General features: G+C 51.3%; 82 protein-coding genes, 4 pseudogenes and 1 riboswitch (1 of these 87 running past the window's edge). Of the genes and pseudogenes, 69 read left to right on the top strand and 17 right to left on the bottom strand.

Annotated features, from left to right (window positions below; genetic code table 11):
• Positions 1-226, bottom strand: partial view of a DinB family protein gene (locus tag WMW72_RS21700; RefSeq protein ID WP_341417658.1) — the start only. 227 nt of this gene lie to the left of the window's left edge; 226 of the gene's 453 nt are visible here — the first part of the coding sequence; the start codon lies at positions 224-226; the stop codon falls past the left edge of the window.
• A gap of 224 nt (positions 227-450) precedes the next feature.
• Between WMW72_RS21700 and WMW72_RS21695 the strand changes: the two genes are divergently transcribed.
• The 7 genes from WMW72_RS21695 to WMW72_RS21665 all read left to right on the top strand — a co-directional run bounded on the left by WMW72_RS21695 (position 451) and on the right by WMW72_RS21665 (position 16097).
• Positions 451-1164: a helix-turn-helix transcriptional regulator gene (locus WMW72_RS21695; RefSeq protein ID WP_341417657.1), complete on the top strand. Its 714-nt coding sequence runs from the start codon at positions 451-453 to the stop codon at positions 1162-1164.
• Between the two features lie 101 nt (positions 1165-1265).
• On the top strand, positions 1266-2162 hold the full coding sequence (locus tag WMW72_RS21690; protein WP_341417656.1) for a DMT family transporter: 897 nt from the start codon (positions 1266-1268) through the stop codon (positions 2160-2162).
• Positions 2149-2478, top strand: coding sequence for a chaperone CsaA (gene csaA / locus WMW72_RS21685; protein ID WP_341417655.1), 330 nt, complete (start codon positions 2149-2151; stop codon positions 2476-2478). Before WMW72_RS21690 ends, csaA begins: the two co-directional genes overlap by 14 nt.
• Positions 2479-2671: 193 nt before the next feature.
• Positions 2672-5788, top strand: a complete 3117-nt coding sequence (locus WMW72_RS21680; protein WP_341417654.1) for an ATP-binding protein — start codon at positions 2672-2674, stop codon at positions 5786-5788.
• 12 nt (positions 5789-5800) lie between these two features.
• Positions 5801-6916, top strand: a complete 1116-nt coding sequence (locus WMW72_RS21675) for a response regulator (protein WP_341417653.1) — start codon at positions 5801-5803, stop codon at positions 6914-6916.
• A 221-nt stretch (positions 6917-7137) separates the two neighbouring features.
• Complete coding sequence (locus WMW72_RS21670; RefSeq protein ID WP_341417652.1) at positions 7138-13674, top strand: Ig-like domain-containing protein; 6537 nt, start codon at positions 7138-7140, stop codon at positions 13672-13674.
• A gap of 26 nt (positions 13675-13700) precedes the next feature.
• On the top strand, positions 13701-16097 hold the full coding sequence (locus WMW72_RS21665; RefSeq protein WP_341417651.1) for an S-layer homology domain-containing protein: 2397 nt from the start codon (positions 13701-13703) through the stop codon (positions 16095-16097).
• A gap of 51 nt (positions 16098-16148) precedes the next feature.
• Here the strand turns inward: WMW72_RS21665 and WMW72_RS21660 are convergent, their stop codons facing one another.
• Positions 16149-16979 carry a CAP domain-containing protein gene (locus WMW72_RS21660; RefSeq protein WP_341417650.1) on the bottom strand — a complete coding sequence of 277 codons (831 nt, stop codon included), beginning with the start codon at positions 16977-16979 and terminating at the stop codon, positions 16149-16151.
• Positions 16979-17114: riboswitch (cyclic di-AMP (ydaO/yuaA leader) on the bottom strand. (Overlaps the previous gene by 1 nt.)
• A 413-nt stretch (positions 17115-17527) precedes the next feature.
• On the opposite strand from WMW72_RS21660, the gene WMW72_RS21655 reads away from it, so the two are divergent.
• The 7 genes and pseudogenes from WMW72_RS21655 to argS all read left to right on the top strand — a co-directional run bounded on the left by WMW72_RS21655 (position 17528) and on the right by argS (position 29215).
• Positions 17528-18724, top strand: coding sequence for an MFS transporter (locus WMW72_RS21655; RefSeq protein ID WP_341417649.1), 1197 nt, complete (start codon positions 17528-17530; stop codon positions 18722-18724).
• 254 nt (positions 18725-18978) lie between these two features.
• A complete protein-coding gene (locus tag WMW72_RS21650; protein WP_341417648.1) occupies positions 18979-23574 on the top strand; it encodes a DEAD/DEAH box helicase in 4596 nt (1531 codons plus the stop codon).
• A gap of 167 nt (positions 23575-23741) precedes the next feature.
• Positions 23742-24227 (top strand): GNAT family N-acetyltransferase, encoded by a 486-nt coding sequence (locus WMW72_RS21645; RefSeq protein ID WP_341417647.1) that lies wholly within the window; start codon positions 23742-23744, stop codon positions 24225-24227.
• Positions 24228-24359: 132 nt separating this feature from the next.
• On the top strand, positions 24360-26051 hold the full coding sequence (locus WMW72_RS21640) for a methyl-accepting chemotaxis protein (RefSeq protein WP_341417646.1): 1692 nt from the start codon (positions 24360-24362) through the stop codon (positions 26049-26051).
• A 194-nt stretch (positions 26052-26245) separates the two neighbouring features.
• Positions 26246-26539 (top strand): annotated as a pseudogene (locus WMW72_RS21635) (transposase); the annotation flags it as partial.
• 340 nt (positions 26540-26879) lie between these two features.
• Positions 26880-27266: a retropepsin-like aspartic protease gene (locus WMW72_RS21630; RefSeq protein WP_341417645.1), complete on the top strand. Its 387-nt coding sequence runs from the start codon at positions 26880-26882 to the stop codon at positions 27264-27266.
• A 242-nt stretch (positions 27267-27508) separates the two neighbouring features.
• Complete coding sequence (argS, locus tag WMW72_RS21625) at positions 27509-29215, top strand: arginine--tRNA ligase (RefSeq protein WP_341417644.1); 1707 nt, start codon at positions 27509-27511, stop codon at positions 29213-29215.
• Between the two features lie 202 nt (positions 29216-29417).
• Here argS and WMW72_RS21620 read toward each other — a convergent pair whose 3' ends face one another.
• Positions 29418-29831, bottom strand: a complete 414-nt coding sequence (locus WMW72_RS21620; RefSeq protein ID WP_341417643.1) for a YjdF family protein — start codon at positions 29829-29831, stop codon at positions 29418-29420.
• 288 nt (positions 29832-30119) lie between these two features.
• Between WMW72_RS21620 and WMW72_RS21615 the strand changes: the two genes are divergently transcribed.
• Positions 30120-30323, top strand: a complete 204-nt coding sequence (locus tag WMW72_RS21615; protein ID WP_341417642.1) for a YqzE family protein — start codon at positions 30120-30122, stop codon at positions 30321-30323.
• Between the two features lie 134 nt (positions 30324-30457).
• Here the strand turns inward: WMW72_RS21615 and WMW72_RS21610 are convergent, their stop codons facing one another.
• A complete protein-coding gene (locus tag WMW72_RS21610) occupies positions 30458-31447 on the bottom strand; it encodes a hypothetical protein (RefSeq protein ID WP_341417641.1) in 990 nt (329 codons plus the stop codon).
• Between the two features lie 166 nt (positions 31448-31613).
• Complete coding sequence (locus WMW72_RS21605; protein WP_341417755.1) at positions 31614-32423, bottom strand: YqhG family protein; 810 nt, start codon at positions 32421-32423, stop codon at positions 31614-31616.
• A gap of 70 nt (positions 32424-32493) precedes the next feature.
• On the opposite strand from WMW72_RS21605, the gene WMW72_RS21600 reads away from it, so the two are divergent.
• Positions 32494-32625: a hypothetical protein gene (locus WMW72_RS21600; RefSeq protein ID WP_341417759.1), complete on the top strand. Its 132-nt coding sequence runs from the start codon at positions 32494-32496 to the stop codon at positions 32623-32625.
• Here the strand turns inward: WMW72_RS21600 and WMW72_RS21595 are convergent.
• Positions 32607-32762 (bottom strand): annotated as a pseudogene (locus WMW72_RS21595) (YqhG family protein); the annotation flags it as partial. The gene WMW72_RS21600 and the pseudogene WMW72_RS21595 sit on opposite strands and share 19 nt — an antisense overlap.
• A 2-nt stretch (positions 32763-32764) precedes the next feature.
• Positions 32765-34594: a DEAD/DEAH box helicase gene (locus tag WMW72_RS21590; protein WP_341417640.1), complete on the bottom strand. Its 1830-nt coding sequence runs from the start codon at positions 34592-34594 to the stop codon at positions 32765-32767.
• Between the two features lie 231 nt (positions 34595-34825).
• On the opposite strand from WMW72_RS21590, the gene WMW72_RS21585 reads away from it, so the two are divergent.
• Complete coding sequence (locus WMW72_RS21585) at positions 34826-35677, top strand: lipoate--protein ligase family protein (RefSeq protein WP_341417754.1); 852 nt, start codon at positions 34826-34828, stop codon at positions 35675-35677.
• A 358-nt stretch (positions 35678-36035) separates the two neighbouring features.
• Here the strand turns inward: WMW72_RS21585 and dat are convergent, their stop codons facing one another.
• A complete protein-coding gene (gene dat / locus WMW72_RS21580; protein WP_341417639.1) occupies positions 36036-36884 on the bottom strand; it encodes a D-amino-acid transaminase in 849 nt (282 codons plus the stop codon).
• Positions 36885-37256: 372 nt separating this feature from the next.
• On the opposite strand from dat, the gene WMW72_RS21575 reads away from it, so the two are divergent.
• Positions 37257-39902 carry an adenosylcobalamin-dependent ribonucleoside-diphosphate reductase gene (locus WMW72_RS21575; protein WP_341417638.1) on the top strand — a complete coding sequence of 882 codons (2646 nt, stop codon included), beginning with the start codon at positions 37257-37259 and terminating at the stop codon, positions 39900-39902.
• Between the two features lie 627 nt (positions 39903-40529).
• On the opposite strand, the pseudogene WMW72_RS35645 reads toward WMW72_RS21575, so the two are convergent.
• A pseudogene (locus tag WMW72_RS35645) lies at positions 40530-40754 on the bottom strand (IS4 family transposase); the annotation flags it as partial.
• 79 nt (positions 40755-40833) lie between these two features.
• Positions 40834-41853 carry an alpha/beta fold hydrolase gene (locus tag WMW72_RS21565; protein ID WP_341417637.1) on the bottom strand — a complete coding sequence of 340 codons (1020 nt, stop codon included), beginning with the start codon at positions 41851-41853 and terminating at the stop codon, positions 40834-40836.
• A gap of 143 nt (positions 41854-41996) precedes the next feature.
• Between WMW72_RS21565 and WMW72_RS21560 the strand changes: the two genes are divergently transcribed.
• Positions 41997-42905 carry a LysR family transcriptional regulator gene (locus WMW72_RS21560; protein ID WP_341417753.1) on the top strand — a complete coding sequence of 303 codons (909 nt, stop codon included), beginning with the start codon at positions 41997-41999 and terminating at the stop codon, positions 42903-42905.
• A 330-nt stretch (positions 42906-43235) separates the two neighbouring features.
• On the opposite strand, the gene WMW72_RS21555 is transcribed toward WMW72_RS21560, so the two are convergent.
• Positions 43236-44429 carry an MFS transporter gene (locus WMW72_RS21555; RefSeq protein ID WP_341417636.1) on the bottom strand — a complete coding sequence of 398 codons (1194 nt, stop codon included), beginning with the start codon at positions 44427-44429 and terminating at the stop codon, positions 43236-43238.
• Between the two features lie 414 nt (positions 44430-44843).
• Between WMW72_RS21555 and WMW72_RS21550 the strand changes: the two genes are divergently transcribed.
• From WMW72_RS21550 to WMW72_RS21540, 3 genes are all read left to right on the top strand, one after another.
• On the top strand, positions 44844-45200 hold the full coding sequence (locus WMW72_RS21550; protein WP_341417752.1) for a winged helix-turn-helix transcriptional regulator: 357 nt from the start codon (positions 44844-44846) through the stop codon (positions 45198-45200).
• A 386-nt stretch (positions 45201-45586) separates the two neighbouring features.
• Positions 45587-48829 (top strand): Ig-like domain repeat protein, encoded by a 3243-nt coding sequence (locus WMW72_RS21545; protein WP_341417635.1) that lies wholly within the window; start codon positions 45587-45589, stop codon positions 48827-48829.
• A gap of 944 nt (positions 48830-49773) precedes the next feature.
• Positions 49774-50571 carry a CPBP family intramembrane glutamic endopeptidase gene (locus WMW72_RS21540; RefSeq protein WP_341417634.1) on the top strand — a complete coding sequence of 266 codons (798 nt, stop codon included), beginning with the start codon at positions 49774-49776 and terminating at the stop codon, positions 50569-50571.
• A gap of 207 nt (positions 50572-50778) precedes the next feature.
• On the opposite strand, the gene WMW72_RS21535 is transcribed toward WMW72_RS21540, so the two are convergent.
• On the bottom strand, positions 50779-53097 hold the full coding sequence (locus tag WMW72_RS21535; RefSeq protein ID WP_341417633.1) for a helix-turn-helix domain-containing protein: 2319 nt from the start codon (positions 53095-53097) through the stop codon (positions 50779-50781).
• 292 nt (positions 53098-53389) lie between these two features.
• Here WMW72_RS21535 and WMW72_RS21530 point away from each other — a divergent pair, with 292 nt between their 5' ends.
• The 21 genes and pseudogenes from WMW72_RS21530 (at position 53390) to WMW72_RS21430 (ending at position 84653) form a co-directional block, all read left to right on the top strand.
• Positions 53390-58672: a CBM96 family carbohydrate-binding protein gene (locus tag WMW72_RS21530; protein ID WP_341417632.1), complete on the top strand. Its 5283-nt coding sequence runs from the start codon at positions 53390-53392 to the stop codon at positions 58670-58672.
• Between the two features lie 208 nt (positions 58673-58880).
• Entirely contained in the window at positions 58881-60458 is a 1578-nt protein-coding gene (locus tag WMW72_RS21525; protein ID WP_341417631.1) for an extracellular solute-binding protein, read from the top strand.
• A gap of 484 nt (positions 60459-60942) precedes the next feature.
• Positions 60943-61110: a hypothetical protein gene (locus tag WMW72_RS21520; RefSeq protein ID WP_341417630.1), complete on the top strand. Its 168-nt coding sequence runs from the start codon at positions 60943-60945 to the stop codon at positions 61108-61110.
• Positions 61107-62072 carry an ABC transporter permease gene (locus WMW72_RS21515; protein ID WP_341417629.1) on the top strand — a complete coding sequence of 322 codons (966 nt, stop codon included), beginning with the start codon at positions 61107-61109 and terminating at the stop codon, positions 62070-62072. The genes WMW72_RS21520 and WMW72_RS21515 overlap by 4 nt, the downstream gene beginning before the upstream one ends.
• Positions 62066-62917, top strand: a complete 852-nt coding sequence (locus WMW72_RS21510) for a carbohydrate ABC transporter permease (protein WP_341417628.1) — start codon at positions 62066-62068, stop codon at positions 62915-62917. Before WMW72_RS21515 ends, WMW72_RS21510 begins: the two co-directional genes overlap by 7 nt.
• A 6-nt stretch (positions 62918-62923) precedes the next feature.
• Positions 62924-63202 (top strand): hypothetical protein, encoded by a 279-nt coding sequence (locus WMW72_RS21505; protein WP_341417627.1) that lies wholly within the window; start codon positions 62924-62926, stop codon positions 63200-63202.
• 450 nt (positions 63203-63652) lie between these two features.
• Entirely contained in the window at positions 63653-70096 is a 6444-nt protein-coding gene (locus tag WMW72_RS21500; RefSeq protein WP_341417626.1) for an immunoglobulin-like domain-containing protein, read from the top strand.
• A gap of 13 nt (positions 70097-70109) precedes the next feature.
• Positions 70110-71315 (top strand): annotated as a pseudogene (locus tag WMW72_RS21495) (hypothetical protein); the annotation flags it as partial.
• A 232-nt stretch (positions 71316-71547) separates the two neighbouring features.
• Positions 71548-72600, top strand: a complete 1053-nt coding sequence (locus tag WMW72_RS21490; protein WP_341417625.1) for an ABC transporter permease — start codon at positions 71548-71550, stop codon at positions 72598-72600.
• A 23-nt stretch (positions 72601-72623) separates the two neighbouring features.
• Positions 72624-73511: a carbohydrate ABC transporter permease gene (locus WMW72_RS21485; protein WP_341417624.1), complete on the top strand. Its 888-nt coding sequence runs from the start codon at positions 72624-72626 to the stop codon at positions 73509-73511.
• 105 nt (positions 73512-73616) lie between these two features.
• On the top strand, positions 73617-75269 hold the full coding sequence (locus tag WMW72_RS21480) for an extracellular solute-binding protein (protein WP_341417623.1): 1653 nt from the start codon (positions 73617-73619) through the stop codon (positions 75267-75269).
• 93 nt (positions 75270-75362) lie between these two features.
• The gene (locus WMW72_RS21475) at positions 75363-77282 is read left to right on the top strand and encodes a sensor histidine kinase (protein WP_341417622.1); all 1920 of its coding nucleotides are present in this window, start codon (positions 75363-75365) and stop codon (positions 77280-77282) included.
• Positions 77279-78877, top strand: coding sequence for a response regulator (locus WMW72_RS21470; protein WP_341417621.1), 1599 nt, complete (start codon positions 77279-77281; stop codon positions 78875-78877). The genes WMW72_RS21475 and WMW72_RS21470 overlap by 4 nt, the downstream gene beginning before the upstream one ends.
• Positions 78874-80451 carry a glycoside hydrolase family 3 protein gene (locus WMW72_RS21465; RefSeq protein WP_341417620.1) on the top strand — a complete coding sequence of 526 codons (1578 nt, stop codon included), beginning with the start codon at positions 78874-78876 and terminating at the stop codon, positions 80449-80451. Before WMW72_RS21470 ends, WMW72_RS21465 begins: the two co-directional genes overlap by 4 nt.
• Before the next feature lie 213 nt (positions 80452-80664).
• A complete protein-coding gene (locus tag WMW72_RS21460) occupies positions 80665-81567 on the top strand; it encodes an RHS repeat domain-containing protein (protein ID WP_341417619.1) in 903 nt (300 codons plus the stop codon).
• A 289-nt stretch (positions 81568-81856) separates the two neighbouring features.
• A complete protein-coding gene (locus tag WMW72_RS21455; RefSeq protein ID WP_341417618.1) occupies positions 81857-82210 on the top strand; it encodes a hypothetical protein in 354 nt (117 codons plus the stop codon).
• A 52-nt stretch (positions 82211-82262) separates the two neighbouring features.
• A complete protein-coding gene (locus WMW72_RS21450) occupies positions 82263-82646 on the top strand; it encodes a hypothetical protein (RefSeq protein ID WP_341417617.1) in 384 nt (127 codons plus the stop codon).
• Positions 82647-83000: 354 nt separating this feature from the next.
• A complete protein-coding gene (locus WMW72_RS21445) occupies positions 83001-83315 on the top strand; it encodes a hypothetical protein (protein WP_341417616.1) in 315 nt (104 codons plus the stop codon).
• A gap of 48 nt (positions 83316-83363) precedes the next feature.
• Positions 83364-83876 carry a hypothetical protein gene (locus WMW72_RS21440; protein ID WP_341417615.1) on the top strand — a complete coding sequence of 171 codons (513 nt, stop codon included), beginning with the start codon at positions 83364-83366 and terminating at the stop codon, positions 83874-83876.
• A gap of 103 nt (positions 83877-83979) precedes the next feature.
• A complete protein-coding gene (locus WMW72_RS21435) occupies positions 83980-84339 on the top strand; it encodes a papain fold toxin domain-containing protein (RefSeq protein WP_341417613.1) in 360 nt (119 codons plus the stop codon).
• A gap of 11 nt (positions 84340-84350) precedes the next feature.
• On the top strand, positions 84351-84653 hold the full coding sequence (locus WMW72_RS21430) for a hypothetical protein (RefSeq protein ID WP_341417612.1): 303 nt from the start codon (positions 84351-84353) through the stop codon (positions 84651-84653).
• Positions 84654-84936: 283 nt separating this feature from the next.
• Here WMW72_RS21430 and WMW72_RS21425 read toward each other — a convergent pair whose 3' ends face one another.
• Together WMW72_RS21425 and WMW72_RS21420 are read right to left on the bottom strand one after the other, a co-directional pair.
• Positions 84937-86145: an IS256 family transposase gene (locus WMW72_RS21425; RefSeq protein ID WP_341417611.1), complete on the bottom strand. Its 1209-nt coding sequence runs from the start codon at positions 86143-86145 to the stop codon at positions 84937-84939.
• Between the two features lie 605 nt (positions 86146-86750).
• Complete coding sequence (locus WMW72_RS21420; RefSeq protein ID WP_341417610.1) at positions 86751-87677, bottom strand: hypothetical protein; 927 nt, start codon at positions 87675-87677, stop codon at positions 86751-86753.
• 210 nt (positions 87678-87887) lie between these two features.
• Here WMW72_RS21420 and WMW72_RS21415 point away from each other — a divergent pair, with 210 nt between their 5' ends.
• The 7 genes from WMW72_RS21415 to WMW72_RS21385 all read left to right on the top strand — a co-directional run bounded on the left by WMW72_RS21415 (position 87888) and on the right by WMW72_RS21385 (position 97144).
• Positions 87888-88865: a substrate-binding domain-containing protein gene (locus tag WMW72_RS21415; RefSeq protein WP_423227579.1), complete on the top strand. Its 978-nt coding sequence runs from the start codon at positions 87888-87890 to the stop codon at positions 88863-88865.
• Positions 88862-90328: a sensor histidine kinase gene (locus WMW72_RS21410; RefSeq protein WP_341417608.1), complete on the top strand. Its 1467-nt coding sequence runs from the start codon at positions 88862-88864 to the stop codon at positions 90326-90328. Before WMW72_RS21415 ends, WMW72_RS21410 begins: the two co-directional genes overlap by 4 nt.
• The gene (locus WMW72_RS21405; RefSeq protein WP_341417607.1) at positions 90303-91844 is read left to right on the top strand and encodes a response regulator; all 1542 of its coding nucleotides are present in this window, start codon (positions 90303-90305) and stop codon (positions 91842-91844) included. The genes WMW72_RS21410 and WMW72_RS21405 overlap by 26 nt, the downstream gene beginning before the upstream one ends.
• Positions 91845-91886: 42 nt before the next feature.
• Positions 91887-93029 carry a D-xylose ABC transporter substrate-binding protein gene (gene xylF / locus WMW72_RS21400; protein WP_341417606.1) on the top strand — a complete coding sequence of 381 codons (1143 nt, stop codon included), beginning with the start codon at positions 91887-91889 and terminating at the stop codon, positions 93027-93029.
• A gap of 207 nt (positions 93030-93236) precedes the next feature.
• On the top strand, positions 93237-94337 hold the full coding sequence (locus WMW72_RS21395; protein ID WP_341417605.1) for a sugar ABC transporter substrate-binding protein: 1101 nt from the start codon (positions 93237-93239) through the stop codon (positions 94335-94337).
• Between the two features lie 99 nt (positions 94338-94436).
• Positions 94437-95957, top strand: coding sequence for an ATP-binding cassette domain-containing protein (locus WMW72_RS21390; RefSeq protein WP_341417604.1), 1521 nt, complete (start codon positions 94437-94439; stop codon positions 95955-95957).
• An 11-nt stretch (positions 95958-95968) separates the two neighbouring features.
• Positions 95969-97144, top strand: coding sequence for a sugar ABC transporter permease (locus WMW72_RS21385; protein ID WP_341417603.1), 1176 nt, complete (start codon positions 95969-95971; stop codon positions 97142-97144).
• A 220-nt stretch (positions 97145-97364) separates the two neighbouring features.
• Here the strand turns inward: WMW72_RS21385 and WMW72_RS21380 are convergent, their stop codons facing one another.
• On the bottom strand, positions 97365-98006 hold the full coding sequence (locus tag WMW72_RS21380; RefSeq protein ID WP_341417602.1) for a helix-turn-helix transcriptional regulator: 642 nt from the start codon (positions 98004-98006) through the stop codon (positions 97365-97367).
• Positions 98007-98120: 114 nt separating this feature from the next.
• Here WMW72_RS21380 and WMW72_RS21375 point away from each other — a divergent pair, with 114 nt between their 5' ends.
• The 4 genes from WMW72_RS21375 (at position 98121) to WMW72_RS21360 (ending at position 100132) form a co-directional block, all read left to right on the top strand.
• Positions 98121-98477, top strand: a complete 357-nt coding sequence (locus WMW72_RS21375) for a HesB/IscA family protein (protein WP_341417601.1) — start codon at positions 98121-98123, stop codon at positions 98475-98477.
• A 92-nt stretch (positions 98478-98569) separates the two neighbouring features.
• Positions 98570-98851: a HesB/YadR/YfhF family protein gene (locus WMW72_RS21370; RefSeq protein ID WP_341417600.1), complete on the top strand. Its 282-nt coding sequence runs from the start codon at positions 98570-98572 to the stop codon at positions 98849-98851.
• Positions 98851-99111: a DUF1450 domain-containing protein gene (locus WMW72_RS21365; protein WP_341417599.1), complete on the top strand. Its 261-nt coding sequence runs from the start codon at positions 98851-98853 to the stop codon at positions 99109-99111. The genes WMW72_RS21370 and WMW72_RS21365 overlap by 1 nt, the downstream gene beginning before the upstream one ends.
• A complete protein-coding gene (locus tag WMW72_RS21360; protein ID WP_341417598.1) occupies positions 99101-100132 on the top strand; it encodes a UDP-N-acetylmuramate dehydrogenase in 1032 nt (343 codons plus the stop codon). Before WMW72_RS21365 ends, WMW72_RS21360 begins: the two co-directional genes overlap by 11 nt.
• Positions 100133-100197: 65 nt before the next feature.
• Here WMW72_RS21360 and WMW72_RS35640 read toward each other — a convergent pair whose 3' ends face one another.
• Positions 100198-100305 carry a BBE domain-containing protein gene (locus tag WMW72_RS35640; protein WP_423227578.1) on the bottom strand — a complete coding sequence of 36 codons (108 nt, stop codon included), beginning with the start codon at positions 100303-100305 and terminating at the stop codon, positions 100198-100200.
• Positions 100306-100590: 285 nt separating this feature from the next.
• Between WMW72_RS35640 and WMW72_RS21355 the strand changes: the two genes are divergently transcribed.
• From WMW72_RS21355 to ribH, 9 genes are all read left to right on the top strand, one after another.
• Positions 100591-101460 (top strand): creatininase family protein, encoded by an 870-nt coding sequence (locus tag WMW72_RS21355; protein ID WP_341417597.1) that lies wholly within the window; start codon positions 100591-100593, stop codon positions 101458-101460.
• Between the two features lie 98 nt (positions 101461-101558).
• Positions 101559-102332, top strand: a complete 774-nt coding sequence (locus WMW72_RS21350) for an ABC transporter ATP-binding protein (RefSeq protein WP_341417596.1) — start codon at positions 101559-101561, stop codon at positions 102330-102332.
• 7 nt (positions 102333-102339) lie between these two features.
• Positions 102340-103182, top strand: a complete 843-nt coding sequence (locus WMW72_RS21345; protein ID WP_341417595.1) for an ABC transporter permease — start codon at positions 102340-102342, stop codon at positions 103180-103182.
• A 61-nt stretch (positions 103183-103243) separates the two neighbouring features.
• Positions 103244-104368, top strand: coding sequence for an ABC transporter substrate-binding protein (locus tag WMW72_RS21340; RefSeq protein WP_341417594.1), 1125 nt, complete (start codon positions 103244-103246; stop codon positions 104366-104368).
• Between the two features lie 25 nt (positions 104369-104393).
• Positions 104394-105407, top strand: coding sequence for an aromatic ring-hydroxylating dioxygenase subunit alpha (locus WMW72_RS21335; protein ID WP_341417593.1), 1014 nt, complete (start codon positions 104394-104396; stop codon positions 105405-105407).
• 59 nt (positions 105408-105466) lie between these two features.
• Complete coding sequence (locus WMW72_RS21330) at positions 105467-105919, top strand: pyridoxamine 5'-phosphate oxidase family protein (protein ID WP_341417592.1); 453 nt, start codon at positions 105467-105469, stop codon at positions 105917-105919.
• A 59-nt stretch (positions 105920-105978) separates the two neighbouring features.
• Complete coding sequence (locus tag WMW72_RS21325) at positions 105979-107283, top strand: NtaA/DmoA family FMN-dependent monooxygenase (protein WP_341417591.1); 1305 nt, start codon at positions 105979-105981, stop codon at positions 107281-107283.
• A gap of 24 nt (positions 107284-107307) precedes the next feature.
• A complete protein-coding gene (ribE, locus tag WMW72_RS21320; protein WP_341417590.1) occupies positions 107308-107988 on the top strand; it encodes a riboflavin synthase in 681 nt (226 codons plus the stop codon).
• A 45-nt stretch (positions 107989-108033) separates the two neighbouring features.
• Complete coding sequence (gene ribH / locus WMW72_RS21315; RefSeq protein WP_341417589.1) at positions 108034-108510, top strand: 6,7-dimethyl-8-ribityllumazine synthase; 477 nt, start codon at positions 108034-108036, stop codon at positions 108508-108510.
• Between the two features lie 68 nt (positions 108511-108578).
• Here the strand turns inward: ribH and WMW72_RS21310 are convergent, their stop codons facing one another.
• Positions 108579-110162 (bottom strand): PucR family transcriptional regulator, encoded by a 1584-nt coding sequence (locus WMW72_RS21310; protein ID WP_341417588.1) that lies wholly within the window; start codon positions 110160-110162, stop codon positions 108579-108581.
• A gap of 346 nt (positions 110163-110508) precedes the next feature.
• Between WMW72_RS21310 and pucL the strand changes: the two genes are divergently transcribed.
• The 6 genes from pucL (at position 110509) to WMW72_RS21280 (ending at position 115132) form a co-directional block, all read left to right on the top strand.
• Positions 110509-111468, top strand: coding sequence for a factor-independent urate hydroxylase (gene pucL, locus WMW72_RS21305; RefSeq protein ID WP_341417587.1), 960 nt, complete (start codon positions 110509-110511; stop codon positions 111466-111468).
• Positions 111469-111853: 385 nt separating this feature from the next.
• Positions 111854-112147 (top strand): ArsR/SmtB family transcription factor, encoded by a 294-nt coding sequence (locus WMW72_RS21300; RefSeq protein ID WP_341417751.1) that lies wholly within the window; start codon positions 111854-111856, stop codon positions 112145-112147.
• Positions 112148-112162: 15 nt separating this feature from the next.
• Complete coding sequence (locus tag WMW72_RS21295) at positions 112163-113575, top strand: arsenic transporter (RefSeq protein ID WP_341417586.1); 1413 nt, start codon at positions 112163-112165, stop codon at positions 113573-113575.
• Positions 113576-113604: 29 nt separating this feature from the next.
• Entirely contained in the window at positions 113605-114030 is a 426-nt protein-coding gene (gene arsC / locus WMW72_RS21290) for an arsenate reductase (thioredoxin) (RefSeq protein WP_341417585.1), read from the top strand.
• A 93-nt stretch (positions 114031-114123) separates the two neighbouring features.
• Positions 114124-114567, top strand: coding sequence for a protein-tyrosine phosphatase family protein (locus WMW72_RS21285; RefSeq protein ID WP_341417584.1), 444 nt, complete (start codon positions 114124-114126; stop codon positions 114565-114567).
• A 115-nt stretch (positions 114568-114682) separates the two neighbouring features.
• Positions 114683-115132 carry a MarR family winged helix-turn-helix transcriptional regulator gene (locus WMW72_RS21280; RefSeq protein ID WP_341417583.1) on the top strand — a complete coding sequence of 150 codons (450 nt, stop codon included), beginning with the start codon at positions 114683-114685 and terminating at the stop codon, positions 115130-115132.
• Positions 115133-115343: the final 211 nt, after the last annotated feature.

The following is a 115343-nucleotide window of genomic DNA, read 5'->3' as shown; positions in this document are numbered from 1 at the left end:
TATACCGATCCTCATCAGGGAATCGGATCGGTGTTCCTGCTTTTACCGCAGGAAGAATCGAAGTGAGAATATGATGATCCCAATTCATGATATGCGAGATGATTTCGCTTGTGGACCATTTCCCTTTTGACAGGGGCCGGGTCCATAGCTCTCGATCCAGCTCGTGTAAGGTCGCAACCCAAGTGCTAAATTCTTTAAAGTTCAAAATATCATTATTTATCGGCATATTCGTAGCCCCACTCTGAGTAAAATTTGCTCCAAAGTCCCGGAGCATAGCTAGATTATACCGTTCAGAAGTAGACAACTGTCTGTCATGTTTCGGTTGGATAAACCTTCGAATTATACAGCTCAAAAAAATGCCTTAGACTGGGTTTGACAGGTCAAATCTGTAGCCTCTATATTTAAGGTTATAACATAGATAGATAAGTGCTGAGTAACGGGAGAACGTATATGGAAACATTCAAAGACATTATCGCCGAACGGCGAACCTATACAGCCAAGCGAAGAACCCATTCCCATCTTCATGCCCAGCTGATCATACCTCTCCAAGGCGAGCTGTCGATCCAGGCCGGTGCGCAAGACTTGATGCTGGATGCGCAAACCTTATTTTTCGTTCCTTCGGAATGCGAGCATACGTATCATTCTGCGGTGCGCAACGAGGTTTTAGTGCTGGATATTCCTCACTTCATGATATCCTCCAGCCAATTGCAGCATAGGGGCGTTTCTTATTCCCTGAACAATCAGTGGAAAGGAATCCGGTATCTGATCTTGAACGAGCTGGACCGGCAGTCTCCCGAGCCTGCTCTGAAGGAGCTGTTTCCTTATATCTCGCATTGTCTGCTCCAGGAGCAGCTGCCGCGGTCCATCCGGTACATTCATGAGCATTATGCTGAAGATTTGACGGTGCAAAAGCTTGCCGAGCTTGAGCATTACAACCGCTCCTATTACACGGATTGGTTTATCAAATTCACAGGCAAATCTCCCTCCGCTTACGTACAAGAGGTAAGGCTCAATAAGGCCAAGGAATTGCTTCGCCATACGGATCTGCCTATTCTGCATATTGCGATGCAAGTCGGGCTGGAGCATCAGTCTTCCTTAACAAGGCTATTTCAGAAATGCGAGCAGCTCACACCAAGCCAATACCGGAAAAAAGGTCTGCTGTAAGCAGACGAACGACATCGAGTTAAAAGATGCCGACATTCAGTCAAATCCTTTGAACGGACAGATGTACAATCGAGGTATATCTTCGTTCAAAGGAGTAGAGCATGGAAACGGCATTAGGGTTACTTTTTACACTATTATGGTCATCGGCAGCGATAGCAACGAAATTGGGCTTGTCCTCGGCAACGCCCCTGGCCCTGGCTGCGATCCGTCTTCTTCTAGCGGGAGGGCTGCTTTTTGTGTACGTCTATGTGTTCAATCGCAAATATCCTTGGCCGCGGGCAAAGGAATGGGGCGTACTGCTCGTGTTGGGCTTATTAAATACGACCCTTTACTTGGGCGCCACCTTCTTGGCTCTAAACGATGTAACCGCAGGCTTGTTTAACTTGTTTGTGACCATCAATCCTTTCCTGGTCGCCTTCCTGTCGTATCTCTGGCTGAACCGGAAGGTGTCCGGTAAAGAATGGATAGGGATGATCCTGGCGGGGGCCGGATTAGTCATCGCGACATGGCCTTCGATCACCAGCAGCGAGGCCACCCTAAGCGGACTGCTTATATTAGGCGTAGGCATGGTATCCATGGCGGTCGGCAGCGTTTATTTTAAAAAGCAGAATGTAGCCTTGCCGAATCTGGTCATTCATACGTGGCAGTTATGTATCGGAGGCGCGATTTCCCTGCCTTTCTCTTATGTCCTGGAAAAAGACAAGTACTTTGTTAAGCTGGATGTGCATTTTTTCGGTTCGCTGCTTTGGCTCGTATTCATGATTTCGATCGGTGCGATGCTGCTCTGGTACTACTTATTGAAGCGGGACGCCGTGAAAGCAAACAACTGGCTATTTATGACCCCGATTTTCGGATATCTGCTAGCCGCAGTTTTTTTGCATGAAGCGGTCACGGTCTTTGATCTTGCAGCCACTTTGCTGGTAACTGCAGGCTTGCTGCTCTCCGGTAATATCCCATTATTCGCCAGACAAGGAGGTAAGGCGCATGGCATCCGTTGAAGATTTTTTTCAGGCCGAGCTCCGGATTGGAACCGTTGTTGAAGCGGTCCCGTTCCCGGAAGCAAGGAAGCCGGCCATCAAGCTAAGGATCGATTTTGGCGAACTGGGGCTTAAGCAATCCTCCGCTCAACTGACGCGCAGATATGAACCGGAGCTGCTGATTGGCCGCCAGGTGGTTGCTGTGGTCAACCTGCCAGCCCGGAGAATCGCAGGCTTTACCTCTGAGGTGCTGGTGCTAGGCGGCATGCCGGATGAAGGAGATGTCGTGCTGCTACGGCCGGACCAGCCGGTTCCGAATGGAACTCCGGTTGCCTAGGAAGCAGACCGTCATTCAGAGATGGACGCCCCCAATTTTTGCTCCCGCGGCGGTAAGCTGTGCGGGAGCTTTTTTATGAGGGAATCGCATGCTCCGTTCCTGGAACTCACCGGAAAGCTCTATCTTTGTGAGTTTTTTGTGAGTCTTCCGTGATAGAATAAATGGAACGCCCAAGGCTAAGGGAGCATGCGTATTGAAAAGGACATATCTCGGCAAATGGATAGGCATCGCTTTGATTTTTACATTGACTCTGTCATTATTTATAGCTGTTCAGACGCTAACCGCACCCAATCGGGACGCCCCGTCGACTTCGCGGGGGGTGCTGGATCTAACGGGATGGGATTTCGAGCGGCAGGGGCTGGTCAGACTTGACGGCGAGTGGGAATTTTATGCGGGTGAGCTGTTGACGCCTGCCGACTTCCGGGAAGGGGAACGGCACGAGAGAGCTTATGCCGCCGTACCGGGGACCTGGAGAGGGAAGACGTTCGAGGGCGGCATCGACCGGAGAGGTTTCGGGACCTATAGGCTGAAGGTCAAGCTCGGGCAAACGGATGAGGTGCTGGGGCTGAAGGTCAGAAGCATCCGCATGTCCCATCGTCTATTTATTAACGGTAAGCTAATGGGAGAAAGCGGTATCCCGGCAGCCGATCTGGAGCATCATCAGCCAGGCAACACGCCGTATACGACGTTCTTTCATACCGATGCATCCGAATTGGAGATCGTGATTCAGGCATCCAATTATGTGTTCGTTACCGGAGGGATCGTGAATTCGCTTCAGTTCGGACTGCATCAGGACTTGGCCGTGCAGGACGGCATACAAATAGGCTCGGATATTGCTCTTGTACTGATACTCGGCATATTTGGAGCGTATCATCTCAGCTTCTACTTTATGGGGAGGCGGGAGAAAACCTACGTGCTCAGCGGGCTGTATCTGTTCATTATCCTGCTGGGGAGCCTGCTGTACGGGGAAAAGCTTCTGCAGCGGATATTTCCCGCTCTTCCCTTCGATGTAGCCTACAAGCTGCTGGATCTGTCTCAGTTCGGCAGCGCGTTTGTGATCATCTTGTTCTTCAATTCTATCAATGCCCGGCTCCTCCCGCAGAGAGCGGTGGCGTGGCTGACTGCCCCTCTTGTTCTTTATATCGCATCGGTGATTGCTCTGCCGTATCGCATACATACGGAAATGAAATATTTCTTCTTTCTGTATGCCGGAATTCTGTTTTTCTATATATTGAGCAGGCTGCTCTATTTGTATGGGCAAGAACGGAAGCATACATCCGACCGCTACGAGCTGCTCTTGTTCATCGGTGGCCTCGTATCGCTGATGCTCTATCTGGTAGACGGAACCTTATATACCGAGAATGCCGTTCCGACCGATTTGGCGGGGAAATTGGGCTTGATCTGCTTCATCATCTGTATGAATATTCTGCTCGCTGTGCGCTTCTCCAACGCTTACGAGAAGACGGAGCTGCTCACGCATAAGCTGATGGTGTCCAATCAGCGGAAGGATGAGTTTCTGATGAACACCTCCCATGAACTGAAGACACCTCTGCATGGGATTCTGAATATGGCCTCACATCTGCTGGAGGATGAGGAGAAATCGCTCACCGCTCAGCAGAAGCAGCATTTATGGCTCATCAAGGACACGTCCATGAAGCTGTCGATGCTGATTCATGACCTGATCGATGTCTCCAGTCTGAAGCACGGAGAGCTGCGGCTCTATCCGACGGTTGTCCACCTCCGTATGGTCGTGAAGATTGTGATCGAAATCTTGCAGTTCGAGCTGGCGGGCAAGGCCGTCAGGCTGAGTAATGAGGTCGATCCCGCAATCTGGGTGCTGGCCGATGAAAACCGGCTGCGTCAGGTGCTGTATAATCTGGTTCACAATGCAATCAAGTACACGCAGCAAGGCACGATCACCGTCAGGTCCAGCCTGGACCAGGAGGCAGCCGTCATATCGGTGGAGGATACGGGACGGGGCATCGCTCCGGACAAGCATGCGGCGGTCTTCGAATATTTCGAACGGCTGGAGGAGTCTCTGCCGCAAGACGGATATCCCGGTATGGGAGTAGGCCTGTACATCAGCCGTCAACTGGTCGAGCGGATGGACGGAGCCATCCGCATCGATTGGTCGGAGCCCGGACGGGGAACTCGTGTCGTCTTCTCCCTTCCGGCTAGGGAGCCTGCCGGCGCCTATCTGGAGACGGCCTCCGCAGAGGAAGAGCCCCAGCGGGTGGAAGGGCCGGACGGACCGCTGGAGATTCTGGATCAGCATGAGCATACGATCCTCCTTGTCGATGACGAGCCTTCCAATATCCGCATGCTGCTGAACATCCTGAAGCGGCAGCCGTACAATGTCAAAACCGCCTTCTCAGCCCAGGAAGCGCTGGTCAAGATGAAGGAGCAGCCGCCGGTGGATCTGGTGCTGCTGGATGTCATGATGCCAGAGATCTCTGGCGTCGAGCTGTGCCGGATGCTGCGCGAAGAGCACTCGATTCTGGATCTGCCGATTTTGTTCGCAACCGTCAAGGATGCGCCTTCGGATATTGCGCTTGGCTTCAGGGCCGGGGCCAATGATTATGTCACGAAGCCCTTTGAGGGTGAGACACTGATCGCCCGCATTCAAACCCTACTGGCCATGAAGACCTCGATTCAGGAAGCTATCCGCAATGAGCATGCGTTCCATCAGGCTCAGATCAAGCCGCATTTTTTGTACAATGCGCTCAGCAGCGTCATTTCCTTCTGTTATACAGATGGGGAGAAGGCAGCTTACTTGCTGACGATGCTGAGTCATTATCTACGATACATTCTGGATATGGACCGCTCCAGCTTATTCGTTCCGTTGTATCGGGAGCTAGAGCTGATCCAGGTTTACGTAGAGATTGAAAAGGCTCGCTTCGGTGAACGATTCGATTTTGTATGTGAAGTCGATCCGGCGTTAAGCGGGCTGATGATTCCTTCGCTCAGCATCCAGCCATTTGTGGAGAATGCGATCCGCCACGGGCTCTTCGAGAAGGAAGGGACCGGGACGGTCTCGCTCAGCATCGAAGCAGGGGATGGATTCATAACCGTGAGCATCGAGGATGACGGTGTGGGGATGCCGGAGGAGGTTCTGCGCCGGATCCTTCATGAGAGCGGACAAGGCGGGGGAATCGGTATTCATAATATCCGCAGGCGGCTGGCTACGATACCGCAGGCTGCCCTGACGATGCATACACAGCTGGAAATCGGGACCAGCGTAAGGATCGACCTGCCCATGACCCATAGAGGAGTAGAAGGGAATGAAGAAGACTGGGAGAAGCCGCTATAGGGAGGTAAGGCCATGTTCCGTGCGGTTATTGTAGAAGACGAGAAGCCGATTCTCGACTTGATGAAAGTTATTTTAGGACGAAATCCGCATTATCACATCGTGGGGGCATTCACCAGTCCGCTTGAGGCGCTGGAATGTGTTCCCGGCCTGCGGCCAGATGTTGCATTCATCGATGTCGAGATGCCCAGGATGAATGGGGTCGAGCTGTCCCACAAACTCCGGGAGCAGCTTATTCCGCTTCAGATTGTATTTACGACGGCTTATAAGCATTATGCACTGGAAGCCTTCGATGTCCAGGCGCTGGACTATGTTCTGAAGCCGGTGACGCCTGCGGCGATCGAGCGGGTCACCCAGCGATTGCAGGCCCGCAGTCCGTCAGGCGGCTTGCAGAGCTCCAAGGAGGAGGTTATGCCTTTCATCAGGTGCTTCGGGCCGTTTGAAGTGCGGAATTCGGAGGGGAAGCTCGTGCATTTCCCTACCCGGAAGACGGAGGAACTGCTCGCTTATTTTCTCTGCCACCCTGGGCAGGAAATCAGCAAGTGGCATCTGGCGGACATGCTTTGGCCGGAAACGCTTGGGGATCGGTCCCTGCACAGCTTGCACAACACGATATATCGTTTGAAGAAGGTGCTCAAGGAGCAAGGCATTCTTATTCAGATTCAAAAAACCAACGATGGATATATGCTTGATGCGATGGATCATACCTATGACGTGCTGGAGCTCAGCAAGCATGATTTTACGCTTCGAAGCAGTTTACCCCCTATAGTCTTGGCCGAAGCACTGAGCTCCCAGTATAGAGGCCCTTTATTGGAAAAGAAGCCGTACTTGTGGAAGAGCGCCTTGGAGGAGAGATATGGCAAGCAGTTTGCGGCTCTGCTGCGTGTTCTTATCGGAGCGGATCTGGCCGGAGAAGATTGGAGCAAGGCGGAGCAGCGGCTTCGTCATTACCTGATCATCCATCCCTTGGACGAAGAGATGAACCGGACCTTGCTGGATCTGTATGTCAGATTAGGAGAGACCGATAAAGTGATCCGTCATTACCAAATATTCGAGGAAGCGTACCGCAAGGAAATTGGGCTGGATCCTCCTCAGGCGTTCAGGGACAGGGTGTCCCTCTATATGCAATAGATAATGGTCGTCTCATACGCAGTGCTTGGCTGCGAGGAGGCGGCTTTTTGTCTATCAGCAAATTCTAACCGTTTGTGAGAATTTTGTGAGAGGACTTTGATAGAATCGGACTCAACCGATCCGTCACGGCTCGCTGCGACGAGCAAGAACGAATGATTGCTCAGGCTAAGCGGCTCAAGGTATAAGCGGATCGGTATTGAGGAGAGGAGATCGGAACAAACATGCAGCGTTGGAAACATGCTTGGATGCGCACAAAAGGCATCCTGAATCGCTTGCTGGCGGCAATTATGGCCGTCTTGCTGATGATACCCGCTCTGGGAGCGGCACCTGTTGGTGCTAATGCTGAGAGTGTGCCCGTTGGAGGGTGGAAGAACCTGGGGTTCACATTCGATACGACAACGCTAAACAATTATTTTTCACCTTTGGCTGTCAGTGGAGGGGAGCCTTACTTTTGCTATACTTCAACCTATAGCAACGGTTCAAGCAATAACGGCAAAATGACATTTACGTTTGCCAAAAAGCGGGCCAATCCGGGTAATATGGCCTCATGGAATTCACTCCAGCTTGCCGGTCCGATCACGGCGATCTCAGGCAAATGCGTGGTTGAGGGAGATTTCGTCTATTACGCTGTGCTCGACTACAGCAGCATGGCGGCCCAGAGGATTCAGGTTAGCAAGATGAATCTCAACACGCGACAGAAGACGGACCTGGGACCGACGTTTTCTCAGGTTTATCTGAATAATGAGTTTCAAATCGGTGTCCAGAACGGTAAGGTTCACTTCGCTTACCACGAGCAGAACAACACCCAATATTTCACTTACAATGACACGCTGAAGAAATGGGAGGGGGGCTTGCTTGCTTCTGCCGATGCTTCCATGTCGTTGATAAGCCTGGGATTTTATGAAGGCAAGCCTTATCTCCTGTTCGGGATCATTAACTCTCAGTCCTATGTACTCAAGATGCTGGAAGCCGGCGTGTGGGTGGATAAAAGTCTTCCGGAATCCAAATACAGCATGAAGGTAGATGTGTTTGACGGGAAGCTGTACGCTACTACCTCGATGCCGGGAGTAAATGGGACTGCTTATGCCCTGCACCAATATGATGGGGATCATTGGACGCAGCTAACCGATCCTATCGAAAGCCCCAATACCGTTAGTTTTTATGTGTCTGCCGGTAAAATTTATATGAACCGGATGGTACCGACCGGCATCGGCAGCATAAAGTCGCCGGATGTCGCGGTGTATCAAGAGGGGGTTCCGGTTACGCTCGGTAAGCCCTATTGGGGCTATCAAGGGGGAAATCTTTCACAGTATATCGCCGTCGATCAGGATAACGTCTACTGGTTTCATTTCAGCGGAGTTGGGGTCCCGGGGGTGAACGTATACGACACGATTCCCCCCGAGGTCGTCACGTACACGCCTGTTCCTGCTGCTGTAGGGGTCAAGGTCAAAGACAATCTCGGCCTCACGTTCAGCGAGAAGGTCGTTCCTGTCGCGAATAAAAAGATCGAGATCATTCAGCATCCGGGGGGAACGGTTGTCCAGACGATCTCAACCTCCGGACTGAGCCCGTTTGCCTCTGCTGCCGTCTCGGTGAAGCTGACCAAGGATCTTGACTATGATACCTCTTACGAGGTGCACATCGAGCAGGGAGCGTTTGCCGATGAGGCCGGGCTTCCGTATGCGGGGCTTGCTGACGGAACCTGGCACTTCACCACGGAGCAGGATCAATCTCCGCTGACGGTGAAGACCTATGCTCCAGCTCCTGCAGCGGTCAAGGTGCCCGTGGATAGCACCCTGGCCTTGACGTTCAATAAGAAGGTGACGGCTGCAGCGGGCAAATCCTTGAAGATTACCCGGTCGGACGGCCGCCTGGCGGCTAGCATCCGGGTGGACGATGCTTCACAAGTCACGATTGCGGACAAGACCGTGACCATTCGTCCGGCGGAGCCGTTGGAATATGACAAGTCCTACTACGTGACCGTAGATGCAGATGCTTTCGCGGATTCGATGGGCATGAAATTTGCAGGCATTAGTAATACGTCTGCCTGGACGTTCTCTACGGAGAACGCCATCAGCGCTTCTCTATCCTCGCTTGCAGCCAGCCCGTCTATCGTGACGGCGAATGGAGAAGACGCTTCTACGATTCAGGTAACCGTGAAGAATACGGCGGGGCAGGCTGTTTCTGGCAAGCAGGTACAGCTGGCAGCGGGCAGCGGCAGGTCGACCATCGTTCCATTGAACGCTGTCACCGACAGCAACGGGATCGCTCGCTTCCAAGTCACCGACGAAACCGCCGAGGAAGTCCTCTATACGGCTAAGGTTGGACAGAACCAAGTCGGGCAAAGCGTGAAGGTTGCCTTTGTCGCCGGGGCGACCGATGCTTCGCAATCGACGGTGTCGGCCTCCCCGGCGAGCGTGCGAGCGGACGGAACGGCCGCCTCGAGGATCACGGTGACACTGAAGGATGCCAAGGGCAATCCGGTCGGCGGCAAGACCGTTATCCTGACGCCGGACGGAGGCAGCTCGGTGATGCAGGGAAGCGGCCTGACAAATGCGGCGGGCCAAGCGGTGTTTACCGTGACCAATCAAACCGCCGAGCGGGTGGTCTACACGGCCAAGACGGGCGGAACTACGCTTACCCAGCAGGCGGAGGTGTCCTTCGAGGCTTCAGACGCGGACCCGGCCCGGTCCATGATCAAGGCTACCCCGTCAAGTGTGACGGCTGACGGCTTAACGGCATCCCGCATTACAGTCACCTTGAAGGATGCGAAGGGCAATGTGCTGAAGGGAGCGGCCGTTACCCTGACTGCGGAGAGCGGCAGCTCGGTGATCACGGGTACGGGATTAACGGATGACACCGGTCAAGCCATTTTCCAGGTAACGAACAACACGCCGGAATCGGTGAGCTATACGGCAGCTGTGGGTCCGGTCAAGCTTACCGGCAAAGCGAATGTCGAATTCACAAAGATTCCGACCGGTCCGATCAGCGCTTCCCAGTCTTCGCTAACGGTTGCGCCTTCCACGGTGACCGCGGACGGTGTGGAGAAAGCTGTGTTTACGATCACCTTGCGGAATGCGGCGGGCCAGCCGGTCCGAGGCCATGAAGTCAGCTTGTCCGCCAGCGGGGGCAGCTCTGTGATTACCCCCATGCGCAGCGTCAGTGATGCTGACGGCCAGGCAGTTTTTACGGCGGTCAACGCCCAGGCGGAGCAGCTCTTGTATACAGCGACCGATAAGACGGATGGGATTAAGATTGCTCAACAGGCAGTCGCCACGTTCGAATCTATGTCTGGGGCTCCGGCTACAAGCGTCACAGCTTCGACCGTCACAGCCTTGCCTGCTAAGGTCAAGGCGGATGGCTCAGAGACCTCGACGGTCAAGGTCACGCTGCGTGATGAACAGGGGCGGGCGATTGGCGGCCATACGGTCCATCTGACGGCGAATGGAGGCAGTTCTCGGATCACCGATATGCAGAAGGAAACCGATGCCGATGGTATCGCCTTATTCGGCGTAACGAATACAGCCGCGGAACAGGTCACTTATTCCGCCGCAGACCAGACGGGCGGCGTTACGCTGGCGCAGCAGGCGGCGGTGACGTTTGAATCAACCCGGCCCGGTGGGGGAGGCATTCCGGCTGAGGGAGTAACCGATGTGCTTCAGTCCACGGTCACGTCCAATCCGCCGGTAGTGAAGGCGGACGGAACCGAGGCTTCAACGGTTACAATTACCTTGAAGGATAAGGCAGGACAGCCGGTGTCCGGCAAGACGGTTAGTCTGACGGCAGATAGCGGCAGCTCAACGGTCACGGCTGTACAGAGTGTGAGCAATGGAGTAGGAGAAGCTGTGTTCCGTGTAACCAATCGGACCGCTGAGCAGATCAGCTACACGGCCAAGGATACGTCAGATGGGGTTACACTGGCAGCCAAAGCTGTCGTGACCTTTGAATCGGTTGGAGCTCCAGGCGGCGAACCCGGTGGACCCGTAACGAGCGTGACGAATGCTGTCGTGACAGCCGCTCCTGCCGTCGTGAAGGCGGATGGCTCAGAGTCTTCAACCGTTACGGTAACGCTGCGGGATGCGCAGGCCCGTGCGGTTGTCGGTCATACCGTCGTTCTGACAGCGAGAGATGGCAGCTCCCGGATTGACGATATCCAGCGGGTAAGCGATGCGGACGGGAGAGCAGTATTTCGCGTGACGAATACGTCTGCTGAGCAAGTGACCTATACCGCTGAGGATACGACTGGCCATGTGACTCTGGCACAGACCGTGGCCGTGACCTTTGAGTCGGCGGCCCCCGGAGGAGGTAATCCCGACGTAGGCAGGAGCAGCGTGCTGAACTCCAAGGTCAACGGAAGCCCGTCCACCGTCAAGGCGGATGGCACCGAGTATTCGACGGTGACGGTAACGTTGAAGGACACGGCAGGCCAGCCGGTCACAGGTAAAACCGTCAGACTGACGGCCGACGGAGGCAGCTCCGTCATTACAGCCGTATACGAAACGAGTGACAGCCAAGGTCAAGCTATCTTCCGCGTGACCAATAGCCGGGCGGAGCAGGTGATCTATACAGCTAAAGATTTGACGGATGACGTGACCTTGGCGCAGACAGCCAAGGTGACTTTTGAATCCGATTCGCAGGGAGGGAACCCCGGCCCTGGCAATCACCCGACGAGCGTGCTGCTTTCGACGATCCTGGCTGCGCCGCCTATGGTGAAGGCGGATGGAACAGACGCTTCCACGATTATCGTGACGCTGAACGATACGGACGGTAACCCGGTTAGCGGCAAGACGGTCAGGTTGACCGCCAATCGGGGCAGCTCGGTCATTCGGTCGCTGCAGGCGGTCAGCGGGATGAGTGGACAAGCCGTATTTCAGGTGACGGATACCTCTGCCGGACAAGTGACTTATACGGCTGAGGATACGACGAGCCAGGTCACACTGGCACAGAAAGCAGTTGTAACCTTCCAGACGAGCTCTACGGGGAATGGTACGCCTACCGAACAGGTTGGCAGTGTACTGAAATCAACGCTGACGGCATCGCCGGTATCCGTGAAGGCTAACGGCGTGGAACATTCCGTCATTACCGCGGTGTTGAACGATGTGTACGGCGCGCCTGTCAGCGGCAAAACCATCACCCTGACAGCTAATCGCGGCAGCTCCAGCATAACGGCGGTAAGAAGCGTTACGGATGCGCAGGGAATCGCCCTCTTCCATGTGACCAATACGGCAGGAGAGCCAATTATTTATTCAGCTCTGGATGTGACGGATCAGGTTCATATCGCACAGAAGGCGACGGTAACGTTCAACCGGTTGACCCAGTCGACCAGTAGTGTCGTACGCTCGACGGTGGTGGCGGCACCTGCTGCCGTGAAGGCCGACGGGGTGGAAATGGCGACCGTGACCGTAACTTTACTGGATATGAACGGGCTGCCTGTTCAAGGACATACGGTAAAGTTGACTGCCGAGGGTGTCAACTCCGTCATCACGGAGGTACAAGACATCAGCGATGCGAACGGTCAGGCTGTATTTAAAGTTACCGGTGCAGTGGCCGGACAGGCCTTGTACTCCGCATATGATCTGACGAGCCGTGTCAATGTCGCTCAGCGTGCCAAGGTTATCTTTGAGTCGGAAGAACGCACGGCGCCGCTGAAACCAGAGGACATTACGACTGACCCTACCCGCGGCGAAGTGACCGTGAAGGACGTGCCGCCGGGCACGAAGGTGACGGTGTATGACGATCAAGGCGAAGTGATCGGCGAAGGCACGAACCCTGGCCCAGGCGAAGGCCCAGTCATCATTGGTATTCCCGGCCTGAAGGAAGGTGACGTAATCAAGGTGACGGTCACCGACCCGGGCAAGAAGGAAAGCGAACCGACGAGCAAGACCGTCGGAGGAGAAGAAGAGCGCACGCCTTCGCTGAAGCCGGAGGACATTACGACTGACCCTACTCGCGGCGAGGTGACCGTGAAAGACTTGCCGCCGGGCACGAAGGTGACGGTGTATGACGATCAAGGCGAAGTGATCGGCGAAGGCACGAACCCTGGCCCAGGCAAGGGACCAGTCATCATTCGTATTCCCGGCCTGAAGGAAGGCGACGTGATTAAGTTGACGGCCACCGACCAGGGTAAGAAAGAAAGCGAACCGACGAGCAAGACCGTCGGAGAAGAAGAACGCACTGAGCAGCTGAAGCCGGAGAACATCACGACCGACCCGGCCCGCGGCGAAGTGACCGTGAAAGACGTGCCGCCGGGCACGAAGGTAACGGTCTATGATGATCAAGGCGAAGTGATCGGTGAAGGCACAAATCCGGGTCCAGGCAAGGGACCGGTCATCATTCATATTCCTGGCCTGAAGGAAGGCGACGTGATCAAGGTAACGGTCACTGAGCCGGGCAAGAAGGAGAGTGAACCGACGAGCAAGACGGTAGGAGATCCGGACAATCCGGGGAAAAAGATCTACGACGTGGAGACCGAGTGGGAGAAAGATACGGTGTCCGTAACTGTCAAGCTCAAGCCGGGAGAGGAGACAGCCTATGAGCATGCTTATGTCGTATTCCAAGGCATGAGAGAGGATACCCCTGTATTTACAACGGGTTACGCGATAGACGGGAAGCGTCCTGTGCCGTTCAAGCTACGGCTGGAAGCCGCTCGCCCTGGAGATCAAGTATGGATCGTGGTAGTCAGCGAGCCGGAGTATGCCCGAAGCCAGATCGGATATCCCTTGTCTGAGGAAACGATTCAAGTGGTAGGCAACAAATAAGAGCTAACGAAGGGAGGCAGAATCGGTTGAAACGGAAACAAGCTATTCAGGCTGTTGTGCGACTCGGACTGATCCTGTCGCTGATGATCTATCTGGTGTGGCCTGTGCAGATACAGGCCGCCCAGGCTGTCACCACGGTAGAGTCCGTCCGTGACAAATTTCAGGGCGAGCAGGTGACCATAAGCGGAGCATCGGCAGCATCGGATGTGATCGTGAAGGTATTTGGACCCGACGATCATGTTTATTTCTTTCGGTCGGTTCCGGTTCAAGGAGAGAGGTATCTAGCCGGCTTCACACTGGCTGCTGATGCTGCTTTGGGCCGATACACGGTGTTGACAGGGAGTGGAAGCCAGATCGCCAAGACGACATTTCTCGTCCTAAGCCGCTCGGGTCAAGGCAATACCGATCATGAGCTGGAGGACGCTCTGAATCAATTGAGTATCGGGTTTAGCAACGGTGATACATGGGAAAGCGTTACTTCGAACCTGTACATGTTGTCTGTCGGCAAGCATGAGACGCTCGTCACCTGGGTATCCAGCCAGCCGGATGTGATCTCCATCGGGGAAGCACAGAATCACCAGGTGATTGGACAAGTTCATCATCAGTCTGATGAGCGAAGCGTCATTGTCACGGCGACGGTATCCAAGAACAACCGCTCGGCATCCCGTCCATTCCTGCTGATCGTCAAAAACCAGACGACGACCAAAACGTCCGTCACCGAAGGAGTGAGGACCGTGAATGTGGTCGGGGAAAAGGGCGAATTCACCAAGCCGCTCAGCATTGCGCGGATCGTGCTGTCCGACCGGACGCTGATCGACAAGACGATTCTCGACGAATCGGCAGCTGATCAGATTATCGATAAAAGCCAGACGACCGGGGAACGCACAGCTCGGCTCGTCATGGAAGAACTTCCGAGCGACAGGCCGGACGAATTGGCCGTCCAGATTGCCGGGGGCAGCGTGGCGAGTTTATCCAATCACGGGATGGCTATTCAAGTGGAGAGTGAAACCGCCATCCTGACGCTTTCTAATGAGATACTGCTGCGCATGAAGCAGCAGGCGATGGATCTGTACTTCCGGATCGTGCCAATCCGCAGTGAGCAGGGCCGTCAGACGGTAGCTGCCCGCATTCTGGTGGAGCCTGCGATACGTCAGGCTGCAGGCAGCGGGAAGGCTGTAGTGGTTGGGATGCCGCAGAAGATTGAGACCAACTATCGGAATTTCCGCACGAAGCTGGTCATTCCGTTCAACGGAATTTTACCAGCAACCGGCCAGGCGGCCTACTTGAATTCGCTTCGTGTGTTTATCGAGCACAGCGACGGCGACAAGAAGCTGGCCTCGGGAACAGTCGTGTACAGAAATAACCAGCCCTATGGCCTTGAGCTGGAGATCGATAAATTCAGTACTTTCACCTTCGTACAGCTTAACCCGTCCGGCAACAACAGCTCCGACTCAGAAACGGACGGCAGCAGCGACAATTCCGGCAGTTCATCGCCAGGAGACACGAAACCGGACTCCAGGGCCGAAGTTAAGCTGGAAGGAGAAGGCAAGCAGATTACGATCAAGCACGGCGGCTCCGATGAAGGCATTGACAAAGATAGCTTCTCGGTAACGGTGAATGGCAAGCCTGTGGCTATCGAGCAGGTCATCGTGGAAAAGGGTCGGATTATTCTGGTGCTGAGGCAGCCTGTTCTGGCTGGAGATCAGGTAGCGGTCGTGTATGCAGGGGACCTTACTGTAGACAGTGAGAAGCGTAAACGGACCTTCAGCATGCTCGTGAACAATCCTGGACATCACCGGCCGTATATCACGGGCTATCCCGATGGCACCTTTGGGCCGTCTAACCGGATTACCCGGGCCGAGGTAGCTACGATTCTATCACGCGTCACGAGTAAGGCCGAGAATCGTAAGGAAGTCACATACACAGATGTGACCCAGTCGCACTGGGCATCAGACAATATCAACAGAGTCACGTGGATGGGGATCATGGACGGGTATCCCGATGGAAGCTTCCGGCCGGAAGCGCCAGTTACCCGCGCGGAAATGGCCAGCCTGGCTGCCCGCTGGTCCACCGGTAATCCTACTTCGAGCCTAAGCGCCAGGTTCACGGATGTTCAAGGTCACTGGGCGCAGGAGGCGATCCTACGAATGCGGACGGCCGGGGTACTGGACGGCTACGAAGATGGCAGGTTCCTGCCGGAGCATAGCCTGACCCGCGCGGAGGCGGTAACGGTGGTCAACAAGCTGCTGGGCCGCGGTCCATACACAGCTGGGGAGCAGCAGTGGCGTGACGTTGACATGCAGCACTGGGCTTACGGAGAGGTCCAGGAAGCTTCGGTCGATCATGAGATCGGTCTGGGAACGGATTCCGCGGAGAAACGAATACCGGTGAAAGAGCAGGCCAATCAAGCTCTACCTAAATAAACAGCAAAAAAGCCCGGAGCATCCGGGCTTTTTCCTGTCTTCACGCACTTATTAGTTCGCGATGAACTCTTGAACCCATTCGCCGTTGTAGAAAGCAACGCCGATCTTCGTGTAGTTCGGGCTCAAGATATTTTGTCTGTGGCCGGCGCTATTCATCCAGGCGTTCATAACTTCCTGTGGATCGCGTTGTCCCTTGGCGATATTCTCGCCGGCATACGAGTATTGAATACCGTATTTCTTCATCATATCGAACGGGGAACCGTAAGTTGGCGAATTATGGTCAAAGTAGTTCAGGTTGTACATGTCTTTGGCCTTGTCGAGTGCCATGTTGGCAAGGGCCGGATCGCTTGTCAGCGGCGACAGACCAGCCTTGGCGCGCTCCGCATTCACCAGGCTTACGACCTGATCGGCATAAGCCGAAGCGGTGTCTGTAGCTGGCTTGCTTGGAGCTGTCGGAGCTTCCGTCTGACCATTTCCTGGAGCCGGGGTTGTAACGGGAGCTTCGGTACCCGGAGCCGGTGTGTCAGTGTCTGGAGTTTCCGCTGGAGCTTGTCCTTCATCCGGAGCGGCAGAGCCATTATCCGGATTCTCAGAACCTGTACCCGGCGTTGTTGGAGCTTGTCCATGGTCGTTACCAGAGCCACCTTGCCCTGGATAAACATAATGAATTTCCGGGCATACTATGCGAAGATTCGCACCCTGCAGCTTCTGCAGCAGATCACTCAGGGACAATCCGTATTGTTGCTGTAGACGATTGACCAACTGATCAGGATTGATAGTGCCTGTCGTTGGAGTTGCTGCAAACGCGGAACCTGCTCCGACGACAACGCTTAACGCCAGTGCACCTGTCAATACTGTCTTTTTGAAAAACATTTCTTTCATCCTCTCCTTATTGTGGCCTACGAGGTTAGCTGACGGGTTCGGGTCAAAGAGCAATCACCCGGCCGCGAGAAGCGGCTTCACCCCAAAACATTGGGTTCCCCGTGCTTCTAGTAGAAGCTTCGGCCTTCTTTTTTCCGCGAAGATCAATCGATGTAAGCCCATCGTGTTTCCTGCGGTTGCTTCATGGTAACATGATATAACTCTCGAATCATTGCATAATGATTTCCATGCGCTAGTTTTTATGCCAAGAAACCGGGCAAACTCAGCATTTTCGTGTATGCACAAATGACAAGTATTCTACTATACCCGTATTTTCAAAGGCTTGCCGATGGTTCGAGTGGGAGTGGAACGATAACGAATATAACGCATACCGGCAGGAGCAGCGACCCCGGAATTGTTGCAGGAGATTAGGAGGGAAGAATCTGTAAAGAATGCGTGTAGGTTATTGCCGACTTTTCTAAGCGTGTGCTATTCTAACATACGGTGCGCAGCAAGCCATAAGGCTTGACCTGGCACAGGCACATACATAGAGAGAAGGCGTATATTCCATGGGAGTGCAGCAAGCAGCCATCGGCTCCTCAAGCAAGGAAAAAAGGTTTCCTATTGCCCTGATTTCGTTAACCGCAGGAGCATTTGCGATAGGGATGACAGAGTTCGTGATTATGGGTTTACTGCCTAATGTTGCGGCAGATCTGGACGTCAGCATTCCCAAAGCGGGCCAACTGATCACAGGCTACGCGCTGGGCGTCGCGATCGGAGCGCCGGTCCTGGCGTTAGCGACATCGAGGCTTCCCCAGAAAGTGTTATTGTGCATTCTCATGGTCTTATTCATTATCGGTAACGGGATTGCCGCTGTTGCTCCCACTTATACGGTGCTGATGCTGGCCCGGCTATTCACTTCGCTGGCGCACGGCACCTTCTTCGGAGTCGGGTCGGTCATCGCTGCCAATCTGGTTGCACCGAACCGGCGGGCAGCGGCCGTCTCGGTCATGATGGCGGGACTCACGGTCGCCAATATTATCGGGGTGCCCTTCGGCACCTTCATCGGTCAGAATATGGGCTGGAGAGCTGCTTTCCTGGCCGTCGTCGTCATGGGGATTATTACGCTGGTAGGCATTGTCGCCTTGATTCCGAAAATCCCGCATGATCCATCCTCCAGCTTTATCCGGCAGATCAGGGCGCTCGGCCAGCCTAAGCTGCTGACGGTGCTGCTGGCGGGCGCTATCGGCTGCAGCAGCTTGTTCGCAGTCTTCACGTATATCGCGCCGCTGCTGCAGGAAGTGACGGGCTTAGCTGAGCATAACGTCACGTGGGTGCTCGTGCTATTCGGCATCGGAGTCACGATCGGGAATATCGTAGGCGGCAAGCTCGCCGATTGGAAGCTGATGCCTACGCTGATGGTCGGGTTTCTGCTGCTGGCGGTTCTTCTGGCTGTGCTCGGTGTGACCGCACATATCCCGGTGCTGGCGATCGCGACGATCTTTCTGTGGGGTGTGGCTTCCTTTGGCGTGCTTCCCGGACTGCAGGTTCGGATTATGTCACTGGCCAAGGACGCTCCCGCGCTAGCTTCCACTTCGAATCACTCGGCCTTGAATCTCGGAAACGCAGGCGGGGCTTATCTGGGCGGGGTTGTGATTACACAGGCAGGTCTCGGATTCCTTCCTTGGGCCGGCGCGCTGATGTCCCTGATGGGACTGGTCATTACGGTAATCATCTTCCGTTGGGATCGCCGTACAGCCAGATAATTGGTAGTAGCGATTGGCTATCATAACAGTAGATTCAGCATAATAGGTTAAATAGAACCAAGCAGGGACAGTGAGCGTCTACGGACGGCTCTGCTGTCCCTGTTTCATTGTGACGATGAACGGCCGCTGATGTGGATAGACGTGAGTTTTACACGGCTGCGCGTGTACGGTGGAGAAGGGGAATGCTGGAAGTGGGTGCTACGGATATGATATGGTTATAGTTAACATAACGAGGCAGGACGGAGGCACGATCGATGTCGGGCTTTACAGAGGATTACGGATTTCATCCGGTATTATGGCAATGGTTTGCCGGCCGGTTCGGAGAGCCGACCGAGGTTCAGAAGCAGGCGTGGGTGCGTATCCAATCAGGGGACCATACGCTGATTTCCTCGCCGACCGGGTCAGGCAAGACGCTGGCGGCGCTGCTGCCCTGTCTGAACCGGATCTTGAGAAGCAAGGAAAGTGATGCGGAAGCCTACGTCCCTGGTGTGCGCACCTTGGTCGTGACTCCGCTGAAGGCGCTCAATAACGATATTCATCACCATCTGCTGCAATTTCTCGAAGAGATTCAGGCGGCACTGGTGCTATCTGGCGTTCCTCAGACACAAGGAACGATCACGGCTGCCGTACGGACCGGAGATACGACGCAGAGCACCCGCGCCTCGATGCTGCGAACGCCGCCGGATGTGCTGGTAACAACTCCAGAATCGCTGTATCTGCTGCTGACCTCCCCCCGGGCGCGGGAAATTCTGAAGACAGTGGAGCATGTCATTGTCGATGAGATTCATGATCTCGCCGCGGATAAGCGTGGGGTTCATCTGTCGCTGACCCTGGAGCGGCTGCAGGCCTGGTGTTCAGCCCCGGTACAGCGTATCGGCGTATCCGCGACGCAGAAGCCGATCGAGCGGGTCGCACGTTACCTGGGCGGCTGGGACGGTGACAGTCCCCGCGAGGTCGGGATTGTCGAGAGCCGGGCGGATAAGAAATATTCGCTGCTGGTGACGGTGCCGGAGAGACCGCGTCCTGGCGCGGACAAGGAGGAGATCTGGACGCCGCTGGTGAAGCGGCTGCTGGAGCTGATGGAGGGCAGCCGTACGGCGCTGATCTTCGCGAACAGTCGCAGATTATGCGAGCGTCTGACGCTGCGACTGAACGACTATGCCGGGTATGAGATGGCCCGCAGCCATCACGGCAGCGTCGCCCGCGAGAAGCGGCTCGAGGTGGAGCGGATGCTCAAGGAAGGCGAGCTCCGCTGTCTCGTCGCCACCTCGTCGCTGGAGCTCGGCATCGACGTCGGGCATGTCGATCTGGTGCTGCAGATCGACTCGCCGTTCAGCGCAGCCTCGGGCATCCAGCGGATCGGCCGGGCCGGGCACGGCGTCGGTGAAGTCAGCCGCGGCGTGCTCGTCGCCCGCAGCCGCAGCTTCCTGCCGGAGCTGGCGGTGCTCGCCCGGCGTATCCGCGCGCGCGACATCGAGGCCATCCGCCTTCCTCGGGGCGGCCTCGATGTGTTGGCGCAGCAGGTGGTCGCCCTCGTCAGCCTCGGCGACGAGTGGGATGTGCCTGGCCTGGAGCGCCTGATCGCCGGAAGTGATAGCTTCCGCGGGGTGTCCCGCGACAGGCTGCTGGCTATGCTCGAGATGCTGGCGGGCTTCTATCCGTTCGTGCGCCCGCTTATTGCCTGGGACCGCGAAACCGGCCGCCTGGAGCGGCTGGCGGCTACGCCGATGGCCGCGCTCGTCGGAGCGGGTACGATCCCGCAGAGCACGGCATATCCCGTGCATCATAACGAGACCGGGCTTCATCTGGGCGAGCTGGATGAAGAATATATCCAGGAGTCGTCCGTTGGTGACGTGTTCCAGCTCGGGACCGCATCCTGGCGGATCGTCCGCATCCGGCCGGAGCGAATCTATGTCCGCGAAGCGGAGAACCGCTACAGCGAAATTCCGTTCTGGCGTGGTGAGACGGGCGGCAAGTCTTATGAGCTGGGCGTACAGACGGGCGAGCTATGGCGCGAGTTGAGAGGCCGGCTGCAGGCGGAGCCAGCGGAGCAACAGGTGGAAGGCAATGGCCGGAATGAACGGCTGCTGGAGCCGAGAAGTACGGCGCTAGAAGCCGGGGATGAGGGGGTTTTCAAGCATGCAGAGGGCGGCTTGGAATCTGAGGCTGGGCTCGAAGTCAGGTTCGAGACTGGACGGGGAGCAGCCTACAAGTCCGGCTCCGAGCCTGAAGCTGGAGAAGGGCACATTGCCCTCGACCTGGCCACTCAGGAGTGGCTGATGGCTGAATTCGACCTGGACGCGGAGGCCGCTACGAGTCTGACCGGACTCGTGCGCAATCAGATGGCGGTCGCTCCGGTGCCGACGGACCGGACGATGGTGATCGAATCGTTCGCAGACGAGCAGAACCATACGCATTACATCGTACACAGCCTGCTCGGGCGTAAACTGAATCGCACCTGGCTGATGGCTTTGACCCGCAAACTGCAGGAAGCCGGACACCAGGCACTGTATACGAATGCTCGTGACAATGGCATCGAGCTGATCTTCTCCAGCTACGACGTGTCGATCATCCGGGCTATCCGATCTCTCGCCTGGACGGAGGCTGAGCCGCTGGTCGTGCAGGCAGTATCGCAGTCACCGATGTTCAGCGGCGCCTTCCAGCGCCAGGCTGAGACCTCGCTGCTGCTGTCACGCAGCTTCACTCGTATGCCTGCGTGGAAGAAGCGGCTGCGCAGCCAGGAGCTGCTCAAGGACGCCTTGCCCTTCCGGGAGCGGTTTCCGCTGTTCCAGGAGGCGATGCGGGAATGCCTGGAGGAGCATGTCGATCTGGAAAATCTCCGGCTCGTGCTGGAGTCTATTCAAGCGGGTGAGATCGCGTTTGCCGAGCATCGCGGGCATGCTCCGTCCCCGCTCGCAGCCCAGTTCCAAGCCGACTACGTGCAGACGCGGCTGTACGAATCCGATGCGCTGCCGCAGGATCTGCAGGCGGAGCTGCTCGGCTTCAGCCGGCAGCTGGCGGCTGAGGTATTCGGTGCGGACGCCGTATGCCAAGCGGTTCATCCGCAAGCGCTGGCCGCGGAGGAGCAGCGGCTGGAGCAGGCGGGCTTAGCCTGGTCCGGCGCAGATAGCGTGCAGCGGCATCTGAAGGAGTGGGGCGAGGCAACACTGGAGGAGCTGCGCGAGGCTGCTCCTGCGGCCGCTGGGCAGCTGGCCGAATGGCTGAATGAGCTGGAGCAGCGGAGAGTCGTCGCGACTGTGGCGCTGCGGAAGCGCAAGTATTATATCAGCCGGGATGAGCAGGCGCTGTATGAGAGCCTGAATGAATCGGCGGAGGCAAGAGCGTTCATCCTGCAGCGGTACAGCGATCATGCCATCTCCGTGACGCTGGAGGAGATCGCGGGCAGGTACGGGCTGGAGCGGACCGCAGCCGAGGACTGGCTGCAGAGCGCTCTGGAGGAGGGCCGGATGGAGGCGTCGCCTTTCTCTGATCCGCAGGAGACCGGGCTGTGGACGAGCCGTAAGGTAGCGTCCCGGCTAATCCGGACGTCGCTGCAGATGTACCGCCGGAATGGAGAAGCGGTGCCGGGCTTGACCTATCTCCGGCATATGCCGCTATTCGTCAAACTCGGCGAGAGCTCATCCCTTACCGGAGACGAGCGGCTGCGCGAGCTGATCGCGGATTTGCAGGGCTACTTCCTGCCCGTATCGCTCTGGGAGTCGCTCCTGTTCCCGGCCAGACACCCGGCATACCGCAAGCAGGAGCTGGATCTCCTCTGTTCTTCGGGGGATGTCCTCTGGATCGGACGCAAGCAGCCGGAGGAGAAGGAAGGACGAATGGCCTTTTTTCTGGCGGAAAGCGAGGAGCTGTTCCAGCCTTATCTGGCAGGGAATTTGGCTCCGGACCGGCCGGCTCCTCATCCGAAGCTGCTGAGCCTCTTGCAGGAGAAAGGGGCCGTCTTCCTGACCAAGCTATCGATCGAGACGGGCCAGGCTCCCTCGGAGCTGCTGGCCGAATTGCTGGACCTTGTCTGGGACGGCCGGGCGGCCAATGATCAATTCGCGCCGATCCGGCTTCATGCCCAGGGCAAGAGCAAGAAGACCGACAAATTCCAGTCGGGACTCGGGCGGTGGTACCCGTTCGAGTCGCTGTACAATCCCGGCTTCGACCAGGAGGCGTCCGCCTTGGCCTGGGTCCGGCATCTGCTCGGGAGCTATGGCTTGATCACCAAGGAGCTGATCGCATTTGCCTCCCCGTACGCGTGGGAGACGGTGCTGCCACTGCTCAGACAATTAGAGGAATGGGGCGTCGTGGTGCGCGGGCTGTTTATTCAGGACCTGCATCAGCTGCAGTTCGCCTCCAAGGATTTTGTTACGCAGCTGTATCAGGCGGGGGAAGCCTCGTCTCCGGTTTCTGCGAAGTCTAGCGACGAGCCGCTGACGCTGCTGAATGCCGTGGACCCGGCCAATCCGTTTGGCCTGCTGCTTCCGTGGCCGGAGATGCCCGGACTTTCGTTCTCACGCAAGCCCGGCAATTATATGGTCTTTCAGGGAAACCGCTGGCTGTACTGGATCGAAAACAACGGGAAGCGGATCTACGAGGTCGAAGGCCGTCTGTCCGGCATGAGGGCGGCAGATGCAGAAGAGGTTGAGGGAATGGATGAGATCAGCCGGCAGTTGAAGGCGGTCTTCCGGTTGTTTCTGAAGCATCAGCAGCTTCGCAAGATCGTAGTCGAAAGCTGGAACGGCGTGCGTATCTCCGATGCGCCTGAGCAGCAGTATCTGCAGGCGCTCGGAGCGGAGAAGGACCGGCATCACTATGTACTGTGGCCGAGTCAGCTTCAAGGCTGACCGGCTGCTGTTAGGACCGAGGTGTGCCGGGGGCTTTGCGCTGGCAGACATCGGGTTGTGGCTTCTGTTGCCGGGTTAATTTCCGGTAGGCGGAAGCCGTTTTTTTTGCTAGGATTAGGGACAGAGCCGCAAGACGGCTTCAGCACATATGGAGAGAGGTTATGGCTTTGAAGATTCGATTAGCTGTTATAGAGGACATTCCGTCCATTCTGGTTATTTATAATGAAGCGGTGGCCAATACGGTGGCGACATTCGATACGGTACCTCGTACGCTGGAGCAGCAGGAGGAATGGTTTGCGCAGCACGGGGATGCCTACCCTGTGATGGTCGCCGAATATAATGGGATCATTGCCGGTTGGAGTTCGCTTAACCGTTATTCCGACCGCCAGGCATATGCCCGCACCAGCGAGCTGTCTCTTTATATCCACCCGGATTACCGGGGGCAAGGCATCGGTCGCCAGCTGCTGGAGGTCATGTTGAGGGAAGGCAAGGAGGCCGGGCTGCATACGGTGCTGTCCCGGATCGAGGAGAGCAATGAGGCGAGCCTGCATTTGCACCGGGCTTACGGATTCGAGACGGTGGGGACGATGCGCGAGGTTGGCGTCAAATTCGGCCGGCTGCTGAATGTCGTGCTGATGCAGAAGATGTTGTAATTTTCTGGTATATTCTGTAAAACTATAGTCCAGGTGTGATATTTATCACAGTGAACCGGGAACGAGGTCCGCATAATGAGAGGTAGATTACATCTACCTCTCATTAGACATATCAAAAAGGCGGGCTATCGTATGAAGGCAGGCATCGTAACGAAAGTGATTTCTATGGTACTTATTGCTGTTCTGGCAAGCGTCTGTTCCATGCTGGGAATCGGATTTTACGTGAATTACAAGCAAATCGACCGGGCGGCCGGTGAGGAGCTGATCGGCTGCGCGAGCATCACGTCGGGCTTATTGTCCAAGGAGGACATCAGGCAGCTCGGCCGGGGAACTTCGGAAGAGCTCCAGGGCAAGGTCGACTGGATCGTCGACCATAAGCCGATCTTTATGAATGCAGCCATTCTCGGTACGGACGGCACGATCCTAGTGGCGGACAAGCACTTGCAGCAGCAAGGGCTGAAGGCCGGGGACAAGATCCCGCTCGATGCCGATGCGGTAGCGATGGTGGAGTCGATGAGACATCCGGCGGCTTCGCAAATTTACAGCTTCAATGGGATCGATCGTAAAACGGGCTACGCGCCTATATTCGCCGATCATGATGCGTCAGGGGCTATCGTCGCCCTGATGACTGTTGATTTCAACGCAGATATCGTGTCCCAGCGGACATGGGACATGCTCGGCTACACGATTAAGACGGGCGGTATCTTCCCTGTACTGTCGGCCGTAGGCGCTTTCTTCGTGATCCGCCGGATGATCCGGCCGATTGAAACGATCAGCCGGCGCGTGCAGGAAATCGCCGAAGGGGATCTTCAGGGTAAGCCTATACCTGAAGGGAGTCGGGATGAACTCGGCGTACTCGCCCAGTCGGTCAACCGGATGACAATCAATCTGCGTGAGATCGTCTCCGGCATTCAGCAGACCAGCAGGACGGTGAGCGGCACGACGCGGGAGCTGACAGCCGATGCCGACGGCTCCCTCCAGTCCGTGCATGCGATGACGGCTGCTGTCCGTCAGATTGCTACAGGCGCTCAGATGCAGGAGGCCGGGACACGGGGCAGTGCGCTGGCGATGGAGGAGATGGCCCGGGGCGTGAGCCGGATCGCGGCTTCCTCGATCAGCGTGACGGAGATGATGCGGGACACGCTCGGCCAAGCCGAGCAGGGCAGCGAAGCGCTGGCCCGCGTCCGGCGGCAGATGAACGGCATCGGCGACAGTGTGGAGCGGACCTCGGCTATCGCGGGGGAGCTGCAGGAACGCTCGGGTCAGGTGGGCGATATCGCCCAGATGATGAAGGAGGTCGCGTACCAGACCAACCTGCTTGCGCTTAATGCCTCGATCGAGGCTTCTCGGGCTGGCGAGCACGGACGAGGCTTCTCGGTCGTGGCCGGGGAGATTCGGAAGCTGGCTGAGCAGTCTCGCCACTCGTCCGAGCAGGTCTCCGAGCTGATCGAAGCGATCCGTGAGCGCATCGCCCGGATGGATGAATCGATGAGCCTTGAGACGAGCGAGGTCGCTTCGGGCCGGGAGGTCGTGGAGCGTCTGACGGAGGTGTTCACCAGCATCTTGCGGCAGGCCGAGCTGACGCATGAGCAGATCGCGGATATTTCCGCCGCTTCGGAGCAAATCTCCGCCGGTACCGAGGAGGTCAATGGCTCGGTGCATGAGATTGCCGAGATCTCCAAGCGCTCCGCAGAGGAAGCTGGCAGCGTGACGAAGCTCGCGACCGGCCAACTGGAAGCACTGGAACAGATGACGCAGAGTGCCCGCGAGATCGAGCAGGTGAATGCGGAGCTGGCTGAGGCGGTGAGCCGGTTTAAGTTATAGGGGATTGAGACGTGTTTAATAGAGAGTGTCTGACCGCCTGCGATGCAGGTGGGCTGGTATCTTGGAGGAGCCGGTTCTGTTCAATTAGTTGAACCGATGTATTATGAAAATACACAACTGGACAGGGGGACGTTACGCTTCGTCTCTATAATGTTAAATCCACAAACGAAAAGGAGCTTTGTCACTCTGAAGTGGCATGTACAAAAGCTCAAGGACATCGCGAGATTAACGTTAGCATGAAGTATTGGCATCTAAGGAACCAAGCAAGGCAAAAGCTCCGCAGTGAAGAAGGCTACGCCCTGGTCGTAAGGCGCATGACTGAGCCAGAGCCAGTGTTTGGTGACATGAAAAGCAACCGAGGATTTAAAAGGTTCTTGCTTCGTGGCTTACCCAAAGTAATTCAGGAGGTCGGGTGTCTTTCTCTAGCCCACAATTTGCTCAAGAAAGCAGCGGTGGATATAAAAAACGGAGGAGCTAAGCGAGAATAGGTCGCTTAGCTCCTCCATTTTTTATTGAATTTGGGTTAGCTGGTTTATGGTATAATATAATGGTATAAGCCTTCGGGGGTGATTGTATGCGCTGGGAAGAAGTACAGGAGCGTTTTCCGAATGAATGGGTGGTTCTTGAAGCAACGAAGGCTCGTTCTGCGGATGGTCATCGTTACATTGAGGAAATGGTTGTTGTGGATAGGTATGAGGATTCTACGTCAGCGATGCGTCGATACAGCGAGTTGCACAAGCAGGAGCCGCATCGTGAATATTGCTTTTTTCATACATCCCGTCCCGCTTTAGTAGCCCGTGAACGCTATGTCGGAGTTCGGGGGCCTCGATGAATCTGGATGTCGATTTTGGGTTGCCGTTTGTGTCCGTTATTGTTCAGTTTCGTGGCCAAAACTTGAAGCTAGAAAAAGTACTATTAGACACAGGGTCGGCGAGAACGATTTTTAAAGCAGATGTTGTTGGGGAAATAGGGGTTGTTCCAGAGGCGGGGGATGCAGTGGATTCGATCCAAGGTGTTGGGGGAATCGAGTACGTATACACGAAGACCTTTGATTGGATTCAATTCGACAGTCTATGTCTAGAGCATTTCCAAGTAGAAATTGGGAGTATGGATTACGGAATAGACATTGACGGCATCCTTGGCTTTGATTATATACGTGCAGCGGGCTTGATGATTGATAGTGTGAAATTACAGGTCTATTCGTTGGCAGACTAAAAAGAGCTACTGACCTCTTACAAATGTTGTATGAAACACAAGAATGAATTGTGGAATAGCCCTGCCAGGGCTTGGCCCCACAGCTTGACTCGATTTTCACAGCCCGATATAATGGGAGATATGTGAAATTTCGACCGGGTCACTATGCCCTATAGGAGGCGGCAGAAGGCACCCCATTCGGGGTGCTTTCTCGTATTTGCGGGCCTGGTGAGGCTGTATAGACGGAAAGGGGTTCATTCAGGATGAATTACAAGGAATGGCTGGCGGGACAAACGGCAACAAGGCTGGAGGGCGTAAGCGAGGAGGCGCTGGCGGAGTGGATCGAGTATCCGCCCAATCCGCAGATGGGCGACCTGTCGCTGCCATGCTTCAAGCTGAGCAAGCAGCTGCGTAAGGCTCCCCAGCAAATCGCTGAAAGCCTGGTACAGGGCTGGGAAGGCAATCCGCTGGTAGAGCGCGTGGAGGCCGTATCCGGCTATTTCAACGTGTTTCTCAATAAATCCGCTTATGCGACTGAAGTCGTAGGCGAAGTGCTCGCGCAGGGCGAGCGGTTCGGGTCTCAGAATATCGGACAGGGACGCAGCATTCCGATCGACTACTCGTCACCGAACATCGCGAAGACGTTCCACATCGGTCACCTGCGCTCGACCGTGATCGGCGGGGCGTTGTACCGGATTTTCAATTTCTTGGGCTACAAGAGCGTGGGCATCAACCACTTGGGCGACTGGGGCACCCAGTTCGGCAAGCTGATCGTGGCGTACAAGCTCTGGGGAGATAAGGATGCGGTGGAAGCGGACGGCATCGCCGAGCTTCAACGTATCTACGTGAAGTTCCATGATGAGGCGGATGTGCGTCCGGAGCTGGAGGACGAGGCTCGCGCCTGGTTCGTCAAGCTGGAGCAGGGTGACGAGGAAGCGACCAAGCTGTGGCGCTGGTTTGTCGAGATCAGCCTGAAGGAATTCCATAAAATGTACGATCTGCTCGGCGTGAAGTTTGATTCGTATGCCGGGGAGAGCTTCTATAACGATCAAATGGCGGCCGTGCTGGAAGAGCTCAAGGCCAAGTCGCTGCTGGAGGAAGATGGCGGCGCACTTCTCGTCAAGCTGGAAGACTACAACATGCCTCCGGCACTGATGGTCAAGAAGGACGGCGGTACGCTGTACCATACGCGTGACGTGACGGCAGCCATCTACCGCAAGAAGACCTATGATTTCGAGAAGGCCGTCTATGTGACGGACGCGGGGCAAAGCCTCCACTTCCAGCAGTTGTTCAAGGTCATCGAGCTGATGGGCTACGACTGGGCGAAGCAGATGGTGCATGTGCCGTTCGGCAAAGTCAGCCTGGAGGGCGCGAAGCTGTCGACGCGCAAGGGCAACGTCATCAATCTCGAGGAGCTGCTGACCAAGGCGATCGAGAAGACGCGGGAGATTATCGAGGAGAAAAATCCCGAGCTGGAGAACAAAGAAGAGGTTGCCCGCCAGGTCGGTGTCGGCGCGATCATCTTCAACGATCTGAGCAATAACCGCGTGAAGGATATCGTCTTCTCATGGGATGAGGCGTTGAACTTCGAGGGTGAAACGGGGCCGTACGTGCAGTACGCGCATGCTCGTGCCTGCAGCATCCTGCGCCGGGCGGAAGCAGACGCATCGGTCAGCACGCCTGATCTGGGCCTGCTGACCGATCCGTCGGAGCAGGGACTTGTACGCGAGCTGTATATTTTCCGAGAGCGTGTCGTCCAGGCGATGGACAAGCTGGAGCCTTCCATCATCAGCCGTTACCTCATCGATCTGGCCCAAGCGTTCAACCGCTTCTACCGCGAATGTCCGATCCTGAAGTCGGACGTGCCGGCTGATGTGAAAAACGCACGCCTGGCACTAGTGAAGGCTGCGACGATTGTGCTGACGAGCGGCCTGGCCTTGATCGGTCTGGAAGCGCCGGAGAAAATGTAAAATCCGCTGGCAATGTGCCTGGCGAAGCAAAGCGAAGAGCCTTCATCCAGCTGTAGAAGCAGCTGGATGAAGGCTTTTTTTAGACGGCGCGAGGAGTATAGCGCGAATAGGCAAGTGGGACCGGAGTTGAGCCTCATGCCTCGCAACCAATCGCTCTCACTTGCGGAGCATCTACACTAAACACATCCGCGCAGCCAGCAAGCTAACGGCCGCGGTGCTTGGCTTTGGCTTTCTGAACGGCGAGCTCGCGCTTGCGTGCCTGCTCGGCTTCCTTCTGCTCACGCGAAACGGTGCGCCGTGTCTTCTTGCGGTGCTCCAGCTCCAGGGCCAGCGCCTGCTTCGCCATGCTGTGGATGCCCGTGCGGTTCATTTCCTTGGCGGCTTGACGTGCCAACCGCTTCGGATTGATGCGGCAATGCTCCCGCAAATCTGGCGCATCCAGGCTGCTGCTCATCCGCGCGAACAGCGGAAGCAGGTCGCGGTCGATAAATTCGAGCACCTCGGCATCATGAGGCTCCTGGCCGAATATATGCCGGACGGCGTGGTAACGCCCGCCCGATTCCATCTCCGCTACGCCTACCCAAAACTCGCCTTCCCAAAAAACCGTCAGCTTCATGATCATCAAATCCTCCCTCAAATTCCATACAGAGCGAGGGACATCCCGAGGGGGAAGGATACGACGCGAAGCGGGCTGGCGTCAGGCTGGCTAGCTGATCTCATTGTCCGTTCGAACCGACAATTATCATCAAGCAAGCTGCCTAGACTCAGGTTCCGGCTTAGCGCATCCGGACTACCGACCGGACCGTGATTTTACGCTCTGCTTTTATTATAAAGCGTGCTCTGGCGTTTGTCGCTACCCTGACTTGCTCATACTAATAAGACTTATAAGCGAAGGAGAGGTATCATGGGCAAAAGCGACGAGCTGGTTAAATACGTCACCGAACGGGTTGTCCGTTATATAGACACGCCTAGGGAAGTCCGCAAGCAGGCAAGAGCCGGACGTAAGGAAACGAGGGAGCGGTGGGAGGTGCGCTGGTTCGGCATGCTGCCGCTCGCTCTGGGGATGTGGAGGAAGCGCTGGTTCGGGAGGAAGGAGAAAGGCTCCTGACGGAAGGTGAGAAAAATAAAAAAAGGAAAAGCTTCTTGCACCCGAGTCTCGCTGATCCTCGCAGAAGGACCGGCATGCCTCAAGGGAACGCGGGAAGCTTTTCTATATAGGGAAGTGAGGAGAAAAACCATAGGTTAAGGGTAAAAATGGCCTAGATGCGTCAACGCATCAAGCGGGAGATAGCGGTCGTCATCCTGGATGACCTGGACATACCGGTCGCTGCCGGACCACTCGTGGTAGCCGGATACGCCGAGCGGCGTAATCACCTTACCGCTGTACAGCTCGGCCGCGAATACGGGAGGCGTTCCCGCCTTGATCTGTGACTGCAGCAGCGCAAAGCTAGGGTCTGCTGCAGATGGCGTCCCCTTTACCCAGGAGAGCCTGGCATAAGGATCTGCGGGAGTAGTATGGCCTGCTTGAACTATAGTATGCTGGGCCTCGGTTTTGGTGAACGTTTGCAAGGAAGAGGAGGGCTCAGGGAAGCCTCCCGCAGTCATGAATGGAAGCTCCTCGCCAGTCTTGGCATCGATGTACCAGATGCGGTCCGCGTTGTCCACAGTCACCTTCCAAACTGCCTGCAGCGGGTTCCAATAATAAGGCTCGGCGCGATAAGTATATTCGATGAGTTCGAGCCGTACCAAGCTTCGGTACAGCGTATTTTGGCTGAACAGCGGGAAGCTGCCTTTGCCGTATTCCGTCAGACGGTAGCTGCCTTTCTCGTCGGCATGGACGATCAAGTAGCCGATTTCCTGCTCGCCGGAGCGGAGGAGAACGACCCAGCCGTGTGTGCCAGGACCCAGAGGCTGGCTTGTCCAGTCGGCATGTGCCCATTTCTCGAAGCCCGGCTGCCTGGACAATTCACCGACATACCCGGCAACGGCTGCTTTGAGATCCTGGCTTAGAGGACCGGCAGGCGGATTGCCTGGTACGGCTATTCCGTGAGTGGCTGGAGCTGCCGGAAGTGCTGCAGCTTCTCCGGATGGAGCAACGGCTGGAGATACCGACTGAATAGCTGCGCTGGCATCCTGCGAGGCAAAGCCCGCTGATGTATTCGCCGCAGGTCCCAGGACAAGCAAGCTGGTTCCCAGAGCGACGGAAGAGAGGAGGAGCACTACTTTTCTCATGAACATTCACCTGCTTCACCTTGGAGTCGGTGCATATCGCCTCGACCTGCGCCGCATGAGCGAATATGCCTTTATTGTACAAGCTATGCTGGGAAAAGTTTGTTAGAACCTGTAGAAGGCTCCAAAATACTTTTCCCGTTAAACTGCTAGCGTTCGCGCGGGTTCGTCAGGAGAGCGGCCCGTTCGATGCCGGGAGGTGGAACAATCCGCAGTTGATGGCGGAAATTTGGACGCGCGGCCGGTATTGCCATTCGACCTCTTGCGTACGCCGCTCATACTGGGCGTCGATCTCGGCTCGAATCTCGGGCTCGGCCGTCTTGAGCAGCGCCTCGTAATAGTCCCGAACCCGGTTATGCTCCTCGCGAAGCCGGATATTGGCGTTCATGGCCCAGCGGTGATCGTAACGCGCCAGCTTCTGTTCCATGAACTGTTCCAGAAAAAGAACGGCCCGTGGCAAGGTCAGCTTATCCGGGACGACATAGACCCTTGCCGGAAGCCGGGGCGTAAGCCTGCGCGGAGCGATCCATTCCTGGAACTGCTCGCGGATCTCGCCGGTCTGCAGCTGGATGCCGATGGAGTGAAATTCGCTGCGCTTCATATCGCAGGTCAGCTCGACCTTGTAATTGACCGCCAGCCACGTTTCGTAAGGGATGGTGTGCGTGGGCTGCGCCGTCTGCGGTGAAGGGGGAGAATAGGCTTCGAACAGCCGGACGAAGCGTCCCTTGGCCTTCACGGCGGCGAAGATTTGCTCCAGCCTGCGGCTGCCGTAGGTCATCTCGTCGCGCGGCACCCGTGCGGTGAAGGTCGTAGGCACGAAGCCGAAGTAGCGGCCGAGGATGCTGTCACCCTGCGGCGGCTGTCCGGCCTGTGCTTGCCCGTCCCCCCCGGTGGCTGCCTGGCCCGCTGGCGGCGGGGAGCCCGCAGAGCTGGCTTGCCCGTTGGCGGCTGGGGCGGGGGCTCCTGATGCCGCGGCCACCGTGCCTGCCCGGGCCCCTGCTGGGTTCCCGGGCTGCGTGGCGGCGGCCGTCATCCCGGGCGGTGCCGCCGTGCTGATGCCTGGCGGCGGTCCGGACGTCTGGGGCTGCGGATGCAGCTCCCGGTACGTGTCCGGGTCGAAGATGAAGGTGCAGGTCATCGTCTCCGGCGTGACGCCCGTCCGCTCCACGAAGCTCCAATAATAGGGCCGGTGCGTCAAATCGCGGTCGGCGGACGGGGAGAGCTTCACGGTGACATAGGCCGGATGCTTCTCGACAATGTCGCATTGCTCGGCCTCCAGGTAGCGGAGGACGAAGGATTGGATCTGGGTGCTGTCCATGGTCATGGCCGTACCTCCCCGCCACCGGGCACTTGCTGATTGACCGTTTGGCCAACGGCGCTGAGCAGGGAGGAGAAGGGGGCCGCTTCCTGCGTGCTGAAGCCCGGAGCCTGAGCCCCGGACCCGGCTTCTCCGCGCAGCATGGTGAACGACTCGCCCAGATCTTCAATCTGGCGGCGGATGTCGCTCGGATCGCGGGCGGTCAGGATCAGCTTGGCCAGATGAGATTCCAGCGGGGTGTTCTGCTCCAGCCGCTCCAGGATTGTATCCAACTCACCGATCACGAGCTCGAACATGTTGATTTTCTCATGCAGCAGAGAGAGAATATGCTCCTCGATCGTGCCCGTCGTGGACAGATTATAGATCTTCACATCCTCCTGCTGCCCGAGTCGGTGAACCCGGCCTATCCGCTGCTCGACCCGCATCGGATTCCAGGGCAGATCGAAGTTAATCATATGGTGGCAGAATTGAAGGTTAATGCCCTCGCCTCCGGCTTCGGTGGCGATCAGCACCTGGGCGCGGTTGCGGAACAGGTCCATCATCCAGTCCTTCTTGCCCCGGTTCATGCCTCCCCGGTAGGGGACGGCGGTAATTTTGCGGTCTCGCAAATACTGCAGCAAATATTCCTGGGAGGCACGGTATTCGGTGAAAATGATGACCTTGTCCGGAATGGACTGGATCAGCTCCAGTACCTTTTCCGCCTTGGTATTCGCCTTGATCCCGCGGATGACTTCGACGAGCTCCCAGATCTTCGGTCGGATCGGGGAGTCCTCTTCCGTCTTCTTAAACATGTTCACGAGCGTGATAAACACCGCGTCCCGGCTGGAACAGACCTCGCGCTGGAGCGTCACAAGCGACAGCACGCTGCTCAGATCGCCGCCGGACTCCTCGTACCTCGTGCGGACGAACTGGGTCACACCGTCGTAGAGCGCCTGTTCTTCGGACGACAGCTGCAGCGGAATATTGCGAACGATCCGCTTGGTGAAGGACACATTGCCGTCGCTGCGCCGGTTGCGGATCATCACCTTGCCCAGCTCCTGCTGGAGCTGCTCCTCATTCTTCGGCACGCGCTTGTCGACGACGAAGTTGGCCTGAAAGCTCGTCTGGCCGCCGAGCTGTCCCGGCTTGAGCAGCGTGATCAGATTGTACAGCTCCTTGAGGTCGTTTTGCACCGGCGTAGCGGTCAGCAGGAGGCAATACTTTTTCCGCAGGTCGAGTACGAACTGGTAGTTGGTTGTTTTCTTATTCTTGAGCTTATGCGCTTCATCGATAATCAGCATATCGTATTCCTGGTCCATGACGATGCCACGGTGCGGATCGCGCTTGGCGGTATCCATGGAGGCGACGATGATGTCCTGTTGGGCCCACATGTACTCCTTTTTCTGAGCAACGGCGGGAATGCCGAACTTCTGGTTCAGCTCGCGCACCCATTGGAGAACAAGCGAAGCCGGAACGAGAATCAGCACCTTGCGGACGAGTCCGCGAATCATATATTCCTTCAGAATCAGCCCGGCTTCAATCGTCTTGCCGAGCCCGACCTCATCAGCCAGAATCGCGCGTCCACGCATCTCGGTGAGCACCTTCTTGGCGGTTCCTATCTGATGCTCCATGGGTACGAGATTCGGCAAGTGGGACAAGCACAGCAGATCGTCGAACGAGCGGATCATGCCGGAACGCTCGGCCTCGCAGGCGAGACGGAACATCGTCCAGTCGTCCCACGGTCCGTTTTTTTGCGCGCGGGCGTGCAGCTCCTCGAACCATTCCCGTTCAAAATGAAGCTCGACATGCTCATTCAGCGGGCGCACATGTTCTTTGCGTTCGGTCGGTTGCATGGTGGACACTCGCTCCTTTTCATCGGGGCTTGCTAAACTAGGTTGATGGATTAAGGCTTTACTGAACGGTACCGCTTGCAGCAAGTCTCGCAAGACCATGCGGTTCCCGGGTCCAGAGTTAATTTTTAGTATGGACGAAACCGCGCTCTTTCAAACGGGAACGGGATGCTTTATGATGAAGGGTAGCAACTTGGTTAAGCGTCATACTCTGAAGATGAGCAGGTGATGGAGATGTTGGAAACGAATGAATGGAGATGGATTCAGTCGGGGGCAGGCGACCCGGCCTATAATATGGCAGTGGATGAAGCGATTCTGACGGCTCACAGCGAGGGACTGGCCCCGCCTACGGTCCGGTTCTACGGGTGGTCCCCGGCGACGCTGTCGATCGGCTACTTCCAGAAGGCGAAGGATGAGATCGACTTCGGCGCGCTGAAACGCGAAGGCTACGGATTCGTACGCCGGGCGACCGGCGGACGCGCTGTCCTGCATGACCAAGAGCTGACCTACAGCATGATCGTGTCGGAGAGCTACCCGGGCATTCCACGCAGCGTCACGGAGGCTTACCGGATCTTGAGCCAGGGCTTGCTGCTGGGCTTCCGGCGCCTCGGCTTGGCGGCGGATATGGTGCAGCTGGCGAGTCCGGAGGAGCAGGAGAAATATGCGTCGATGGGATCGGCGGCCTGCTTCGATTCGCCGTCATGGTACGAGCTGGTCGTCGAGGGACGCAAGATCGCAGGCAGCGCGCAGACGCGGGCGAAGGGCGTCGTGCTTCAGCACGGCTCTATTCTGCTGGATCTCGATGCGGATGCGCTATTCGATCTGCTGCTGTTCAACAGCGACAGGATCAAGGACCGGATGAAGCAGCAATTTCTCCGCAAAGCGATTGCGATTAATGATTTGCTGCGCTCGGTCGGACGCGAGCCGGTCGGTCTCGCGGAGGTGGTCTCGGCCTTCGAAGCGGGGATTGCCGAAGGGCTGAATATTCGGTTGGTACCGGGCGAGCTGACGGATTACGAGCGGGAGCTGGCGGACAAGCTGGTGGAGGAAAAATACGGCAATGCGGAGTGGAACTTGCGCCGGTAAGGTATTCCTGCTGCCTTGCTGAGGGGATGGTTAGGAGAAGTCTCTTTGGCGGGCATTCAGTAGCTCGCAGTCGGATTTGTTGGAGAACGCTGGTGACGTGCACGGACGTCCCGGCGTTCTTTTTATTTGGACGTTGTCTGCAGCCGGTAGGTGAACCGAAGCAGGCATGGAGGGCCAACAATAGAAGAAGAGCCGTCCGTGTTCGGAGGGCTCTTCGCTGATGAATGGGTTGATGGTGGCACGGTGGAGTGCATGGTCGAATCGACAATAGATTGCTGCTAAGGGCACCGGCAGTTGTTAGGGCTGGAAAGTGCCGGCACAGGGGAACACGGAGTTGTCCGCTGTGTGGAGTCAGATATTAACGGCTGGAGATCGCCGTGTCAAAGGCGGTCTGCAGCTGCTGGACGATGGGACCGGGAGCGCCGTTGCCGACCGGGCGGTCATCGATGCGAATGATCGGCGTGATTTCGACGGTCGTCCCTGTCACGAACGCTTCATCGGCCTGACCAAGCGCCTCGAGGGTGAACGGCTCTTCAATTACGGGAATGCCCAGCTCCCGCGCAAGGCCCAGCACAACATAGCGCGTGATGCCGTGCAGGATCAGATGATTGGCCGGATGTGTGCGCAGAATGCCGTTCTTGACGATCATCACATTGGAGGCGCTGCATTCGGTCACCGTTCCCGAGCGGTGAAGAATGACTTCATCGGCTCCGCGGTCCAGCGCCTCTTGCTTGGCCATCACATTGGGGAGCAGATTCAGCGTCTTCAGATCGCAGCGCAGCCAGCGGATGTCCTCCCCCGTCACGGCGCTGATGCCGTGGCGCATCGCTTCGAGCGGGCGCTCATAGGGGTAGGCATAGGCCATCAATACCGGCTCGGCATAGGCCGGGAAAGGATGCGAGCGGGCGGCGATGCCACGCGTGATTTGCAGGTAGATGTTTCCGGTCTGCACATCATTGAGGCGGATGAGCTCCTGCAGCTTCTCTTCCATCACGGACCGGGAGAAGGGGAGAGGGATGCGAAGCGCCTTGGCTGTTCTCTCCAGCCTGTCGAAATGTCCGGCTGCCTCGAAGACGACACCATGGTACACACGGAAAACCTCATATAATCCGTCACCGAAATAATATCCCCGGTCGTCCGGTGAAATCTGTACGGCTTGGCGGGGGAGCAGTTCGTTTTGGTACCATATATAGGATGCTTGCGTCATAATAGAACGTCTCCTTTGCTGAGGGGATAAGAGTAAGGGAATAAATTTGTGATGAGAACATACGTTTGTGTTTAATTGAGGTTCTATGATAAGCTAATACTAGACTATCAAGGAGAACGGCGGAAGTCAAAATGCAGTCTGCTCACCAGGCGGGGGGAAAGCGAGAGTCAGTCCGGAACCCGGAAGACGGGTGTCGGCAGGTACGAATTAGTGAGCTTGCCGGAGGAAATAGAAGGGAACGGCAAGCCGCTATGAGGTGAACAGTGTTTTTCACCTTTTGTTCATTAGAACTACTACATATAGTGTTGTATAATGATTTAACATCCACATATTGCGATCATGAAACTTTTACATGTCCGGGAGGTTGTTGTCTTGAAGACGGTGAAGCAAGCCAAATTGGAAGGTTTAAGCGAAAAAATATTTCTCGACCGCTATGCCATGAAAGACGCGGACACGAACCGCACGCAGGTGGGGGACACGGTCCTGGTGCTGACCAAGGACGATCCGAAGTTTCCGGCCAAGGAGGTCGGGGAGGTCATCGAACGCCAGGGCTCGACCGTGAAGGTCAAGGTTCGCAGTGGAGAGATCGTAGAATCGTCGGTCGAGAAGCTGACACTTACCGTAGAGAAGACGCCTCAGCAGATGTGGGACCGTCTGGCTGGAGCTATGGCTTCCGTAGAGGCCACGCCGGAGAAGCGCCAGCTCTGGACGGATCGCTTCCGCTATATCTTGGACGACTGGAAGCTGGTACCGGGAGGACGGATCGCAGCCGGAGCGGATGCCAGCGACGAGCTGACTCTGTTCAACTGCTACGTCATTCCCTCTCCGCATGATAGCCGCGGCGGGATCATGGCTACGCTGACCGAAATGACTGAGATTATGGCCCGTGGAGGCGGAGTAGGGATCAATCTATCTTCTTTGCGTCCGCGTCGAGCGGTCGTCCGAGGTGTGAATGGTTCGTCCAGCGGCGCTGTTTCCTGGGGCGGCTTGTTCAGCTACACGACGGGATTGATCGAGCAGGGCGGCAGCCGGCGCGGCGCGCTCATGCTGATGATGAACGATTGGCATCCTGATGTGGTCGATTTTATTACGGTCAAGCAGTCGATGGGGCAGATCACCAATGCCAATCTATCGGTATGTGTGAGCAATGGATTTATGAAAGCCGTCAAGGAAGACCTGGACTGGGAGCTTGTCTACCCGGACACGACTGACCCCGACTATGACCCATTGTGGGACGGCGATCTGGACAAGTGGCGCAGCTTGGGTAAGGCGGTTATTCCTTATCGGACAGTCAAGGCACGGGAGATTTGGCATACCATTATCGAATCCGCCTGGAAGTCCGCGGAGCCTGGTGTCGTGTTTATGGAATATTACAACCAGATGTCCAACAGCTGGTATTTTAACCCGATCATCTGCACGAATCCTTGCGGCGAGCAGGGGCTTCCGGCTTGGGGGGTCTGCAATCTCTCGGCGATCAACCTATCCAAGTTCTACGATGAAGAGAAGCATGATGTGGACTGGGAGGAGCTGGCCAAGGTCGTACAGTATTCGACGCGCTTCCTGGACAATGTCATCGACAAGACTCCGTATCACTTTGAGGAAAACCGTGTCAACCAGCAGAACGAGCGCCGCATCGGCCTAGGCTCCATGGGATTGGCGGAGCTGATGATCAAGCTCCGCATTCGCTACGGCAGCACGGAATCGCTGGAGTTCCTGGACCGGCTGTACGGCTTTATGGCGCGTGAGGCTTATCTGGCTTCCGCCGATATCGCGGAGGAGAAGGGCTCTTTCACGCAGTTCGATGCGGATCTGTTTCTGCAGAGCGGGTTTATGAAATCGATGACCGGCGTCTACCCGGAAGTCGGCGATGCTGTGAAGCAGAAGGGGATGCGCAACGTGACGGTAATCACGCAAGCCCCTACGGGCAGTACCGGGACGATGGTCGGCACGTCGACCGGGATCGAGCCATACTTCGCTTTCGAATATTATCGCCAGAGCCGTCTGGGCTTCGACAAGCAATACGTGCCGATCGCGCAGCAGTGGAGGGACGAGCATCCGGATCAGGAGCTGCCGGACTACTTCGTTACAGCGATGAACTTGTCCGCGGAGGATCATATTCGCGCTCAAGCTGCCATCCAGAAATGGGTGGATAGCTCCATCTCCAAGACGGCCAACTGTCCCGCTGACTTTACGGTTGAAGAGACCAAGCGGCTTTATGAGCTGGCCTTCGACCTCGGCTGTAAGGGTGTCACGATCTATCGCGACGGTAGCCGAGACGTTCAAGTGCTGAGCACGGACAAGAAGGAAGAGAAGAAAGAGGAAGCTCAGGCTGCCGTATCTCCTCCGGCATCTGTGAAGGCGGAACCTGCGGTAGCGGCTGCAACTCCAGCTCCAGTAAAACCAGCGGCTGGCGAAGCGGGCTCACTCACCCGACTGACCGAATCCTTATCCGCGAACGCCCAGGTCCAGACCGAGCAGGTGGTCGACAAGCAATACAAACGCCGCCCGCAGGCGCTGCGCGGAGCGACATACAAATTCAACACGCCGTTTGGCATGGCATATATTACGATCAATGATATGAACGGTACGCCGAGTGAAATCTTCCTGAATGTAGGCAAGGCCGGCTCCGACGTGTTCGCCATGTCCGAGGCGTTGGGCCGGGTTTGCTCCTTGTTCCTGCGGTACGGCGATCACGGCAACAAGGTGCAGCTGCTCGTGAAGCATCTGAAGGGCATCGGCGGGTCCGGCGCGATCGGCTTCGGTGCCAACCGCGTGGAATCGATCGCCGATGCGGTCGCCAAGGCACTGGAGATGCATGGCGAATACACCGATACTGCAGACGACTACGTGACCGCCACTCAGGAGGTCGTAACGGAGCCGTCGGCCCTGCAAACGGTAACCCGAAGCGCCGCCACGTCGCTGTCGCTGGACCTGTGCCCTTCCTGCGGCTCGGCGTCGCTAATCAATACGGAAGGCTGCAAGACGTGCTCGAGCTGCGGGTATAGCAAGTGCTCGTGAGAAGGTCTGCTGGACAATAAAAGGAATTGTTTCCAAGGGTGTGGAGCATACTGTATGGCGTTAATAGCGCTGTGTATCCGTGAACATCAAAGCATTAGGTAAGAAATGTGATATTAAAAGAAGCGGCCCTCTAGCTAACGAGGTCCGCTTCTTTTCTTTGATATTCAGATTGTGTCCATAATCTCGAAGACAAAGTCCTGCATCCGTTCCTCCCCGCACCGCAGAAGGATCTGAGATGCGTCACATTCGTGAAGGGAAAGGCCAACTCCTTAAGTCCGGATAAACATCGTGGCAGTTGGATGGCGTGGCAATTTATATATGATTCCAATCGAGTTTGATTTCGAGCCCATTTCCCTGTAGAAAAGGATTCATTAAGCTGAAAAACCGGTTGAGCTATATGAGGCTATCCTTGAGGCAATCACAAGCCAGGGGAAGTGGTCATGGATCAATTTGCTGGAAGCGGGAATCTTGGCCGTCCGTCAATGAGAACGGGGCGTAGACCCGTTCTATTTGAGATCCTCCAGGTGAACGTAAGGCGAATGGTTCAAAATCTCTGATTTCCAGAGATTCTCTGGATGTGTAATGAAGAAAAAGGTCTGCTGCCGGTATGCCTTTTTCTTCATTTGTTTAGCATGTTCTGTTTTCGTGATAAATCCACTCATGGAGTTGACAATAAACAGACGACTTGTCACGTTTCGTCTTCGCTTCTGCCATCTTTAGAAACAGTGTCATCAGTTGATGTAGGGCTGTTTGGAAATCCAAGTCCCGAATCTGGTCGGCAAAGAGAAAAAACAAACCGCCCAGCGATTTGGCATCATTCTCCTGTCTGCGTTCCCATTCCATAACCAAATATTAATTCATGAGAGAAATAACTGAGCTGAGGAATGCGAATCTTGCTTTGGCTGACGGAACATCCAATCCAAATGACGATCTATCCGTTTCTGCTAATTGCCAACAAGTGTTTTAGATTATCATCAATAAATTGATTATCGGTACTGTTGATTCCGCGACCGGCAAAATGGCCCCAGATCGACTGGATTGGATTAAAGACAGCATTAGATATAAGCTTTGCTTCGTATTCATTATCGTCCGCTGTGCAGAAGAGATCCGTGCTCCCCGGCATGATGCAGGCAAGAGCTTTAATGCTCTTAAGCGCCATATCGAAATCTCCGTTATAGGAGGGGTTTGAACTAATATCTGCATGTTGGCCAGTCCATAACATGGCCAGGACGTTGTGCGGATTCATTTTCATAAAGCTATTTTCACAGACGCCAGTCACAAAGTCTTCCAAGGAGTCAAGTCCCAGTTCACGATAAAGCTCCTCTCTATAAAACGAATGCGAAAATCCCCATCCTGCATAGACCCGGCCAACGGCGCGCATGTCTGCAGAAGTCAACTGGTTTAGTTTAGTTGAATCGAAGCCAACTGCAGCCAGCAGTGAAGCTTTCATACCGTCCAGGACCACAAATGTATGGGGCCAAGTCTTGGCAATTCCCGAGATAGGTGCAATTCGTTCCACCATCTCTGGATAACTTGCACCCCATTGAAATGCCTGAATGCCTCCCATGGACCAACCAACTACGAGAGCAATTTTTTGAATGCCGAATTTTTCGGTCACCAGCCGATGCTGTAATCTAACGTTGTCATAGATGGTTACCTGCGGAAAATGAGCCCTATCGAATGGAGGGAGCGTGTTACTGGGAGACGAAGATAATCCGTTGCCCAGCAGATTTGGAATGATAATAAAATATTTCTCCGGATCCAGTGCCATCCCGCTGCCAATCAGCCATTCATTCTGAACATGCTGGTCACCAAAAGCAGTTGGATAGACGATGACATTATCTTTCTGTTCATTTAATTTTCCATAAGTCTTATAAGCAAGAAAAGCGCTTGGTAACGTCACTCCTGATTGCAAGGTTACATCACCCAAATTAAAAATTTCGTAATCCATCGTAGGGTCGCTCCCTTCAAATGAAACCACACGTTCTGTGTGTGACTTCTTGTGCTTAGTATAGAACTATGATACTTTCAATAAAAGTGAATGTAATTAAAAGTAATGTTCAATAATATTGAAAGCACAAGGGGGATCGTATGATGGAGTTGCGCCAACTGAATACGTTCTGCACGGTTGCATCAACATTAAATTTCACGCGAGCTGCGGAAGTACTGAATTACGTCCCCTCCAACGTCACGATGCAAATCAAAGCATTGGAGGATGAGCTTGGGGTTCGTCTCTTTGATCGCTTGGGCAAGCAGCTCGTTATCACAACTGCGGGTAAACGCTTTTTAACTCATGTCCAAGGCGTTCTTAACAAATTGGAAGTAGCTTGCAGCGACGTTCATGACAATGAAAATCTACGCGGCACCCTAACGATAAGTGCCAACGAGGTGATTTGCGCCTATCGGCTTCCAGCAGTCTTTCAACGGTTTCGTTCGCAGCATCCGGGAGTTCGTCTGATCTTCCGCTCCGTCCCAAATCAAGAGCTCAAGCAAACACTCTTTGATGGAACTGCGGATGTCGTCTATATGTTGGATGAGCCCATTCGCTCAAGCAGACTTGCCGTGGAACCGTTGCTAAAAGAAACTTTCTGCTTGTTCGCTGCTCCAGACCACCCGCTCGCAAAACAAACAGTGCTACAGCTGGAAGATTTTCATGGAGAAGTGTTCCTGACGAACGAAAAGGGGTGTCCCTATCGTACCATGTTTGACCGGTCATTTGAGAAAGAGGGCATTGATAGCATTACGTATTTAGAGTTTCAGAGTGCCGAGGCCATTAAACAATGTGCGATTTCGGGAATCGGTATTGCCTTTCTTCCTGAAATTGTAGCGGAAGCCGAAGTTGAACGCGGAGAACTTGTTGCCCTTCCATGGCAAATCCCAGACTTGCACGTGTATACACAGATGTTGTGGCATACAGACAAGTGGCTTTCACCAATCCTATTATCTTTCATAGAAGCAGCAAGGGAAGTTTTTGCTTTACAAGAGAAAAATCAAACCGGTTAGCCTATATATAGAAGATTCCGTGGACTAATTATGATATTTTTGCGCAGATTTCCTTTAACAAGATACAGTGCCAAAAATCTGCTAGAGGAGCTTGAGTCACATCCTACTGTTGATGTTAGGTATTAGCGAACGTTCAATATGCAACAATAAAGGCAGCGATCACTTAGATCAGCTGCCTTTGCTCAACTAAATAGGGAAGTAATTATCGTCAATGAGCAGAAAACGGGTCCTTGGATGCCTCCATATTTTTTTAGTCCGCTATGGACTCATTTGGAGAGAACATCATGAATTTTCCTCTTTCATACTCAGGCATGTCTCCTCTTGCGCCGATTAGCGATCTGACCGGAACGCCGTGCGCCGGCCGAAGCCAACGGTGATTAGTGTTATGAACGCGAGAATGATCATCGCTAAAGGGAGGGTCCATGCTCCGATGCCTTCGACGAGAAACGCACCGATTGCGCCGCCCGCAAAAATGGCTAGGTTGAAGGATGTGGTGACCAGGGATATAGCCGCGTCGGCATTCTCTCCAGCAACACCTCCTGTGGCGGTTTGAAGTTGTGTTGCCGAGCCTCCGAAGGCGAGGCCCCACAAGATGATGGCTAGGATCACAAGCGGCGTGGCCCCCTGTGTTGCGATGAGGATCGCACTGGCAACGATAAACAGACCTACGCTGGCAAGGGTAAGGCGGCGGAGCATACGGTCGACCAGCATGCCGGTGATCCAAATACCGCCGATCGCAGCGATGCCGAAGACGACGAGCGCGATATCGGGCCTCAGGTCGATGTGCATCTGCTGCAGGTAGGGGGCGATGTAGGTGTAGAGAAGATTATGTGCAAGCATCCAGACGAAGACGACGGCGAGGATGGTCGCCAGACCCGGAATGCGTAGTACCCTGGAGAGCGACATACGCTTCTGTGCCTGTTGGCCCGGAGCGTCAGGAACGAGAATCAACGCACCGATGAGGACGACAGCAATGAATAGGGACATCGCGGCAAATGTCCAACGCCATCCGACCATCGTACCAAGCCAGGTGCCCAGAGGAGTTCCCGCTGCGAGAGCGACTGGTGTACCGGACATAGCGATGGCCAAGGCGCGTCCAGCGTATTCTGGCGCGGTGATGCGCATCGCATAGCCGGCGAGCATACCCCATAGCAGACCAGAAAACGCTCCTGCGATAAACCGGACGATAAGGGCTATGGCGAGATTTGGCGCCAATACGGTGACGGTATTTGCGACTAGGAATCCCAGCAAACCGATGCACAGCAGCGGTTTACGTCTCGCTCCGCGGGTTAGCATGATTGCAGGAATCGCCGCGAGGACCGTTCCGATCGCATAGGCGCTGACGAACTGGCCTGCCAAGCCTTCGGAAACGCCTAGGCCTTGGGCGATCTGCGGGAGAAGCCCGGCCGGCATAGTCTCGGTCATGATCACGATAAAAACGGTACAGGCCATCACGATCAGTGCCGATAGAGGAAGTCGTTTGGCTATTTGGGCAGATATGGGGGTGTCGCTATTAGCAGTCATAGGGTATACCTCCTTAAATTATAGAAAGATTAGCCTAATTGGCTTTTTCTTAACTATTAGATCTTGAAATAGTCCGCATGCCTTTGCTTTCTTTACCGATGACCTACTAATCGCATTAACAGCACGATAATAATAACTAGCGCTCAGTGGTATGCCTTCTATAATGAAGTTCATCGGTCTGGATAGAATTTTCACCTATCCCTCTTCTAACGCTTAAAGTTAAGAGTACAGCTCTTCTCTAAAAGTGCTTCTGTTATCAAATAAATCCATCCTTCCAAAGTGATTTCGTTGTTGCTGCTTAATTGTATAGGGTATAATGAATTATGAGAAGTACGCATAATTTTATAATGTAGTATTAAAAATTAAACTATTGGAGGTGTAAGGGCGTTGGACAATCGAAAGAACAAAAATTGTATGACTCTGAAAGAAGGGTGTCCTGTTTATACCACTTTTGATGTTATTGGAGGAAAGTGGAAAGGAATCATCCTCTATCATCTGATAGATGGTCCAAAAAGATTTAGCGAATTCCGCCGCCTTTATCCGGATATGACTCAATTCATTCTTACATTGCAGCTCCGTGAGCTTGAGCGAGACGGCATTATCCATCGTGAAGTTTATAAACAAGTACCACCTAAGGTGGAATATTCACTTACAGAATTCGGAAGAACGTTGGAGCAGATCATTTTGTCCATGAGGGATTGGGGAAACACCCATAAAGATAGACTTTATGATATTCGAGTAACAACACAGCAAGAAGGGGAAGAGATTTGAAGTGATTTTGTAGGGAAAGTGGGCGGAGCATTGGCCGCAGGATTTGGAGTTTTTGCAAAGATCGATGCATTGGACCGTCAACAGGCATCGGTGTAGTAATTAAAGTTCATTGTGACATATATTCGCAACTATGTTAGAACGAAAAATGAAATCGTTTAATATGGTGTAATTAATCCAATTGTTGATTGAGCTCCTAACGGGAAACGTTAGTCGAATGACAACATTGGCACTCAGTTTGAGATAGTTCGTCCTATTTGACACTTAGGAAGAGAAGAGCTGTTTGAACCTGTTACATGGCAGGGTGCAGATGGCTTTTTTCTATTCATTTTATACACGCAAATCCCGATAAATTTTAGTATAATTACTAGAGTTACGCAGGGGGAGGAATGATGGTGAAACGGGAAAATAGGAATAAACTGCGATGGATTGGCGGAGTTCTGTTAGTTGCCCTCTTGGTTAACTTGTTCCAGCCGGCAGCTTTTGCACTTACAACAGTAGGACAAGTGATTACAGGCCAGCCCTCGTCCATTTATGGCGAGTCGGTGCAATTTACTTCCATTGTGACAGATGGTTCTTTAGGAGGGGCGACACCAACTGGGAGCATCACGTTCTACGATGGGGACACATTGATTGGAGGACCGCAAGAGCTCGTTGCTTCAGAGCCGGAGGTTGTTTATAAGAGCTCAGAGCTTGCTCCGGTGCAAGCTGGAAAAAAACTCACTTGCTCGAACTGTCCTGTTATTCAGTGGGGCGGAATGAGTTATTGGGCGTACAGCGATACGGATAATAATTTCAATGTTTATTTGTATGGGTATGATGCAAACAACACTTTGGTAAAATCTTGGCAACTTTCGGGGAATCGTTATGTTACGGATATCACAGTAAATAACATCGCTAAGACTGTTACGCTTGTAGGACAAGACAATGTGCTAACGACACGCACTTGGGAGCAGCTTGAAAATTTCAATGCTCATGCCTCGATATCCTTTTCCGGACTAGAAGTCGGTACACATACGATAACAGCTAGTTATTCAGGCTCAGACGGTATACATAATCCACAATCGTCTACCTTTGTACATACGGTTAATACGATTCAAACCAATACCACTCTTACCTCAAGTGCCGGTATCCTATACGTTGGCGAGGCAATTACTTTCACGGCGACAGTAGCCAATACAAGTGGCAATCAGGTCATGCCGGGGGGAACGGTCACCTTCCGAGAAGGCAGCAATGTACTGGGAACTACAAGTGTTAACAGAAGCGGAGTCGCGACCTTCACGACGTCGTCGCTGCCGGTCGGTGGTTATTTCGTCACTGCGACTTACGATGGCGATGGTCATCATCAAGCCAGTACGTCTGGTAGTTTGTCGCAATCTGTCCTAGGTATTCCAACCGTAGTGGCGGTCAGCGCTAGTCCCGGAAGCACGAGCTACGGGAACTCAGTGACGTTGACGGCAACTGTGACGAATGGCATCGCAAGCATTTTTGGACCGACAGGAACCGTGACGTTCAAGGAGGGCTCGACTGTACTTGGCACAGGGACGTTGAGTTCAGGAACAGCAACATGGACGGCGCCTACTTTAGAAGTGGGAACCCATTCGATCACAGCATATTACGGCGGAAGTCTTACACATGTTGCCAATAGCTCTAGCTCCATTCCCGTGGTCGTCAATCGGATCCCTACGTCATCAACCTTGACTGTTCTAGGAGCGACAGACGCAGCTTCCACCTACGGAACTTCATTGACGTTAAGAGCATCCGTAGCGAATCCTGTGGGTAGCTCATTTACACCAGAGGGTATCGTAACCTTCAATGATGGTTCAACCACATTAGGGACTGCCATACTTCATTCAGGAACGGCTGAATGGACGCTGCCCGATAGTTTATCAGCTGGGTCCCACTCTTTTAAAGCGGAGTACGGCGGAGACAGCAACCATGCGGTGAGTCCATCAGCTGCTGTCGGGCATACCGTTAACAAAGCAAATACATCGACAACCCTATCATCATCGGGTGGGATTTCTGTCGGTGAAACGACGACTTTAACCGCACAGGTAACAAATACATTAAATCCTAGCATCAAGCCTACAGGCACAGTTACTTTTAAAAATAACGGTTTCGACTTGCAAGCGCCAGTCCCACTAAATAGCAGTGGCACTGCGGTGCTTGCCACTCATGAACTGCCGGTTGGCGATCTCGTCATTACGGCAGAATATAGCGGTGATGGCAATCATGTCACGAGTGCCTCACAGCCAATTACCCAGCCTGTATCCAAAGCACCGGTTAATGTTCATCTGTCTGTGGCACCGCAATCAGGGGAAAGCATATACGGACACACAGTAAGCGTAAGGGTGCAGGTAGTTAACGCAGGCAGCGGTGGGTCAGTTCCAACGGGGACGGTAGCACTTTCAGGTACAGGCGGCTTTAGCAATTGGCCGAGTGCTTTGACGCTGACGAACGGGACAGCGACTTGGGAGACCGAGCAGCTTGATGTTGGCACCCATACGGTCGTCGCAAGTTACTTGGGGGACGACGAGCACCTTAATGGGGTGTCAAACAGGGGCAGTCTGCAGATTAAACCAATCCCTGTTACTGTAGTGGTTACCGCTTCAGTAACGGAGGCTGTTTATTATGGAACTCCCCTTACATTTACCGCACATGTGACCAATACGAATGGAGAGTCGCAGATTCCTGCTGGCCATATTGTTTTTAGTGGCGGCAACTTACCAGATACTCCCATACATCTTGACTCGGCAGGAACTGCTTTTATCACTTCAGCAGCGCTGCTGCCTGGAACTTACCCTATTCAGGCTGCATACATTCCTGACCTGCTCCATGAAGCACAGACGTCAGCCCCGATCACCCAAGTCATCAAACCGAATACCCAGGGAACTGTACTCATTTTGAATCATCCGAGTGGAACTTTCCAGCTTGGACAACCTATTCAATTCTCCGTATCCGTAGGGGACTTAATCGGTGACCTGACGCAGCCCGGCTACATTTCGTTGAAAGAGAATGGCGCTGAACGGGCGAGAGTAACGACCGATGTGTACGGGAATGCGGAAATCAGCTTAACAGGCGTTAGCTCTGGCACGCACCAATATACAGCGCTGTACGAAAGAAGTGGCCTCACAGATGGCACGGAGTCCCAATCGGTGACAGTTGTCGTGCAGCCTGCTTTCGCGCAGCTTGTGCTCACAGGTGATGCCTATGGCAATGTACTGCCAACATCCACACCATGGATCGCGGCTGTTGTTCATGGCCCTAACTCAGCATTTACTTTTCGAGCAGCTTCTATGGAAGCAGGTACTAGCACCGAGTTGAAGCGGATGGATCCGCAGAGCGGCCAGCTAGGCGCAGCCATCGAGGTGACGAACGGACAGAGTGAACCTGTTTCGTTCGTGGAAGGCTTGAACCGATTCCAAGTAAAAGTAGTGAGCTCGGACGGGACAGCTTCGACCGCACATATCGTGTCCCTCTTTTATCAAAAAGAGGAGAAGCTGTGGGACATTACCCATGTTCTCGCGGTAACGCCATTGGGGTATGATATGGATGGAAATAGAACGTTTGGTAAAGCGGACATCATTGAATTATTGAAGTTAATTGAGCCGATTTCCGCGGAATCGCTGTGACCTTAAACTAAATAGTGCGGGTATGTGAAAAAGGCATTTCTTTTGTAGTTAACGACTACAGGGAATGCCTTTTTTGTCGTTAGTCCAGGGGGTGGCAATTTCACAATACTTTTGCAGTATGGAAGTAAGCAGATCAGAGGTCGAAAATATATGGGTGTTTGAACCCGAAGTCTAATCTGGCCAATTGCAACCTCGAGGAGCGCCGATTGTTGCCTTGAGCACGCGTATAAAAATTTCCTGATTCACAGAAGCAATTTCCTAATCCATCATATACCCTATACTAACCGATAGAGAATTTTTTAGTTATCTAAACTGTGTTACTTTAAATACTTTATTATCTTTTAACAACAGCCGCTCCGGCTCTGCACGAGCTATATATATTCAGTTCATAAAACCATCTTATACTGTTCAATTACGCGGCGCAGATAAATGACAGCTGACATTTATCTGCGCCAGTAAAACCGCATATCTTATTTGAATTTCATCGAAATTTACATAATAATGAGTAAAAACAGCCTGCAGCGGCAAATATTTGCACAGTCGCAGGCTGTTTTTATCAATCAGTAATGCTAGCGATTAATATGTCCTTCATAATTGTCTTATCACTCACTGAGTATATCCCCAATCTACACGCTTACTATGTCCACTTCTCCTTTTGAATCCTTTAAGCCTCCAAGCAGCGTGTCAAAAACTCGCCTTCATCCTCGGTTAATGATTCTTTGTTTCCGTTGCGATTTTAATAGTAGATAGACTTTTCATCGTTATCACCCTGGCCATCGTAGTAGAGTTACTTAAACAGAACCTAAACGGCAGCAGCAAAAATTTAGCTGGTTTTTATCCATTTGTTTAGGTTCTGTTTAAATTGGGAGACTAGAATTGTAAATGAGGAAGCGATTCAACTATGTTCCTCGTCACCGCAGTTTAAATTTATAGTGGGAGTGTTTATGATGTCAAACAATAGGCTGCAAGAATCTTTGGATCCTGCCCTTCGGGTTCGTCCCCGCGTAGGATGGGCTGTTCTCACATATTTCCTCTACAGCGCAGTCTTCTACGCGATCTTCGTGCTCAACGGCATCGACTACACGCGAGTGGGTGAGAGTGAGCGGACTCTTCTTCTCTGGTACATAGCACCGCTGTCCGGCGGTGCCGTGCTGACCATCACAATAGTCACAATCTACGGCTGGTGGCGCCCCAGCCTGGTTGAAAGGCGGCGTCTTTCTCGATGGACAATGACTCTCCCGATCATCATGATGGTCATCGCGATCGTGAACATGCTGACCGGCGATTTCACCCGTATCACGCCCCTCATGTGGCTGTATCTCATCTTCGGCAGTATCATGGTCGGCTTCAACGAGGAGATGATCAACCGAGGTCAGTTGATAGTTGCTCTGCGCAGCCGATTCGGCGAAACCGGGGTCTGGCTGCTCTCAACAGCGATGTTCGCAGTCTTCCACCTGCCGAACATGTTCTGGGGCATAGGGGCTGGTGCCCTGTTCCAGGTCATGATCGCTTTCGGCCTCGGCTCGATCTTCTATCTCGCGCGGCGGTCTACCGGATCGCTCGTGGCCTCCATGTTCCTGCACGGGCTCTGGGACTTTAGCGTCTTCTCAGCGAATGGCGCATCGGCGTTACCCATCGCTGGTTTACTAGCTCCGTTGTTGGTGATCGCTGCAGTGATCACGGTTCCGATCATCCTCCGCCGTGAAAAGCGACGCGATAGCGTGTCACAACCAGTCGGCTGATTCATCCGTGCGGTCGACGAGCGCGCTCCTCGACTCGCAGCCAACACGCAGGCCAGCAGTCCTGATTAGGTGCACTCGGTCAGCAGGCTGGTAATGGCGGGGGGAGAGAAAAGCAGGTGCCGGCTCCGGAGTGGAAGGCGCCGCCGCACTTGCCTTCATAAACCACATAGTAAATACTTTCAAATGAAGTAATGGGCCGTTTGACTGTTATCTGGGCAGCGCATTGATCCGCTCCGCCTGCCGGTATTCCGAAGGGGTCATGCCGCTGTATTTTTTGAAGCTCCGCATAAAGCTGGTCACGTTGGGGTATCCCACCTGCTCGGCAATCTGGCTGACAGTGGCCTGATCCTGAAGCAGCAGCTTCTGCGCCGTCTGCATCCGTACGTCGATTACATAATCGACGAAGTTCACGCCGATGCTGGTCTTGAACGCTTTGCTCAAATAATTGGGGCTGATTCCGAACTCATCGGACAGATAGCTTAGGGAAAGCTCGCTGTTTGCATAATGGAGGCTGATGTAGGACTTGACCCGGGCTATAAATTCGTCCATTTTGCCTTTGGAGGTTCTTTTCTCTACCAAGGCTTTCACCATTTGCTCCATCAGCTTGAAGAGATATTGGCGCATATCCGTCAAGCTGCCCGCTTGGTTAAGCTCGCCCTCGATCCTGGCGTGATCGGCTTGCAGGCGCGCCGTCAATGCGTGATCTGCGGTTTTTTTGCCGGTCCGGTAAATGAGCTGCAGCCCGAACTGCACCATCGTCTTGTCGGTAAAGCCGCTTCGGGCAGCCAGGCTGAAGATGGAGGACAACAGCTCCGCCACCTTGTCCATATTGGTCTGCCATACGGCATCCTGAAGCTGATCGGCCAGATCGAACAGCTCCATCAGCTCTGCTCCGTCCCCACCAGAAATATCGTCGCCGGTGATGACCGTGTTATGTCCGGCAACCAGCTTGTAATGAATCCGCTCTTGGGCCGTCTGATACGAGTTCTTAATATCGGCGAAGCGCCGACAATAGGAGCCGATGCCAATGCTGACGGAGCGCTTGATGTAGGTCTGGACGGCCTGGCTTAACGCATGGGCCAGATGAATGGCCCGCTGTCCGTTGACGGCGGCATCATCCTCTTGGAAGCTAACCAGAATAATCACCTGGTACTCATTGATTTGCACCGCCCCTCCCTTCAGCCCCTCCTGCTCGCCCATAAGCTCCTCCGCCACATTGCAAATCGCATACAAATAAAGGTTCAGATCGGACATCTTCTCCAGCAGGGCTTTATTGTCGAATTCCGCGATCATTACGATGTAGTTTGCCGGGTAGAACGCAATGCCAATGTGGTCAAAGTATGTTTTGGCCAGGTCGTAGCGCGTCCGGTGTCCTGTCACAATGTCGAACAGAATTTGCAGCTTCAGGGCGGGCTTGCTTTCCTGAATCTGGCGCACCGCATCGGAATAGCCGGTCAGCACATCGCGAATTCTGCCCTCCAGGCGGTTGAAGTCCGGCCGCAGGCTGCCTGCGCCTCCCGCTGTCTCCCCATCCCGCTTGTTGAACAAGGACTCCACCTTATGGATGAACCGCTCCATGGGACTGAACCATGTCCGGTTGACTAGCATCACGGAACCAACCGACAGCAGCACCATTACGCCTGCCAGAACAAGAAGAATATTGCGGATGGTGAGGAACAGGCCGCTCAATTGGCCTTGGGACACGACATAGAACAGCTTCCACCCGGTATAGGAGGAAGAGCCGTAAAACACCCATTCCGAAGCTTTGCCGTTCTTGTGCCGGATGAAGCCGCTATCCGTTTCCGTCAATAATTGCCCGCCAAGCTTGAACTCAGCAATATTCCGGCCGATCCAGGATTTATCCGCGTGGGACAGGATGGTCCCCTGATCGTCCGTAACCAGCACATTGCCGCTATTGCCGAACTGCAGATCGGAGAACATGTCCGACAGCATAGCTTCGGGCAGGTTAACGGCGATGACACCCTTGCGGTCCTTCGGCTTTTCCGCCATGGGATAAAACCGGATCAGCGTGACGGTATGACCGTTTACAGGTTTTTCCTTGAAGAGGGGATTAGCCGTCCATTTGTAGTAAAAATCTTCCTTATAAAACGTACTGATCCAATTTTTATCCGCCTCCTCGGAGGTGGGATTATACAACTCGTCGGATAGCAGCATGTCGTTGGCCCGGGAAGACAGATACACAGACTGAATGGCAGGGTAGGAGCGCTTGAGCCCGCTGATCTGGGATTGAAAGCCGTCCAGCCGGATCAAGTATTCGGGACTGTCCGCATGCGGAGTGTTGAAAAAAAAGGAGGCGTCCCCCGTCTGAAGCAATTGAACGATCGCCCGGTCGATCTCCGTAAGAGCGCTTTCTATTCGTTTGTTGATCTGGTTCAGCATCTGCAGGTTGGAACTGATGACCTCCCGCTCCAACTGCTTTGTTCCACTTACATAGGAGATCAGCACCGTGCTGGCAATGATGATGACGAAGAGGGAAGCGTAGATGAATTGAATTCTATATGCCATATTTCGCCGCACCCGCAGACGCCCCCTCGATTTGTGATCCTCTCATTATAATTCTCTCCGCGAGGAGGGGGCAAGTTGCATTTTCAACGCATACTTGCATTTCTGGCATTCCCGGTATTGAAAGTTGAGAGTGAAAAAGGAAAGCCCCCTAGGATTAAAAAAGTCATGCCAAAGCCAAATATCTGAATGTTCACTTACAGGCATTGATGCTACTTTGGAAATGCGGAAATGGGAAGCGAGGGAAACGACGATCCGCATGGTCTGTTCAAATTACAGGGTGGGAGGCTCAAATGTGAATTTATTATTTTGTACGAGGTTTGGAAAGCGCTTTATTCCCCAGTTGGCGGCCATCATGAGTGCCGTACTGATGAGTTCCTTATTCTTGGGGATATGGACGGGGAATACGGCGGAGGCGGGTGAGGTCTCGGGCGCGTCTCTGCAAACGGTTACCATGCAGGTTTACGCCGCGGAGGATGCGTATGCGAAGGGCGGCATTGATGCGGGAAACAAATTTGGATCGGAGAGTGTGCTTCAAGTCAAATATTCCTTGACCACTCCCAACGGTATGAGGGAATCCTTCCTGAAGTTTGATGTAAGCGCCGTTCCGGGACGGATTGCACAAGCGCAGCTTCATCTTTACGGAGCCGCGGCGGACGGGACGGCAGCCAATCGCAAAGCGGTTACGGTCAGCGTGTACCAGGTGGAGAACGACAGCTGGAGCGAGTCGGCTCTGACCTGGAATACCAAGCCGGCCGCCACGGAAGCCGCCGGCAATGGCATCACGCTGCTCAACAGGCAGCCTGAAGCGTGGTACAGCGATGATGTTACGGCATATATGAAGGCCAAGCAGGCCAAGGGGGACTCCTGGGCTAGCTTGGCCTTGCTGGATCAGGGGCGGGCCGATTGCATCGTAGCCTTCAACAGCAGGGAAGCGGCGGCAAACCGCCCTTATCTGAGCATTACTTACGAGCTTCCCGCCGGCGGTGACACGGCTCCTCCGACTTGGCCTGAAGGCTCCCGCCTGACGGCATCCGTCACGGAAGACGGTTCTGCGCTGCTTCTGCAATGGCCCGCCGCCGTGGATGAATCCGGGGTTGCATTTTACCGGATTTATGCCAACGGCAGCCTTCAGGTCCAATTGCCGGGAGATGTCCGAAGCTACCGGCTGGAAGGCGTCGCGCCGGGACAGACGATCCATCTGCAGGTTCAGGCGGCGAACTCCGGTCTCCAATGGAGCGAGCCGGGATTAAGCACCGAGGTAGAGATGCCGGATCAGTCCTCGCTTCCCGGCGAGGAGCCCATGCCGCTGAACGCATTTATGGGCACGCTGGGCGGGATGAGCTATATGCCGGTTGTGAAAAACGGCCAAGCGAATCATTGGTCGGAGCTGGAAGCCATGAAACTGCCCGCAGACAATAGTCAGGTGTATGTTACCGGCTGGGGCGGCGCAGCCGATCTGTCCGCCAAGGTCAAGTTCGCCTACGACGAGGACAACTTCTATGCCTGGTTTGAGGTCAAGGATCAGGTGCATAAAGGCGTGGCCGGGTCAAGCATGTGGACTGGAGACAGCATCCAGTTGGCATTCAGCGCTGACGGCGCTGCTTATGAGACCGAATACGGATTGGGGCTTACCGGAAGCGTACCGGAGGTCTGGAGATGGGCCGCAGGCAATGCCCAATTGGGCAAGGAGACGGTATCTTTGACCGCGGCAAGAAACGAAGCCGCCCAAACAACCGTGTATGAAGCCGCCTTTCCCTGGAAGGCTCTGTTCAAGGAAAAACCGACGGACAACTTCCGGTTCACTTACCTGATTAACGACAATGACGGAAGCGGTAGAAAGGGCTGGCTGCAATGGACCAACGGAATCGGTCTTGGCAAGGACAGCTCCCAATTTGGCACGGCCAAGCTGGTTGGCGACGTGACGAAGTGGCTGTCGTGGTTATCCGCTCCCACTTCGGCCAAGGCGGGAGATCCTGTAACCCGCACCTTGGACCTGCTGAACTTCGATCAGGCTGATGCGGTACTGCTTGTCCGCTCCGCAGAGCTGGGAGTTAATCGTCTAGTCGCAGTTCCCGCCGGGCATGCCGTCAGATTGACCTTCCCTGTTCAGTATGGGGAACGGGGCCATTACCATGTCAATTTTGAAATTGAAGACACCGTAACGGGCGAGATACAGACCCATCAAAGCTCCGTATCCGTCTATGAAAGCGACGAGCAGCTCCTTGCCCGGTTCGACCGGCTGAAAAGTCTGCTTCCCGGACTGGAGGCACTGCTGAACCAGGCCCGGCAGCAGGGGATACCGATAGACTATGAGACGGTGAATGCCACAGTCATTGGAGACTTCATCCAATACGGCAAGGATGACATTCTGAATGGCGAGAAGGAACGTGCGATTTATGTGGCTGATCAACTGGACCATCTGTACCGTGAGGCGACGGATAATCTGCAGGCTTATCTGCAAGGCTCCAAAGAGGCAAAGGCTGTTCAGCGCTATAGAACAGGCTCTTCGCCCATTCGCATAGACGGGTATTCCTTCATTGCGGATGTGGCCGATTCCTCCGGGGACGCGGTCAGGCAGGACAAGGTGATTTTTACGGGCTACGGCCATTTCGACGAGGTTCGTCGGGATATTCCCAAGTTCGGCGGCAACGGCACCAATTTGATCCAGGTTGAGTTCGGTCCCAGGCAGGCTATTCTTCAGTCTGAAGTATGGTCGGTCTGGTCCAGCTCCAAGTCGGGAGGAGTCCAAGCCGATATTTCGGCGGATCGCAACATATACAGAAGCGGTAACGGATCGCTGTCCATTGTGAACCAATCGTCGGCAGCCTCCAATGTGTTCGCCAGGGTATGGCAGAAGGTTGCGGTGGAGCCCAACACCACTTATCAGGTAAAAGCGTGGATCAAAGGGCAGGATGTGAAGAATGTCTGGTTCCTCGGCGGGGACGGCTGGAGGACGCGGTGCCAGGCCCCCAAGGGCACCTATGATTGGAAGGAAGTGGGCTGCACCTACACCACCGGCATGCAGGAAACCTCGCTGGAATTCATGATTTTATCCGAAAATACCGGGACGGTATGGTTCGACGATATCAGCTTCACCGCTGCCGGCGGAGGGGAGAATCTGCTGCTCTATCCCGGGTTTGATGAACGGGCGATTGATCCCGACAAAGGCTACTTGATATCCGAGGCCAGCATCCAAAGCAATCTTGTTCAGGTGCTGGAACGGGCGGCCGAGCATCATGTTGCGGTCAATGTGCTGCTGTCCCCCCACTATTTTCCCGCTTGGATGAAGGCGGAGTGGCCCGAGTTGAACAGCAACGCCGCAGGCTTCATTAAGTATAACATTGAGGCGCCCAAAGCCAGGCAGGTGATCCAGGATTATCTGCAGACGGTTATTCCGATGATCAAGGACAGTCGCGCGCTGCACAGCGTAACCTTGTCCAACGAACCCGTCTTCGATACCCGCAGGGATGCGGAGGCGCATACGCCGGCATTCCGGGAATATCTGAGAGAGAAGTACAACGGGGATATTGATGGGCTGAACCGGGTTTACGGCACCAGCTACAGCGATTTCGGGGAAGTGCCCATGCCCCTTAACTATTCGGCTACGCCGCAATTCTACGATTGGTATCGGTTCAACAGCAATCTGTTTACAGGCTGGCATCAGTGGATGGCGGATATTGTCCACGAGATTGCGCCCGATCTTGCCGTTCACAGCAAGGTGATGAACAGCACCCTGGGAGGGCTTGACCAGGGAATCGATTTTGAAGGGATGGCGGCCTTAAGCGACATCAGTGGCAATGACTCCACCAATTATCTGAATACCGGAGTCGACGGCCAGGTGGAGCAGTACCGATATTACGATTTTCTGTCATCGCTGAAGAAGGCTCCTGTCTTTAATTCCGAAGAGCATATCATCCGGGACGGGGACAGCAACTATGTACCCGAGCAGGTGGACCATATGCGTACGGTTCTTTGGCAGGGGGCTATGCACAGGCGTTCGGCATCGACAATCTGGGTATGGGCCAGAACGTACAGCAAGACCAGCGATTTCCGCGGCAGTGTGCTGCACAGGCCGGATGTGGTAGCTGAGGTAGGCAAGACCAGTCTGGACTTGAACAGGCTGGTGGAGGAGGTAACCGCCTTCCAGAACGATCGGGCCAAGGTGGCGATTCTTTACAGTCTGCCTGCATTGGCCTATGAGGTAAATACGACTTATCCCAATGCGGTGCGGAAGCTGTACGGGGCTGTCAGCCTCAGCGGCGCCGGTGTGGATTTCATTACGGAGAAGCAACTGCGGGAGGGCAAAGGGAGCGAATATTCCATGATCCTGGTGCCACAGCAGCAGCATCTGGAACGGGACTCTCTGGACCATCTTCGCCAGTACCAGAAGTCGGGAGGGACGGTGGCGATTCAGGGAGCGGATTCGCTTCGCCTAGACAAGCACAATCAGGCGCTGGACGATGCGAAGCGGGAGGCAGTCTTCGACCGGGCCCTCATTCTCGAAGAGGGCTGGTCCGCAGGGCAAGTCCAGGAATGGCTGAGGACCACTCCCTTCTATAAAACGGCTGTTCCCGTTGTGCTGATCGATGAAGCGACAGGGTTGCCGGTTGAAGCTGTGGAATGGCGCAGCGTGCAAAAAGACGGCCATTGGCTAATGAACATCGCCAATTATGGCAGCTCCGCCAAAACAGTATCCGTGCTCGTAAACGGCGAGCGGCTGACAAGCGCCCTCAGCCTGATCAACGGCGTTCCATGGAGCGGAGATGCCCTTGAGCTTCCGCGGCTGTCTCCGGTGCTTCTGCAATGGGCTTCGAATGAAGACCCGGGCACTGATCCGGGCACTGACCCAGGTACCGGTCCGGGAACAGACCCAGGTACCGATCCGGGCACTGATTCAGGCACTGATCCGGGCACTGATACGGGAACAGACCCGGGTACCAATCCGGGAACTAACCCGGGCACCAATCCTGGAACCCATCCAGGCACCGATGCAGGAACGGCGCCCAGAAGCGGTGAAGTCCCCAATGAGGGGAGTGAACCGGGGAGCTTTGCCGATATCTTGGGCCATTGGGCGGAGCCGTTCATTAGATTGGCTACAAAAGCCGGAATGGTGCAGGGCTATGAGGACGGCACCTACCGTCCCGACGCTCCCGTTACCCGCGGCGAGTGGGCCCTTCTGCTGGTCCGGGCGCTGCGGCTTCCGCAGCCGGACCATGCGGTGAAGCCGTTCGCGGATGACGCCGCGCTGCCGGACTGGGTCAGGGAGGCCGTGTATCAAGCGGCGGCAGCAGGCATCATTCAAGGATATCCCGACGGCTCGTTTGCCCCTACGCTTCCGGTAACGCGAGCCGAAATGGCGGTTATGCTGGCCAGAGCCATCGCCCTTCGCCCATCCGTTGCGGCTTTACCGCGTTATGCGGATGCGGCGGATGTGCCGGACTGGGCCAAGGAGGCGGTGGCTGGGGTTTATGAGGCCGACCTGATGACGGGGCGGGACGGAGGATATTTTGCCCCCCGGGACTTCGCAACACGGGCCGAAGCAGCCGTGCTCCTGACTAGAGTGGATCGGGATTAATTGGTCGGCTGCTTGCATTTTTGGCTGCGGCTCGCGGAGATCATATTCTGCAAGCTCATCGATAATCTTGTAACTAGGCAATAGGCGAAAATGTAAGGTAAGGTGATGCTAGGGAATGAAGCCGCCGTCATCCGATTCGCTATACCGACCGGGGGCTTCATTCAGCGGGCTTAAATAAGACATAAACACAACAAGGGAGGCAAAGCAATTGAAAAAGAAACATGTGAAGGCTGCCATGGCCGTAACCGTAAGCAGCATGCTGCTTCTAGCGGGCTGCAGCAATTCGAAGGAGGAGTCATCCACCGCCAGTCCGTCTGCAGGCGCGACTGCCGCCGCAGGCTCCAATCCGGCACTGCCCAAGGTCATCACCGCTTCCATCTATGACCGGGGCACGGTTCCGGCGGAGGAGGGCACCTATGAGAGCAACCGCTGGACCAAATGGATCAACGAGCAATCCGGCATACAGGTGAAATGGACGCCCATTCCCCGCAGCCAGGAGGTGGATAAGTTCAATGTGCTGGTTGCCTCGGGGCAGGCGCCAGAGCTGATCACCTCGTACGACAGGAATATGCTGTCCCGGTTTGTCAGCCAAGGGGTGGCCCAGCCGCTTGACGAGTACATTGAGAAATACAGCACCAGCTACAAGGAATATCTCAAGAAGCATCCGGAGCTAAAGCCCTTTGTCACCTTTGACGGCAAAACCTACGCCATCGCCAGCATGCGCAATACTCAGGCAGCGACCATGATCTGGATTCGCCAGGACTGGCTCGACAAGCTGGGCTTGAAGGTGCCGACAACCGTGGATGAGCTGGTGGAAGTAGCCAAGGCCTTCCGGGACGGGGACCCTGACGGCAACGGGAAGAAGGATACGACTGCCATCGCCATGTCCAACGCCTATTCCGCAGTCCTCGATGACCTGTTCATGGCAAGGGGAGGCGAGTGGTTTATTGAGAACGGTCAAGCCACCCTGTCCTTCTTCACCGACCGTTACAAGGAAGCGCTGAGCCTGCGCAAAACCTTGTATTCCGAAGGACTGGTGGATAAGGAATACGTGACGGATAAAAACTGGGCCAGACAAAAGCAGCTGTGGATCACCGGCAAAGCGGGAATTTTATTCGATCAGTTCAACAACGGCCCTACAGCGGACTTCTTCAAGAGCCAGCCGGATGCCAAGCTGACGCCTCTGGCGCCCATCTCCACGAAATTCGGCAAGAACGGCTATCAGAAGGAAGTGCCCAACTATCTGCTCACCATCTTTAACAAGGATATGAAGAATCCCCAGGCAGCCATGGAGTTCGTGGACTGGATGCTGGACAAAGGCTGGTACAATCTGAGCTATGGTCAGGAAGGCACCCACTTCGAATTGAAAAACAACGTGCCCGTCACATTGGACGCCGACAAGCTGAAGAAGGAAGTCGGCTATGCCAGCGAATACCGGATCGTTCACCAGGAGGTCATGTCCCCGGAATTCCTGTTGGCCCGGGCAAGCAGCGATGCAAATGACCAAAAGGTGCAGAAATCCATTGGCGAGGCCATTCAGGTGGCCCGGAGCACCGATTTCCGCAAGGATTTTCCATACACGCCGGCTGTGGATGAGTTTACCGATATTTCCGGACAGTTCCAGAAGAAGTGGGATGAAATTGTCACCATGGTCACCATGACCCCCGATCTGACTCCAGAGAAGGGCATCAGCCAAATCCGCAGCGAGTGGGAGAAGCTGAACGGCAAGAGCATCGAAGCCAAAGTCCAGGAATGGTACGAGAAGAATAAAGCGGATTTCAAATAAAGTGGCTTTTCCCTTGCGGGATGACGATGGCTGCACAGAAAAAAAGCATGCGGACCGGAGAGCGGGGCAAGCCCCCGTTTTCCGGTATGGCCTAACGATCACAAGGATAGGTGTGAGGATGATGGAGCAAGCCGAACGGAAAGAAGACGCCATTTTGCTGGAATTGCTGGAACGCATCCAGCTATTGGCACGGCTCATTCACGGAGAATAGAAACGGACAGCCCTTTGAAGGATTGGCTAATATCCCCGTTCGGAAATTGTTATGGAATATTCCAGTCGTCAGGACCTGGGCGAGATCATGCGGCTGAACGCAAGCTACTATGTGGCTTTTCGTCTCATGGCCGCCCGCAATCATGACTCACTGTTCTATAGCTTCTCCTAGGAGGCGCTGCTGTACCGGATGCGCTGGAGGAGCAAGCAAGCCGGGGCGGTTCACATACCGCTGTGGCAGTTGTAGCAATAACTGAATAGAGGATGGTGCAACATGGCAGATCAACTGACTGCAATCATACAAGAGCAATTGGCCAAGAGGGCCGCTTATACCATGCCCCCCCAGCCTGTGGACAGCAGCCATATGAAGGTGTGGCAACGGGGATTGGGCATGATGGCCTTGTCTGGCGCGATTAGGTACGGAAGGGGGGAAGCGGCATGAAGAAGCTTGCGGCTGTGGAAGCGGCGGCGCATGCGGGCGTTCCCGCAGGAAAGCGAAGGAGCTTCCTTTATTTCCTTCGGCGGGATCTGTATCTGTATCTTTTCCTGCTGCCAGCGCTGGGATTTTATCTAATCTTCAAATATTCCCCGCTCTACGGCGAGATCATTGCCTTTAAGGATTTCCAGATCATGAAGGGTATATGGGGGAGTCCATGGGTAGGCTTGAAGCATTTCCGGGCGTTGTTCTCTAACCCGGATTTCTGGCAGGTGTTCCGCAATACGATGCTGTTGAACCTGTATAAGCTCCTGTTCGTGTTTCCCGCGCCGATTGTGCTGGCCTTGATGCTTAACGAGATCAGGTCCCACTGGTTCAAGAGAATTATCCAGAACCTGCTGTACCTGCCCCATTTTATCTCCTGGGTTGTGCTCGGAGGCGTCGTTGTGGCGATTTTGTCCCCCAGCACCGGGGTGATCAACACCATTCTGGAACAGGTATTCGGCATAGAGCCGATTTATTTCATGACCCATACCGGCTGGTGGCCGGTCATATTTACCCTGTCCTCCAACTGGCAAGGGGCAGGCTGGGGAACGATTCTGTATCTGGCGGCCATGGCCAATATCGATCCCCAGCAGTATGAAGCGGCCAAGATCGACGGGGCTTCCAAGCTGCGCCAAATCTGGCATGTCACCTTGCCGGGCATTCGCCCCACCATTGCCATTCTGCTGATTCTTCAGATGGGCCAAATAACGGACATAGGCTTTGAACAGGTCTATAATCTGCAAAATGAAGCGGTGTTCAGCGTATCGGACGTTATCAGCACATATGTATACCGGATGGGGCTTCAGGCCGCCCAATACAGCTATTCCACGGCAGTCGGCCTGTTCCAGGGCGTCATTGCCCTGATTCTGATGCTGACCGTCAACAAAATAACCAAGGCGATGGGAGAAGGCGGCTTATGGTAACCAGATGCTTGCGTGGCGTCAACGGTCTTCTGCTGATCGTGTGCGCTTTTACCACCATGTTCCCTCTCCTGAATGTGCTTGCCACCTCCTTCAGCGGCAGCACGGCCATTCTGTCGGGGGAGGTGTTTCTGTGGCCCGTGGATTGGACCACCACCGCCTTCGTCAATTTGTTCAAGGACGGACAGCTGATGAACGCCATGAAAAACTCCGCGATCATAACAGTGGCAGGCACCGTCATGTCGATGACGGCCACAACCTTGGCAGCTTACTCCCTGTCCAAGAACCGGCTGAAGGGACGGCAGCTGTTTTTGCTGCTGATTTTGTTCACCATGATGTTCGGCGGGGGTCTGATCCCCATGTTTCTTCTACTTAAAAATTTGCATCTTCTGAATACGTACTGGGCCATCTGGCTGCCAGGGCTGATCAGCACCTACAATTTGTTTGTGATGAAATCCTCCTTCGAGGGGCTTCCCGGCGAACTGGAGGAATCCGCCACCATCGATGGGGCCAACGACTTAACCATATTTTTCCGCATTGTAGTCCCTCTGTCCAAGCCTGTTCTGGCAGCGATCTCCTTATTTTACGCCGTGGGGCTGTGGAATGTGTACGCGCCGGCGCTGTATTTCATTACCAGCTCCGCCAAGATGCCGCTAACGGTGAAGCTGTACCAGATGATACAGCTTCCCGACACCAACCTGTTGGACAGCTCTGACCTGAGCTTCGTTCCCCCGGAAGGCATGAAAGCGGCGGCCATCATCATTACCGTTTTGCCGATTCTGTGCCTATACCCGTTTCTGCAAAAGTACTTTGTCAAAGGCGTGCTGCTTGGCTCCATCAAAGGCTGAAGCCAAGTGCTCATTGAAGTTTTCATATCCGCATTGCCGCCGGGAGCAACAACCTTTGCCCGTGGCCGTGAAATGCCAAACCCCAAGCTCGTCCGCCGGGACGAGCTTGGGGTTCTTTGCTTTGCGGAGAGCAGTTGCTTGTGGAGCTATGCCCGGGCGTTGCAAAGCCTACAGCTGATTTTTGCCGGAGCTGATGGTGTACGCTCCCGCTACGGGCAAAACAAAATTTTGACGTCGCCGAGCTATAAAGAATATGTTGAATATAAACTTGGGAGTGCAGATTAATTTATGCGCTTTTTTTTGATTTTTCTAGTCTATTAGATATCTAAAAATTGGTAAAATAATGAATTTTTACAAGTGTCACCTTTCAAGGGAATACAAAGTATACGCTTATCCATTGCCTGATTTTCTCGCTTTTATGCGTTCATTCTGCTGAAGGAGGCCCAAATATGGACAAAAGAACAATGAGCTATGAGTCTAACGATTGCTAGTTCGACAGGTTTTTTTACTAAATTTAACATGTAAACAGTCCGTTTGTACTATTCATCTTACATTAATCGACATTTATTTACAAACAATTAACGTGTATTACATGGACTACTTGGTATAATCCATATTGTATCTAAAAAGGAGGGACCAGTGATATACGAAAATACATAGGTCAATAAAAGTTACTATTCTTTATTAGCTTTTTAGAGTATGGATTTAATAAATTTTCGAAGGCGGGATATACACTTGAACATATTTCGAAGGGCGCTTAACGTTTCTCTAGCTGCCGCACTTATCGTTCCTAATGTTGTAGCTTTACCCCATGTAAGTTTGGCTGCACCGGTATCAGACGTATCTAAGCACTGGGCTAATAATCAAATAGGTATTTGGACAGCACTTGATTTAGTTGAAGGGTACCCTGACGGGACCTTTAAGCCGGATAGCAGCGTTACTAGAGCAGAATTTATGGCATTAGTAAATAGAACTTTTAACTATACGGCGAAAGCAGACATTAAATTTAAAGATGTAGCTGCCTCGGACTGGTACTATGCAGATGTGGCCAAAGCAACGGCCGCTGGATATATTGAAGGCTATGAAGATGGCAGTATTAAACCGCTGGAAACGATCTCCCGTCAAGAAGCTGCGGCGATCTTGAGTCGGATTATGAAGCTCCCTATTGCAATCTCTTCCGATGCTCCAACAACATTTGAGGATGCTGCAGAGATTGCAAATTGGAGTAAAGCTCCGATTAATTCTGTCGTTCAAGCAGGGTATATGAATGGCTATCCAGGCGAGTTGTTTAAACCTACTGGACTCATTACTCGTGCAGAGGCCATTGTTTCCTTGGATCGTGCAAAAAATGTATCGTCTCAGACGACCGTTTATGATAAAGCGGGAGTTTATTCGGATAAAACCATTAAAGGTAACGTTATTGTTGCAGCTGCAGGCGTAGAATTGAAAAACTTTGACGTTAGCGGCAGCCTAGTTGTTGCCGAGGAAGTGGGCGAAGGTGACGTTAACTTAAGCAAAACCGCCGTTAAAGGTAAGACAGTCATTAAAGGCGGCGGAGCTCATTCCATACATGTTAGTGATAGTGTGATTGAACAATTGAAAGTAGTTAAACCCCGTGTTCGCATCGTTACAACGGGTTCCTCTACTGTTCAACAAACAGAATTATTAACTTCCGCCAGACTAGAAAGCAATCCTTCTACAGCTGGTAGAGGATTTAAGAACGTAAACATCTCTACTTCGGAAAATGTTCAGCTGGCTGGGACATTTGAAACTATTCAATTTATGGGTAAATCTTCACTTGAATTAGTAGAAGGTAAGATTAGCACATTGACTGTTCCTTCTTCAGGGCAGGGCTCAAGGATCACCCTTGGCACAGGCACAGGAGTTGACAACCTTACACTTCACGGTACGGCTCAGGTGTTGGGATCGGGGAGTATCAAGCAGGCAACCGTTAATGTGGATGGCGCAACACTTGCCAACAAGCCAGATACTCTAACTCTTCGTGAAGGTGTTTCTGTAACGATAGACAGCCAAAAAGTAGATAAATCGACGGACAGTGGAAACACGAGCAGTGGTTCAGGAGGCGGTAACTCGGGTGGAGGTAACTCGGGTGGCGGTGACTCAGGTAATAATAACCCAGGTACTGGGGATCAAGTGTCCTCGGCACCAAGTGCAGCGCAAATCGTAGTGGTAAACAACCCTGATGGCGCAGCGGATACAGTTGCTGTAAACGGGCTAACCGCAGGGGATGTAGTGAAGGTATACAGTACTTCTACAGGCGGTACCGCAGTAGGAACTGAAACCGTTCCAGCGGATCAGACAAGCGTAACTGTTTCCATTCCGCAGCTTGGAACTGAAGCAGGTGACGTATTCGTATCTGTGACATCGAAAGGCAAAACGGAAAGTGCAAGAACCTCCAAAGCATATGATGCTGAGCCAATCGTAGAAGTCGTTACTCCTGCACCAAGTGCAGATCAAATTACAGTGGTAAACAACTCTGCTGGAACAGCGGATACAGTTACTGTAAACGGGCTAACCGCAGGGGATGTAGTGAAGGTATACAATACTGCGACGGGCGGTACAGCAGTAGGAACAGGAACCGTTGCAGCAGGTCAAACGAGCGTAACGATCTCCATTCCACAGCTGGGAACTGCCGCAGGTGATGTATTCGTAACGGTAACATCGACCGGCAAAACGGAGAGTGCAAGAACCACCAAAGCATTTGATGCGGAGCCAATCGTAGAAGTCGTTACCCCTGCACCAAGTGCAGATCAAATTACAGTGGTAAACAACTCTGCTGGAACAGCGGATACAGTTACTGTAAACGGGCTAACCGCAGGGGATGTAGTGAAGGTATACAGTACTTCTACAGGCGGTACAGCAGTAGGAACTGAAACCGTTGCAGCGGATCAAACCAGCGTGACTGTTTCCATTCCGCAGTTGGGAACTGAAGCAGGTAACGTATTCGTCACGGTAACATCGACCGGCAAAACGGAAAGTGAAAGAACCTCCAAAGCATTTGAGGCTGAGCCAATCGTAGAAGTAGTTACCCCAGCACCAAGTGCAGATCAAATTACAGTGGTAAACAACTCTGCTGGAACGGCAGATACAGTTACTGTAAATGGACTCACCACCGGAGATGTAGTGAAGGTATACAATGCTTCGACGGGCGGTACAGAAGTAGGAACTGAAATCGTTGCAGCGGGTCAAACCAGCGTGACTGTTTCCATTCCGCAGTTGGGAACTGAAGCAGGTAACGTATTCGTCACGGTAACATCGACCGGCAAAACGGAAAGTGAAAGAACCTCCAAAGCATATGATGCAGAGCCAATCGTAGAAGTAGTTACTCCTGCACCAAGTGCAGCGCAAATCGTAGTGGTAAACAACCCTGTTGGCACAGCGGATACAGTTGCTGTAAATGGACTCGCCACCGGAGATGTAGTGAAAGTATACAATGCTTCGACGGGCGGTACAGCAGTAGGAACAGGAACCGTTGCAGCGGGTCAGACCAGCGTAACTATCTCCATTCCACAGCTGGGAACTGCCGCAGGTGACGTATTCGTCACGGTAACATCCAACGGCAAAACGGAAAGTGCAAGAACCTCCAAAGCATTTGAGGCTGAGCCGCCAGTAGATCCTGCTGTTCGTACGATTGCAGCATTTAGAGCACAAGCGGATAACGAATTACTGACAGGCACCATTACGGGAATCGTTATTTCTGCCCCTTATGTAGCAGGCACGAATACAAATAATTTCTACGTGCAGGACGGAACAGGCGGAATTCTTGTCTTCAATCCAGTAACCAAAACGTCTGTAGCCATTGGCGATGAAGTTCAACTTACAAAGGGAAAAAAATTAACCTACAACGGTGAGGCGGAGCTTACTGAAGGTGAATTTACAAAAACAAACCGAAATGCTCCATTAGCACCTACTCTTGTGAATCTTAGCGATCTTTCAGCGCATCAAGGAAAACTGGTAACGGTGAAAAATGTTCCGGTTATCAGTGTTTCTCCTAAATTCTTTATTGGAACATCAGCTCCAGGCAATGAAGTTTATTTGACCAGATTTGGCGTTTCCAATCCGGGTATTGTGGTTGGAGATAAAGTAGATGTAACGGGAGTTGTATCGATATTCTCGAACAGCCCGCAGCTTCTTCCGCGTACAGCTTCTGATATCGTGAAATCGAGTGGAGTGTCGGATGCTGACGCAGTTACGGCGGATAAAGCAGGAATTAGCTTCGAAAATTTAAGCGCAGTGGTTAGTGATCTGGAATTGCCAAGTGAAGGAGCGAGTGGATCAACCATTACTTGGGTATCGAATAATCCAGCTGTAGTCACGAATGAAGGTGTCGTTACCCGTCCAGCAAAAGGACTACCTAATGGACAAGCGGTGTTGACGGCTACGATTCGTAAGGGCTCTGTTACAGCTACGAGGGATTTCCCAGTCATTGTTCTTGCTGAAACATTATCCAATGAGGAAGCAGTAGCTAATGCCAAGGCAGCGCTTAGTTTGAACTACAGCGGCTTGGAGAACTCCATCATCTTGCCTGTTAATGGCATTGATGGAACTTCCCTGACTTGGTCATTAAAAGATAGCTCCCAATCCGATATCGTTGATATCTCTACAGGTGCGGTAAATCGGTATGATATAACCTCCGATACGGATGTTATTTTAGTAGCAACGATTACCAAGGGAGCAACTAGTGATACCAAAGAGATCACGGTTCGTGTCATCAAAGGGCAGCAAATGCCAGTTGTGAACTCGGTTAAAGCTAACCAAGTCGTTGTAACTGGAACTGCAAAAGCAGGAACAACGGTAACTGTAAGAACGGGTCCGGTAGTATTAGGTACGGCTGCTGCAGATCCGATCACGGGCGCTTTCAGTGTATCGATTCCGAATCAGTCAGAAGGTACCGTGCTTGAAATTATGGCTACCGGTACAGGGTTCATAAGTGATGCTGCTTATGTGCTCGTTGTGAATGCTGGCGCAATGACAGATAAAGAAGCGGTAGACGGGGCTGCATCTGCTCTGACGGATGTCAGTATTAAACAATTGAATGCAAGCTTAAGTGAGGTTAAGACGCCTCTGAACCTTTCAAAATCCGGCTTGAACGGAACGACGATTGGTTGGACATCGGACAAGCCTGCGGTTCTGGGAACGGATGGTTCAGTAAAAAGACCTGTTCTTGGAAATCCAGACGAGGTCGTAACCTTAACGGCCACCATCAGCAAAAACGGTACACAATCCGTTAAAACCTTTGTAGTGACCGTTAAAGCACAGACCGAGGTATTGACCGTAGTTAGCTTTAATGATATTTCGGCTACAGTTAGCAAAGGAACGACTTATACGTTGCCTGCAAAAGCCACGGCTAATATGAGCGACGGTACCACGGCTCAGCTGGATGTAGCATGGACGCCTTCTACGGTGGATACGAGTGTTGCAGGAACGTTTAATTTTGTCGGTACAACTCCAGGATATACGGCAACAGTTAACTTGGTGCTGACGGTTACGGAAGCTCCTGCTGCCTTAACGGTTAAACAGGCTCTTTCCACAGCTTCCGGTACTTCAATCATTGTAGAAGGATATGTGCAGGATGTAGAAGCGAACACGCAAAATCCAGGGTATGGGATCTTCTTGAACGACACGGTGGGTACGGACAATTCGACCTCTTCTGTGATTGTCAAGTTTGTCAAGGGAGATCGAGGTGGTGAATTCAGCGCTGCAAGTGCTGCCAATAAAAAAGTAAGAATTAGTGGGAAAATCGCAGACAAGGCATATTTCAACCTAAAAGGCTTCGCCGACGATTATGCCAAGATTGAATTTGTTGGTGGAAATCCAGTGCCAAATGCGGCTCCGGTCGCTTCCAATGTACAGATTACAGGTACAGCAGAAGTAGGACAGACCTTAACGGGCTTGTACAATTACGCAGATTCTGAGAATGATACAGAAGGAAGCTCGACGTACAAGTGGTACCAAGTAAATGGATCGACAGAAACCGTCATTGCCGGTGCAACAGGTAAATCTTATGTTGTTCAGCAAGCGGATGTAGGTAAAGCACTGAAATTTGAAGTTACACCTGTTGCAACTCGTGGGACAACGACGGGGGTCGCAGCTAAAAGCATGGCTTCAGCAATCGTAGTTAATGCTCCGATTCCAGCGATTCCAATTAGCGATCTGCTGAGCACGAGTCATGCGACAACAACGGCTTCGTTCCATTTTACAGCACCTGCTGGAGCGACTCTAGTCGAATTATTGTATTCTCAGGATGCTGGAGCAACTTGGAGCAAGGCTACAACGGATGCCGTTCTGAATGCTGCGTCGAATACAGCGACAGCCATTAATCTTACAGCAAACACCACATATAGCTTTAAACTGGCTGTTACAGGTGGAAGCTTTGCAGGGGATTCCAACAGTGTGGTTGTGAAGACAGATGCTGCAGCACCGGTACCTGTACCACTAGCAGATCTGAGCGCGACTGCACACACAGCGACTACGGCATCCTTCACTTTCTCGGCACCAGCAGGAGCAACGGTTGTCCAAATGGTTTATTCCACAGACAATGGAATGAATTGGTTGCCTGCACAGACTGAGTTTGACCTTAGTTCCTCCTCCGTATCTGCCAAAGCCATCAATCTAAAGGCAGATACAAGCTATCAGTTTAAACTGATGGTTACAGGCGGAAGCTCTGCGGGAGATTCCAATACAGTAGCTGTAAAAACAGATGTGGCGGCTTTGCCAACTACTTTAATCAATGAAGGTTTCAATGCAAGCACTGGAACGGCTCCAGCGGGTTGGACATTTGGCAACGCATCTAGTTCTAATGCCACTCTTGGAACTTATACTACAGGAGCTAACTTTGGAAGCAGCGCACCATCGATTAAACTTGGCAATTCAAATGAGTATATGTTAACACCGGTATTATCCACCTCTGCGACGGAGCTTTCTTTTTGGATTAAGGGAAACGGCACAGATACCAACTGTTCGTTAAAAGTTGAAGGTTTGCAAAACGGTACTTGGATTACAATAGCGACAATTAAGCCATTACCTACTGCTGGGACTCCAACCACTTATAAAGTAGCTAACGGCACTTTGCAAACCGGGATTACACAAATAAAGTTCACTTATACGAAGGGTTCAGCAGGTAACCTAGCCATAGACGATGTTCTTATCAAAGGGTAATCAGGAGGATTTCATGAATTTTTTATCTAAACGATATTCTAAACTAGCTGCTACAGTCACACTTGCGCTGACGTTAACAGTAACTGCAGTAGCGATTCCTTACTCTAGCTATGCAGAGGGTCCTAAAGATCCGGCTCCAACGATTGCCGCAAAAGGCACGCCTAACGGCAAAAAGGTTCTTTTCGATAACGCCCATGGCAACACGACAGGAGCTTCGGACTGGGTTATTGACGGGGGGTTCTCCGACTTTGCCAATGGAATCGCGAATGCCGGATATTTCGTTAAAGAATTGCGCCTCACCAGAGCTATGACCTACGATGATCTTAAAGATTATGACGTCTTTGTAACCGCAGAATCCAATGTTCCCTACAAAGTGTCCGAGCAAGCTGCTATGTTGGAGTATGTAAAGAAAGGCGGTTCCATCTTCTTCATCGCCGATCATTACAATGCTGACCGCAATAAGAATCGTTGGGACGGATCAGAGGTCTATAACGGTTACCGTCGTGGAGCCTGGGAAAATCCGGCCAAAGGAATGAGCACAGAAGAAGCGAATTCTGCAGCAATGAAGGATGTTGTAAGCTCCGATTGGCTGTCGGATAACTTTGGAATCAAGTTCAGATATAACGCGCTTGGTGATGTGAATGCGAACATTATCGTTGCAGAGGATCAGGCATTCGGAATTACAAAGAATGTTAAATCAGTCGCTATGCATGCCGGCAGTACGCTGGCTATTACCGATCCCAATAAAGCAAAAGGCATTGTGTATGTTCCAAAAAATCCTCCTAAATGGGGCACTGGTGCGGTAGATAAGGGTGTATACAATGGTGGAGGCATTGAGGAAGGGCCTTACGTAGCTGTCGCTAAAGTGGGTAAAGGAAAAGCAGCTTTTATCGGGGATTCTTCGCCGGTAGAGGATGCAACACCTAAGTACAAAAGAGAAGACAACGGTAAAACGAAGACTACTTATGATGGATACAAGGAGGTAAACGATGGTGTTTTGCTGCAAAACGTCATTGACTGGTTAGGCAAGAAAGAAAATTTCACAAGCCTCTCGCAGGTACAAGGACTTACCTTGGATCAGAAAACTCAATTGCTTACCTCTGGCAAAGAGAATGAGATTCCTCAACAATCGGTTGAGCCTCAAAATGAGCCGTGGGCTGCTCCAGATCCAGGTTACAAATGGTGGGATCCATCTACATTCGCAACGGGTTCATACGGTAAGTAAGCCAAGAAGCGAAAAGGAGATCCTCCGAGGTTATTGAAAGGGGGTGTAGTCTCTACACGTGTAGAGACTACACCCGTAGCCGTCCCTAGGTTAAGGGACGGCTCTTATCATTTTTATGAAGAAAATATGTGATTTATGAACAGAACCTGGAACTGCTCATTTATGAGCAGTTCTTGTTGTATATAGAGAAGATCGGTTGCGGAGTTCTCTCCCAACGTCCAAAAAAATGACACCGAAAATGAAATATGACGACTTATGCCATTTTTCGGTCTGCTCTATAATGAGTTACAGATTCGAGATAAAGAAGGAGGATGCGACAAAAGTGGATGCGGCGGTGGAGACTGCGAAGAAGCCTGGAAACAAACAGACAATCCAGAGATGGCTGCGCAGATTTTACAAACAAAAATATTTGCAAATCATGGCTCTAATGGGCGTTGCTTGGATGATCATATTCAACTATGTTCCCATGTACGGAATAATCATTGCCTTCAAGGAGTACGACATTACCGGTTCCATCTCAAGCGCACCTTGGATAGGGCTGGAAAATTTCAAGGAGTTTTTTGAGGATGAGAATCTAGGGTATGTGGTCAAAAATACGTTGGGCATCAGCTTGCTGCGTCTCATCATCGGTTTTCCTCTTCCGATTTTATTCGCTATTTTGCTCAACGAAATGCGTTCTGCCTTGTTTAAAAAAGGGGTGCAGACGATTTCCTACCTTCCCTATTTCCTCTCATGGGTAATCCTTGGTGGAATCTTGAGCACATGGTTAGCCGATGTTGGAATTATCAATCAGATGCTGCTCAAGCTGCATGTGATCGACGAACCGGTCAGCTATTTAGCCGAGCCGAAGTATTTCTGGGCGATTTCCATCATATCGAGCATTTGGAAAGAACTAGGCTGGTCGGCGATCATTTACCTCGCAGCTATTGCGGGCATATCTCCTGAATTGTACGAAGCAGCCAAAATCGATGGAGCCGGGAGATTCCAGCGTATCCGCCATATTACGCTTCCATCCATTGCCGGAACCGTATCTATTTTATTCATCTTGGCTGTCAGCGGAATTCTAAATTCGAATTTCGACCAGATCATGGTGCTTCGAAATTCTCTGAACGAAAGTGCCAGCAATGTCATCGACATCTACATCTACCAGACCGGTCTACAATCTGCTCGTTTCTCCTATTCGACGGCGGTCGGGCTCGTCAAGTCGGTAATCGCGCTTGTATTGCTGCTTGTGAGCAACAGTGTCACGAAGAAAATCAATAACACTTCGCTGTTCTAGACCAGTCAAAGGAGAGGTTTTACATGTTTCAATTAAAACGAAGGACCGTTGCCGAAGCAGCGTTCGATCTAGGCAATAACCTGTTCATGCTATTGATCTGCTTCCTCACGTTGTACCCGATATGGTATGTGATCGTCAATTCTTTTAACGATGGAAAGGACGCGATGCTGGGTAATCTGTACTGGTGGCCTCGTGTATTCAGTCTCGATAGCTATAAGGCGGTCTTTGACAACAACAGCATTATGCTCGCCATGGGCGTCACTGTCGCCAAGACAGTCATCGGGACAGCCGTGCATGTCTTCTTTACCGCCATGGTTGCTTACGCTTTGTCGAATAGGGAACTGCTCGGACGAAAGCTGTACATGACGCTTGGAACGATCACCCTCTTCTTTGGAGGCGGACTTATTCCTTCTTATTTGCTGATTCGAAATCTCGGACTTCTGGATAGCTTCTGGGTGTATATCCTGCCGGCGGCCTTCAGCTTCTATGATCTCATCATATTTATGGCATTCTTCCGCGAAATTCCGGCCGGCTTAGAGGAAGCAGCCCAAATCGACGGAGCGAACGAGTTCAAAATCTTTATGAGCATCATCCTCAGAGTATCAATGCCGGTCGTCGCTACGATCGCGCTGTTCCATGGCGTCTATCAATGGAATGATTATTTTGCCGGCGTCATCTACATCAACAATCCTGACCTGCAGCCGATTCAAACGTTTCTATATCGGATTGTAGCGGAGTCCAGTTCTAATCAGATGGTTTCGGCGATGGCCGGCAGCATCCAAAAGTCGGTGACTTCCCAATCTGTCAAGCTGGCAACGATGGTCGTGACGACGTTACCGATCGTCCTCGTGTATCCTTTCTTGCAAAAGTACTTTGTCAAAGGGATGATGATCGGCTCTATTAAAGGGTAGGCATACCTATTGGAGCTTGAGGAACTGGTTTTTTTTGGACCGCCTTCAGCGCTTCAAATTAAAAGTATGATAAGATAAAATAATGAAAGAAATGGGGAAAGTACGATGGTTAAATCTAAAAAAAGCTTGTCGATCCTGATGTCGATGTCGATTGCTCTCGTGTCTGTGCTGTCGGCTTGCAGCGATTCGGCCAGCGAAGGAAAGTCCGGCAAACAGGGGGCAAGTTCCGCTCCTTCGAGTACGGTTAATGCCAATGAACCGGGCTGGAAAAGCAGCACCGATCCGATTACTTTCAATTGGTATTTGAATTATTCGTGGTTTACGGGCAAATGGGGCGTTGACAAGACGACGCAGTACATTACCAAGAAAACCGGCGTCAACATCAATTACATCGTTCCGGCAGGCAACGAAAACGAAAAATTAAACACGATGATCGCTTCCGGCAGTCTGCCTGACTTCATCACGCTGGATTGGAATGCAGATGCCGTCGACAAGATGATTAAGGGTGGCTTGGTGCTTCCCCTGAATGAATTGGCCGAGCAGTATGATCCATACTTCTTCAAGACTGCCGATCCGGCCAAGCTTAACTGGTATAAGCAAGACGGCAAGGTATATGGTTATCCGAATCAGTCAAGTTCTCCGTCCGACTTCAAAAAATATGGAGAAAACTACACATCCAACAACACTTTTTTAGTGCGTAAAGATATGTACGAAGCCATTGGAAGTCCCGACATGCGTACGCCGGAAGGTTTCCTGAAAGCGCTAAAGGCCGCCAAGGAGAAATTTCCGGAAATCAACGGCCAACCGCTCATACCATTCGGTTCCCAGGAATTTACGAGTACAGGAAATCCTTCGTTTGAAACAAGTCTATTCGAGTTCTTGTCCATCCCGAATGAAAAAGACGGCAAGCTTTACGATCGTACCACAGATCCTGAATATATCCGTTGGCTGAAAGTTTTCCGTGAGGCGAATGCCCAAGGTCTGGTCTCCAAGGATATTCTAATTGACAAGCGTCCGCAAATCGAAGAAAAAATTCTGCAGGGCAGATATTTCGCGATGATGTTCCCGCGTTCGGATATACAGAACCAGAACGTCACCCGCTACCAACAGGATCCAAATTCCGTGTATATCGCGGTGGATGGACCGGCAAATTCGAATCTCTCTCAGCCTAAGCTGAGCGGACCGTCCATCGCCGGCTGGACGTTGACTCTGATCTCCAAAAACGTGAAGGATAAGGAAAGAGCGATCCGATTCCTGACGTATTTGATCAGCGAGGAAGGCAACAAGGATCTTTTCTTCGGCGAGAAGGGCGTTACTTATGATGTGATTGACGGCAAAGATCAATTTCTTCCTGAAGCGCTCAACATGTACAACAACGATCGTTCATCGTTCGCTAAAACGTACGGCGCTTCCTACACCTTCTGGATGCTCATGGACCCTTCGCTTAATCTGAAATGGGCTCCGGCTTCCGTGGAACCCATCAAGGAGCCGGAAGATTGGACTCGAGGCAAAGTAGTCGACAATACGGTCTACTCCAACCTGAATCCATCTGCCACTTCGCCGGAAGGGATTTCGCTCGGCAAGATCAATACCCAGTGGGGCAAAACACTCCCTAAGCTGATCTTGTCGAAATCGGAAGCTGAATTTGAGGATACGTGGAAAGAATTCCAGAAGTATCGCAGCCAGCATGAGCTGGACAAAATTCAGGCTTTCCAGGACGCAGCGTTCAAGCGTAACTTAGACAAGCTCAAAGAGTAAATCCGAACTGCCTGGACAAGTCCGGCCTTAGCGCCGGGCTTGCCTGGGTTTCTTCTCTATCATTCAACTTCGACGGAAGGGGGTAGATTATCGATGAGAAAACTTATCGTTAGTGCAAAAAGGTCTATCGACGGCCTTTTCGGTCAGCTTTCTATTCAAGCAAAGCTGATTCTGACGTATGTTCTCGTCATTCTAATCCCGACCATCGTATTTTCAAGTTATCTGCTTGGAGCCAACTATCGTGGCAACATCACGAGTATCATCAATAAAAACGCCTATTTTCTCGGCACGGAGAAGAATAATATTCTGAACAACATGGAGGGGATGGAGCGGACGGCACAGCTGACGCTGGCAGATCGCGACGTGCTGAATTATCTTCTCAACAATTATGACATCAGTGCAGAGGAACTATTTAATTTCAATGCGGGCCCGTATAACAATCTGCAGCATATTTTGTACAACAACCCAAACATCAGTAATCTGCGAGTGTTTACGGACAATAAGTTTGCACACGAAATCTGGCCTATTATTTTTAAGGAAAGCCGGATTGCGGGCGAAGAGTGGGTGAAGAAATATAAGGCCCAATCTGAACCTTCTTGGTGGACGATTTATACAGGGGCGGACCATCCTCTCGTTACTGAATCGCCGGAAAACAGCAGAAATTACACGTTCGTCAGCTTAATTCAAGAAATCAAATATCCGCTTGATCGTCACCTGGGTCTGCTACAAGTGAATATGAAGTCGGATGTGTTCTTCTCCAAAATATACGGCAATCTTCAGGATCATTCCTCACAGCTGATGGTAATTGATCGCGAATCCCTCTTGTATTACAATGGGACATCCTTGTTCTATGAGAAGATTACACCCGAAGAAATCAAGCGGGAGTTCATGCAAAAGACTCGGGGAGACGAGGGCAGCTTCCAATTTAGTCATAACGGGATTCCTTATTTGTGTGTGTACACGAATCTGGATCGGCTGGATAGCCACTTGTTGACCGTGGTTTCGCTGGAATCCTCGTATAACGACATGAACAAAACGAGGTTAGCCATCATAGGCTCCACCCTGCTGTTAGTCATCATTCTGTCCATCATTACCTATAAGCTGCTCTCCGTTATTCTCAAACGTCTTCATCTGCTGCGAGAATCGATGAAGAAGGTTCGCCAAGGGGACTTCAATGTGGAAATTCCTCATCTCGGGGGAGACGAGGTGGGAGAGCTGGGCAGTCAATTCCGTCAGATGCTAAAAAAAATGAACGAACTGATCATCGTGGCGGTCAACAAGCAAGCAATCTCACAGGAAGCGGAGCTCAACTCCTTAAGGAATCAAATCGACGCCCACTTTCTGTATAATACGCTGGAGAATCTGAAGATGATGGCAGAAATCGAGGGACAATTGGTCATCTCCGATACATTGACTTCGTTAGGCGGCATGATGCGTTACAACCTTCACTGGACCCATCATTATGTTCATCTCTATGAGGAAATTCAGCACATTCAAAACTATATCTCCATCATGAACATCCGATATAGCGGGAGACTGGATTTACGTATCAAGCTGTCTGAGCGTCTGCAGCAGCAGGAGATTCTAAAGATGTCGCTCCAGCCGATCGTGGAGAACGCGCTTAAACACGGGATGAACTCTTCGAGAATTCGTAAGCGCAGTCTGATTATCGAAATTTCCGCTTATGAAAGAGAGGGGTTTATCTATATTGTCATCCGAGACAATGGGGCTGGCATTCCGGATAAACGCTTGCAAGAAATTAATGATCTCTTCGATCAGGATTCCATGACCGCGGATGCATCCATGGGCGGCGGGAGCGGGTATGAGATCATCGGTAAACGTGACCGTTCAGTTCATGCAGGCAGCGGCATCGGACTGCGCAATGTCAATTTACGTATTCGGCTTCACTATGGTCAGGGCAGTGGGGTTCGTATGGCTAGCATAGAGGGCGAGTATACGGAAGTCACGATTAAAATTCCCTATTTAATCCTGTCAGGAGGGATGGCTGAATGAAACGAACTCTGTTGATCGTGGATGATGAGGAATTTATTCGGGTTGGGATTCGGGCGATGCTCGAGCGTGAGTTTCCCGACTTTTATCAATTCTATTTTGCAGAAGACGGCGAAGAAGCTTTGGAGATTCTTGGCTCGAACGCGATAGATATTATGATCACGGACATTAGGATGCCGATCATGGACGGAATTACGCTCATCGGACTTTTACGGCAGCTTGAACATAGGCCGGCTGTGGTTATCGTTAGCGGCTACGATGATTTCGAATACGCCAAGCAAGCGATCCGGTATGAGGTTCGAGATTACTTGTTAAAGCCGATTGTCCGAGGTGAGCTTCATCAAACGCTCATCCGTCTGGAGCATGAGCTGAAGCGAGACGAGGAGATTCAAGGTATGCTCAGTGCAGCAGCCCTAAAGGAAGAAGCATACCGGCAGAGCGAAATCCAATATGTGCTGTTAAACGATGGAATGAGCGACGGAGAAGTGGCTGAGAAGTTGGAGAAATCCGGAATATCGGAGCTTCAAGCCGGCTATTGCCTAGGTCTTGTGCAGGCGGTGGAGCTGGAAGGACGCGCAGAGGGAAATGTCGTTCTGCAAACGCGCATCGATGAATTTCTGCGCAATACGGGGCAGCCTGGCGAGTGGCGCTTTACGGACAAGGAGGGGCGAAGCCTCGTTCTGGTCCGGGATGAGCGGCGGCTAAACGAGCTGCTGGATCATCTTGGTCAAGGACGCTTGAAATCCTGCCAGATGGGGGTTAGCGATTGGACGGAGGAGCCTGAACGGTTCAGGGAAGCCTACCTTCAAGCGCTTAAAGCGCTGCGGTATTTCTTCCTTAAATCGGCTCCAGGAATGATTCGTTATAGCCAGATCAAGGATAAGCCGCATTGCAGGGAAATACCGAGGGAAGAAATCATCAAAATCGGCAATATGCTTGGAACCGAGCGAGAGCAGGAGATCAAGACTTTGCTGATCAAGGTGCTGGAATATCCGAAGATATTGCGATACGACATCTCGTATATGGAGGAAATCAGCAAGGCCATCAACGAGCTGATTTTTGACCGAGTGTTCTTCATCTATGGCGAGGAGGCTGTTGAAATTCTCAAGCTTTACCGGCAAATCGGCAGCTTGTACCAATCGCCCAGTTTTCACAGTTACTATCATGGTGTAGAGAATCTGTTGGACCGCTTGAACGATTTTATCCGTGAAGTCAAATCGACTCATCTTAATCAAAAGGAAATGCGAGCCGCTCTGGAATTTATTGATAGAAATTACGAGCGTAAGGATCTTAATCTGGCCATGGTCTCTAATCACGTCTCGTTCAACTACTCCTATTTTAGTTCCGTATTCAAGGAGTACACGGGCATGAGCCTGATTCAATATATTAAGAAGCTTAGGTTGACCAAGGCCAAGGAATTACTGGATCACAGCTTGCTAAAAGTTTATGAAATCAGTGCCAAGGTCGGTTTCGATAACCCGAAGCATTTCAACAAAGTCTTCCGCGAAGCCGAGGGGATATCCCCCATGGAATACCGTATGCGGACGACGAGTTTACATGTTCCAATCGTTGTACCCAAGGAGGAGAATATCGATTGAAATTTACCATTAAGCCATCCTCGCGTATGCGCGAAATCGCAGATCAGTGGGATTTTCGCAGATTGCTGAATCAAGTATGCTGTCCGACCAACGTTCAAGCTGGAACATCGGCTTCGGAGTTTGGGGCCATGTTTTTCTTTGGGGGGGAAGTGGAGGCCCTAAGCGCGGCAATATCCTCTTTTCGCTCGACTTGCGAGATTCCGCCGTTTATCGTCAGCGATCTGGAGAACGGTCCGGGCGAAATGATTCACGGTTCGCAACGGTTTCCCCAGATGATGGGGTTCGGCCAGGCCGATTCCGCAGAGCTGGTTTATGCGATTGGGAAATCCACAGCTTTGCTGGCTGGAGCATGCGGATTTAATTGGAATTTCTCTCCGGTCGCTGATCTTGCCGGCCATCCAGACAGTCCGGTCGTCTCCGGTCGCAGTGCGGGACAACGTCCGGAACAGGTGATCAAGATCGCCGGAGCTTATATGCGCGGGCTGCAAGACAATGGCATGATGGCTACGATTAAACACTTCCCGGGTGACGGATGGGATACCTATGACCAGCATTTGACAACGTCGGTCAACCCGCTTTCCGTGGAAGAATGGCACGAGGGGCCGGGCCGGGTGTTCAAGGAGCTTATCGAGGCAGGGGCGATGGCAGTGATGCCGGGACATATCGCATTGCCGGCCTTCGACAAGCCCGATGAGCGGGGGCTCTATCCTCCGGCGACCGTATCACGGCCTCTTCTACAAGATCTTCTGCGCGGGGAGCTTGATTTCCAAGGTTTAATCATTTCTGATGCCGTCAACATGGGCGGATTGGTCGGCTATATGAATTACTACGATGCTTGTGCCGCAGCGCTGGAGAGCGGCTGCGACATGCTGCTGTTCCCCCACATTGACGAGCGCTTCTACGTGGAAATGGAACGCTGCCACGCCGAAGGCAAACTAAGCCGGGAGACGCTGCTGGATCGTGCCAGCCGAGTGCTGTCCCTGAAGGAACAGATGGGGCTCATGTCAGGAAGTTTACCCGAGCGTACGCAGCCGGACCATGCAGAACTGGCACGATTAGCAGAACGCGTAACTAAGGAGAGCCTGACGCTGGTAAGAGACCGGGAGGGACTTGTTCCGTTTCCACTGCGTCGCGGAATGCGGATTTTGCATGTCGTGATCATGAACAAGGCTGATCATTATAAAGACTTATATGCACGGATCCATACGGAACTTGCGCGATATTGCGACCGTGTCGATCAGTGGGTCGATCCGGGGCCGGACAAGCTATTCCATGCGGCGATATCTGGAACCTATGATCTGATCCTCTGCTCCATAGGCAGCCGTCAGGATTATGGCCTTAATGTGGCTCGCCTGCATGACGAGGTTGCCCGGAACATGATGGGCGGATGGATGAGATTGGGGACTCCGGTGATTTTCGTGTCCCATTTCCATCCCTTTGTTCATAAAGAGTATGAGGCACCTATCGATACGCTGATCAATACTTATGGCGATGTTGAGTTTACCGCACGATTGCTCATCGATGCGATCGCCGGAGAATTTGAAATCCGTCGCGAGTTATTGGCACATGACTAAGCATCATTCGTTGCGGGTTCATACGGTAAGTAAGCGAAGCAACGAAAAGGAGATCCATCGAGATTATTGAAAGGGAGTGTACGTTCTACAAGTGTAGAGCTTACACCCGTAGCCTGTTGAGAAAATCCTCGACAGGCTATTTTTTTATGTTTACTACTTATTCCTTCTCCGCGTTAATTCGATGTACTAAATAAATCTAATCGTTTGGAGAAGGTGGGGACGAATCCAGCTCAGTGGGATGCGACCTATTTATGCAAACAGAACAACCTGCCCGCCACCGTTCAGTTGTTGCAAGGTTTGACAAGTACATGGACCTGGACCTATGAGGGACTTAAAAGTACGTTAATCCATGTACAGACGGGCAAAGGGACATTGCATAACTATCAATACACGAACAATCTTAAAGGTAACCAGACATTGCGAGTGCAAGACGGCCAATCGCAGAGTTTTGTGTACGATAAGTTAAGCCGGATTCAAACCTCTAGCGAGTACCAGGAAAATTATACGTATGACAGCCGCTGCAGCCTTCAAACTTTGCAGAGTATGAAGCCGATGATGCTGACGGATCAAAGCTTTACGTATGATAAAAAAAATCGCTTGACAATGGTAAAGGGAGGTCAAGGAAATTCAGTAAGCTACAAGTACAATGGTGACGGCCTTCTGACTGAGCGAAGTGAGAATGGGAACACGACGCGTTATTACTATGATGGATCAAATATTATAGCTGAGGGCCAGGTAGTTGGAAGTGTAGTGACGCGCAAGGCCAGTTATATTCGAGGAAATCGACTCGTTGCACGGGTAGATGCAGCAGGCACAAAAACATATTACATGCATAATGGACATGGTGATGTGGTAGGGCTTGTGAATGCAGCGGGACAGGTAGTGAATACCTATACGTATGATATTTGGGGAAATCCATTAACTACTCAGGAGCAAGTTCAACAACCATTCCGTTATAGCGGAGAGTATTGGGATAGCAGCACCGGATTGCAGTATTTGCGAGCCAGATGGTATGATCCAAGCATAGGACGGTTTATTAATGAGGATACGTATGAAGGGGATATTGCCAATCCGCTGAGTTTGAATTTGATACGTATGTGGAGAATAATCCGCTGAGGTACAGTGATCCCAGTGGGCATATGAAAGTTCCTGATTTGAGAACATATTCGGCTATGCTCAGGGGCATTTAATTCAAGCATAATAAGTAATCTTGTATATCAGGAAAATAAGAATAACATTTTCTTAGCATTTCATGAAATAGCACAACTTCATACCTCAAAGCAGTTGGAAGAAAGTGGTCTTGCTACTACTCTTGAGCAAAGTATAACTTCTAAAACAAAAAAAATATGCTTGGTCGGTATAAAACCTATGAAGCTGATGTAGTTGTTAATTCAACTTTAGAAGCATGGGAGGTCAACCGGTTAATGGTAAAGATCCGAAACCTCAACTAGCCTTGTATAAAACTGATGGGAACTACAAAGAAGGTCATAAACTCAACAAAATGACTGGTATTCCTATAATGGGGCAAATTGAGATGAAAATAGAATACCCGAATGCTGGTGAAGCGATTTACTCTTTTTACAGAAAGGAGAAAAACGGAAAAGAGGTATTTGTTCCAATTACGGAAGCAAAGAGTGAAGTAAATGATTATTTGAAAATGCTCGATCAGTCTATAAATGGCAGTAAATCTTGGTGGCAGGAGCTATTTCCAACCATACCTATTCCTGGCCTACCTGCGATTCCTATTCCTGCAATTTAATGTATATATCTTCATAAGTTACTTAATTTTAATGCTACGGAGGTAGTATTCAATGATAAGAAAAAAATTTCCTGATATTACGGATTTCTTTGAAATAGCAGAAAAGTATGGAATTTCAGTTGACGAAAGACATAACCCCAGTGAAGGCTTTGAGTTTTATGAATTAGAAAAACAGAGTGCATTTTCTTGCGATATAGTTGGGGACCTTGAGCTTTTTAGTATAGATTTCCAGAATCCTGATGAATCAATGTTAAATGCATTAAAAGATGTATTGATAAAATATGGAATTCCCACTGAAACTCTCATTAAAGATTCGATGATGTGCTATAATAATCGTGAATATATTACTACTGAGTACGAAACGTACTGGGTAGACTTCATTCCTCACGATGACAATGAAATTCTATTGATACGCTATCGACAGTTCCAAAGATAGTATGACGAGAAACCACAATGCGACTTGAACTGTAACCCATAAGATGGACACTTGAAAAAAGTGATCTCTTAGGGGTTACAGATCCACCTCGTGTTGTGGTTTTTCTTAATTAATCATTGTTGCTACTGTATTTGTTGCTGAAGAAATACATCCATAACTAACTAAAAGGCTCTAATGAGCAAAGTTCTTACAAAGCAACATTAAAAAAATTTCCCGAAAGATTGACTTTTAAAATCCGATTTTGGTAAATTGCTCTTGAAAGGAGACAATCAACCTCTAAATTACATCAATTATAGCCAAGCTTCTTATAACATATCGAAAGTAGCCCAATATTTTGGAAGGAGAGTATGCCTATTGTTTGATACCATAAAAATGAAAGTATCCCCTGTTTATCCTGAGTTAAATTCCATACCTCATGAATCTACTACATATTTGGACAAATCAACAGGATTACTGAAAACAACTTATAAAATGAAAGATGAACAAATCCCATATATTCATTACTACGACAACAGCAGAACCCTCGTTTTGCAAGTTTCGATCCCCAAGTTTCTCTATGGAAACAATGTAACGCTCCTTCAAGAAAAGGATATTCCGCTCTTTTTCAAAAGGTTACAAGAACGCATGATTGAATTATTTCAAATCGAAGTTAGCGCGGCGGATTGGTAAGTAGAAAAACGGCTAGATGTTTGTTGGAATTTTAAGGTGGGGAATCAGGTGAGTGATTATCTCGCAGAAATCCAACGAATGAGTGTTCCGTTCATGAAACCATACACCTATGGGCATCTGGAAACGGCTGGGCATAAAAATAAGAACAGAGAGGTGATGTTTTACGATAAGCAGAAGCAATGTAGGGATACGAAGGAGGGGCATGAAATCATCGAACAGGCAGAGGGGCTTCTGCGTATGGAAATTCGACCGAGTCACAAGGAACTCAGAAAATTCTCACCCAAGCGCAGAGCCATTGAATTGCTGACACGATCATTCTTTACGAATATGACAGGCTCTGTACTCAAGCATGTTCAATTCACAGCACCCGTTGAAGGCGTAACGTTAGGCTGGCTGAAATCGCAACCTTACAGTATTCATCAGATTGAAAGTACGATGGGATTTAATCTATTGAAAAAGACGCTTACGGCTTCAGAAATCAAGCAATTGTACAAGCCATCAACGTATGACAATAGACGGACACTAGCAAGAAAAATTCACTTCCAGGCCCTAAACCTTTAGCTCCATTAACCATCCATTTGGATCAATTGGGCTAGAAGTTATCCAGCCAAGAGTTGATGTTAGAGGTTTCGATTACGATTCCAAATGGAGTAAAATCGGCTAATTGTTCAACAGACGTAAGACTTTTACGATACTACAAAGTTCTTCGGGAAAGACACTATCTGCAATTGCGGGTAAATACGGAAACTGTCAATGCGCTGAGGCTGCAAATGATATGAAATCTTATTTGGCGAAAAAAGGTCTGAGTGGGGAACAGGTATCCATAAAATACGATTCAAAAGGTTTCATAGTAAGTGATACTTACGGGACTGAAGCTATTAGTCAAAATGGATACCATACAGGAATATTGTATGAAGATAAGGTTTACGATAATATTCATACCAATGGTATATCTTATCAAGATTGGTTAAACGATTTCTATGGTGTTGGTAATAGGACTATTACTAGAACAAGTATAAAATAAGGAGGATAAGTGTGGATATATTATATAAAAAAATCCAAGAAGTGAAACAAAGACCTGGTATGTATATCGGGAAAAAATCTTTACATCTACTCCAGGCATATCTGAATGGTTACATAGCCTATCATAACGAAGTAAATAAAGAACCTAATTATTTTTTTCTTTCTGAATTTCAAGGATATATTCAACGGCGATATAATATAAATACAACTCATAGTTGGGCTGAACTGATTACTTTTTTCTCAAGCAACGACAATGATGCTTTCGATAGGTTCTATGAGTTACTAGATGATTTTTTCGCGGAAAATACACGTTAACAGGAAATGGTCATTGAATAACTAGAACGTATTTTTATTCATTGGAGCCACCTCGTGGAGTGGTTTTCTTTCTATAAAATCCAAAATTACACTTTGCCGGAGACTGTCAATTAAAAAGTGTAACCTTTGAAAGCAGAATCTAGCAAACAGCGAGCCGCAGCTTGACCCGGAGCCTCTGGCGGGCCCGATGCACCCGCGATGGGGGAAGGAGGCTGTGGGCCCTTTTCGCTCCGGCGATCAGCCTATCAGGCCCGCCCCCTCCGTATCAAGCTGCTTAGCGCACTTAGACGCGCTCCGGATAAAATACCGTGAGCTGCAGCAGAATTTGGCCCCAGTTCTGCACCCGCCCTGTCCATTTCCGCAGTACATCCATGGTCGCCAGGTACAGCATCTTCAGCAGCGATTCATCGGTCGGAAAGATGCTTTTACCCTTGGTGACCTTCCGCAGCTGCCGATGGTAGCCCTCGATCATATTGGTCGTGTAGATGAGCTTGCGCAACTCCGGCGGATAAGCAAAGAAGGTCGAGAGCTCCTCCCAATTCTGTCGCCATGACTTCACGAGTAACGGGTATTTCGTTCCCCATTCTTCCTCAAACCGATCTAGTTCCGCCCTCGCAGCTTCCTCCGTCGGTGCTTTGTAGATCGGCTTGAGATCAGCCGTGACTCGTTTCAGATCTTTGTAGGACACATAGCGTGTAGAACTGCCAATTTGGTGTATGATGCACTTTTGGATATCCGTTTTCGGAAAGCTGGCGCTAATCGCCTGGCTGAAGCCGGTCAGGTTGTCCACGCAGACGAGCAGGATGTCTTGGACGCCTCGGTTTTTGAGCTCATTCAAGACGCTTAGCCAGAACTTGGCCGATTCGTTCTCGCCAATCCAGATGCCCAGCACATCTTTGTTGCCATCCAGATCAACCCCAATGACCATATAGGCCGCCTTGTTCACAATGGCCCCGTCATGCTTGACTTTGAAGTGAATTGCATCGAGAAAGACGACCGCATAAACCGGTTGAAGCGGCCGACTCTGCCATTCCTTGATGAGCGGTACGATTTTATTGGTTATATTAGAAATGAGAGTTGGTGAAACTTCAATCCCGTACAGGTTCTGCAGATGATCCTGAATGTCGCGGGTGCTGACACCTTTCGCGTACAGGGCGACGACCTGGTCTTCAATCCCGGTTACGTTGGTTTGATTCTTCTTGATCACGACGGGATTAAACTCACCCAGTCGGTCCCGCGGCACCTGAATCTCCATATCGCCATACTCGGTATGCACGGTCTTTTTCCCGTAGCCGTTGCGGCTGTTCTTTGTGGCTTTGTTCTGGTCGTAGCGCGCATAGTCGAGCTGAGTATCCAATTCTGCTTTCAACGCTTCCTCCAGTACATCTTTGAACATGTCCTTCAGCGTCGCTTGAATGTGTTCCACGGATTGGAACTTGTGTTCATCGACAAAAGCACGAATATCTTTTTTGGTCCAAAATTTCTCGGTCATCTTGGTTTCCTCCGAATCAAGTTTTCTATGATGTCAGTATGCCCAACTTTTCTCGATTTCAAAGGTTCCACGTTCTATTTTACAGACCCACCTAGAATGATAAAACAGGTACTCTTTCTCGAACATCGTGAAAGAGTACCTGTTTTATGATATGAACTTTTTCAGTTGCCTCGATGAATTCAGAAGTCATCTCCTAACTGCTTAAGACTATAGTAACCGTTTTTCAAAACTGTCCATAGTTAAGGTTACAGTTCATAATAACACGGACAAGGTTGTTTTTTTCTTTGATCCATATGCTCCAATCTCTTCATAGATTCAGCACCGCCTTATACCCGAGGCCGCGGACGGACACCAGTTAAATTCGGGATACCCTTCAAACCGCTTCCGCAGGCGGTTGATATGCACATTGATCGTGGTATCCGTCCTTTCGCTTTGCATCCCCAGATTTCGTCCATCAGCTGGATGCGGGTTAAGATACGGTCCGGAAAGACAGCAGCTTGTACAGCAGGTAAAATTCTTTTTGTGGAAGGCTCTGCTTCTCCCCGCCACGTATGATCGGCAAGGCATCGTAATCAAAACCATCTTGCCTACAACCAGCTTGCGGTTTATACACCCAACATAAGCAGTCGATCTAGTCCGATGCCGCTGATCAAGCATCGTTCCTTTTTGCTTCCGAGCATTTGATTCATCCAGTCCACAATTCCACCATCGCCAATTTCTATTTTTTCATCATCAGTTTCCATATATATCTTGAAATTGATACCTTGATAATACTTATTGTCCTCGGTGTCATAGTCAAGAGTAAGCTGTGTGTCAGGCAGCGTAATTTTCACTAGTTCGGTCATACGGGTGAAGAAACAATCGCCGTCCGTATAACCGCCTCTTTTTCGCAAAACAATCGATAGTTTTGCGTTGTAATGTTCATGGAGTAACTCTTTGTAGAAAAGCAAGTGCTTTATCCATAGTTCTTTTTCGCAGATGTAAGAACCGCTATCTTTACCCGAAGATACCAAACAAAATAGACCAAAATGAGCAGAAAATCCTTTCCCGGAAAATGCTTGCGCTCTAATAACTCTTGCAGTTGTAGCATAGTGCAAAGGGGGAGTATTATTTTCTATCCTTCTCTTTAATTTGTCTGCCATAATAATGGCCAACATATTGGAGGGATCAGAAAGAGTTTCAGTACCCCGTAATGCACTTACCACATTGTACTGGTCTACGCATCCAAAAGCACTACAACTACCAAGAGGAGCAGATGGCGAAAGTAGAACAGTTTCTATATCCATTTCCTTCGCTGCCGCTAATAGTTGTGTTTCTAAGGCATGAAATTTAGCTGGATTAACCTCGCTTTGCGTAGAAAATCGGTTTGATTGAAATGTCTTTAAGACATCCGCAGGAGTAAGTTTTTCCGTTTGTTTTTCAAAAAGCTCTAGAAGTAGAGAATTTAAGTCTGCTTTGGACAGGGACAGGAGTTTATCTAATAATTCTGGATCGCCAATTTGTTTCAAAATCCTGTTTATGATGGTACTCATGAACCCCACCCCTCATTGCGATGTGTATGTGATGTCTTTCATTATAAGTCATTAAACGGAATCAAACACTTAAATAAATGACCGATAATTCTAAGCTTACAGAGGGCCACACGTGTTTTTATTTGCGCAATCGAAGGCGAATCTAATTGAACATTCCGCAGGCGGATGATACGATGGGAGTAGCTTACTAGGGAAACGGAGAGCTTCCATGTGCGGAAAATATTTATTTATATGATTGGTATTGTATGCGCTGTCTTACTTTATTTTACCATCGAATCCGCCGATAAAGTGTTTCGCTCCGACTGGCAGCTGCCGCGTATATCCGCTGACAATCAAGCGAAGCATCGGCTCGTGCTGATTACGCAGGAGCTGGATACGCCGTTCTGGGAGAAGGTTGGGGTCGGAGCGCTCGACGAAGCGAAGAAGAATGATGCGAGTATGGAGGTATGGGGAAGCTACGGCAAAAATCAGGAAGATTTTTTGAAAAGGATTGAAATTGCCATCCATTCCAAAGTGGACGGGATTATCGTGCAAGGACTCGACACGGACGATTTTAAAAGCTTGACGAAAATTAAAGCCGCTTTCTATGGCATTCCGATCATTACCGTAGCGAATGACGTTCCCATGGTGGAAAGCCAAAGAAGAACATACGTCGGCTCCGATCAATACTTGGCCGGGCAAATGATCGCGAGGCAGCTTCTGTCCGACCTGGGAAAGTCGGGCAGGGTGATCATGATCGGAGACAATCGCGAGGAGTATTATCAGAAGCAGCGGCTGAAGGGCATTCGGAATTTGCTTGACGGTTATCCGGACATCCAAACGGAGTATGCGGTTACACCGGACGCGCGAGAGCAGGTCATCGCTACAACACAGGGTTTGATGAACCGCTTGCCGAACGTGGATGCTTTCGTCGCTGTCAATGCGAACATTGCAGGCGCGATGATTCAGGAAATCGGCAGGCGCTCGCAAGTGAAGCTGTACCACATTTATTCGTTCGATGACGGGACGGAAACGTTGTCGCTGCTGAAGAAAGGCAGGCTGAGCGGCATCATCCAGCAGTCTCCCGAGCAGATGGGACGGCAGAGCGTGAAATTAATGATCGAGTGGCTGAACGGAGAGACGATTCCTCTACATCCAGACGGTTATTTTACGGAAATTCAAATGTTAAAGGCGACGGATGTGCGATGAATGGTATCCAGAAGAAAATATGGACGTTGGCCGCTATCGTTCTATTCATCATGGTGGTGATTTGGATCCTACTTACCTACTACAACCAAAAAACGCAAAATCAATACAATGACATCCTGCAGCGTTATTTGCTCATGAACGAAGTGACAAGCGCAAGCCAACAGGCGGTAACGGCGCTTTACAACTATTTGCTTGCTCCGACCCATGTGAATTTGGAGCAAGTGAATCTAAGCAAGGAGCAGGTACGCAAAGCGAAATTCGAAGTTTTCCATTTGCGGAATATGGATAACGACTTTGCGCTTACCAACTATATGAACCTCATTGACAGTTTCATCGAAACGACGGACCGGTCGCTCCTATTCCAATCGGAGAAGGAAACCGAGGATTCGAATAAAGCTTTTCTGGAAGCGAGCCGGATATCCAAGTATATATCCGAAATTACGCTGACGCTGCTCGACACCGACTTGAAAACGTATGATCGCTTCTATCGCGGAATTATTGAGCAGTCTGAAGGGCTCAACAAGCTTGGTATTTGGCTGCTGCTGCTCATTACTTTTCTTCTGCTTCTGTTCACCTATTGGTTCTCGATCAGTATTACAAGGCCGGTGCTGAAGCTGACGCAAGCGGCCAAAGAATTATCCAAAGGGCGTTTTGATTTGCAGATCGAGGTAGAGTCCAACGATGAAATTGCCTTTCTCGCCAAAATGTTCGATCGCATGCGGATCAATATCAATAACCTGATCTCGGAAATTCAGCAGACGGCGCAGCTTGAGAACGAGCTGCAGCAAAACAAGCTGCTGCTTCAGGAAAGCCAGCTTCGCAGCCTGCAAAGCCAGATTAATCCGCACTTTTTATTCAATACGCTAAATACGCTCTCAAAGAAAGCGTACCTGGAAGGCTCTGAAGAAACGAGCAATCTGCTGGCGAGCGTCGCCGGGCTGCTCCGCTACAACTTAAAGCGGCTGGACAGATCGGTTGCGCTCTATCAGGAAGTCGAAGTGCTGCGGCAGTATATGGACATCCAAAAAGCGCGATTTGCTGATCGGCTGCGATTCGAAGAGCATATCGAAGAAGCGTGCCTGAACGTGCAGCTGCCCGGCCTTACGTTTCAGCCGATCGTAGAGAATGCCGTTATTCATGCCGTTGAACCGGAGGAGGAAGGCGGTACGATTTGGTTCCGTGTGCGGGATGGAGGCGAGATGGTAACGATTGAAATCGAGGATGACGGGAAAGGAATGTCGGATCAGAAGATCAAGGAGATTTTGGAGGAAAAGAGTGTCGAAACGGAAGGGCATTCGACTGGCATAGGGCTCAGTAATGTCATCAGGCGGCTTCGGCTCTTTTACGGCCGCGAGGATATTATCGAAATCAGCAGCGGAGCTGGCCGCGGTACGAAGATCCTATTGAAAATACCGAAAACAAGGAGAACGGAAACCTATGATCAAGCTTCTCATCGTGGATGACGAGCAGACGGAGCGAGATGGCTTGCAAGCGATTTTGCAGAACAACTTTGCCGGCCTTGCGATCAAGCAGGCTAGAAATGGAAAAATATCCATCCAGATGGCGGAAGAGTTCCGGCCAGATTTGATCTTTATGGATATTAAGATGCCCGGGATAAATGGGCTTGAAGCCATCGAACACATTAGCGGGAATCATCCCGGCATCAAATTCATCATGGTGACGGCGCTCGATACGTTCGAATTCGCCATCCAAGCGATCAAACTGGGCGTAAAGGATTATATATTAAAGCCAAGCAAAGTGAGCGAAATCGTGGAGGCGGTCGGGAAGGTGCTGAAGCAGATCGAAGAGGAGCGAATCTCGCTCCAGACGAGCAAGCTTCAGCAGGCCGTGCTGCAAAAAGCCATGAGGCTCATCGAAACGGATATCGTGACGCAGCTGCTATTCGATCATGTACACGAGGTGCATCTGGACGAGCTTGTCGGGCTGCTCGGTACGAAGATGACGAGAGAGAAATTCGTCATGATCGTCATGCTGCCACTAGAGTCGGAAAGCTGCTATGCGGAGGTCAAAGAGAGCATACGAAGAACAGGAAGCGGATGGGTCGGCGCGCTTTATGGCCGGCAAATTCCGATTATCGTCTTTCGAAATGCCGACCAGTCATTCCGTGCGCAAGCCACTTCGCTCGCGCGCGATTTGCTCACCGTTGCAAAGTCCAATCCGGGTCCGGGCTGGTTTGTCGGCATCGGAAACGCATGCGAATCACTGGAGCAAATTCGACAGTCCTACCAGGAGGCGCTGATCGCCTCGACGGATACGGCACTTCCGGTCAAATACCGGTTCTATGCCGATACGCCCATAATGGCCTCCGCCCGTGACGGATATCCGATCAAGCAGCTGGAAAAGCAGTACTTCGAGCATATTCGGCAGGGGCAATGGGAGCAGGTTCGAACCGATGTGATCGATTTTGTTCGGCGTTACGAGAACGAAGGTGCGGATATGCTGCTGGCGCAGCAGCGCGTGCTGGAGCTGCTTTGGCTAGCCGCGCGGGTGCTGGCGGAAATGGGCGTCGAAACACAGACTTCGGTTTTCTCATTCCAGGCGCAGGATTATCGGCAGCTTCTCGCCGAATCGGGTCTGCTGCTTGACCGGATGCGGCAGTCGTACGTGGAGCATTATGACCAGGTGGAGCCGGATACGATCCATCAGATCAAGCAGTATATCGTGGAGAATTCTCAGGAAGATATGTCGCTGGAGTTAATCGGACAGAAGGTGAATTTAAGCCCTTTTTACATTAGCAAAATGTTCAAGGAGCAGCTTGGCATCAACTATATCGACTTTTTGACCGAATGCCGCATCGAGAGAGCGAAGAAGCTGATGGGCGATCCCGACAAAAGCTTGAAGGAAATTACGTTCGAGATCGGCTATCACGATCCGAACTATTTCAGCAAAGTGTTCAAGAAGATGTGCGACGTCTCGCCGACCGAGTATAGAAGGACGCTCCTCGGCAAGAAGGGCTGATAGCCGATTCCCCAGCATCATAGCGAGAGAGGAGAGAAGCCAATGAAACAGGCGGTTAAACTTAGCGGAATCATCGCACTTGCAGTTTTGCTATTGACTGTATTGTCAGGCTGCTTCGGCGGCGGAATGAACGGCCAAGGCACACAGTCGCCACACGCTGCCAAACCGGCATCGACGGTTACGGGCGAGAAGACAGAGGGTGGAGGCGAGCGGCCGCCAGCGGATTCCAAAAAGATTAAAATCGGCTTTTCGATGGACACGCTGCTGGAGGAAAGATGGCTGAAGGACAGGGATCTGTTCAAGGCAGCGGGCGAGGCGTTAGGTGCAGAAGTCAAGATTTTGGCTGCTAACGGCGACGACGCCAAGCAGCTCTCGCAAGCGGAAACGTTTATTGGCGAAGGCGTCGACATACTCGTCATCGTGCCGCACAATTCCGAGGCGATGGCTGCGATCGTCAAGAAGGCGCATTCGACCGGCATTAAAGTGCTTGCCTACGACCGTCTTATTAAAAACTCCGATCTAGATCTGTACGTTTCCTTTGACAACGAAAGGGTTGGAGAACTGCAGGCTCAAGCGATTACGAAGCTGGTGCCCAAGGGGAAATACGTATATATCGGAGGGGCGGATACGGACAATAACGCCCATCTGTACAAGAAGGGCGTCTTCAATGTGCTTCAGCCGTTAATCGACAAAGGAGAAATTACGATCGTGTTCGATCAATGGACGGAGGATTGGACGCCGGTCAACGCACTGGCCAACATGAAAGCGGCGCTCAGCGCCAATAACAACCAGATCGATGCGATCATTTGCGCCAATGACGCAACGGCGGGCGGCATCGTTCAAGCGCTGGCGGAGCAGCAGCTCGCGGGCCGCATTCCCGTTGCCGGACAAGATGCCGATCTTGCAGCGGCACAGCGGGTTGTCGAGGGCACACAGACGATGACCGTGTACAAGCCGATTCAATCGTTGGCCGAGAAGGCCGCCGAGCTGGCAGTCAAGCTGGCGAAAGGCGAAAATGTCAACGCCGACAGAAAAGTGAATAACGGAAAGATCGAAGTGCCGTCCGTTCTACTGTCTCCCATTCCCGTTAACCTGCTCAATATAGACGAGACGATCATCGCCGACGGCTTCCATGCCAGAGAAGACGTCTATCGGAACGTCAAGGAGTCGAAAGTACAAAATTAAAAGGGGTGAAGAGTCCTTATCCTGGATTTTCCTGGGATAAGGACTCTTTATTTTTCAGTGAATCCGGTTCACATCGTCCTTCTCGACAAAAGTGTAAAAAATTACAGATGATGTTAAAAGTGTGCTATTGTATAGCGCTTACATGGATCATGAGCTGTGTTAAAGTTAGTTTGAAATCAATGAACCATTCCGGGAGGGGTAAGAAAAATGAAGAAAAGCTTCAAATCGATTGCGCTTATGCTCGTAGTCATGATGCTGACGGTTGTTGTTGCGGCCTGCAGCCAGACCGGCAACAAAATCAGCGTCGGAATCGTATTGCCGACCAAGGACGAGCCAAGATGGGTACAGGATGAGCAAAGATTCAAGGATGCGCTTAGCGGTACGAAATATACGACCGAGATTTTGTTCAGCCAAGGCTCCCCCGCTAAGGAAAAAGAGAACGTCGAGACGCTCATTAACAAAGGAATCAAAGTTCTGATCATCTGCCCTCAAGACGGAGATGCAGCTGCATCGGCTGTCGAAGCCGCCAAGAAGGAAGGCATCAAGGTCATTTCCTATGACCGCTTGATTACGAAAACGGATGCCGTTGATTACTATGTTACGTTTGACAGCGTCGCTGTAGGCGCAGCGCAAGCGAAATACTTGGTTGATCATGTGAAAGGCCCCGGCAAACCGCTCTACTTGTACGCAGGAGCTGCTTCCGACAACAATGCGTTCCTGTTCTTCCAAGGCGCTTGGAAAGTGCTTCAACCGAAAATTGCCGACGGCACCTTCGTCATCGCAAACTCCAGCGAAGCGATTGCATTGAAGGATCAAGCTGAATTGACACGCGAGCAATTGAGTAAAATTATCGGCCAAGTGACGACGAACTGGGATGCAAACGAAGCGAAAAACAAAGCTCAAACGCACTTGACGGCTGCTTCCGGGAGCTTGAAGGGCGAAGTAGCGATCCTTGCGCCGAATGATGGCACGGCTCGGGCGATCGCAGACGTCTTCAAATCGGACAGCGCGGTTAAGAGCTTTGTCGTAACGGGTCAGGATGCCGAGAAGGCTTCGATCCAATATGTGATTGACGGCAAGCAATCGATGACCGTATTCAAAGACGTTCGTACGCTCGTCAAAGACGCAATGGGCATGGCGGTTGCCATCCTCGACGGCAAGTCGCCGGAAACGACCGGCTCTTACAACAACGGCAAGATCGATGTCAAAGCCAAGCAAACGAACGTTATCGTCGTTGACAAGGGCAATGTCAAAAAAGAACTCATTGATTCTAAATATTACGAAACGAAAGATTTCACCGGACTATAAGCGATAAGCTTATACGAACATAGCCTTTGCGGGATAGTGATAGATTCGTCTATCACTATTCTGCAATCGTAAGAGTTGTGTGATTAAGGAGTGTGACCGATGAGCGATTACATATTAGAGATGAATGGAATTTCCAAAGCATTTCCGGGCGTTAAAGCGTTGTCCAATGTTAACTTCAAGGTGAAAAAAGGCGAGATTCACTGCTTGATCGGAGAGAATGGCGCAGGAAAGTCCACGTTAATGAAGGTGCTTAGCGGCGTATACCCTTATGGCGCGTATGAGGGTGACATCGTGTTCGAAGGCATCGTACAGCAATTCAATAAAATAAGCGACAGCGTCAAGACGGGCATCGCCATCATCTATCAGGAGCTAGCGCTGTTCCCGGATCTCACCGTATACGAGAATATCTTCGCCGGCAATGAAGTGAAACGCGGCTCAATCATAGACTGGAATCAAACGATCGTACAAGCGATGCACTTGCTGGACAAGGTCAAGCTGAACATCAATCCCGAAATGCTAATTAAAGATTTGGGTGTGGGCAAGCAGCAGCTTGTCGAGATCGCCAAAGCATTAAGCAAAAACGTCAAGCTGCTCATTCTCGATGAGCCGACGGCGGCGCTGAATGAGAATGACAGCGAAAATTTGCTCGAGCTGCTGCGGGAGCTGAAGAAGCAAGGTATCACCTGCATTATGATTTCACACAAGCTGAAGGAAGTCATCTCAATTGCGGATAAAGCGACTGTACTTCGCGACGGACGTACGATCTGCACGCTGGATGCAAGCAAGGGCGAAGTGTCTGAGGGCGTGATTATAAAAAATATGGTCGGTCGTGAGATCGAGGATATTTATCCGAAGAGACCAAACAAAAGCTTCGGAGACCCTATTCTCGAGATTCGAAACTGGTCGGCCTACGATCCGCAACTAGGAAGGTCAGTCGTAAAGGAAGTCAATCTTCACGTTCAAAAAGGCGAAATCGTCGGTATTGCCGGCTTGATGGGCTCTGGGCGAACGGAGCTCGCGCAAAGCATCTTCGGCAATCCGAAGTCTTATAAATTGCAAGGCGAGTTGTTGTTGGAGGGCAATCAGGTATCGTTCAAGCATCCGAACGATGCGATTAAAGCGGGCATCGCCTATGTGACCGAAGACCGGAAGGGCGACGGGCTGTTTTTGATCCAAGACATTAAGAACAATGTGTCCGTCGCGAATTTGCAAGGCCTTTCCTCTAAAGGAGTTATTAATGAGAATGAGGAAATCAAGATCGCGAACAAATACAAACAATCGATGAACATTAAGACGCCTTCCGTTGAGCAAATCGTCGGCAATCTGAGCGGTGGCAATCAACAGAAGGTATCCCTGGGCAAGTGGCTGTTCGTTGGGCCTAAGCTGCTCATCCTCGATGAACCGACGCGAGGTATCGATGTAGGAGCCAAGTTTGAAATCTATACGATCATGAATCAATTGATCAGCGAAGGCATGAGCATCATTATGATCTCCTCTGAGCTAGGCGAAGTGCTCGGGATGAGCGACCGCGTCTATGTGATGGCCGAAGGCGCAATCAAAGGCGAAATGTCGATAGACGAGGCCGATCAGGAAAAAATCATGCACTTTGCTACACAATAGGAGGAGCACCTATGAATTTTGTCAATGATGCGAAGTCGTTAATCAAAGTAAATATTCGAGAGTACGGAATGTATATCGCCTTGTTCGTCATCGTACTCACCTTTCAGATCATGACGGGCGGACTGTTCATGTCCTCTCGTAACATCAGCAACTTGCTGGATGCGACCGGATATATTGCCGTACTCGCCGTCGGCATGACCCTCGTAATCGTCATTCGGCATATCGACCTGTCTGTCGGATTCGCGGCCGGATTCATGGGGGCGGTCGCTGCGATTTTGCTGACGCAGGCAGGCGTACCGTTCTATGTCGTAATTCCGATTATTCTCGTGATCGGCATCGTCATCGGGATGTTCAGCGGTGTGCTGGTCGCCTCCATCGGTATCCCGTCCTTCGTCGCTTCCCTCGCCGGGATGCTGGTTTTTAGAGGCGCACTGCTGAATGTCACGGAGAAGACAGGGACAATCAGCATTAAGGATGAGAGCTTTAACGCCATTGGCAACGGATATATTCCTGCGATCACCAAGGTCTTCGGCCTGAATCTGCTTTCCTTGATTCTCGGCTTATGCATGATTCTGTTCTATATTTATAGTGAGTTTTCCAAGCGCAAAAACAAGCTCCAGTACAACTTTGAAGTCGTGTCCAAAAGCATTTTCGCGTTAAAAGTCGTGTTCGTTTCGGTCATTATCGCTTATTTCACCTGGATTATCGCGGGCTATAACGGCTTTTCCTGGACCGTCATCATCATGCTGGCCGTGGTCGTCATCTATCACTTCATCACGACGAAAACGGTGCTCGGCAGACATATCTACGCGGTGGGGAGCAACCCGGAAGCGGCGCATCTCAGCGGGATCAACGTCAAAAAAATTACGTACATCGTATTCGGTTCCATGGGCTTAATGTCGGCGCTGTCCGGCATTCTGTTTACCTCCCGCATGCAATCCGCTTCGACGACTGCGGGTACGTTGTTCGAGCTTGACGCCATCGCAGCGGCGTATGTTGGTGGCGTATCCGCAGCAGGAGGCGTCGGCAAGGTGACAGGCTCGATTATCGGTGCGATTGTTATGGCATCCCTAACTAGCGGGATGAATTTGCTCGGCGTCGGAATTTCCTATCAATATATGATTCGGGGCGGCGTACTGGCCGCAGCGGTTATCTTCGATGTGATGACGCGCAGGAAGAGAAGCTGATCGGGTTTCCATGATGCGGGTAAATAGAGGAAGCGAAAAGCGGCCTTGTGAGGGAGGTGCGGCAGCAGCTCGTAAGAGCATGCATGCCGCATTTTTTGTCGTTCTTCGGTTAGTCCGGATGCAGCAATCTTGATCTTAGCAGTTGACAAATGGCTAATAAAATCAAATAATGATATTAAATAAACATTATAGTTTATTAAGTGTAAAAAGGACCCCCAATCTAGGATTGAGGGTCGCGACGGCGAATCCGATATACGCATTTTTTGCCGCCCTTGGTCAAGCATTCCGGACAGGAGATATCTGCATCCAGCAAGGACTCGAACAAACGCAATTCACAGCGGCAGGCATGGTTGTACTGATGCGCGAGTTGCGAGATCGGGCAGTTATGCTCAATCAACACGTATTCGTTCTCGCTATTTTGCTGCAATTCGACCATGTAGCCGTTCTCGTTCTGGATGTCGGCCAGCGCGGATACTTTATCTGGAAAGTCTTTGTCTTCCATCATGCCGGCATACTTCTTGTACAACGTTTCTTTGCGGAGTTCAAACAAGCGCTCGACCTTATTCTCGCCTGATTCCTTGGCCAGCTCGCCGAGCAAGTCGAGGGCGACGGTGTTATATTTCTTGGGAAATAGCTCGTCCGCGCGTTCGGTCAGATGGTATGCGGCGGTCGGCCTGCCCATCGGCTGCCGTATAGTTCTTGGTTCGATTAATCCGTCGCGTTCCAGGGCGTCGATATGACGGCGTACGGCTATGGACGTAATATCGAGCCGATCCGTCAGTTCTTTGGCGGTAAGCTCATCATTGGTTTTGAGTAAATGTAGAATCGTATCACGGGTCGATAAATCGGCATTGGGCTGCAAGGGGTCACCACCTTAATTGAGAGCTGCATGATGCAGCCGGAACATAATGAAATAGGAGCTATAAAAAGTATTGTAACACAATCCATTACATTGACAAGTGAGGAGGCTGCGGCCATGATTCAGATTAGCGATGCGGCAGCAGATAAAATTATCGAAATGATCAGGGATATTGACTCTGAGCGTTATTTTCTCCGTGTAGGCGTGAGTGACGGCGGTTGCAGCGGATTGTCGTACAGCATTCGCTTTGACGATACGCTGGGTGAAGGGGATCGAGCCATCACATGGGGAGAATTTCAAGTTGTCATTGACTATGCAAGTGTGGAGTATCTGGAAGGCATACAAATCGATTACAAGGATTCGGGGCTGAGCGGAGGCTTTACGATCGACAATCCCAATGCCAAGTTTTCTTGCGGCTGCGGAGCCAGCTTTCGGACTGCCGCCTATAGGGGCAAAGTGGAAAAATGCGACTGATTGCGGGTAAACGCAGTGTTGCTGGATGAGCAGCCTGCGCGTGCGCGATCTGAAGCAGACCGAGGAATGCTTGCTTAGGGGAGGGAAATAAGTTGAAGCTGATCGTGACAGATGCCGCCGTGGACTGTTTCCGGAAGGATTGGGGTTATCGCGAGGGAGATTACATCCGTATTTATGCCAGGTACAGCGGCGGCGGGGAAGATGCATTCGCGTTCGGCATTACGCGGGACGATCCGCGTTATCCGGCGCTATCGGGTGAGAAGGACTGGATCACATTTTTCATCGAAGAAAACGATGTTTGGCACTTGGATGACCGTGATTTGTCGATCGATTGCCATCACGATGAAATCACGTTCGTGCGCGGTTCACGGTGATGTCATTGGGGCTAGTCGTCGTCGAGGTGTGCCAGCGAAATGCTATGGCGGCCGTCATGCTGGAGGAGCTGGAAGCGGAATACCCCGAAGTTGCCGTACTCCATACCGATTGCCTGTCGATGTGTCATGTATGCAGGGCGGTGCCATATGCGATGGTAAACGGGAAGCGGGTTTTAGCGAGGTCGGCAGCGGCTTGCCTGGACTTGATTGGGGAGACGGCCGTCAAGGAAATAAAGGAGCTGCTGAACGATGACAATTGATCGGTATGAGCTTTTTGATCAGCTGTGTCTGCGTCATGTACGGTTATCCGGACATTCTTCATACGGAATCGGTGGATATGCGGATTATTTTGCGATGCCAGCAACGGTAGAGCAGTTCGTGTCTCTTCTGGAAGTGAGCGCTGTGTACGGCATGGAGCGCGTGGTGTTCGGTATGGGCTCGAACATCTTGTTTCCCGATCGACCGAAGCGGGGGAAGCTGTACGTTTCGTTAAAAAACATGGCCGACCTGACGGTAAACGAGTCACGCTGGTTCGCGACAGCGGGCTTGCCGCTTTCGATGCTGTCCCTTCTCGGGCTGATCTCAGGGCCGACGGCGTTTCCATTCACCTACTTGATGCCGGGCAGTCTGGGTGCGGGAATATATATGAATGCGAAGTATTATAAGGAGCAAATCGGTGATAAGGTAGACATGATCTCGTATATCGATCTGAGCGACCCGTCATTGTCGCTGCGGCAGATTCGTGCCGAAGACTGCCAGTTTGCGTATAAGCAATCGATTTTCCAGCATAAGCCCTGGATCATAGTCGGGGCGGAAGTCACGGCACCCGAGCATGAAGGGCCGATTTCAGGCGCTATAAGCGCCCTATTAGCTAAATATCAAGGGTCGAACGGTAAGCTGTCGTCCTTGTTTTCGTTTTATTCCTTTTTCTCACGTGAATTACGCGAGCTGCAGGCGGAAAGGGTCGTCATTCCTGAGCCTATGCTGGATATTGAACGATACCGTATGGGCAATCGGCACTTTACGTACCGCTCGTGCGGATCTTTCTTCAAAAACAACTACGCAGCGGGCGCTTCCATCGGAGCTCTCGTAGATAGGCTGGGATTAAAAGGGGTCACGCACGGCGGGGCTGTCGTGTCGCCCTTTCACGGCAATATGATTCTGAATACCGATCAGGCGACGGCTGCCGATATTCTGTACTTGAAGGATACCGTCTCGGAGGCCATACACCGGCATTATGGCTTTATGCCTGAGCCGGAAGTGGTCATCATGAAGGAATGAATATATGCCATATACAAAAACTCCGCTTCGATGAAGAAGCGGAGTTTTTGTTATGCTGAGCAGCATTAAAGCAATGGATCGATATTATGATTATGCCGGAAGAAATTGGTCGGGTCGTATTTATGCTTAATGGCGGCCAATTTCCCGTAATTATCGCCATATGTATCCTTCAAGCTAAGGCGCCGAGTCCGATTTGCTTGAGCCTCCTCCTACTCCAAATGAGGGAACGGAAAGTGTTACAACGATATGAGAGTTAAAATGTTACTTTATATAACATTATGAGTTATTAATTAGATGAAAACATGGATTTACTAGTAATTTTCTATAATGAAATGAGCTTTGATTAGGTTTTTTCACAAAATAAACGTCATGTAAATTGACGTTACCTTTACAGGAATCTATATTTAACTCAAATGAATTTTATATAAACTACGTTTAAATTCAGAAGGCCAAAAAAAATGAGTACATGTAGAGGGGTGTGTAGCATGTTTAGATATCAAGGTAAAGCGTGGGAAGAGAGGTTTTTACCGCGACTTACTTCCCTCCAGATCAAGCAACTTCAGAAGGAAGACGCTCTTGTCATTTTGCCGGTCGGCGCTATCGAGCAGCATGGCTGGCACCTGCCGGTCATGACGGATACCCTCATAGGTGAAGATTTAATGACGCGGACGATGGAGTTGCTCCCAGAGGAAGCAAACGTCTGGCTTCTGCCTCCGGTTCCCTACGGAAAGAGCAATGAACACCTGGATTTTGCCGGTACCTTTTCGTTGTCGTCAACAACGCTCATGCACGTGTTGAACGATATTGGTGCCAGCTTGAAAAGAAACGGATTTCGACGACTGCTCCTTTTTAATACGCATGGAGGCAACGTTGATCTCCTTAATGTGGCCGCTCGGGATCTTCGGGCTTCCACGGGCTTGACCGTATTCTACGTCAATCCGCACAGCTTGGATGCGGCAAGCGACTTGGTGTCGGCGGAGGAGGAAGCATACGGGATTCACGGAGGGGACATCGAGACCTCGATGCTGATGGCGATTAAGCCAAGCTGGGTTCATGAGGAGCTGCGGGTATCTGAAATACCGGACGTGACCGAGCTTGAATATTTGACTTTAGAAGGAAAAATTCGCTTTGCCTGGTTGATGAGCGATATTTCACACAGTGGGATTGCCGGGGATGCAACGAAGGCGAGTGCTGAAAAAGGGGAGATCATGATGCAGCAAAGCGCAAGAAAGCTGGCCAAAGCCTTGCAGGAGCTTTGTCGATTTGAAATCGAACGAGTGCTGCCGAAAATCAAGCATCCGCATGATTTCGATAACCGGATTTCATAGACGGCATGCATCGAGGGGAGGGGGTTTATCGTTCGTCCAAACCCTCATAGTCTGGAAGTCTAGCATGAATGGCTTGATTCTTTAAAGGGGGTAGTAACTTGTCCTATATCAACGTGGAGAATCTCAGCAAACGTTTTGTTCGTCGGGGACAGTTGACCGAAGCGTTAAGCGAGGTCAATTTGGAAATCGAGCAAGGTTCGTTTGTCAGCTTCATAGGTCCGAGTGGATGCGGAAAGTCGACCTTACTGCGGATTATTGGCGGTTTGATGGGGGCGGAGGAAGGGGGGATTACGGTAGGAAGCCGCTCGCCGTCGGAGATGCAGTCGGATAAACAGTTCGGTTTTGTTCCGCAATCACCGGCGCTTTTTCCTTGGAGAACGGTGCTGCAGAATATGAATATTCCCTTCGAGGTTAATCGCAAGAGCACAACGGATCTTTCCGATGCCAAAGGAGATCCGATCGAGTTATTGCATTCCGTTGGGCTTGGGGATTTCATGCACGCATATCCGAAGGAGCTTTCCGGAGGGATGAAGCAAAGAGTAGGAATCGCCAGGGCGTTTGCCTCAGGCGCCCCGATTTTACTGATGGATGAACCGTTCTCCGCACTAGATGAAATCACCAGAGAATTGCTTATGCATCAGCTGATGAAAATATGGGAACAGCATAAAAAGACGGTTATTTTTGTTACGCATAACATTCAAGAAGCGGTTTATCTTTCGGACAAGGTCGTGATCATGTCCAGTCGTCCCGGGCGAATCACTTCCGAGGTTCATATCGATTTGCCAAGGCCACGCGTGGAGTCTGTCATCGAATCTCCTGAATTTTATAATTACGTAGGTCAGTTGCGGGAATTGCTGAGAGAAAGGTGGTAATCGCGAGATGAGTCAATCCGTAACGGAAACGAATGGTGGCGCAGTTTTGTCTGAAGGCAAAAAACGAACGAAGCCCTTATCGGAATCTAAACTAAAAGGGGCGGCCAGCAGCTTCCTTACGCCTCTGATTGCATTTGTTGCGTTCTTCTGTTTGTGGGAAATGATCATTCGTATCTTTAAAATCAAAATGGTCATTTTGCCAGCCCCATCCGGTATCTTTACTGAGTTGCTACGAAATTTCAGTTTTTATTTGCCGCATATTTGGACTACGTTCACGGAAGCCATTAGCGGATTTTTCATTGGAGCGCTTATTGCGCTGATTGCAGGCATCTTGTTATCCCAATCCCGTTTGTTGGAGCGTGTGCTGCTGCCCCTTGCCGTGTTGGCACACGTGACACCCATCGTTGCGATCGCTCCCTTGTTCATCGTATGGTTCGGGTTTGGGGCTTTTCCAAAGATTTTGCTTGCAGCGATCAGCACGTTTTTTCCGATGATGATTAATTCGATCATGGGTTTCCGTTCTATTGATGAGAACAATTACGAATATTTGCAATCCTTACACGCCAGCAAATTTGAGATTTTTATCAAGCTTCGCCTTCCGAACAGCTTGCCCTATCTGTTTTCGGCGGCTAGAACGGGCATGAGCATGGGAGTTATAGGTGCCATTGTCGGTGAAATGTATGGCGGAAGCGAAGGGTTGGGGAATGTACTTACCGTAGCGGCAAATTATCTGCAGATGGAGCGAATGTTTGCGGCTATCATGTTACTGGCGTTGATAGGGATTTTACTGACTAACGCCGTGAAGGTGGTGGAGAACAGGTTTTTGCATTGGCATAGTTCGTCCAAATAATTCGTTTTCGGTGCGCAATTGCAACTTTGATGGAAACCTATAAAACGGAAGTGGGGCAAACATGATGAGAACAAAACCGTTTTGGATATCCGGTGCATTAAGCGTAATGATGGTGCTGCTCGCAGCCTGTGGGGGCGGCGATACGGCTCAAAAGTCGAACGCGCAGCCGAGTACGACTTCGACCTCCGGAACCAAGGATATCAATTGGGAAGAACGCATTGCCAAAAACCAGTCAATCGGCGAAATCAAGACCATGACCAGCTTCAACTATTCGGCAAACATTGCGAATGCGAATGCCTGGGTCGCGGACGAGTTGGGATATTTCAAAGAACTGGGGCTTAATGTGAAAGTAATGCCTGGTCTGAGTGCCGACGCGATGAAAATGCTTGCTGTCGGACAACTGCAAATGGCTCATGCAGGTACGGCGGGCGAAATTATTCAGTCAGTGGGGAACGGTGCCGAGATCAAGGGAGTTTTGGCCATGGCGCCGGTTGGACTGATCGCATTGATGGTTTTGGAAGACTCAGGAATTAAATCGGTAAAAGATTTGGAAGGCAAAATTATAGGATATAAAGGAGCCATGCCTGCTAATATTTCGGCCATGCTGAAAAAAGGAGGCGCTGATCTTTCGAAGATTAGACAGGTTAGTGTCGGTTTCGATCCTACGATTTTAAAGACGACGGAAGTATCCGCCATTACGGTGTTCAAGTCTAATGAACCTTATCAAATGGAAAAGCTAGGATATAAAGTCCGGTTACTGGATCCGCAGGATTCCGGAGTCCAAACATCGTTCGGAATTGTAGGTGCCAATAACGAATTCGCCGCCAAACATCCCGAAGCCGTGGAAGATTATATCCGTGCGCTGCTTAAAGCACACGAGTGGATCGTTCAGCACCCGGACGAAACGATCAAAATATTAGACAAACGGGCTAGCGGCAACTTTAACACAGATATTGAAACGAATCGTTTGAAAGTTGAAACAAGCCTCATTGATCCTGCGAAGGTTCCAGGCAAGGGCCTTGGCTGGTTCTCGAAGGAGCAGTGGCAATCGGAGATTGACATATTGAAGGATAGCGGCATATCGATAAAGCCGGTCACAGCTGATCAAGTGGCAAATAATTCATATGTTTCCAAAGTTTATGACGGGGATAAATTGATATGGCCGGAACAAGGAACGAAAAAATAAACGATGATAAAGGGAGGCATTATCCATGCTTCAGACCAAACAAAAAATATTTAGATCCTTTTATTTCCCTGTGATGCCGGTAGCGGATCTTCAGGATGGTCCCAAGCCTTTCAAATTAATGGGTGAGAATATCGTATTGTGGCTGGATGATGAGCAGAAGCCTGCAGCGGCGATCGACCGCTGCTGCCATCGTACGGCGAGACTGTCCAAGGGTGAGCTTAGGAATGGGTGTATCGTCTGCCCTTATCATGGCTGGGCATTCAACAGAGACGGCAAGTGCACTTGGTTTCCGCAATCGGAGCTTGAAGATCCGCCAAAGGTGTACAAAATTAAAGGCTATCACTGTGAGGAAAGGTACGGTTACGTATGGGTGGCGCTGGATACTCCGATTAGGGATATTCCGAAGTTCAGATACTCGGATAATCCTGATTTCCGCAAGGTTGACGAGTTTTACGAGGTTATTCACTGTGCTGCCATACGGCTGATGGAAAATTCGTTCGATGTGGCGCATGTCAATTTCGTTCATAAGAATACGTTTGGTGATTTGGACAACCCGATTCCGCCCAAAGTGACCATTACCCCGAATGAGTGGGGATTTGAAGCTTATATGGAAATCCCTGTCCACAACAAATTAAACCAAAAAGTTCAGGCGCTGAACATGGATGACGAGAGGACGGTACGAAAGCAGCTTAGCGAATGGTTTATGCCGTTTATCCGGCAAACGAACATTACGTATCCGACGGGGCTCATTCATTCGATCGTCACTTGCACCGCGCCGATCGATGATGATACATGCCAATTGGTGCAGTTTGTCTACCGGAATGATCGTGAAGAGGATGTATCGGCCAAGAGTATCATCGCATTTGATCGAAATGTGGTTGATGAAGATATGGATGTGCTGGAGACGACCGACAGCAATGTTTCTCTGGATCTTGCCAAGAAGGTCGAAAATCATATGCTGTCGGATCAGCCTGGGATTCTGATGAGAAAGATGCTTTTAGAGCTGTTTGACAAGTACGGTGAACAGGAAATGTGCTGAAAATGAAGTAAATAGGACGCGAATGCAGAAAAAAAGAGAAATGAAAGAGGTATATTCTCATGGCGGAAAAACAGATGCAAGAGTTGACCTCGGAGATGATGCAGTATCTGCAAGGGGAAAAAGTGATTTTTTTATCCACGCTGGATCATGAAGAAGGCGTGCCGTCAACGACCTGCATTTCCTGGCTTCTGGCTGTCAGCCCCAATAAGCTTAAGTTCGCTATTGATCCACGCTCGAGAGTTATTGAAAATATAAAGACCAACCCCCGGTTAACGTTGGCCTTTATCGGATTGGAGGGTTGCTTTGCTATTTCCGGCAGCGGAAGTAGTGATCTAAAGCAATTGGACGGGGTAACGATCAAGATGACCGAAGTCAGCGTAAACGTACTAAGCGTGAGGGATATCATGTTCTATGGCAGCAAAATTACAGCGGAACCTGAATTCACGAAAACATACAATCTTGAACTGGCGAATAAATTCGACGCTGCGGTATATGAGGCGCTTTCCGGGTAGGGTTGCATTACAAGGATGAAAGAAAAGCCAGATGAAAAAAAGAGAGAGAAGGGATTCCTTTGAAAAAGAAAATTCACTTCGGATGGTTTACGGAATACGGCCCAATAGGCTGGGATGGCCAGGATGCGGTGGAAGGAGACTGGCGGCAGCCTAAGCTGTATCAGCAGATGGCACAAATTTGCGAAAGGGGGTTGTTTGATTTTGCCCTTTTTGCAGACCATTTAGGAATTTCCTCTTCCTTCAAAGGCTCCATAGAAAACTATGTGAAATACGGCTTGAATGGGATTAACCATGATTCGACGCTGCTTGCAGCCATGGTCGCAGCATCAACGAATCATATGGGTGTAGGCACGACGGTTTCGACCATGCTTACCCCTCCTTACCTTCTTGCACGCCAAACAGCTTCGCTGGATCACCTTTCCATGGGACGCGTGGCCTGGAATGTAGTCACGACTGGTAACGCTGCCGGATTTTTGAACTTCGGCGTCGATCAGCCGGCTCACGATGCGCGTTATGACCAAGCTGAAGAGTATTTGGATTTGTGCTTCAAATTGTGGAGTAGCTGGGAACCGGATGCGGTTATGATGGACAGGGAAACGGGGGTTTTTGCGGACCCGGCCAAAGTACATCCGATTCATTTTGAAGGGGAATATTATAAAAGCCAAGGACCGCTGAATGTACTGCCTTCACCGCAGGGCAGGCCGACAATCATTCAGGCGGGCTCATCACCAAGAGGTCGTGATTTCGCAGCCAAATGGGCGGATGCGGTTATCGTAGGCGCGCATTATTTAGATGATATGAAGGCTTATTATGATGATATGAAGGAGCGTGTGACCAAATTTGGACGAAAGCCGGAAGAGTTGAAGGTGTTTTTTATTATCAAGCCGGTGATCGGACAAACGGAGGAACTCGTAAACCGTAAGCTTGAAGCTTTGAAGCATCCGCCAGAATCAGTCATTCATGCTGCCTTATCCGCTCTGTCGTCGCGCATGAACTACAACTTATCCCAGTTTAATCTCGACGAACCGCTGCCTCCGATCGACGAGAAGGAAATCACAGGAGGTCAAACGACGTTATCCCGTTTCTATACTTCCGGCCGCCGTCCAACCTTGCGAGAAATTGCCATTGAAGAGGCGGGCGGTAACAAAGGTGGCATTGCAGGAACGCCTGAGCAGGTAGCGGACCAATTGCAGCATATTATGGAGTCGGTTGGCGGGGACGGTTTTGTCGTTAGGGTTGATGCTCATGACCAAAGTTATATGACGGAGTTTGTAGACACGGTCATTCCTGTTTTGCAGGAGAGAGGCTTGGTGCGCAAGGCATACAAGGGCAAGACGCTATATGAAAACTTGATGGAGATTTAAGGAATTGAGGTGAAGTGATTTTATATGTTTACCGGATTAATTGAGGAAGTTGGATCCCTGCAAAGTATAAGTAGACAAGGGGAGACTTTGGTCCTGAACATTCGCGCTAACCGCGTGTTGGAAGACGTCAGTATGGGGGACAGCATTTCGGTGAACGGAACGTGCTTGACCGTAATCCGGTTTGACAAGAGCTCGGTCTCGATGGACGTGACACCGGAGACGTTGCACCGGACGACGTTACATCGGCTCCTCCCCGGTGAGCGGGTTAACCTGGAACGTGCTATGCAGACGACAAGCCGGTTTGGAGGGCATATCGTGCAAGGTCATGTAGACGGCACAGGATTCATTCGGGATAAAAAAGTGCAGGGCAATGCCGTTTATCTTACGGTAGAGCCCCGCGATACGCGTTTATTGCGGCATATTATCGCGAAGGGATCTATTGCGATCGACGGCATTTCGTTAACTGTAGTGGAAGTTGGCGCTTTATGCTTCAATGTTTCGGTTATTCCTCATACGCTTGCCGAAACGGCGCTGCAGCATAAGAGGGCTGGTGACCAGGTTAATCTGGAAACGGATGTCATAGGGAAATATGTGGATCGATTGCTGACCCGGTCCTTTGCGGACGAAACGATTGGCGGGTTTACAAACCGCAGCAGAGAGTCGCGATTATCGGAGGCTTTTTTTAAAGAAAACGGGTTTATGTAGCATCATGACAGAGGAAACAGGTGAACAGATAAGGAGGCTCCTACTATGATACGCTATTATGAAGGCAATCTCGTCTCGGAAGGCAAAAAATACGGTATTGTTGTGGGGCGGGTGAATGAGTTTATTTCAACGAGGCTACTGAGCGGGGCGCTAGACGCCTTTAACCGTCATGGTGCGGCCGACGATGAGGTTAGTGTCGCCTGGGTACCGGGGGCCTTTGAAATTCCCTTGATTGCGAAAAAAATGGCGGAGAGCGGACGGTTCGATGCCGTGGTTACTTTGGGCGCGGTCATTCGCGGTTCAACACCGCATTTTGATTATGTGTGCAACGAAGTGTCGAAGGGTGTGGCGGCAAATTCCCTCAAGACGGGCATTCCTACGGTCTTCGGCGTACTTACGACGGACTCCATCGAGCAAGCAGTGGAGCGTGCCGGAACGAAGGCAGGCAATAAGGGCTGGGAAGCGGCGACTACAGCAATCGAGATGGCTAATCTGGTTTCTCAGCTCGAAAAGGAAAGCTAAGCCACCAAATTGGAAAACATAAAACCTGACGGGAAATCCGTCGGGTTTTTGTTTGTTATGGAAATGCCTCAAGGCTGCTTGTTGTTCAATGCCTGTTTAAATAACAGGACAAGTTTTATTTTGAACAGATCGGAATATGATTTTAAGTCGATCTGAAGCAGCTCGCTTTTCTTTTCGAGCCTGTATGCCATGGTGTTACGATGAACAAACAGTTGTTTGGCAATTTCGTTGATTTGACCGTTATTTTCAATATACAGTTCCAGGGTGTGGATTAAATCTTGTGCAGATTCGGGTGACTTGTTAAAGATGGAGGCGAGTGTCATGTCGATAAAGTGAATCATTTTTTCCGCAGGCACCGACTTGAACATATAGGCCATTTCCACCGATTCGAATTCGATGACATGGTTTTCGATCTGCAGGTGTTCGGCGGTTTCGCGGGCGTCTACACACTCCCGGTAAGCATTCTCCAATTGTTCCGGTTTATACATGCTGCGGCTCAGTGTAATGCGCAGGATGCTGCCGGCTTCCTTGGTAATATCCGCAAATACCCGGTTCATAAGGTTAACCGGCTTTTTATCGCTTATCAGGGCTGTTGCCGGGATAATGAAAAGGATCGCGCCGTCGATATAAAAACAAAGTTTCGAGATCGATTCCAACAGCGGGTTGTATTGACACTCTTGCAGGATCATCCGGAAAAAATGAACTTTATTCGCTTCTTCAGTGTCTGAAAGCGAGATTAACGCACATGTGTAGGGATCGTGGCCGAAAGGTATGCCAAGCCGAGTGGCGCATTCGAGCAAGGTGTCTATGGAATTTTTCTGTTTCAAATAATTTTTAAGCAGCGAGGCAAATTCGCTTTGTGTGGATTGCTCCATATGCTCCCGTTCGAGGGTATGCAAATGATGGGCTATAATTTCGGCTGCTTGATGGAACAAGCCTTCTTCTTCCTTAAGAAATGCGCTTCTGGGCGTTTGGAAAATGGCAAATCCGACGGCTTCGGACCTCGCTTTATGGTTATGAAGCGGGATGCATAAGAGCCGGTCGGTATTCGTCCGGATCCATTGTAAAGTCGGTTTTAGCGGGCGTTTACTCACCAGTTCCAGATCCGCGGGGGCAAGACTGCTGAAAAGTGTTTGTCTGCGCAAACCGACGACGGCCAGTGGAAATCCCAGAATGGTGGAAATTCGCTTAAACATTGTATGGGGGTCATCCGGCTTGAGAGCAAAGCGAACGAGCTCTTTTTGCTTGCTTAGCACGCCGTGAAGCATCTGGGTATTGCGCTGAAGCTCGGCATTGAACAAGCCCTTCATTTGGTCGGAGAAGGTGAAGGGAAAGGGCAGCTCAATCAGCGGGAATCCGAGACGATCCGCTTCCACCAGCATATCCTCAGGTACACTCAGCCAATACCTGCCAAGCTTGATGCCGATTCCGGCAGCTCCTCGCTGGGCGAGTTTTTGAAGCAGCCGGACGCCTTCAGCGGGGTTGTCCTTTATCAAAAAGGCACTCGTGAACAAAATATCCCCTTCGCGAACCCAATCCGTGATATCGGGTGCATCCATCACGTTGACGGATTTAACAATTCGGTTAAGGCCACTATGGCCTGCGGTCAGCTTTCCTTCAGACAGAGGATATATTGTCAGTGCGTCTTCCACGGTTAAGTACATACGGATCAGTCCCCTTTTCAGTCTGATGTACGGATGTTGGAGTCTCGGAAACAGCTATAGAGAGGGATGTTATATATTATAACATTAAAATCCCGATTTTACATGCAATCCGTATGCGATAATATTTTTTCGCTGCTGACGTGGATAGGTTGAGCACGGTTTTAAGGCATATTTACAATAATAGTATGGTTCCTTGTGATAAGTTACAAAAACGGACTTAGCTACTTGTTTGTATGAATTTATATGTTATAAAATTTAACACAAAAGATTGAGGGTGCATGATCCAAGCTTGGGAGCGTAGTTTAGACTTAGACTAGAGAAAGGATGAACGTTTATGTTGATATTAGATTCAGGCCGCACGCTCTATTACGGTGAAGGAAACGTCTTCGTATATCGTACCTATGCGAAGCCATTAGAGGTGATACCCATACCGGAATCGCCATTTACAGGCGAAAGCAACGTGATTTTTGCACATAACGTTACGTTTTCCGTAAGTGGAGAGTCGCTGCTGGCCTCCTATACCGAAGGAGACAATAGTCAGATTGTTTCTACAGATTCGATGAAAAACTTTATTCTGCAGCACGCTGCATGGTTTGAGGGTGGGACGACAGAAGGGCTGCTTGCATTCATCGGCAATAAATTTCTGTCCACGTACCTTCATTTTGATGCCGTTAAGCTGAATGCTGTCCGAATTCCTTTCCAAGCGTTTGCAACGCCGGGACCTGGCGGGTTTTACGATAACCGGCTTGTATTCCGGCGTTCGAATAACGATCATTCAAGCGCGCAAATGGAGATCCGGCGGTCCGGCTCGGACACGCAAGTTTCCGTCCATTGGTGCGCTCTCTCCGATCTGCAGTTGGTCAAGGTCAGCGGAAACCGCTTTTTCGGATTTATCCGGGACGAATATACGACGCTGCCCGAGGCAAAGGATCGCCCACTGCTCCTTCAGCTTGATATTTTATGGAGGTACGAGAATGCCCAAGACGCCATTTCACAAGAGTACGGACGGTATACGACGGCAGAGCAAATCCGAGACATCGCACAAAATGTGTTCTACGAGTCTGACACCCCGTCGATCTTGTATTTGATCTGGCTGATCGGTCAGCGGATTTTAACCCGGTTTCCACAGCTTGCGGAAGTTCGCTTCGAATCCAAAAATAAAACGTGGGAGACGGTGGTCGAGCCTATGGAAAGAGGTTTACCCGGCGTCTATACGGAACCGAGTCCCCATTTTGGGTTTCAGGGCTTTTCGATGACAAAAGCCGATTTGATTACAGGTCCGCAGGCACGGTAGCGAACAGCAGGCCGACCGCACACGTGTCGGGGCTTCAGGCAGCTGAACAGGCTGGGGCAGAGCCTGTCGCTCAGGCGTCTGGGACGCAAGGACGAAGCGCTCCTGCAGCGCGAGACTTCATTGCGAATAAAAAATAGGCAGACGATTGTAGAGCGTCTGCCTATTTTTTTGCATGCATCCTCATGCGGTGCCTATAGGTGCTGGACTAGTCTGCAGGGGGAACTTGGCAGCTGTCGGAGGAAAGTCGATATATGAAACGAATATAATCACTTGATTATATAAGTGAATGCGTATATATTGATATATAGAAGTTACCCTTAGCTTAAGGAGCTATTGGGCATGAAGCGGAGAGGAGGAAACCAACTTGGAGCAGCCGATCGACGATATGGCGGAACGCTTGAAGCTGCTGGGGGATAAAACCAGGCTGACCATCGTGGCTTATTTGAAGGAGCGGGCGCTATGTGTCTGTGACATTGTGGAGCTCATGCATACCTCGCAGCCCAATATAAGCCAGCATTTGCGTAAATTAAAAGCGGCGGGAATCGTCAATGAAACGAGAAAGGGCCAGTGGATCTATTATTCGTTAACTGTCGACGATAAGCCCTACATTCAGGAGATCCTGCGCCACCTTCCATCGTTAAAAGAACAAGTCGATCAACTCAAAAATACATGTGATTAAGGGCAGGATGGTACTATGGCTATCGCCGCATTTCTTATTTTTTTGGTTACCTTGGTTTTTGTTATTTGGCAGCCCAGAGGATTAAATATCGGATGGTCGGCATCTGCTGGAGCGGTTTTGGCCTTGCTTTGTGGGGTGGTCAGCTTTACGGATGTGGGTACGGTGACCGGCATCGTGTGGAATGCTACCCTAACCTTCGTAGCCATTATTCTGATTTCACTGGTCCTCGATGAAATCGGGCTTTTTGAGTGGGCGGCCCTGCATATGGCGCGGCTTGCACGTGGAAACGGCCTGCTTCTATTTGTCTTTATCATCCTGCTGGGATCGGCAGTTGCTGCTCTATTCGCCAATGACGGCGCCGCGTTGATTATGACACCGATCGTTCTCGCGATGGTCCGGGCTCTGAAGTTTAACGAGAAGACCGTCCTGCCATTTATTATGGCGAGCGGGTTCATCGCAGACACCGCTTCTTTGCCGCTTGTCGTAAGCAATCTGGTCAATATCGTATCTGCCGATTACTTCAACATTGGGTTTGTGGAATACGCCAGCCGGATGATCGTGCCTACGTTCTTCTCCATTATGGCCAGCCTTGTTGTGCTGTACCTGTACTTCCGGAAAAGCATCCCGAACGACTATCGGGCCGCCCAGGTAAAAAATCCGGCGGAAGCGATTAAGGATATGCGGCTGTTCAACTTATCCTGGGTTATTCTGGCCGCCCTCCTGATTGCCTATCTCGTTAGCGAGCTATGGTCAATCCCTGTATCCCTAATTGCCGGAGTCGCGGCCATTGCCCTGTTGTTTGCTGCGAGGAAAAGTCCGGCGATTCACACCTGGACGCTGATCAAGGGAGCTCCATGGGCGATTGTAATCTTCTCCATCGGCATGTATGTCGTGGTTTATGGACTTAGAAATGCCGGACTTACCGATGCGCTAGGCTATGTCATTCAAGCGGTTGCGGACCAGGGTCTATTCACGGCTACCATAGGGATGGGCTTTATTGCTGCCATACTATCGTCCTTGATGAATAATTTGCCGACGGTCATGATTGATGCCCTTGCCATTCAAGGTACTTCAACTGCCGGATTCGTTCGTGAGGCGCTGATCTACGCGAATGTCATCGGATCGGACCTGGGGCCGAAAATTACGCCCATCGGTTCCTTGGCTACCTTACTCTGGCTGCATGTGCTGGCTGCCAAAAACGTAAAGATCAGCTGGGGGTATTATTTTAAAGTAGGCATCCTGATCACGATTCCGACGCTGTTCATCACGCTAGCGGGTCTTTATGTATGGCTCTATCTGCTCCAAACTGTGCAGGTGAACGCATGGTTATGCATGGCCATCATGGTGTTAGTATTCATGGTCTTATTATGGATTTTTAGATCTTATTTAGCCAATAAACAGCCGCACAACCGGCAGCAGGGCCTATAACTATGGGATCGACAAAGGAGAGCATTCACATGGAGAAAAAACCTTTAGTTTACTTTCTGTGCACAGGTAATTCCTGCAGAAGCCAAATCGCCGACGGGTTCTTGAAGGCGCTGGGAAGCGATAAATACGAGGTGATGAGTGCGGGGCTAGAAGCCCACGGGCTGAACCCGCGCGCGGTTCAAGTGATGAGTGAAGCTGGCGTAGATATTAGCCGGAATAGCTCCGATGTCATAAATGCTGAAGTGCTGAATCGTGCCGATTATGTCATTACGCTATGCGGTCATGCCGACGAGCATTGCCCTTTCATCTCCAATACAAACGTCACGAAATGGCACTGGGGATTTGAGGATCCTGCTCAAGCTACCGGGACGGAAGATGAAATCATGGGCCAGTTCCGGGCCGTTCGCGACTCGATTAAGAACCGGATCGAACAGTTTGTCCTAGAGGGGAAATAAGGGAGAGGCCGATACTCCGTACAGCATCAATTGGACCAGCCATTGGGCTCGGTCATCATTGAAATGGGGATCGTCTGAAAAGGAGTCTAGTCCATGTCAACGGAAAAAAACTATCATGCTTTGATTCCAGAGCAAATTTTTATGGGCGCAGCGGCGGACGTTGAGGCCATGGTCAAGAATGAAGGCATTGACGTGATTGTAGACCTGCGGGGCGAAGCGACGGAATGCGCATACCCAGCCGCCCATGTGAAATGGGTTCAAATTCCGCTAGCTGATCAGGCTGAGGTGCCGCAAGATAAAGCTTTTGAGCTGGCTATACAGGCGGTCACCGAGGCTTTTCGCGATAACAAGAAAGTGGCCTTTCATTGTGCAGGCGGAAAGGGACGGACCGGTACGGTAGCCGCGGGAACCTTACTGGCATTGGGGTTAAGTCATACGGTGGATGAAGCTGAGACGAAAGCCAAAAGTATCCGTGGCGTGCTCGATATGAAGCCGTCACAAAAAGAAGCTCTAAACAAACTATATCCGATTAAGTAGGCACGCGAAAAACCACTCGATGAGTGGTTTTTCTTTTTGTATACCCATTAAAATGAAATTAATACTTGCAAAATACAAATAATAATTGTATAACTAATTCATGAGGTGACCTTATATGGAAAACGTTCGCGAACTATTTCAAATCATGACACGCCGTTTTGGTTTTCTGAATAAAAATTGTTGTTCAGCCGGAGGATTCGATATTTCGTTAGTTCAAAGCCATATTCTTTATGAGATTGACCATCAGCATCACCCATCCATTCAGCAGGTAGCCGAGGCATTGGGCACGGATATTACGACCTTTAGCCGGCAAGTGCAATCGTTAATCAAACTGAACTTAGTGAAAAAAACGCCTGATCCTGACGACCGTAGGGTGTACATTCTATCGTTGACGACGGAGGGGAAGTACGTGGCGGGGGCGATTGAGCAGCAGATGAACGATTATTTGGGCGAGGTCTTTTCTCATATGAACGAGTTTGAACAAGAAACGGTCATTCGCTCGATCAAACTGTTGAATGAAGCCATGGCGAAATCCAGTCTATGCTGCACGACCCCTCCGGGGTGATTTCTCCTCTCTAATACTTGCAAATTGCAAATAAATTATTGAGGGAAAGGTTTTGGATTTAAAGGTTTGGAACACAAAATTTCCAGGAGCCATTCCTGTAATGAATTAATTTAAGGTTTGAATGAAAAAAGCGCCAACTGTATACTGGGAAACGTTCCGTCCAAAGAACAATTCCAGCACAGGAGGCACTCAACATGAAGTATAAACAATC

Source organism: Paenibacillus filicis (genome assembly GCF_038070315.1).
GTDB lineage: Bacteria > Bacillota > Bacilli > Paenibacillales > NBRC-103111 > Paenibacillus_G > Paenibacillus_G filicis.
The sequence above is the reverse complement of the archived record's forward strand: the minus strand, read 5'-3'. Positions and strand labels throughout refer to the sequence as shown.

What these genes read in the sequence shown, in the direction of transcription:
- WMW72_RS21695 (WP_341417657.1), top strand. Translation starts at nt 451, where the DNA reads ATGGAAACATTCAAAGACATTATCGCCGAACGGCGAACCTATACAGCC.
- WMW72_RS21690 (WP_341417656.1), top strand. Translation starts at nt 1,266, where the DNA reads ATGGAAACGGCATTAGGGTTACTTTTTACACTATTATGGTCATCGGCA.
- csaA (WP_341417655.1), top strand. Translation starts at nt 2,149, where the DNA reads ATGGCATCCGTTGAAGATTTTTTTCAGGCCGAGCTCCGGATTGGAACC.
- WMW72_RS21675 (WP_341417653.1), top strand. Translation starts at nt 5,801, where the DNA reads ATGTTCCGTGCGGTTATTGTAGAAGACGAGAAGCCGATTCTCGACTTG.
- WMW72_RS21670 (WP_341417652.1), top strand. Translation starts at nt 7,138, where the DNA reads ATGCAGCGTTGGAAACATGCTTGGATGCGCACAAAAGGCATCCTGAAT.
- WMW72_RS21660 (WP_341417650.1), bottom strand. Translation starts at nt 16,979, where the DNA reads ATGAAAGAAATGTTTTTCAAAAAGACAGTATTGACAGGTGCACTGGCG.
- WMW72_RS21655 (WP_341417649.1), top strand. Translation starts at nt 17,528, where the DNA reads ATGGGAGTGCAGCAAGCAGCCATCGGCTCCTCAAGCAAGGAAAAAAGG.
- WMW72_RS21650 (WP_341417648.1), top strand. Translation starts at nt 18,979, where the DNA reads ATGTCGGGCTTTACAGAGGATTACGGATTTCATCCGGTATTATGGCAA.
- WMW72_RS21640 (WP_341417646.1), top strand. Translation starts at nt 24,360, where the DNA reads ATGAAGGCAGGCATCGTAACGAAAGTGATTTCTATGGTACTTATTGCT.
- WMW72_RS21630 (WP_341417645.1), top strand. Translation starts at nt 26,880, where the DNA reads ATGAATCTGGATGTCGATTTTGGGTTGCCGTTTGTGTCCGTTATTGTT.
- argS (WP_341417644.1), top strand. Translation starts at nt 27,509, where the DNA reads ATGAATTACAAGGAATGGCTGGCGGGACAAACGGCAACAAGGCTGGAG.
- WMW72_RS21620 (WP_341417643.1), bottom strand. Translation starts at nt 29,831, where the DNA reads ATGAAGCTGACGGTTTTTTGGGAAGGCGAGTTTTGGGTAGGCGTAGCG.
- WMW72_RS21615 (WP_341417642.1), top strand. Translation starts at nt 30,120, where the DNA reads ATGGGCAAAAGCGACGAGCTGGTTAAATACGTCACCGAACGGGTTGTC.
- WMW72_RS21610 (WP_341417641.1), bottom strand. Translation starts at nt 31,447, where the DNA reads ATGAGAAAAGTAGTGCTCCTCCTCTCTTCCGTCGCTCTGGGAACCAGC.
- WMW72_RS21590 (WP_341417640.1), bottom strand. Translation starts at nt 34,594, where the DNA reads ATGCAACCGACCGAACGCAAAGAACATGTGCGCCCGCTGAATGAGCAT.
- WMW72_RS21585 (WP_341417754.1), top strand. Translation starts at nt 34,826, where the DNA reads ATGTTGGAAACGAATGAATGGAGATGGATTCAGTCGGGGGCAGGCGAC.
- dat (WP_341417639.1), bottom strand. Translation starts at nt 36,884, where the DNA reads ATGACGCAAGCATCCTATATATGGTACCAAAACGAACTGCTCCCCCGC.
- WMW72_RS21565 (WP_341417637.1), bottom strand. Translation starts at nt 41,853, where the DNA reads ATGGATTACGAAATTTTTAATTTGGGTGATGTAACCTTGCAATCAGGA.
- WMW72_RS21560 (WP_341417753.1), top strand. Translation starts at nt 41,997, where the DNA reads ATGGAGTTGCGCCAACTGAATACGTTCTGCACGGTTGCATCAACATTA.
- WMW72_RS21555 (WP_341417636.1), bottom strand. Translation starts at nt 44,429, where the DNA reads ATGACTGCTAATAGCGACACCCCCATATCTGCCCAAATAGCCAAACGA.
- WMW72_RS21550 (WP_341417752.1), top strand. Translation starts at nt 44,844, where the DNA reads ATGACTCTGAAAGAAGGGTGTCCTGTTTATACCACTTTTGATGTTATT.
- WMW72_RS21545 (WP_341417635.1), top strand. Translation starts at nt 45,587, where the DNA reads ATGATGGTGAAACGGGAAAATAGGAATAAACTGCGATGGATTGGCGGA.
- WMW72_RS21540 (WP_341417634.1), top strand. Translation starts at nt 49,774, where the DNA reads ATGATGTCAAACAATAGGCTGCAAGAATCTTTGGATCCTGCCCTTCGG.
- WMW72_RS21535 (WP_341417633.1), bottom strand. Translation starts at nt 53,097, where the DNA reads ATGGCATATAGAATTCAATTCATCTACGCTTCCCTCTTCGTCATCATC.
- WMW72_RS21520 (WP_341417630.1), top strand. Translation starts at nt 60,943, where the DNA reads ATGGCAGATCAACTGACTGCAATCATACAAGAGCAATTGGCCAAGAGG.
- WMW72_RS21515 (WP_341417629.1), top strand. Translation starts at nt 61,107, where the DNA reads ATGAAGAAGCTTGCGGCTGTGGAAGCGGCGGCGCATGCGGGCGTTCCC.
- WMW72_RS21510 (WP_341417628.1), top strand. Translation starts at nt 62,066, where the DNA reads ATGGTAACCAGATGCTTGCGTGGCGTCAACGGTCTTCTGCTGATCGTG.
- WMW72_RS21490 (WP_341417625.1), top strand. Translation starts at nt 71,548, where the DNA reads ATGACACCGAAAATGAAATATGACGACTTATGCCATTTTTCGGTCTGC.
- WMW72_RS21485 (WP_341417624.1), top strand. Translation starts at nt 72,624, where the DNA reads ATGTTTCAATTAAAACGAAGGACCGTTGCCGAAGCAGCGTTCGATCTA.
- WMW72_RS21480 (WP_341417623.1), top strand. Translation starts at nt 73,617, where the DNA reads ATGGTTAAATCTAAAAAAAGCTTGTCGATCCTGATGTCGATGTCGATT.
- WMW72_RS21475 (WP_341417622.1), top strand. Translation starts at nt 75,363, where the DNA reads ATGAGAAAACTTATCGTTAGTGCAAAAAGGTCTATCGACGGCCTTTTC.
- WMW72_RS21470 (WP_341417621.1), top strand. Translation starts at nt 77,279, where the DNA reads ATGAAACGAACTCTGTTGATCGTGGATGATGAGGAATTTATTCGGGTT.
- WMW72_RS21455 (WP_341417618.1), top strand. Translation starts at nt 81,857, where the DNA reads ATGGGAGGTCAACCGGTTAATGGTAAAGATCCGAAACCTCAACTAGCC.
- WMW72_RS21450 (WP_341417617.1), top strand. Translation starts at nt 82,263, where the DNA reads ATGATAAGAAAAAAATTTCCTGATATTACGGATTTCTTTGAAATAGCA.
- WMW72_RS21425 (WP_341417611.1), bottom strand. Translation starts at nt 86,145, where the DNA reads ATGACCGAGAAATTTTGGACCAAAAAAGATATTCGTGCTTTTGTCGAT.
- WMW72_RS21420 (WP_341417610.1), bottom strand. Translation starts at nt 87,677, where the DNA reads ATGAGTACCATCATAAACAGGATTTTGAAACAAATTGGCGATCCAGAA.
- WMW72_RS21410 (WP_341417608.1), top strand. Translation starts at nt 88,862, where the DNA reads ATGAATGGTATCCAGAAGAAAATATGGACGTTGGCCGCTATCGTTCTA.
- WMW72_RS21405 (WP_341417607.1), top strand. Translation starts at nt 90,303, where the DNA reads ATGATCAAGCTTCTCATCGTGGATGACGAGCAGACGGAGCGAGATGGC.
- xylF (WP_341417606.1), top strand. Translation starts at nt 91,887, where the DNA reads ATGAAACAGGCGGTTAAACTTAGCGGAATCATCGCACTTGCAGTTTTG.
- WMW72_RS21395 (WP_341417605.1), top strand. Translation starts at nt 93,237, where the DNA reads ATGAAGAAAAGCTTCAAATCGATTGCGCTTATGCTCGTAGTCATGATG.
- WMW72_RS21390 (WP_341417604.1), top strand. Translation starts at nt 94,437, where the DNA reads ATGAGCGATTACATATTAGAGATGAATGGAATTTCCAAAGCATTTCCG.
- WMW72_RS21385 (WP_341417603.1), top strand. Translation starts at nt 95,969, where the DNA reads ATGAATTTTGTCAATGATGCGAAGTCGTTAATCAAAGTAAATATTCGA.
- WMW72_RS21375 (WP_341417601.1), top strand. Translation starts at nt 98,121, where the DNA reads ATGATTCAGATTAGCGATGCGGCAGCAGATAAAATTATCGAAATGATC.
- WMW72_RS21365 (WP_341417599.1), top strand. Translation starts at nt 98,851, where the DNA reads ATGTCATTGGGGCTAGTCGTCGTCGAGGTGTGCCAGCGAAATGCTATG.
- WMW72_RS21360 (WP_341417598.1), top strand. Translation starts at nt 99,101, where the DNA reads ATGACAATTGATCGGTATGAGCTTTTTGATCAGCTGTGTCTGCGTCAT.
- WMW72_RS21355 (WP_341417597.1), top strand. Translation starts at nt 100,591, where the DNA reads ATGAGTACATGTAGAGGGGTGTGTAGCATGTTTAGATATCAAGGTAAA.
- WMW72_RS21345 (WP_341417595.1), top strand. Translation starts at nt 102,340, where the DNA reads ATGAGTCAATCCGTAACGGAAACGAATGGTGGCGCAGTTTTGTCTGAA.
- WMW72_RS21340 (WP_341417594.1), top strand. Translation starts at nt 103,244, where the DNA reads ATGATGAGAACAAAACCGTTTTGGATATCCGGTGCATTAAGCGTAATG.
- WMW72_RS21335 (WP_341417593.1), top strand. Translation starts at nt 104,394, where the DNA reads ATGCTTCAGACCAAACAAAAAATATTTAGATCCTTTTATTTCCCTGTG.
- WMW72_RS21330 (WP_341417592.1), top strand. Translation starts at nt 105,467, where the DNA reads ATGGCGGAAAAACAGATGCAAGAGTTGACCTCGGAGATGATGCAGTAT.
- ribE (WP_341417590.1), top strand. Translation starts at nt 107,308, where the DNA reads ATGTTTACCGGATTAATTGAGGAAGTTGGATCCCTGCAAAGTATAAGT.
- ribH (WP_341417589.1), top strand. Translation starts at nt 108,034, where the DNA reads ATGATACGCTATTATGAAGGCAATCTCGTCTCGGAAGGCAAAAAATAC.
- pucL (WP_341417587.1), top strand. Translation starts at nt 110,509, where the DNA reads ATGTTGATATTAGATTCAGGCCGCACGCTCTATTACGGTGAAGGAAAC.
- WMW72_RS21300 (WP_341417751.1), top strand. Translation starts at nt 111,854, where the DNA reads ATGGCGGAACGCTTGAAGCTGCTGGGGGATAAAACCAGGCTGACCATC.
- WMW72_RS21295 (WP_341417586.1), top strand. Translation starts at nt 112,163, where the DNA reads ATGGCTATCGCCGCATTTCTTATTTTTTTGGTTACCTTGGTTTTTGTT.
- arsC (WP_341417585.1), top strand. Translation starts at nt 113,605, where the DNA reads ATGGAGAAAAAACCTTTAGTTTACTTTCTGTGCACAGGTAATTCCTGC.
- WMW72_RS21285 (WP_341417584.1), top strand. Translation starts at nt 114,124, where the DNA reads ATGTCAACGGAAAAAAACTATCATGCTTTGATTCCAGAGCAAATTTTT.
- WMW72_RS21280 (WP_341417583.1), top strand. Translation starts at nt 114,683, where the DNA reads ATGGAAAACGTTCGCGAACTATTTCAAATCATGACACGCCGTTTTGGT.